The 112,469-nt window shown below is 55.9% G+C and carries 115 protein-coding genes, 1 tRNA gene and 2 pseudogenes (1 of these 118 running past the window's edge); 46 read left to right on the top strand and 72 right to left on the bottom strand.

Annotation, left to right across the window (positions count from 1 at the left end; translation table 11 throughout):
• The 6 genes from GFER_RS00585 to GFER_RS00560 all read right to left on the bottom strand — a co-directional run.
• Positions 1–148, bottom strand: partial view of a class I SAM-dependent methyltransferase gene (locus GFER_RS00585; protein WP_040095137.1) — the 5' end (the start) only. It extends 605 nt beyond the left edge of the window; 148 of the gene's 753 nt are visible here — the first part of the coding sequence; it begins with the start codon at positions 146–148; its stop codon lies off the left edge, out of view.
• Between the two features lie 55 nt (positions 149–203).
• Positions 204–599 (bottom strand): VOC family protein, encoded by a 396-nt coding sequence (locus tag GFER_RS00580; RefSeq protein ID WP_040095135.1) that lies wholly within the window; start codon positions 597–599, stop codon positions 204–206.
• 114 nt (positions 600–713) lie between these two features.
• A complete protein-coding gene (locus GFER_RS00575) occupies positions 714–1,064 on the bottom strand; it encodes a 4a-hydroxytetrahydrobiopterin dehydratase (protein WP_040095133.1) in 351 nt (116 codons plus the stop codon).
• A gap of 29 nt (positions 1,065–1,093) precedes the next feature.
• A complete protein-coding gene (locus tag GFER_RS00570; protein ID WP_200889273.1) occupies positions 1,094–1,600 on the bottom strand; it encodes a P-loop NTPase family protein in 507 nt (168 codons plus the stop codon).
• Positions 1,590–1,874, bottom strand: coding sequence for a DUF1330 domain-containing protein (locus GFER_RS00565; protein ID WP_040095129.1), 285 nt, complete (start codon positions 1,872–1,874; stop codon positions 1,590–1,592). The genes GFER_RS00570 and GFER_RS00565 overlap by 11 nt, the downstream gene beginning before the upstream one ends.
• 528 nt (positions 1,875–2,402) lie before the next feature.
• Positions 2,403–2,479: transfer RNA gene (locus GFER_RS00560), tRNA-Arg, on the bottom strand.
• Positions 2,480–2,605: 126 nt separating this feature from the next.
• Here GFER_RS00560 and GFER_RS00555 point away from each other — a divergent pair.
• Positions 2,606–3,469: an MBL fold metallo-hydrolase gene (locus GFER_RS00555; protein WP_040095127.1), complete on the top strand. Its 864-nt coding sequence runs from the start codon at positions 2,606–2,608 to the stop codon at positions 3,467–3,469.
• A gap of 32 nt (positions 3,470–3,501) precedes the next feature.
• On the opposite strand, the gene GFER_RS00550 is transcribed toward GFER_RS00555, so the two are convergent.
• Positions 3,502–3,870 carry a response regulator gene (locus GFER_RS00550; protein ID WP_040095125.1) on the bottom strand — a complete coding sequence of 123 codons (369 nt, stop codon included), beginning with the start codon at positions 3,868–3,870 and terminating at the stop codon, positions 3,502–3,504.
• 7 nt (positions 3,871–3,877) lie between these two features.
• Positions 3,878–4,546, bottom strand: coding sequence for a LysR family transcriptional regulator (locus tag GFER_RS18495; protein WP_052445814.1), 669 nt, complete (start codon positions 4,544–4,546; stop codon positions 3,878–3,880).
• A 191-nt stretch (positions 4,547–4,737) separates the two neighbouring features.
• Between GFER_RS18495 and GFER_RS00540 the strand changes: the two genes are divergently transcribed.
• The gene (locus tag GFER_RS00540) at positions 4,738–5,235 is read left to right on the top strand and encodes a ferritin-like domain-containing protein (RefSeq protein ID WP_040095123.1); all 498 of its coding nucleotides are present in this window, start codon (positions 4,738–4,740) and stop codon (positions 5,233–5,235) included.
• Between the two features lie 217 nt (positions 5,236–5,452).
• On the opposite strand, the gene GFER_RS00535 is transcribed toward GFER_RS00540, so the two are convergent.
• The 3 genes from GFER_RS00535 to GFER_RS00525 are packed head-to-tail and all read right to left on the bottom strand — an operon-like array spanning position 5,453 to position 7,832.
• Positions 5,453–6,280 carry a hypothetical protein gene (locus GFER_RS00535; RefSeq protein WP_040095121.1) on the bottom strand — a complete coding sequence of 276 codons (828 nt, stop codon included), beginning with the start codon at positions 6,278–6,280 and terminating at the stop codon, positions 5,453–5,455.
• 8 nt (positions 6,281–6,288) lie between these two features.
• Positions 6,289–7,389 carry a cytochrome b gene (locus tag GFER_RS00530; protein ID WP_040095119.1) on the bottom strand — a complete coding sequence of 367 codons (1,101 nt, stop codon included), beginning with the start codon at positions 7,387–7,389 and terminating at the stop codon, positions 6,289–6,291.
• 8 nt (positions 7,390–7,397) lie between these two features.
• Complete coding sequence (locus GFER_RS00525) at positions 7,398–7,832, bottom strand: QcrA and Rieske domain-containing protein (protein ID WP_040095118.1); 435 nt, start codon at positions 7,830–7,832, stop codon at positions 7,398–7,400.
• A gap of 93 nt (positions 7,833–7,925) precedes the next feature.
• On the opposite strand from GFER_RS00525, the gene gshB reads away from it, so the two are divergent.
• Entirely contained in the window at positions 7,926–8,894 is a 969-nt protein-coding gene (gshB, locus tag GFER_RS00520) for a glutathione synthase (RefSeq protein ID WP_052445812.1), read from the top strand.
• Positions 8,895–8,933: 39 nt separating this feature from the next.
• On the opposite strand, the gene GFER_RS00515 is transcribed toward gshB, so the two are convergent.
• The gene (locus tag GFER_RS00515) at positions 8,934–9,623 is read right to left on the bottom strand and encodes a DUF1573 domain-containing protein (protein ID WP_040095116.1); all 690 of its coding nucleotides are present in this window, start codon (positions 9,621–9,623) and stop codon (positions 8,934–8,936) included.
• Between the two features lie 169 nt (positions 9,624–9,792).
• On the opposite strand from GFER_RS00515, the gene hpt reads away from it, so the two are divergent.
• Positions 9,793–10,317 (top strand): hypoxanthine phosphoribosyltransferase, encoded by a 525-nt coding sequence (hpt, locus tag GFER_RS00510; RefSeq protein WP_040095113.1) that lies wholly within the window; start codon positions 9,793–9,795, stop codon positions 10,315–10,317.
• Between the two features lie 36 nt (positions 10,318–10,353).
• Positions 10,354–11,835 (top strand): DUF3426 domain-containing protein, encoded by a 1,482-nt coding sequence (locus GFER_RS00505; protein ID WP_040095110.1) that lies wholly within the window; start codon positions 10,354–10,356, stop codon positions 11,833–11,835.
• A gap of 93 nt (positions 11,836–11,928) precedes the next feature.
• Here the strand turns inward: GFER_RS00505 and GFER_RS00500 are convergent, their stop codons facing one another.
• Positions 11,929–12,135 carry a twin-arginine translocase TatA/TatE family subunit gene (locus tag GFER_RS00500; protein ID WP_040095109.1) on the bottom strand — a complete coding sequence of 69 codons (207 nt, stop codon included), beginning with the start codon at positions 12,133–12,135 and terminating at the stop codon, positions 11,929–11,931.
• 134 nt (positions 12,136–12,269) lie between these two features.
• Entirely contained in the window at positions 12,270–12,440 is a 171-nt protein-coding gene (locus GFER_RS00495) for a DUF362 domain-containing protein (RefSeq protein ID WP_040095106.1), read from the bottom strand.
• 282 nt (positions 12,441–12,722) lie between these two features.
• On the opposite strand from GFER_RS00495, the gene GFER_RS00490 reads away from it, so the two are divergent.
• Entirely contained in the window at positions 12,723–13,988 is a 1,266-nt protein-coding gene (locus GFER_RS00490) for an acetate kinase (RefSeq protein ID WP_040095104.1), read from the top strand.
• 79 nt (positions 13,989–14,067) lie between these two features.
• On the opposite strand, the gene pta is transcribed toward GFER_RS00490, so the two are convergent.
• Positions 14,068–15,069 (bottom strand): phosphate acetyltransferase, encoded by a 1,002-nt coding sequence (gene pta, locus GFER_RS00485; protein WP_040095102.1) that lies wholly within the window; start codon positions 15,067–15,069, stop codon positions 14,068–14,070.
• Positions 15,070–15,246: 177 nt separating this feature from the next.
• Between pta and GFER_RS00480 the strand changes: the two genes are divergently transcribed.
• On the top strand, positions 15,247–16,164 hold the full coding sequence (locus GFER_RS00480) for an energy transducer TonB (protein WP_040095099.1): 918 nt from the start codon (positions 15,247–15,249) through the stop codon (positions 16,162–16,164).
• A 63-nt stretch (positions 16,165–16,227) separates the two neighbouring features.
• Here the strand turns inward: GFER_RS00480 and gcvPB are convergent, their stop codons facing one another.
• The 12 genes from gcvPB to GFER_RS17325 all read right to left on the bottom strand — a co-directional run bounded on the left by gcvPB (position 16,228) and on the right by GFER_RS17325 (position 25,327).
• The gene (gene gcvPB / locus GFER_RS00475; RefSeq protein WP_040095096.1) at positions 16,228–17,685 is read right to left on the bottom strand and encodes an aminomethyl-transferring glycine dehydrogenase subunit GcvPB; all 1,458 of its coding nucleotides are present in this window, start codon (positions 17,683–17,685) and stop codon (positions 16,228–16,230) included.
• On the bottom strand, positions 17,682–19,031 hold the full coding sequence (gene gcvPA / locus GFER_RS00470; RefSeq protein ID WP_040095094.1) for an aminomethyl-transferring glycine dehydrogenase subunit GcvPA: 1,350 nt from the start codon (positions 19,029–19,031) through the stop codon (positions 17,682–17,684). Before gcvPA ends, gcvPB begins: the two co-directional genes overlap by 4 nt.
• A gap of 30 nt (positions 19,032–19,061) precedes the next feature.
• Positions 19,062–19,445: a glycine cleavage system protein GcvH gene (gene gcvH, locus GFER_RS00465; RefSeq protein WP_040095092.1), complete on the bottom strand. Its 384-nt coding sequence runs from the start codon at positions 19,443–19,445 to the stop codon at positions 19,062–19,064.
• Positions 19,446–19,507: 62 nt separating this feature from the next.
• Positions 19,508–20,605, bottom strand: coding sequence for a glycine cleavage system aminomethyltransferase GcvT (gene gcvT / locus GFER_RS00460; protein ID WP_040095089.1), 1,098 nt, complete (start codon positions 20,603–20,605; stop codon positions 19,508–19,510).
• Positions 20,606–20,664: 59 nt separating this feature from the next.
• Positions 20,665–21,522 carry a methylenetetrahydrofolate reductase gene (locus GFER_RS00455; RefSeq protein WP_040095087.1) on the bottom strand — a complete coding sequence of 286 codons (858 nt, stop codon included), beginning with the start codon at positions 21,520–21,522 and terminating at the stop codon, positions 20,665–20,667.
• 10 nt (positions 21,523–21,532) lie between these two features.
• Positions 21,533–22,174, bottom strand: coding sequence for a methylenetetrahydrofolate reductase C-terminal domain-containing protein (locus tag GFER_RS00450; RefSeq protein ID WP_040095085.1), 642 nt, complete (start codon positions 22,172–22,174; stop codon positions 21,533–21,535).
• A 62-nt stretch (positions 22,175–22,236) separates the two neighbouring features.
• A complete protein-coding gene (gene folD / locus GFER_RS00445; protein WP_040095082.1) occupies positions 22,237–23,088 on the bottom strand; it encodes a bifunctional methylenetetrahydrofolate dehydrogenase/methenyltetrahydrofolate cyclohydrolase FolD in 852 nt (283 codons plus the stop codon).
• Between the two features lie 213 nt (positions 23,089–23,301).
• Positions 23,302–23,562 (bottom strand): FmdB family zinc ribbon protein, encoded by a 261-nt coding sequence (locus GFER_RS00440; protein ID WP_040095078.1) that lies wholly within the window; start codon positions 23,560–23,562, stop codon positions 23,302–23,304.
• A 104-nt stretch (positions 23,563–23,666) separates the two neighbouring features.
• Positions 23,667–23,921 (bottom strand): DUF167 domain-containing protein, encoded by a 255-nt coding sequence (locus tag GFER_RS00435; RefSeq protein WP_279615541.1) that lies wholly within the window; start codon positions 23,919–23,921, stop codon positions 23,667–23,669.
• A gap of 35 nt (positions 23,922–23,956) precedes the next feature.
• On the bottom strand, positions 23,957–24,514 hold the full coding sequence (locus GFER_RS00430) for a DivIVA domain-containing protein (RefSeq protein ID WP_074669548.1): 558 nt from the start codon (positions 24,512–24,514) through the stop codon (positions 23,957–23,959).
• A gap of 13 nt (positions 24,515–24,527) precedes the next feature.
• Positions 24,528–24,824 (bottom strand): YggT family protein, encoded by a 297-nt coding sequence (locus GFER_RS00425; RefSeq protein ID WP_040095074.1) that lies wholly within the window; start codon positions 24,822–24,824, stop codon positions 24,528–24,530.
• Between the two features lie 116 nt (positions 24,825–24,940).
• On the bottom strand, positions 24,941–25,327 hold the full coding sequence (locus GFER_RS17325; RefSeq protein WP_052445811.1) for a YkgJ family cysteine cluster protein: 387 nt from the start codon (positions 25,325–25,327) through the stop codon (positions 24,941–24,943).
• 336 nt (positions 25,328–25,663) lie between these two features.
• Here GFER_RS17325 and GFER_RS00415 point away from each other — a divergent pair, with 336 nt between their 5' ends.
• From GFER_RS00415 to GFER_RS00400, 4 genes are all read left to right on the top strand, one after another.
• Positions 25,664–25,861: an SEC-C metal-binding domain-containing protein gene (locus GFER_RS00415; protein ID WP_040095072.1), complete on the top strand. Its 198-nt coding sequence runs from the start codon at positions 25,664–25,666 to the stop codon at positions 25,859–25,861.
• 88 nt (positions 25,862–25,949) lie between these two features.
• Positions 25,950–26,258, top strand: coding sequence for an MTH1187 family thiamine-binding protein (locus tag GFER_RS00410; protein WP_040095069.1), 309 nt, complete (start codon positions 25,950–25,952; stop codon positions 26,256–26,258).
• Positions 26,259–26,271: 13 nt separating this feature from the next.
• Positions 26,272–26,925: an ABC transporter ATP-binding protein gene (locus GFER_RS00405; RefSeq protein WP_052445810.1), complete on the top strand. Its 654-nt coding sequence runs from the start codon at positions 26,272–26,274 to the stop codon at positions 26,923–26,925.
• Positions 26,922–27,719: an ABC transporter permease gene (locus GFER_RS00400; protein WP_040095067.1), complete on the top strand. Its 798-nt coding sequence runs from the start codon at positions 26,922–26,924 to the stop codon at positions 27,717–27,719. Before GFER_RS00405 ends, GFER_RS00400 begins: the two co-directional genes overlap by 4 nt.
• Positions 27,720–27,777: 58 nt before the next feature.
• On the opposite strand, the gene GFER_RS17320 is transcribed toward GFER_RS00400, so the two are convergent.
• Positions 27,778–28,785, bottom strand: coding sequence for an RT0821/Lpp0805 family surface protein (locus GFER_RS17320; RefSeq protein ID WP_052445809.1), 1,008 nt, complete (start codon positions 28,783–28,785; stop codon positions 27,778–27,780).
• A gap of 271 nt (positions 28,786–29,056) precedes the next feature.
• Here GFER_RS17320 and GFER_RS00390 point away from each other — a divergent pair, with 271 nt between their 5' ends.
• The 3 genes from GFER_RS00390 to GFER_RS00380 all read left to right on the top strand — a co-directional run bounded on the left by GFER_RS00390 (position 29,057) and on the right by GFER_RS00380 (position 34,513).
• Positions 29,057–30,700, top strand: a complete 1,644-nt coding sequence (locus GFER_RS00390) for an L-aspartate oxidase (protein ID WP_040095064.1) — start codon at positions 29,057–29,059, stop codon at positions 30,698–30,700.
• A 159-nt stretch (positions 30,701–30,859) separates the two neighbouring features.
• Positions 30,860–31,765, top strand: coding sequence for a ribose-phosphate diphosphokinase (locus GFER_RS00385; RefSeq protein ID WP_040095062.1), 906 nt, complete (start codon positions 30,860–30,862; stop codon positions 31,763–31,765).
• Between the two features lie 54 nt (positions 31,766–31,819).
• A complete protein-coding gene (locus tag GFER_RS00380) occupies positions 31,820–34,513 on the top strand; it encodes an AMP-binding protein (protein ID WP_052445808.1) in 2,694 nt (897 codons plus the stop codon).
• 40 nt (positions 34,514–34,553) lie between these two features.
• On the opposite strand, the gene GFER_RS00375 is transcribed toward GFER_RS00380, so the two are convergent.
• A complete protein-coding gene (locus GFER_RS00375) occupies positions 34,554–34,961 on the bottom strand; it encodes a (deoxy)nucleoside triphosphate pyrophosphohydrolase (protein ID WP_040095059.1) in 408 nt (135 codons plus the stop codon).
• 108 nt (positions 34,962–35,069) lie between these two features.
• Here GFER_RS00375 and GFER_RS00370 point away from each other — a divergent pair, with 108 nt between their 5' ends.
• Both GFER_RS00370 and GFER_RS00365 read left to right on the top strand, forming a co-directional pair.
• Positions 35,070–35,642 (top strand): nicotinamidase, encoded by a 573-nt coding sequence (locus tag GFER_RS00370; RefSeq protein ID WP_040095057.1) that lies wholly within the window; start codon positions 35,070–35,072, stop codon positions 35,640–35,642.
• Positions 35,643–35,732: 90 nt separating this feature from the next.
• Entirely contained in the window at positions 35,733–37,517 is a 1,785-nt protein-coding gene (locus GFER_RS00365) for a hypothetical protein (protein WP_040095055.1), read from the top strand.
• Here GFER_RS00365 and GFER_RS00360 read toward each other — a convergent pair.
• From GFER_RS00360 to GFER_RS00345, 4 genes are all read right to left on the bottom strand, one after another.
• The gene (locus tag GFER_RS00360) at positions 37,514–38,743 is read right to left on the bottom strand and encodes an MFS transporter (protein WP_052445807.1); all 1,230 of its coding nucleotides are present in this window, start codon (positions 38,741–38,743) and stop codon (positions 37,514–37,516) included. The genes GFER_RS00365 and GFER_RS00360 overlap by 4 nt on opposite strands.
• A 147-nt stretch (positions 38,744–38,890) precedes the next feature.
• Positions 38,891–39,397 carry a YqiA/YcfP family alpha/beta fold hydrolase gene (locus GFER_RS00355; protein WP_040095053.1) on the bottom strand — a complete coding sequence of 169 codons (507 nt, stop codon included), beginning with the start codon at positions 39,395–39,397 and terminating at the stop codon, positions 38,891–38,893.
• Positions 39,394–40,614, bottom strand: coding sequence for an organoarsenical effux MFS transporter ArsJ (gene arsJ / locus GFER_RS00350; protein ID WP_040095051.1), 1,221 nt, complete (start codon positions 40,612–40,614; stop codon positions 39,394–39,396). Before arsJ ends, GFER_RS00355 begins: the two co-directional genes overlap by 4 nt.
• Complete coding sequence (locus tag GFER_RS00345; RefSeq protein ID WP_040095048.1) at positions 40,611–41,621, bottom strand: ArsJ-associated glyceraldehyde-3-phosphate dehydrogenase; 1,011 nt, start codon at positions 41,619–41,621, stop codon at positions 40,611–40,613. The genes arsJ and GFER_RS00345 overlap by 4 nt, the downstream gene beginning before the upstream one ends.
• Before the next feature lie 338 nt (positions 41,622–41,959).
• On the opposite strand from GFER_RS00345, the gene GFER_RS00340 reads away from it, so the two are divergent.
• Together GFER_RS00340 and GFER_RS00335 are read left to right on the top strand one after the other, a co-directional pair.
• Positions 41,960–42,349, top strand: a complete 390-nt coding sequence (locus tag GFER_RS00340) for an acyl-CoA thioesterase (protein WP_040095046.1) — start codon at positions 41,960–41,962, stop codon at positions 42,347–42,349.
• Positions 42,350–42,520: 171 nt separating this feature from the next.
• Positions 42,521–43,087 (top strand): YaeQ family protein, encoded by a 567-nt coding sequence (locus GFER_RS00335; protein ID WP_040095044.1) that lies wholly within the window; start codon positions 42,521–42,523, stop codon positions 43,085–43,087.
• 386 nt (positions 43,088–43,473) lie between these two features.
• Here GFER_RS00335 and GFER_RS00330 read toward each other — a convergent pair whose 3' ends face one another.
• The 5 genes and pseudogenes from GFER_RS00330 to GFER_RS00315 all read right to left on the bottom strand — a co-directional run bounded on the left by GFER_RS00330 (position 43,474) and on the right by GFER_RS00315 (position 45,672).
• Positions 43,474–43,761, bottom strand: a complete 288-nt coding sequence (locus tag GFER_RS00330) for a hypothetical protein (protein ID WP_040095042.1) — start codon at positions 43,759–43,761, stop codon at positions 43,474–43,476.
• Positions 43,762–43,980: 219 nt separating this feature from the next.
• The gene (locus GFER_RS00325) at positions 43,981–44,637 is read right to left on the bottom strand and encodes a methyltransferase (RefSeq protein ID WP_040095040.1); all 657 of its coding nucleotides are present in this window, start codon (positions 44,635–44,637) and stop codon (positions 43,981–43,983) included.
• Positions 44,567–44,805: pseudogene (locus tag GFER_RS19640) on the bottom strand (hypothetical protein). The gene GFER_RS00325 and the pseudogene GFER_RS19640 overlap by 71 nt, the downstream one beginning before the upstream one ends.
• A 67-nt stretch (positions 44,806–44,872) precedes the next feature.
• On the bottom strand, positions 44,873–45,226 hold the full coding sequence (locus GFER_RS00320) for a hypothetical protein (RefSeq protein WP_040095037.1): 354 nt from the start codon (positions 45,224–45,226) through the stop codon (positions 44,873–44,875).
• 116 nt (positions 45,227–45,342) lie between these two features.
• Complete coding sequence (locus GFER_RS00315; protein ID WP_040097051.1) at positions 45,343–45,672, bottom strand: cupin domain-containing protein; 330 nt, start codon at positions 45,670–45,672, stop codon at positions 45,343–45,345.
• A 232-nt stretch (positions 45,673–45,904) separates the two neighbouring features.
• Between GFER_RS00315 and GFER_RS00310 the strand changes: the two genes are divergently transcribed.
• From GFER_RS00310 to GFER_RS00300, 3 genes are all read left to right on the top strand, one after another.
• On the top strand, positions 45,905–46,573 hold the full coding sequence (locus GFER_RS00310) for a cobalamin B12-binding domain-containing protein (RefSeq protein ID WP_040095035.1): 669 nt from the start codon (positions 45,905–45,907) through the stop codon (positions 46,571–46,573).
• Between the two features lie 9 nt (positions 46,574–46,582).
• Positions 46,583–47,701, top strand: coding sequence for a sensor histidine kinase (locus GFER_RS00305; RefSeq protein ID WP_052445806.1), 1,119 nt, complete (start codon positions 46,583–46,585; stop codon positions 47,699–47,701).
• A 172-nt stretch (positions 47,702–47,873) separates the two neighbouring features.
• On the top strand, positions 47,874–50,003 hold the full coding sequence (locus GFER_RS00300; RefSeq protein ID WP_052445805.1) for a PAS domain-containing hybrid sensor histidine kinase/response regulator: 2,130 nt from the start codon (positions 47,874–47,876) through the stop codon (positions 50,001–50,003).
• Positions 50,004–50,066: 63 nt separating this feature from the next.
• Here GFER_RS00300 and GFER_RS00295 read toward each other — a convergent pair whose 3' ends face one another.
• Genes GFER_RS00295 through lexA form a run of 3 tightly spaced genes read right to left on the bottom strand, consistent with a single transcriptional unit; the run spans position 50,067 to position 54,850 of the window.
• Positions 50,067–53,072: a DNA polymerase III subunit alpha gene (locus GFER_RS00295; RefSeq protein WP_040095034.1), complete on the bottom strand. Its 3,006-nt coding sequence runs from the start codon at positions 53,070–53,072 to the stop codon at positions 50,067–50,069.
• The gene (locus GFER_RS00290; RefSeq protein ID WP_040095033.1) at positions 53,069–54,235 is read right to left on the bottom strand and encodes a DNA polymerase Y family protein; all 1,167 of its coding nucleotides are present in this window, start codon (positions 54,233–54,235) and stop codon (positions 53,069–53,071) included. Before GFER_RS00290 ends, GFER_RS00295 begins: the two co-directional genes overlap by 4 nt.
• Before the next feature lie 6 nt (positions 54,236–54,241).
• Positions 54,242–54,850 (bottom strand): transcriptional repressor LexA, encoded by a 609-nt coding sequence (gene lexA, locus GFER_RS00285; protein WP_040095031.1) that lies wholly within the window; start codon positions 54,848–54,850, stop codon positions 54,242–54,244.
• Between the two features lie 431 nt (positions 54,851–55,281).
• Between lexA and GFER_RS00280 the strand changes: the two genes are divergently transcribed.
• Positions 55,282–55,494, top strand: coding sequence for a hypothetical protein (locus GFER_RS00280; RefSeq protein WP_040095028.1), 213 nt, complete (start codon positions 55,282–55,284; stop codon positions 55,492–55,494).
• 102 nt (positions 55,495–55,596) lie between these two features.
• Here GFER_RS00280 and GFER_RS00275 read toward each other — a convergent pair whose 3' ends face one another.
• Both GFER_RS00275 and GFER_RS00270 read right to left on the bottom strand, forming a co-directional pair.
• A complete protein-coding gene (locus GFER_RS00275; RefSeq protein ID WP_052445804.1) occupies positions 55,597–56,742 on the bottom strand; it encodes a glycosyltransferase family 2 protein in 1,146 nt (381 codons plus the stop codon).
• 81 nt (positions 56,743–56,823) lie between these two features.
• On the bottom strand, positions 56,824–57,795 hold the full coding sequence (locus GFER_RS00270) for a calcium/sodium antiporter (RefSeq protein WP_040095026.1): 972 nt from the start codon (positions 57,793–57,795) through the stop codon (positions 56,824–56,826).
• Between the two features lie 191 nt (positions 57,796–57,986).
• Between GFER_RS00270 and GFER_RS00265 the strand changes: the two genes are divergently transcribed.
• Positions 57,987–58,442 carry a VOC family protein gene (locus GFER_RS00265; protein WP_040095024.1) on the top strand — a complete coding sequence of 152 codons (456 nt, stop codon included), beginning with the start codon at positions 57,987–57,989 and terminating at the stop codon, positions 58,440–58,442.
• A gap of 211 nt (positions 58,443–58,653) precedes the next feature.
• Here the strand turns inward: GFER_RS00265 and GFER_RS00260 are convergent, their stop codons facing one another.
• The 3 genes from GFER_RS00260 to GFER_RS00250 form a co-directional block, all read right to left on the bottom strand.
• Positions 58,654–59,220, bottom strand: a complete 567-nt coding sequence (locus GFER_RS00260) for a DUF3750 domain-containing protein (protein WP_052445803.1) — start codon at positions 59,218–59,220, stop codon at positions 58,654–58,656.
• A gap of 244 nt (positions 59,221–59,464) precedes the next feature.
• Positions 59,465–59,998 carry a transcription elongation factor GreB gene (gene greB / locus GFER_RS00255; protein WP_052446028.1) on the bottom strand — a complete coding sequence of 178 codons (534 nt, stop codon included), beginning with the start codon at positions 59,996–59,998 and terminating at the stop codon, positions 59,465–59,467.
• Positions 59,999–60,079: 81 nt separating this feature from the next.
• Complete coding sequence (locus tag GFER_RS00250; protein ID WP_040095021.1) at positions 60,080–60,763, bottom strand: TIGR04211 family SH3 domain-containing protein; 684 nt, start codon at positions 60,761–60,763, stop codon at positions 60,080–60,082.
• 294 nt (positions 60,764–61,057) lie between these two features.
• On the opposite strand from GFER_RS00250, the gene GFER_RS00245 reads away from it, so the two are divergent.
• The 10 genes from GFER_RS00245 (at position 61,058) to GFER_RS00200 (ending at position 72,901) form a co-directional block, all read left to right on the top strand.
• The gene (locus tag GFER_RS00245) at positions 61,058–62,221 is read left to right on the top strand and encodes a glycerate kinase (protein ID WP_040095019.1); all 1,164 of its coding nucleotides are present in this window, start codon (positions 61,058–61,060) and stop codon (positions 62,219–62,221) included.
• Positions 62,222–62,435: 214 nt separating this feature from the next.
• On the top strand, positions 62,436–62,783 hold the full coding sequence (locus tag GFER_RS00240; protein ID WP_040095017.1) for a hypothetical protein: 348 nt from the start codon (positions 62,436–62,438) through the stop codon (positions 62,781–62,783).
• Positions 62,784–63,040: 257 nt separating this feature from the next.
• Positions 63,041–64,444 (top strand): V-type ATP synthase subunit B, encoded by a 1,404-nt coding sequence (locus GFER_RS00235; protein WP_040095014.1) that lies wholly within the window; start codon positions 63,041–63,043, stop codon positions 64,442–64,444.
• Complete coding sequence (locus GFER_RS00230) at positions 64,444–65,049, top strand: V-type ATP synthase subunit D (RefSeq protein ID WP_040095011.1); 606 nt, start codon at positions 64,444–64,446, stop codon at positions 65,047–65,049. Before GFER_RS00235 ends, GFER_RS00230 begins: the two co-directional genes overlap by 1 nt.
• Positions 65,050–65,051: 2 nt before the next feature.
• Positions 65,052–66,857, top strand: a complete 1,806-nt coding sequence (locus tag GFER_RS00225; protein WP_040095009.1) for a V-type ATP synthase subunit I — start codon at positions 65,052–65,054, stop codon at positions 66,855–66,857.
• A complete protein-coding gene (locus GFER_RS00220; RefSeq protein ID WP_040095007.1) occupies positions 66,850–67,299 on the top strand; it encodes an ATP synthase subunit C in 450 nt (149 codons plus the stop codon). Before GFER_RS00225 ends, GFER_RS00220 begins: the two co-directional genes overlap by 8 nt.
• Positions 67,300–67,313: 14 nt before the next feature.
• Entirely contained in the window at positions 67,314–68,006 is a 693-nt protein-coding gene (locus GFER_RS00215) for a hypothetical protein (protein ID WP_040095005.1), read from the top strand.
• Positions 68,006–68,695, top strand: a complete 690-nt coding sequence (locus GFER_RS00210) for a hypothetical protein (RefSeq protein ID WP_052445802.1) — start codon at positions 68,006–68,008, stop codon at positions 68,693–68,695. The genes GFER_RS00215 and GFER_RS00210 overlap by 1 nt, the downstream gene beginning before the upstream one ends.
• Complete coding sequence (locus GFER_RS00205) at positions 68,692–70,548, top strand: V-type ATP synthase subunit A (RefSeq protein ID WP_052445801.1); 1,857 nt, start codon at positions 68,692–68,694, stop codon at positions 70,546–70,548. Before GFER_RS00210 ends, GFER_RS00205 begins: the two co-directional genes overlap by 4 nt.
• 223 nt (positions 70,549–70,771) lie before the next feature.
• Positions 70,772–72,901: a heavy metal translocating P-type ATPase gene (locus GFER_RS00200; RefSeq protein WP_200889271.1), complete on the top strand. Its 2,130-nt coding sequence runs from the start codon at positions 70,772–70,774 to the stop codon at positions 72,899–72,901.
• Here the strand turns inward: GFER_RS00200 and GFER_RS00195 are convergent.
• The gene (locus GFER_RS00195) at positions 72,871–73,785 is read right to left on the bottom strand and encodes a LysR family transcriptional regulator (protein ID WP_040095003.1); all 915 of its coding nucleotides are present in this window, start codon (positions 73,783–73,785) and stop codon (positions 72,871–72,873) included. The genes GFER_RS00200 and GFER_RS00195 overlap by 31 nt on opposite strands.
• A gap of 112 nt (positions 73,786–73,897) precedes the next feature.
• Here GFER_RS00195 and GFER_RS00190 point away from each other — a divergent pair, with 112 nt between their 5' ends.
• The 3 genes from GFER_RS00190 to GFER_RS00180 are packed head-to-tail and all read left to right on the top strand — an operon-like array spanning position 73,898 to position 75,545.
• Entirely contained in the window at positions 73,898–75,049 is a 1,152-nt protein-coding gene (locus tag GFER_RS00190) for a cysteine desulfurase family protein (protein WP_040095000.1), read from the top strand.
• Positions 75,046–75,303: a GSU3529 family protein gene (locus GFER_RS00185; RefSeq protein WP_040094998.1), complete on the top strand. Its 258-nt coding sequence runs from the start codon at positions 75,046–75,048 to the stop codon at positions 75,301–75,303. Before GFER_RS00190 ends, GFER_RS00185 begins: the two co-directional genes overlap by 4 nt.
• Positions 75,300–75,545, top strand: coding sequence for a GSU3529 family protein (locus GFER_RS00180; protein WP_040094996.1), 246 nt, complete (start codon positions 75,300–75,302; stop codon positions 75,543–75,545). The genes GFER_RS00185 and GFER_RS00180 overlap by 4 nt, the downstream gene beginning before the upstream one ends.
• Positions 75,546–75,929: 384 nt before the next feature.
• Here the strand turns inward: GFER_RS00180 and GFER_RS00175 are convergent, their stop codons facing one another.
• From GFER_RS00175 to GFER_RS18485, 21 genes and pseudogenes are all read right to left on the bottom strand, one after another.
• Complete coding sequence (locus GFER_RS00175; RefSeq protein ID WP_040094993.1) at positions 75,930–77,210, bottom strand: biliverdin-producing heme oxygenase; 1,281 nt, start codon at positions 77,208–77,210, stop codon at positions 75,930–75,932.
• Between the two features lie 79 nt (positions 77,211–77,289).
• Positions 77,290–77,688, bottom strand: coding sequence for a response regulator (locus GFER_RS00170; protein ID WP_040094992.1), 399 nt, complete (start codon positions 77,686–77,688; stop codon positions 77,290–77,292).
• Between the two features lie 46 nt (positions 77,689–77,734).
• Positions 77,735–78,871 (bottom strand): HD domain-containing phosphohydrolase, encoded by a 1,137-nt coding sequence (locus GFER_RS00165; RefSeq protein ID WP_040094990.1) that lies wholly within the window; start codon positions 78,869–78,871, stop codon positions 77,735–77,737.
• 8 nt (positions 78,872–78,879) lie between these two features.
• Positions 78,880–79,683, bottom strand: coding sequence for a ParA family protein (locus GFER_RS00160; protein WP_040094989.1), 804 nt, complete (start codon positions 79,681–79,683; stop codon positions 78,880–78,882).
• Entirely contained in the window at positions 79,683–80,960 is a 1,278-nt protein-coding gene (locus GFER_RS00155) for a methyl-accepting chemotaxis protein (protein ID WP_040094988.1), read from the bottom strand. Before GFER_RS00155 ends, GFER_RS00160 begins: the two co-directional genes overlap by 1 nt.
• A 3-nt stretch (positions 80,961–80,963) precedes the next feature.
• Positions 80,964–81,338, bottom strand: coding sequence for a response regulator (locus GFER_RS00150; protein ID WP_040094986.1), 375 nt, complete (start codon positions 81,336–81,338; stop codon positions 80,964–80,966).
• Positions 81,339–81,349: 11 nt separating this feature from the next.
• On the bottom strand, positions 81,350–81,589 hold the full coding sequence (locus tag GFER_RS00145; RefSeq protein ID WP_040094984.1) for a hypothetical protein: 240 nt from the start codon (positions 81,587–81,589) through the stop codon (positions 81,350–81,352).
• Positions 81,589–84,228, bottom strand: coding sequence for a chemotaxis protein CheA (locus tag GFER_RS00140; RefSeq protein WP_040094983.1), 2,640 nt, complete (start codon positions 84,226–84,228; stop codon positions 81,589–81,591). Before GFER_RS00140 ends, GFER_RS00145 begins: the two co-directional genes overlap by 1 nt.
• Entirely contained in the window at positions 84,225–84,596 is a 372-nt protein-coding gene (locus tag GFER_RS00135) for a response regulator transcription factor (RefSeq protein ID WP_040094981.1), read from the bottom strand. Before GFER_RS00135 ends, GFER_RS00140 begins: the two co-directional genes overlap by 4 nt.
• Complete coding sequence (locus GFER_RS00130) at positions 84,593–85,435, bottom strand: CheR family methyltransferase (RefSeq protein ID WP_040094980.1); 843 nt, start codon at positions 85,433–85,435, stop codon at positions 84,593–84,595. The genes GFER_RS00135 and GFER_RS00130 overlap by 4 nt, the downstream gene beginning before the upstream one ends.
• A 6-nt stretch (positions 85,436–85,441) precedes the next feature.
• Positions 85,442–86,065 carry a HEAT repeat domain-containing protein gene (locus GFER_RS00125; RefSeq protein ID WP_040094978.1) on the bottom strand — a complete coding sequence of 208 codons (624 nt, stop codon included), beginning with the start codon at positions 86,063–86,065 and terminating at the stop codon, positions 85,442–85,444.
• Positions 86,066–86,132: 67 nt separating this feature from the next.
• Positions 86,133–87,200 (bottom strand): protein-glutamate methylesterase/protein-glutamine glutaminase, encoded by a 1,068-nt coding sequence (locus tag GFER_RS00120; protein WP_040094976.1) that lies wholly within the window; start codon positions 87,198–87,200, stop codon positions 86,133–86,135.
• Positions 87,201–87,206: 6 nt separating this feature from the next.
• Positions 87,207–88,775, bottom strand: coding sequence for a chemotaxis protein CheW (locus GFER_RS00115; protein WP_040094975.1), 1,569 nt, complete (start codon positions 88,773–88,775; stop codon positions 87,207–87,209).
• 15 nt (positions 88,776–88,790) lie between these two features.
• Positions 88,791–90,710, bottom strand: a complete 1,920-nt coding sequence (locus tag GFER_RS00110; RefSeq protein ID WP_040094974.1) for a methyl-accepting chemotaxis protein — start codon at positions 90,708–90,710, stop codon at positions 88,791–88,793.
• Between the two features lie 230 nt (positions 90,711–90,940).
• Positions 90,941–91,585: a response regulator gene (locus GFER_RS00105; protein ID WP_040094971.1), complete on the bottom strand. Its 645-nt coding sequence runs from the start codon at positions 91,583–91,585 to the stop codon at positions 90,941–90,943.
• Positions 91,586–92,737, bottom strand: a complete 1,152-nt coding sequence (locus GFER_RS00100; RefSeq protein WP_040094969.1) for a PAS domain-containing sensor histidine kinase — start codon at positions 92,735–92,737, stop codon at positions 91,586–91,588. It abuts the gene before it with no gap.
• 446 nt (positions 92,738–93,183) lie between these two features.
• The gene (locus GFER_RS00095; protein WP_040094966.1) at positions 93,184–94,434 is read right to left on the bottom strand and encodes an NAD(P)/FAD-dependent oxidoreductase; all 1,251 of its coding nucleotides are present in this window, start codon (positions 94,432–94,434) and stop codon (positions 93,184–93,186) included.
• Between the two features lie 170 nt (positions 94,435–94,604).
• Positions 94,605–94,769 (bottom strand): annotated as a pseudogene (locus GFER_RS19635) (methyltransferase domain-containing selenoprotein MduS); the annotation flags it as partial.
• A gap of 495 nt (positions 94,770–95,264) precedes the next feature.
• Positions 95,265–96,560 carry a type II toxin-antitoxin system HipA family toxin gene (locus GFER_RS00085; protein WP_040094962.1) on the bottom strand — a complete coding sequence of 432 codons (1,296 nt, stop codon included), beginning with the start codon at positions 96,558–96,560 and terminating at the stop codon, positions 95,265–95,267.
• Positions 96,550–96,882, bottom strand: a complete 333-nt coding sequence (locus tag GFER_RS00080; protein WP_040094960.1) for a helix-turn-helix transcriptional regulator — start codon at positions 96,880–96,882, stop codon at positions 96,550–96,552. The genes GFER_RS00085 and GFER_RS00080 overlap by 11 nt, the downstream gene beginning before the upstream one ends.
• A 77-nt stretch (positions 96,883–96,959) precedes the next feature.
• Positions 96,960–97,403: a hypothetical protein gene (locus GFER_RS18485; RefSeq protein WP_139172131.1), complete on the bottom strand. Its 444-nt coding sequence runs from the start codon at positions 97,401–97,403 to the stop codon at positions 96,960–96,962.
• A 314-nt stretch (positions 97,404–97,717) separates the two neighbouring features.
• On the opposite strand from GFER_RS18485, the gene GFER_RS00070 reads away from it, so the two are divergent.
• The 7 genes from GFER_RS00070 (at position 97,718) to GFER_RS19270 (ending at position 103,729) form a co-directional block, all read left to right on the top strand.
• Positions 97,718–99,763, top strand: a complete 2,046-nt coding sequence (locus GFER_RS00070) for an ATP-binding protein (RefSeq protein WP_040094955.1) — start codon at positions 97,718–97,720, stop codon at positions 99,761–99,763.
• Positions 99,760–101,118, top strand: a complete 1,359-nt coding sequence (locus tag GFER_RS00065) for a sigma-54-dependent transcriptional regulator (protein ID WP_040094953.1) — start codon at positions 99,760–99,762, stop codon at positions 101,116–101,118. Before GFER_RS00070 ends, GFER_RS00065 begins: the two co-directional genes overlap by 4 nt.
• 201 nt (positions 101,119–101,319) lie before the next feature.
• Positions 101,320–101,613 carry an Os1348 family NHLP clan protein gene (locus tag GFER_RS19630; protein ID WP_412171492.1) on the top strand — a complete coding sequence of 98 codons (294 nt, stop codon included), beginning with the start codon at positions 101,320–101,322 and terminating at the stop codon, positions 101,611–101,613.
• On the top strand, positions 101,585–102,376 hold the full coding sequence (locus GFER_RS00060) for a cache domain-containing protein (RefSeq protein WP_040094951.1): 792 nt from the start codon (positions 101,585–101,587) through the stop codon (positions 102,374–102,376). Before GFER_RS19630 ends, GFER_RS00060 begins: the two co-directional genes overlap by 29 nt.
• A 71-nt stretch (positions 102,377–102,447) precedes the next feature.
• A complete protein-coding gene (locus GFER_RS00055; protein WP_074669550.1) occupies positions 102,448–103,041 on the top strand; it encodes a cupin domain-containing protein in 594 nt (197 codons plus the stop codon).
• A 209-nt stretch (positions 103,042–103,250) separates the two neighbouring features.
• Positions 103,251–103,493 carry a Na+ dependent nucleoside transporter N-terminal domain-containing protein gene (locus GFER_RS19275; protein ID WP_040094950.1) on the top strand — a complete coding sequence of 81 codons (243 nt, stop codon included), beginning with the start codon at positions 103,251–103,253 and terminating at the stop codon, positions 103,491–103,493.
• Positions 103,478–103,729 carry a nucleoside transporter C-terminal domain-containing protein gene (locus tag GFER_RS19270; protein WP_040094948.1) on the top strand — a complete coding sequence of 84 codons (252 nt, stop codon included), beginning with the start codon at positions 103,478–103,480 and terminating at the stop codon, positions 103,727–103,729. Before GFER_RS19275 ends, GFER_RS19270 begins: the two co-directional genes overlap by 16 nt.
• A 2-nt stretch (positions 103,730–103,731) precedes the next feature.
• Here GFER_RS19270 and GFER_RS00040 read toward each other — a convergent pair whose 3' ends face one another.
• Together GFER_RS00040 and GFER_RS00035 are read right to left on the bottom strand one after the other, a co-directional pair.
• Entirely contained in the window at positions 103,732–105,255 is a 1,524-nt protein-coding gene (locus GFER_RS00040; RefSeq protein WP_152611410.1) for a ShlB/FhaC/HecB family hemolysin secretion/activation protein, read from the bottom strand.
• A gap of 88 nt (positions 105,256–105,343) precedes the next feature.
• Positions 105,344–105,739 (bottom strand): type I restriction-modification enzyme R subunit C-terminal domain-containing protein, encoded by a 396-nt coding sequence (locus tag GFER_RS00035; RefSeq protein ID WP_235263977.1) that lies wholly within the window; start codon positions 105,737–105,739, stop codon positions 105,344–105,346.
• A 294-nt stretch (positions 105,740–106,033) separates the two neighbouring features.
• Between GFER_RS00035 and GFER_RS00030 the strand changes: the two genes are divergently transcribed.
• Positions 106,034–106,366, top strand: a complete 333-nt coding sequence (locus GFER_RS00030; RefSeq protein ID WP_074669552.1) for an EAL domain-containing protein — start codon at positions 106,034–106,036, stop codon at positions 106,364–106,366.
• A gap of 79 nt (positions 106,367–106,445) precedes the next feature.
• Complete coding sequence (locus GFER_RS00025) at positions 106,446–107,552, top strand: GGDEF domain-containing protein (protein WP_040094941.1); 1,107 nt, start codon at positions 106,446–106,448, stop codon at positions 107,550–107,552.
• 887 nt (positions 107,553–108,439) lie between these two features.
• On the opposite strand, the gene GFER_RS00020 is transcribed toward GFER_RS00025, so the two are convergent.
• Both GFER_RS00020 and GFER_RS00015 read right to left on the bottom strand, forming a co-directional pair.
• Positions 108,440–109,201 (bottom strand): PRC-barrel domain-containing protein, encoded by a 762-nt coding sequence (locus GFER_RS00020; protein WP_040094939.1) that lies wholly within the window; start codon positions 109,199–109,201, stop codon positions 108,440–108,442.
• A gap of 386 nt (positions 109,202–109,587) precedes the next feature.
• Positions 109,588–111,114, bottom strand: a complete 1,527-nt coding sequence (locus GFER_RS00015; protein WP_074669553.1) for a 3'-5' exonuclease family protein — start codon at positions 111,112–111,114, stop codon at positions 109,588–109,590.
• Here GFER_RS00015 and GFER_RS00010 point away from each other — a divergent pair.
• Positions 111,114–111,512 carry a hypothetical protein gene (locus GFER_RS00010; RefSeq protein WP_040094936.1) on the top strand — a complete coding sequence of 133 codons (399 nt, stop codon included), beginning with the start codon at positions 111,114–111,116 and terminating at the stop codon, positions 111,510–111,512. The two genes, GFER_RS00015 and GFER_RS00010, sit on opposite strands and share 1 nt — an antisense overlap.
• The last annotated feature ends 957 nt before the right edge of the window (positions 111,513–112,469 follow it).

The following is a 112,469-nucleotide window of genomic DNA, read 5'->3' as shown; positions in this document are numbered from 1 at the left end:
CCGTACCGCACCCGATATCCGCAACCTTCAGCGGCGCAGTGCGATCGGCTATGGCTAGATTGAGAGCCTTTTCCGTCTCGGCATCCCCGCCCGGTCCTTGACGATGGCCTTGCTTGTGTAGGTCGATCAAGAGCGTGTATTCATCCATAGCTATATCTTTTCTTGACTTTATGAAGAAGCGAACGTTGAGCGTGGACCCACTATTATTTATAGTACTGCTTGAACTCCTCAGCAGGTTCTCGATCTGAATAGATGTAGAGCATGACTCCGTTGGGGTCGAGCACGGCGAATCCGCGATCTCCCCACGGATGATTTTCAATCGGCATCACTGGTGTAAGGCCGCTGGCTATCAAACGGTCGAACTCGGCATCGACATCTTCCACGCAGAAGTTGTACATCAACCCCGCCGGATTGCACGCGGGAGGGCCTTGCTCCTGCGGAGCAATGAACTGCAGTTCAGATGTTTCATTTCCGAAGCGTAGGTTCACATACCACCCACAGTCGAACGTGATCTTGGCGCCGAAATGCTTCACGTAGAAATCTCGCGACTCATCCACCTTAGTCGTCGTGATACATGCTGAAAGTGTCTTTGCGATCATCCGTCAGTTTCTCCTTCTATTTTGTGCGATTGCCAAATGAATGAAACGGCGCGCTTCTTTTTCAGGTCATCAATGTGGAATGAAGCTTGATACGACACTTGGTCCCTGGATTACCTACGACGTCGGTTTTTCCAGTGCGCTGATTTTGGCCGCGAGAATAAAGTCACTTTCTGTCAGCCCGTCAATCTTGTGTGTCCAGATCCGCGCGGTTACAAGGCCCCATGTCAAGGTGATTTCCGGGTGGTGATTTTCATGTTCGGCGACTTCTCCAATGGCATTGGTAAAGGCCAAAGCCTGCTTGAAATTTTTAAAGGTGTAGGTGCAAGTCAAGTGATGCCCGCTTTCAACCGACCATTCCGGAGAGAGTTGCTCTGCCAGGGCAGTTAATTCTTTTCCGGATAAGGGTGGCACGCCACCTTTGCAAGGGATACAGCTTTTTCCAGCGAGAGCGCACGATTCTGTCATTGACCCCTCCTGATTCGGTTGGTAGCGCCTTAGTCATCTTTGTAGGAAGTAACAGTTGTGTATTCCTTCTTCGGGCCGCTGAAATCTGTAAAGATCCTACGATGGCGCTTTAGACCGTATTCATCATCTCGAAATTCATACTCTCGAACCCATTGGACAAGTTGTTCAAGCATCGCCTGTTGGGCTTCCTGCGATGAAAACTTTTCCGGTTCCCATGGCCTTCGTTTGCAGTGCTCAACACACACCTCAATACCAGGGTTCAGGAACCGCAGCTCTGTACAAAACGGTAGAGTAGCCTCCACCAGATCGCCATAACAACCTTCGATGATCCATTGGTCGTTGCTTTCAAAAAATCGTTGCAACTCCCGGATGCTCTCGTCAAGCGGTTTGCGCTCAGGGCCTTCATTCCAAGCGATTTCGTCCATAGAGAGGCGCGCAATAGCCCTGTTATGAATCAAATGCCGAGCCATCGTACTCTTGCCTGCCCCCGCATTTCCCAAAAGAATGATCCGCATACCGCGCCAACTACCCTTCATAACTCGCAATCATCACCTCGGCGGCACGATCGCGCAAGGGGATTAAGGACTGATATTCCTGCGAAGAGAACCATTGCTGCAACATTGCTTGATCGGCAAAGTGAATCAAAACTACCTGTTCATAAGGATGTTCTCCTGCCAGGACTGCCGTCTTCGCACCTCGGAACACCACCTCAGCGGCAAAGGCTCGCAGTGATTCACGGACTCCATCGACATATTGCTGCCACAGGATCGCATCCTTGATACGGATATGCCCAACCAGATAGGTCGCCATTCATCATCCTCATTTTAAAGAGATACACACAACCAAATCATTACAAAACGGCAGCATCATGTCAAAGTTAGACTCCAACCGACGACACTCGGATGCAGAAAGGTAGTCGCGTCTTATGAATCATCTTGCATTATTTGGAGGGTTGAAATTGATCTGAGCACGTAGTTACTAGAACCCCTGCAATGCAAACCGAAGGGATCAAGGACGCCATCAGATCCGTTAAAAAGCAGACTATCTGCGTAGACATGTTGCTTTAGGCCAAAGGTCAATGCACAGCAATTAGCCTCGAACCCAAAAGGAAAAAATCATATTGGCATGAATTTTTTGTTTCACAACTTCCCAGTCTGCCTGGCTATTTATTTTTGAGTTCGTCCAAGGGTCATTTTGAGGATGACCCTTGGACGACCGAAAACACAGGTTTTCGGCCATCCAAGGGTCAAAATTGATTTTTTTGGGCACAGGATGGGCACAAGATGGGCACAGAACGAACAAGGGGTTACAGCGAATGCCGTAACCCCTTGATATTATTGGTGCGCGATAGTGGACTCGAACCACTGACCTTTGGCTCCGGAGGCCAACGCTCTATCCAACTGAGCTAATCGCGCATGAACTGCTTTGTATAGCCCATCCCCCTGCTGATTGCAATAGTAAAATATCTGATGGAATATCTTGCCGTGGATAAAGCACCCCTGATAGAATAAGCATCATCTAATCAACCAGAGGTCAACTTTATGCGGTTTTCACAGATTCTGCTTGTTTTTTGCCTGCTTTTGAGTAGCGGGAACACCTGGGCCAACACCTTCAGCTATCACCTGGAAAAACTTGAGGAGGGGGTTTACGCGGCCATCGCCCAACCGGGCAGCCGGGCTTCGTCCAATGCCATCATTATTGAGGCAGGAGATGTCGTGGTGGTGGCCGGTGCCCATTTTACCGCCGAGGCCCTGCGCGATCTGATCTCTGCGGTGGCGATGGTCACGGTCAATCCCATCCGTTATTTTGTCCTTTGCCACCACCACCGAGGCTTTTCGCATATTGACCTGGATTTTCCCCCGAACAAGGATGTCATCATGTCCTGGCAGACCTACCAGGCCCTTGCTTCAGAGCCCAGGGCCACCCGCTTTCCTGTCGTGTTCTTCGACCAGGGACTGACTTTGAAGCTGGGCGGTCGCACGATCATTCTGACCAATATGGAACGCGGCCATAGCGAGGGAGATACCGTGGTCTACCTTCCCGAATCTGGAATTCTCTTCACCAGCGACCTGTTCTACAACAAGGGAGCGGGCTACCTCGGGGATGGTCACATGCAGGATTGGATACTGGCACTGGAGTTTCTGGAACGATTGCGTCCGGAAAAGATCGTGCCGGGCTATGGTCCCGTTGCAAAACGCAGCGACCTGACAGATTTCAAAAATTATCTGCGGGCCTTTGTTTCCGAGATTTTGTTTCTGATTGAGAAGGGCCACTCTCTCACGGAAACGAAAAAGAAGTTTTCTCTGCCCCGTTACGAAGACTTGGCAGGCTTCAAGCAGTTTCGCGATGTAAATATCGAGCGCGCTTATCACGACCTGAAGGAGAATGTCGTCGGGTCGCCCTGACCTCGTTTTTATCTGCATTGCTTGATTGAAAGTCAAGGAAGCAACCGCGTAATAAGCTCCTGCAGATCCTTGATCATAAAAGGCTTACGCACATAGGCCTGCGCCCCTTCGGCAAAGGCCCTTTCCTCATCGCTGGCATCAAGCATGCGCGCCGTCATGGCAACTATTGGACATTGCCGGATCTGCGGATTGGCGCGAATGGTGCGAATAGCCTCGAATCCGTCAAGCTTTCCCGGCATCATCAGATCCATCAGGATCAAGTCTGGGCTTTCAGCCAAAGCAAGAGCCACACCCTCTTCACCACTTTGTGCCTGAGAAAAAACTCGCCCGCTTTGCGCCAGGATCACTTCCAGAAGTCGGCAGATATCACGCTGATCGTCGACAATGAGAATTTTCTTCACCTTGTTTTCAACTCGCCTCAGCACAACTCGGGTCGGGATAAACAGCAGGGAAATTGCCGACGAACCACAGCAACTGTTCGCTGGCCAGTTCGTAAGTCTTGGCACGCGCGGCGGCTAATCGTTGATGCAGGGCGGACTGGGTAATGCCGACGGCCTCGGCTGCCTGAGCCTCGGTGCCATATCGCCGATAGGCAAGATAGGCTTCCAACTGTTTTTCCGTCCAAGTCTCAAAAAGAGTTTGCAGCAAAAGAAAAATTGTGTTGGCACCGGCATCGAGAAGAGGGTCGCCACTGAAAAGAAATGTCCCTCCGCGATGTCGTCGGGCCCTCTCCAGCCCTTTTCGAGAGCGCATCAGGCATGAACCCGCCATGCGCGAAAGGCCGTCGCTGAGATTTGCGCCAAGTTCTCCGCGCCCGATGCCGGTTGTAATCTGCAGGGGGAAAAGGCGATGCCTGAGAAACATATCGATTTCAACGGCGGCCGGTAGGGAGACAATGACTCCTCGCCACTCATGGCCCGATCCGAGCGTCAGGGGAAGAACCAACTTTTCAGTAAAGACCTCATTCGCCCGACCCAGCGCGGTTTCAATAAGCTCTACGGCATCATCGCGCACCCGCCGGCGGGCCATCGGCACCAGGTCGGAATGAAGACAAACGGACAGGTCATCAGAATTCATGTTATCTCCCTGGGAAGCTATCTGCTCTTTACATTTATCCCATATTGGCTCCCTGTCAACCACCGGACGGCGATTACCGCACGATTCCGTGAATTACAACCAAATGAAGAAGATTCTCCATCTACCGGATTTTCATGGAAACTATGTTATTCTTGTCCAAATAAAATTCCCCCCGAAAAGGAGAGATTCAGATGGCCGAAAAAATCGATGTACAGGATGCAGTGAAACGTTCCATCATGACGGAAAAAAATGCTATGTATTTCTACACTTTGGGTGCAGAGAAAATGAAAGACGCTGAAGCTCGGAAGTTTTTTGAGCTGCTGGCCCGAGAAGAGCGTGAGCACGCCGGGCAGTTTTTTTCTGTATACAAAGGCGGCGAAATTCCTGATTTTGAAGCATTCATCAATACTGCGCCTTCCATGGGCGAAGATTGGCTCAGCGACCTGGATAAAACCCTTATGGCCGGGTTCAACGAGCGCAAAGCCATGGAGTTGGCCATGGACAAGGAACTTAAGCTCGAAAAGAGCCTCAGGGAAATGGCGGCGCGGATCGAAGATCCCGAAGTCAAAGCCGTATTTGAGGCCAACGCCAAGTCAACCCACCATCACTATGAGCTGATTGAATCGGAATATGCCCGTCTGATGGGCATGGTCCACGAAACCGACATCGACACCTATGTTCGCGAATAACCCGTTTATTATTGTGCAACTGTTCAAATGCAACTCTCCATCGCGCCGGAGGCCGTGGCGATTGAGTGCCGCGATGAACGTTTGAGCCGCAGGCGAGTTTTCATTGCAAGCGATGCCGCGGCAGTCTCAGGTGCCTGCTGAACAGTTACACGTTTTCTCGACATAAAAAAGAGGCTCTGCTTGCACAGAGCCTCTTTTTTATTGAGAAACATAGTTATCAGTTGCGATTTTTCCGGCGGCGAGCGTGTTCTTCCTGCTCTCTATAGTTACGGTACAATTGGCCGAACAACACGGAAGCAATAAGCAGCAGCACCACCACCCCCGCGCCAATCAGTTTACGTTGCCCCAGTTCAGCGCGGTGATGATCGACCTCATTTTGGATATCACCGAGTTTCAGACGGAAATCAGCCGTCCGCCGCCGCACCTTGTCCACATCAACGCTGTGCAGCAGGCGATGGAAATCATTGCGTAGCGCAAACAGTCGCCCCTCCAGAACATCCGTCGCAACGCCGTGACGGTGTAATTTCTCCAGTTCGCCTTCGAGATCAACAATCATGATTTCGGTCTGTTCCATGGCGCTGCGCAATTCTCCCGCGCGACCATAATCGTGACAGCGAGAGCAGTCCTGCGGATTGATCAGTTCGATGGTCGCAATCTGGACGGCGTGGCTGCCATGACAGGTCACGCATTCCGGACCGCCTGCGCCAAGAGCCTGCCCATGGGCGCTGTTATGATAATCTTCCTCAACACCAACATGGCATCGACCGCAGAAAGCAGGCACATCACCCTCCTCGGGAACGCCGACAAACCCACGCTCAGGGCTCATGGCCTCCATGGTCATAAGGGTCGGATCACCGCCATGGCAACTGACGCAGAAAACCCCATGCCGGTGGTGAATGCTGTCGCGCCATTGAGCGATCGACTCTTCTCCCTGCTTCCCCGGGAGGCCGGCATGACATCCGATGCAGCTCCCCTCATCGGCCATAGCCGCTCCAGATAGAAACACAAGCCACAAAGTCACCGCTAGAGCCAGAAGGTGTTTCATGGATCGCCTCATGACAGATGCCCCCAGACGGAAAGACCGATAAAAAGAAGGATTCCCAGAACAAAACAACCGACAAACAGGGGCCGTCGCGCCGGTCGCCGCTCGCGAAAGCGATCAATGAACGGCAACAACGCGAGGAAGCTCATTGCAGCACCCTGCACTGCCAGGCCAATCGCCTCGCTGGGAAAAATTTTCAGGGTTTGATAAGCCCAGAGGAAATACCATTCCGGCTTGATGCGCTCCGGCGTAAGAAAAGGATTCGCAGGCTCAAAGGCCGCCGGTGGAATGAATAGGTTGGGCGCAAAAAAGACCAGAGCTGCCAGAACTGCAAGGAAAAAGCACACCACGGCGCCTTCCTTGGCCGCATAATGGGGAAAGAAAGGAATCCCCCCCGGATGATACTCGTGCTCGAAGGTGAGTCGCGGCGGATCGGGGCGATAATCCCGACCGAAGGGCGGTCGCGAAATGCCGGCGCGGCGCACACAGAAAAGATGCACCCCGATCATCAGAGCGAAGATCAAAGGCAGTCCCATAACGTGCAGGGCGAAAAATCGGCCGAGGGTCGCGTCGCCGACCATGTCGCCGCCGCGCAAGAATTGCACGATGTGCTCGCCGATGACGGGAATGGCGCCCGGTGCTTCCGTTGCCACGGTGGTCGCCCAGAAAGAAAGCTGACTCCAGGGCAGCAAATAGCCGGTGAGACACAGAACCAGACTGATGTTAAAAAGAATGAAACCCGAAAGCCAGGTCAGTTCGCGCGGTTTTTTGTAGGCGCTCATGAACAGAACCGAAAGCATGTGCAGCAGCAAAACGACAACGATAAGGTTGGATCCGACGGCGTGGGTGTTGCGAATCAGCCAGCCGTAGGGAACCTCGTTCATAATGTGCTGCACACTGCCAAAAGCCTGTCCGGTATCGGGCACATAATAGACAAGCAGCAGCAACCCGGTCAGAAACTGCAATCCGAACAGGGTCAAAAGAACGGCACCCAGCGAATACCAGAGATTAATGTTGCGCGGCAGCAGGTAGCGGGTAAGATTCTGCTCGATGAGGTCGCGGACCCCGAGGCGCACATCCAGCCAATCGACAATAAATTTGCGCATAGACATGGGGGCTCCTATCCGATCAGAATCTGGTCATCCCGCAGGGTGACGGAAAGTTTTTCCAGGGGACGGGGTGGAGGTCCGCCGATCACGTCCCCGTCGGCGGAAAAGAGCCCGGCGTGGCAGGGGCAGAGAAACCGCTGCTCGGCAAATTGCCACTGAACAACACAGCCCAGATGGGTGCAAACAGCGGAAAAAGCACTGAACTCTCCAGAACGTAACTGAAGGACGACGGCCGGCCGATTGCGAAAATTGAAGAAATGAGCGCCGCCGAGAGGAACCTGGTCCCGATGGAGCCTGACCTGATCCATGGTCTCGTCCCGACCGGAAGGTGCGAGAAAACGCCAGGTGGGATAAATGCCGGCCGCCGCCAGCAGGGCGCCGACACCGGCCAGCAGCGAGCCGAGCAATACGCGGCGGCGGTTTAAATCATCAGCTTTGATATCCATTGAACCTCCTGCAAATACCTCAATTGGCAAAACCGCGCGAAACGATTAATATTATAGACGTCGATCCGCTTCTTTCAACCTCAAGGGGCTTAAATGAAAACCCGAACCGCTCTCTTTATCATTGATCCTCCGGATCGCCTCGACCCGCCGACCGACACCTCGCTGGCGCTGATGCGCGAAAGCCTTGCACGCGGCTATCAGGTCTGTTGGACGACGCTCGACGGTCTCTCTCTGCGCGATGAGAAACCTCAAGCGAAGGTACACCCGGTCATTTTTTCCAAAGGACAGGAGATGTTTCTGCCTTATCCTGCAGAAGAGTTCAACCCAGCATCGGCAGATCTTATCTTCATGCGCAAGGATCCGCCCGTCGACCTTGCTTACCTGCATGCCACGCTGATTCTGGAGCGCCTTGCCTGCCGCACCCTCCAGATCAATCCGCCTCAGGCCCTGCGCAACCACTGTGAAAAACTTATCCCCTCGCTATTTCCAGAACTTGCGCCGGCAACCCTGGTCAGCAGCGATCAGGGGCTGTTGACCGACTTCCTTCGGCAGCAGCGACATATCGTCATCAAGCCTCTGGAGGATTGCAGCGGCAAAGGGGTTTATGTCCTGCGCCACGACGACCCTAACGCCCGCCCGCTCATGACAGACATGACCAGGGGCGGAACCCGCTTCCTGCAGGCTCAGAAATTTCTGCCGGCCATAATAAATTTTGGGGACAAACGGGTACTGCTTCTCGCAGGCGAGATTCTCGGCTGGATTCGACGCGTTCCCGCCGCCGGGGATTTTCGTTCAAATATTAATGCCGGCGGGCGATGCGAGCCCTGCGACCTCAACCCAAGGGATCACCACATCTGTAAGGTTGTGGGTCGATGGTTAAAACGCGAGGGCATTCTTCTGGCCGGAATCGATATCGTCGGCGAATACCTTCTGGAAGTCAATATCACCAGCCCCTCGTGCCTGCGCGAGATCAATCAATTAACCGGCACCCAGCTGGAGATCCAGATCATGGATCGACTTGAGCAAGAGTTGGAGACTGCATCAAAAACGCGGGAAGTATAAATTATCCCTCCCCATAAAAAACAGACGGCCGGGGAGCACTCAGGGAGTCACCGTCCCGAAAATCGACAACCGCAATTGCGGCACGCTCGGATGGTCAGTGGGGATGAGGACATAACCGCTTAAACGGCCACGCTCCTGAGCCGGAAGCGCCTCGATCTTCAGCTCGACGACCTCACCGGGTTTAAGCATCCTTTCGTCCAACTCAGCGCGCACATCCTTATTGGTCAGGACAGGCTCACCGAAAATCACCGTAACCGAACTGCGATTGTGCAGTCGCACCACGGCGGACTTAGCCTCTCCTGTCCTCATCACCCCAAAATCTATGCGCTCAGGATCAGGCGCGATGACTTGTTCCACGGTTCCCTTGAGCGATAGTTGCACTACATCCTGTTGCGGATCGTTGGTATAGAGGTAAATCGTTTTGACCTGCAAACCTCGAAAGCGGGAGGTATCGAAAACGGTCTCCATTTCGGCCACGTCGCCTGGGGCAAGAACATCGGCGGAGAGCCGCGGAACCGTGCATCCGCATGAAGAGCGCACCCGGTCGATCGTCAGGGGAGCCGTGCCGGCGTTGCGAAAACGGAAGGTAAAATGGACCTTCTCGCCCTCGAAAACCTTACCGAAGTTATATTCTGAACGGTCCAATTCAATGCGCGGCTCAGCAGCCCAAACGGCCTGCGTCCCCATCAAAAAGGTGGCTAACGCAAACATCAATACGCGAAATCTCATAGGTGACAATCCTCCAACTCGTGGTTAGCATTCGATCGCAAATATTAGCACAGATATTGCCCCGGCTGCTACATCCATGGACAGGATTGTTTCCGACGAAGACATTGACACACGGCCCCATTCTTGCTATAAATCGATCTTTATTAAAATCTAATCTTGCGGGGATCACATGACCGACCTGAAGATGGATCTTCTCTACTCTCGCGAACGCATCTCGACTGAAATTACTCGTTTGGCGCAAGAAATCGATCGGGACTATCAAGACCAGGAAGTCCTTCTGGTTGTGGTTCTTAAAGGTTCACTTCTTTTTGCCGCCGACCTCCTGCGTGCCCTGAAAGTGAGTGCCTCAATAGATTTTGTGCGCCTTGCCAGCTACGGCTCTGAAACGCAAGCATCGGGAATCGTGGAGTTTCGCTACAACCTTGAAACGCCGATTCGTGACCGGAATGTCATTATCGTTGAGGACATTGTCGACAGCGGCTATACTTTAGAGTCACTGTTCAATAAACTTCTCCACCAACAGCCACGCTCCTTAAAGATCTGCGCACTTCTGGACAAACGTGCGCGTCGGGAAGTGGACATCGAAGCCGACTACGTCGGCATAACCATGGAAGACGGCTTTGTCGTCGGCTATGGCCTTGACTACAACGAAAAGTACCGCCAGTTTGCCGATATCTACCTGGTCAAGCCTTAAGCACCGGACTATATACAGCAGGGAGGCCCCTACACAATGATCATCAAGTGCGACAAGTGCGGCACCCGCTTTCGCATGGCGGATGAAAAAATGCAGCCTGGCGGCACCAAAGTCCGTTGCGCAAAATGCAAGCAGGTTTTCCTTGCCCTGCCTCCCCAGGAACCTGTCCCGGCCGTCGCACAGGAAAAATCCCCGGAAACCGCACCCGCAGATGCTGCCGAGTCCCTGCCAGGCCCTGAAAGACCTTCTTCCCGTTCGGAAGAAGACCTTGAGAGGGATAGCTCCCCATCCGGCGATTCTGACGGCGAGGAATTTGGATTTGAAGATTTCACCTTCGGCGACAGGGACTCAGAATCCAGCGCGGCGCTTGAGGATGATGAGGATTTCGGTCTTGGCGACTTTGATTTCAGCCGCGAAGAAGTAGCAGCATCCACCTTCGAAGCTGAACCAATCCAGGAAAAGCCTGTCCCTTCAGTGCTTGACGAGCCCGCATCCTCTACTGAAGATGAGGACACAGAGGATTGGGGGGAGTTTTCTCTCCAGGACGAAGAATCTGAAGAGGCCCTGGATACGACCTCAGATGAAGCGAAATCCGAGAAACCTCCGATCGAAGAGAGTGGAGAAGAACCTCTGGAGTTCACATTTGCCGAGGAGAAGGATCAAAGCGGCATCGAGGAGGAAGAGGATTTTGATTTTTCCCCGGAGGATCTCACGTCCGACATCGCGTTGGAAGATGATGATGAACCTGACGATGAAGAAGCTGTTCACACCGATTCCCTGAAACGAGAAGAGGAACCCTTCACTTTCGCCGCTGCGGTTGAAAGTGCTCCCGAAGGCGACTCGCCAGGGCACGACGCGCCCTTGCCCGACCGCGACCTCGGCATGGCTGATCGGGAAGTGGTCGAGACGCCGACAACGTCCACCCCGTCCGAGCCGCCCTTCGTACCCCCGCCGAAATCTCCACCGCGGAAAAGCCCGGTGGCCACGCTGATGGTTTTTATCCTGGTGGTCCTGATCATCCTGACGGCCGTCACGGGATATCTTTTCTGGCAAAAAGGCCCGCAAGCTTTTGAACAATTGCTCCTCGGACTGACCGGAGAACAGACACGCCCCACATCCTCGCAGGAAGGTATCGAGCTGACATCCCTGGAAGGAAAATTCATCAACAATCAGAACGCCGGGGAATTGTTCGTTATCCACGGACAGGCCATCAATCGCTTCGCGGAACCCCGTTCCGCCATTCAGGTCAAGGGCGTGGTCTACGGCGGGGACGGTAAGCCGACGCTTCAGCAAACAGTCTTCTGCGGCAACCCCCTGACGGAGGAGCAATTGCGCAATCTGTCCTATGGGCGCATTGAAGAAGCCATGAACAACCAGTTCGGTGCCGCGCTTTCCAATCTCAACGTCAGACCTGGCACAGCCATCCCCTTTACCATTGTTTTTCGCAACCTGCCCGCGGGCATGTCGGAGTTCACGGTGGAAATGGTTGATTCCCGGCCACCAACGGCCAACAACTGACAAGCTGCAAACAAAAAAAAGCCGCGTCTCTGTCGAGAGCGGCTTTTTTTTGTTTTTTATTCGGCCAAAAAATCAGATCCGGGCCAAGCGGGACTATTTCTTTTCCTGGTCCTTTTTCGCCTCGCTCTTCTCGTCGTCCTTGGGGGTAATATCGATTTCGTCGTTGGAATCAACGGCTTTCTTGAAGTTACGAATCCCCCGCCCCAAAGCATTTCCGATGTCGGGAAGTCGCCCGGCGCCAAAAATAATCAGAACCAGAACCAGAATGATGATGAGCTCCGTCGTGCCGAGTCCGAACATGCCTTGTGCCTCCTGCCTTCGATGCGAAAGCAGCCCGTCGGAATGAAATGTTTTCCATGCGAGGGCGCGGGGTACCGGAAAAGAAGGGGGCGGCTCAAGCCGCCCCCTTTACAACTGCCGACTTAAGCGAAAACTTAGGCCGGGTGGATGGCGTCAACCGGGCAGCTGTCGACACAGGCGCCGCAGTCAGTGCAGGTCGCGGCGTCGATGACGCGCACGTCGCCCTGCTCGCTGATGGCATCGACCGGACAGGTCGGGTCGCAGGCACCGCAGTTGATGCATTCGTCGTTAATCGTGTAAGCCATGGGTATCTCCTCCTCTGGTTTAATTTCCGCGAAGTTTACACCAACCGACCCTTCGCTGTCTACCCCAAACGCGCGGCGCGTTTTACCCACAAGTTCAGGAAATCCCTTGCAATCCCCCGACCCTTAATATATCTTTTATAACGTCTTTTCTCGTTACATTCCTGTATGTTCAATAGCATCCCCCCATCATTCCAAAGGCAATGGGGAAACGGTCGCACCCACAGCAAACACCGTTTTGCCACAACGATTGAGGTGGGGACAATTCACGCTCAGGAGGATTTCATGGACATTCTGGCTCTCAACTGCGGCAGTTCATCGGTCAAATACCAGCTTTTCGACTGGAAAAAAAAGGAAGTCATCGCTAAAGGCATGGTCGAGCGGGTCACCATCGGTGATTCTTTCATCATTCACGAGGTGCCGGGGCGCGAAACCTATCGTGAAGAATACGAGTGCCCCGATCATCAGGTGGCGATTCACCTGATCATTAAAATCCTGGCCGAAAAAGAGCATGGCGTGGTCAGCGACATTCAGCAGATTTCCGCGGTCGGCCACCGGGTGGTGCACGGTGGAGAAAAATTCACCTGCTCGGTGATGATCGACGACAATGTTCTGGATGCCATCAAAGCGGTTCAGCACCTCGCGCCCCTGCATAATCCACCCAACATCTCCGGCATTGAAGCAGCCCGTTCCGTACTTCCCGATGTCCCCCATGTCGCTATTTTCGACACGGCATTTCACCAGACCATGCCTGAGCACGCCTACACCTATCCCCTGCCCTACGAATGGTATGAAAAATACGGCGTGCGCCGTTACGGCTTTCATGGGACCAGTCACCTCTACGTTTCCAAGCGGGCGGCGGTCATGCTCGGCAAGGATCCCAAGGATTGCAACATCATCACCATGCATATCGGCAACGGGGTTTCTCATGCAGCCATCAAGGGGGGCGTCTCCGTTGATACCTCCATGGGCTTGACACCCTTGGAAGGCGCGGTCATGGGCACCCGCTGCGGCGATATCGATCCGGCGATTCCCATGTTCCTTCAGCAGCAGGAAAACCTCTCGCCCAAGGATCTTGATTCAATTCTCAACAAGAAATCCGGGATTCTCGGCATCACCGGTCAATTCACCGATCGACGCGATGTCATCGAAGGGGCCGCGGAGGGCAACGAACGCTGCGCGCTGGCCCTGGAGATCGAAGGATATCGCCTGAAGAAATACATCGGCTCCTATGCCGCGGCCATCGGCGGCATCGATGCGGTGGTCTTTACCGCCGGAGTGGGCGAAATGGGTTGGCAGATCCGTGAAAAAGCCCTGGAAGGGCTCGAATACATGGGCATCATTCTGGATCGCGAGAAGAACAAAAATACCATGACGCGCAAATCGGAAAACGTTATTACCACTCCCGAGTCCAAGGTCAAGGTATTCGTCATTCCCACCGATGAGGAACTGGTATTCACCGAAGACGTGGTTGGCATTCTGGAAGGTACCTACACCGACCACATGAAGTTCCAGTACTCTTTTGCCAAGCGCGAATTCCAACGCAAATAGCGATTAAAGCCAGAAGCGTCCGACATAAAAAAGGCCGGCAGGGATTTCCCCGCCGGCCTTTTTTTTCACTCACACCTGCTCAGCCTTGCGCCTGCACGGCAGTTATCGCCGCCACGTTGACGATATCATCCACCGAGCAGCCCCGCGACAGGTCGTTGACGGGCTTGGCCAGTCCCTGGATGATGGGGCCCACGGCTTCGGCCCCGGCAATTCGCTCAACCAGCTTGTAGCCGATGTTGCCGGCGTCGAGATCGGGGAAAATAAGGGTATTGGCTTTTCCCGCGACGGGCGAGCCGGGCGCTTTTTTCTGCCCGACCTTGGGAAGCAGTGCAGCATCGGCCTGCAATTCGCCGTCAATCTGCAGATTGGGATCGAGTCCTCGAGCAATTTCCAGGGCCTTGAGCACCTTATCGACATCTTCATGCTGAGCGCTGCCCTTGGTGGAAAAAGACAACATGCCCACCCGCGCGTCCACACCGAGAAAACTCTTGCAGCTTTTCGCGGTGGCAACGGCGATCTCCGCCAGGGCCTGGGCATCTGGATTGGGATTGACGGCGCAATCGGCAAAAAGGATGGTGCCGTTTTCGCCGAAATCGGGGGTTTTGGTGATCATGAGAAACACCGAGGAGACAGTCTTCATGCCCGGCGCGGTGCCGACCACCTGAAAAGCGGCGCGCAATACGTCGCCGGTGGTATTGTGCGCCCCGGCGACCGCGCCACCTGCGTCACCAGTGCGCACCATCATCGCCGCGAAATAAAGATTGTCTTCGGCTGTCAGCAGCTTGCGTGCCTCATCGGCGGTCAGGCCCTTTTTCTTACGTAACTCCACCAGTTCGGTAACATAAGCGTCGAGTTTCTCGGCCCGTGCCGGATCAATCAGGGTCACTCCGTCCAAGGAGCATCCCAATTCCCGTGCTTTGCTTTGCAGAGTATCCGTATTCCCAAGCAGCACGACCTTGGCCAGTTTATCGGCGACAATGCGCCCAGCGGCCTCGATCATGCGGTCGTCGTAGCCTTCAGGCAGGACCACGGTCTGGGCATTGGTTCGTGCCTTACTTTTAATCTGATCTACCAGATGCATGAAAACCTCCTCTTTCAAAACAGAGTTTTAAATGAATGCCTGTTTTATACCCGATGCCTCCGGGAAGGGTCAACCTCTTTCCCCACCGTTTTTTTGCCTTCAGCACTGGCACCCCAAGGGGTGATTCGGGTATAATTGGCTGCGATACCTTACCTAGCAACGGGTTGTGCAACTTCTATGAGTTTTCATCCACGACAGACCACCATTCTCTGGTGGTTTATCCCTCTGTCTCTGATCATCCATCTGCTGTTGATGCTGCTGATGCCCCAGACAGCGCCAGGTCCCGCACCTCAGCTCGAGGAACCCGTCTTTGTCGAGGTACGGCCGCCACAACCACGGCCGCGGGAACTCGATGTTCCGATCCTGCCCGAGACTCCCCGCGAAAAACCGGCCGAGCGCCTGGGGCCCCAGGATCAAGTGGTTGAGCGCGAAACCGCCCCGCCTGGAGAAGACACCGAAGACGCTCAGCCCAGAGTTGTGGCGCCGCCACCGGTGCCACAACCGCGCCCCGAGCCTCGGCCGCAACCGCGAGAGCAAGCACCTCCTGTGGTCGTTGATCAACCACCGACCGTAGAGCGTCCGGCTGAAAAAGCTCCGGCACCCCAGGTGGCCGTCCACCCCGAGGTCACGCCTCCTGCGGCGCCGGCCGAGCGTGCCCTGCCCGATCTCAAGGATCTGCTGCAACTGCCGCAGGCCACGGAGAGCCGCCTGGAAAACCAGTTACGGCGCAAATACCGGGCCGAAGTCGAGGCGGGCAATGCCGTCTGGCTGGACATGGAGAAGGATATTTTGATTTCCTTCTTTCAACGCTTCCGCAACAATATTTACGGCGTATGGAACTATCCCCGGCAAGCCGCCGAACGCGGCGAGGAAGGCACCAGCCTGCTCAAAGTCACGGTGCGCCGCGACGGCAGCGTGGAAAGTGTCCAGATCCTGGAAAGCTCAGGCTCCGCCGCCCTTGATCAGGAAGCGGTGCGCGCGGTCTGGCGTGGGGCCTCTTACGGCCCTATTTCCCGCCATTACGAAGAGGAAACACTCACCATCTTCGCCTTTTTTCAGTACCGTATCGGCCGCACGTTCATCTTCGGTAGTTGAACGCCCTCTCTTGCCGGAATTGGCGCCCTTAGCCTCTCCCCCACCTCCTCCAGGTTATTCCGCTCAGGTCTTTTCCCAGCGCAGGCGCGGCTGCCGCGCTGCCCTGGTTTCATCGAGCCGGCCCAGACGTGTGCATTGCGGGGCCTGCTTGAGCAGTTCAGGCTGCTCTTCGGCTTCCCGCGCGACAGCAAGCATTGCCTCGCAGAATTCATCCAGAGACTCCAGACTTTCGCTTTCGGTGGGCTCAATCATGATGGCGCCGGCCACCACCAGAGGGAAATAGACCGTCGGCGGATGAAAACCGTAATCGATGAGGCGCTTGGCCAGATCCAGGGTGCGGCACCCCCCGCCCAGGCGACGGTCGCTGAATACCACTTCGTGCAGGGAACGGGTCGCATACGGCAGGTGAAAGACGCCCTCGAGACGCGCCCGCACGTAATTGGCATTGAGTACCGCCATATCCGTAGCGCGCCGCAGCCCCTCCGGACCCATGCTGCGAATGTAGGCAAAGGCGCGCACCAGCACGCCGAAGTGCCCATAGAAACCCTTCATGGTGCCGATGCTGTGCGGTGCGTCGAAATCGAGGCGAAAGCCATCCGCGTGCCGCACCACGACCGGCACGGGTAGAAAGGGAGCGAGTTCCGCCGTCACGCCCACCGGCCCGGCGCCCGGCCCACCGCCCCCATGGGGTGTGGCAAAGGTTTTATGCAGGTTGAAATGCATGACGTCGATGCCTGCATCGCCAGGGCGCGAAATCCCCATCAAGGCGTTGAGGTTGGCGCCATCGCAATAAACCAGACCGCCGCGGTCATGCACGATGCGGCAGATCTCGGCAATCTCGCTCTCGAACAGACCGAGTGTGTTGGGATTGGTCACCATGAGGGCGGCGACCTCCTCGTCCATCAACTCGGCAACCGCGGCGGCGCGCAACACCCCGTCGCTGGCCACCGACACCACCTGATAGCCACACAGGGTCGCGGTCGCCGGGTTGGTGCCGTGGGCGGTATCGGGAATGAGGACCTTGGTGCGGCGATTGCCGCGCGCCTCGTGCCAGGCGCGGATCATGAGCATTCCGGCCAACTCGCCATGAGCACCGGCACCGGGTTGCAGCGTAACTGCCGGAAAACCGGAGATTTCAGCAAGATCTTCCTGCAACTGAAACATAAGCTCCAGGGCCCCCTGGCTCAACTCCTCCGGAGTATGCGGATGCACCCCGGCAAACCCCGGCAGGCGGCAGGCGACCTCATTCACCTTGGGGTTGTATTTCATGGTGCAACTGCCCAGGGGGTAAAAACCTGTATCGATTCCGTAATTCCAGGTGGACAGGCGGGTGAAATGGCGCACGACATCGAGTTCGGACAGTTCCGGAAAGCCGCGGATATCTTCCCGCACCAGTTCGGCAGGCAGATGCGCGGGGGGCACGTCAAGAGCAGGCAGACTGTAACCCTTGCGGCCTTTGTCCGAGTGCTCGAAAAGCAGTTTTTCGTTAAGTTGCAATCCGCTGGTTCCCACCCGGGTCATAGGGCACCTCCGGCCAGGGCGGCGCACAAGGCGTCGATATCCTCACGCCGGTTCTGCTCGGTGACGCAGACCAGGAAACGATTGGACATCTGCGGATACCAGCGCACCAGAGGAATTCCACCAAGAATCCCCTGGACTTGAACCCGGCGCAGCAAATCGACGGCTTTTATCGTTCCCTCAACGACGAATTCATTGAAGACCGGGCCACTGAACGGCAGGCTGAAATCCGACAGCGCTTCGATTTTGGCCCGTGCATAAGCGGCCTTGGCCAGATTCTGTTCCGCCGTCTCCCGCAACCCCCGGCGCCCCAGCAGAGCCAGGTAAATGGCGGCGGCCAGGGCGCACAGACCCTGGTTGGAGCAGATGTTGGACGTGGCTTTTTCGCGACGGATATGCTGTTCGCGGGTTGCCAGAGTCAGCACGAAGCCACGCTGACCTTTACTGTCGAGGGTTTCTCCCACCAGACGCCCGGGCAGGTTGCGCAGATCCTGGGAACGCGCGGCAAAAAAGCCGAGGTAGGGTCCGCCGAAAGCCAGTGGCAGACCAAAACTCTGGCCCTCCCCCACCACGATATCGGCACCGAGCTCCGCGGGAGGCTTCAGCAGACCCAGGGCCAAAGGCTCCTGCACGGCAGCAATAAGGCGCGCACCGCAGGCAGTGGTGAGATGCGAGGCTGCGGCCAGATCTTCAATCACCCCGAAGAAATTCGGATAGCCGAGCACCAGGGCGGCGCACCGCTCGTTCAATTCCCCGGCCAGGACACTCAGGTCGGTACGCCCCGTTTCGTCGAACTCGATCTCGACCAATTCAAAATCGAGGTAGCGGCAATAAGTAGCCACCGTCGCCCGATAATCAGGATGCAGAGAACGCGCCAGCAGCACCCGCGAACGCTTGGTCGCCCGTGTCGCCATCAGCACCGCTTCCGCACAGGCAGAAGCGCCATCATACATGGAGGCATTGGCCACATCCATGCCGGTCAGTTGGCAAATCAGGGTCTGAAACTCGTAAATCGCCTGCAGGGTTCCCTGGCTGATTTCGGGCTGATAGGGTGTGTAGGCTGTGTAGAATTCGCTACGGGAGATGAGGTGATCGACTGCGGCCGGAATAAAATGATTGTAGGCACCGCCGCCAAGAAACATTCGGTGAGTTTCAGCAGTGGCGTTGAGTCGCGCCAATCTCCCAAGTTCAGCAAGAAGTTCAGCCTCACTGCGCGCCGGGGGCAACCGCAGGGGGCGGTCGAGACGCAAAGCGGCCGGAACCTCGGCGAAAAGCTCCTCGACCGAACCCGTGCCGATGGTGGCCAGCATCTGCCGGACATCCTCCTCGGTTTGCGGAATAAAACGCATGGGCAACCTCTCCCGGTGCGGTGGCGATACTCAATCTTCTTCGATAAATTCCTGATAACTGGCCGCGTCGAGCAGATCTTCAAGCTCGGCAGGATCACTCAGCCGGACTTTGATCATCCACCCGTCTTCATAAGGCGAGGTATTGAGAATTTCGGGTGTGTCGGGCAATTCCTCGTTGACTTCGACCACTTCCCCCGTCACCGGCGAATAGATATCCGAAACCGCCTTGACCGACTCCACCACGCCGAAAACCTTGCCCGCCTCGACTTTGATACCGACTTCGGGCAGCTCGACAAAAACCACATCCCCCAGAGAATCCTGGGCAAAATCGGTAATACCGACGGTTACCACTTCCCCCTCGACCAAAACCCATTCGTGCTCTTCGGTGTATTTGAATTCTTCGGGAAAATCCATATTTAAGCCTCCTGAATGAAAATGAAAAAAATCATGACGGGCCTGTGGGACAAGCTGAACAATTACGACTTTTCAAGAAATGGGGGTTTGACAATTTCCGCAGCGACCCGCCGTTGTCGGATGCCGACTTCGAGCGCGGTGCCAGGCCGGCGCACCTCGTTGCGCACCAACGCAATAGCGATACCCTGACGCAAGGACGGCGACAGGGTGCCGCTGGTGACGGTTCCGACGACCTCACCATTGAGATACACGGGATATCCCGCTCGCGGCACCCCGGCCTCCGTCATGCGCAAACCGATCAGACGCCGCTCAGGGCCCTTTTCCTTTTGTCGCACGAGGGCCTCGCGACCGATAAAACTGGGCTTTTCCAGATGAGTAATCCAGCCCAGGCCGGCTTCCAAAGGTGAAATCTCGGGGCTGAGTTCATGCCCGTAAAGGGGATACTTCATCTCCAGGCGCAAAGTATCGCGTGCCCCCAAACCGGCCGGCATCAGGCCATCTTCGCGGCCGACATCAAGCAGATTGCGCCACAGGGTGAGGACAGCCTCAGGATGACAGTAAAGTTCAAAGCCGTCTTCGCCCGTGTACCCGGTGCGGGAGATGAGAGTCGGCACTTCAGCCACCAGTCCTTCGTAAAAATGATAACCGGTAATGCGACTCAGGTCGATGGCCGTCAATTGAGAGAGAATGAGGGCCGCAGCCGGTCCCTGCAAGGCGAGCTGGGCGAAATCGACGCTGGAATTGCGGCAGGTCACGGCGGCGAAACCTGAATCTTCAAGGGCCGCTTCGACCCAGGCGAAATCCTTGTCGGTATTGCCGGCGTTGACGCACAGCAAATAATTCTCGCCATCGAAGCGATACAGCAATAGGTCATCGACCACCCCGCCATCCGGATAACACATGGCGGTGTACTGGGCCTGGCCGTTACTCAATCGACTGACATCGTTGATGGTCAACTCTTGCAAAAACGCCTGTGCATCGCGGCCCTTGATTTCGATTTCGCCCATGTGGGAGACATCAAAGAGGCCCGCCGCATGGCGCACGGCCAGATGTTCGTCAATAACTCCGCGATACTGCACCGGCATTTCCCAGCCGCCGAATTCCACCATGCGGGCGCCGAGTTCGCGATGCGCGAGATAAAGAGCCGTACGTTTAAGCATGAGAACCTCTAGGTGACAGACGGGTGAGCTCAGCCGGATCGGCCCGATCAGTCACAAGCTTAGCAAAGAATTTGCGGAATCCTATCCTCGCAACCCAGAGTCATCAGGTGCACACCCTGACATTCGCTTCGCGCCAGCGCCACCATCTCACGGGCAATGATGACGCCCTGCTCAAGAGGATCAGCGGCCTCGCTCAAACGCGTCATGATATCTTCGGGGACCCGCACGCCGGGGATATGCTCATTGAGGTAGCGCGCCATGCGCACGTTTTTCAACAAAATCACTCCCAAAACAACTGGAACACCCAGTGGGCGGGCCTGCGCCATGAAGCGTCGCAGGGATTCCTCGCGAAACACGGCTTGGGTCTGAAAAAATCTTGCACCGGAGGCTGCTTTTTTTTGAACTTTCTGAAACATCAGCTCAAAGGGTTCAGCCTCAGGGGTGACCGCGGCGCCCGGAAAAAAAACCGGCGAGGTCTGCAAGGGGCGTCCCGCCAGGTCATGACCGGCCATAAGTGCCTCTGCAGCCCGCAGCAGTTGCACTGAATCGAGGTCAAACACCGGTCGCGCCTGCGGATGATCGCCGAAGCGGGGGTGATCGCCGGAAAGCAGCAGAAGATTTTCAATACCTAAGGCGGATGCGGCAAGCAGATCGGATTGCAGCGCCATGCGGTTGCGGTCGCGACAAGTCATCTGCAGAATGGGTTCGATACCGCGCTGCCGCAAAAGAGCAGCCACCGCCAGAGGCGCCATGCGCATGTTGGCCCCCTGATTGTCGGTGACGTTGACCGCGGTCACTTCTGCGGGCAAGGAAGCAGCCAGTGCCAGCTCCTGGTCGAGGCTAACTCCTTTGGGCGGAGCTATTTCGGCGGTGACGACGAATTCGCCGCCGGCAAGTTTTTCAGCAAACCGCGACATAATTTTCTGCCTAAACCTTATGTCTGCCCGGTTGGTGACGCCGGCCCCAGTCTTTGTTGGGCACGACCCGAGCAAAAACCCCCTTGCGGCCCTGGCGCGTCAAGCGCTCGTAGATCATCTGCCAGGCACACTCGCGCTCACGGTCAGCCTCGCAGCGCCCATCTTCCATGCCTCCGCAAGGACCGTTGAGCAAACTTTTAGCACAGTTGGTGACGGGGCAGATCCCGGCGGTCTCGTTGAGAATGCAATCGCCGCACAACGAACATTTTTCCTCATAGTGACCGAGACGACGTACGTTGCCGAGAAACAGAGAATCGAGAGCCCCGATGACCCGTTTTTCAGTGTTGGCGGAGAGCGATTGAACTCCGGCCCCGCAAGTCAGTACCAACAGCGCGTCGGCTTCCTGAACGGCCGCTCGATGCTGGCGCAGGTCACGGGCGACGCGCATGATGTGGCAGGCTTCCTGAATAACGACACTGCCCGTCACCTCACGCTGATGAGCGGCCAACCAGTCCTGCATCTGAAAAAGTTCTTCCTCGCCGCCGGCTTTGCAGGCCGTGGCGCAGGCAGCACAACCCACCAGGAACAACTTTTGTTTGCCTTCGAGATGCTCCAGCAGTTCGACCTTATCTTTTTGCCGACTGATGATCATGACAGAAGTTCTCGCAAAAAAAACCGCCGGTCCGCATACAGCGGACCGGCGGTCGGGTTTGATCAGCGGCGGGCGCGGCGCTGAGCGCTCTCCAGGGTGTTTTGCAACAGCATGGCGATGGTCATGGGACCGACCCCGCCCGGAACCGGCGTGATAGCTCCAGCGTGGCGGCTGGCCGCTTCATATTCCACATCGCCCACCAGCTTTTTTTCACCGACACGGTTGATGCCGACATCGATAACCACCGCACCATCCTTGACCCAATCACCCTTGACCATCTCCGGCCGACCGACGGCGGCGATCACCACATCGGCGGCACGCACTTTGGCAGCCAGGTCGCGGGTACGCGAGTGACACAGGGTAACCGTGGCGTGACGCGCCAGGCACATCAGCGCCACCGGCTTGCCGACGATATTTGAGCGCCCGACGACCACCACATCCTTGCCGGTAAGATCGGTGCCGGTATGCTCCAGCATTTTCATGATGCCGTAAGGCGTACAAGGCTGAAATAGCGGATTGCCCGTGGCCAGGCGCCCGACGTTGTAGGGATGAAAACCGTCAACATCCTTTTGCGGAAGAATGGCTTCAAGGACGCGTGTTTCGTCGATATGCGCAGGCAACGGCAACTGCACGAGAATCCCGTCAATGCGCGCGTCCTGGTTAAGTTGGGCGATAAGGGCCAGCAACTGAGCTTCGCTGGTTTCCACCGGCAGTTTGTGTTCGTCGGAAAAGATCCCTGCTTCGGCGCAGGCCTTCTCCTTCATGGTGACGTAGACGCGACTGGCCGGATCCTCACCCACCAGCACAACCGCCAACCCGGGGACCACATTGCTTTTTTTGAGTTCTGCCGCCTCTTCTTTAATTCGACCGCGAATTTCAGCGGCAATCGCCTTGCCGTCAATAATCTCTGCCACGCTGGAAAACCTCCTTGTATATGGATAGCGTCGACGACAGGTGCGTCGACGACTTGACATAAAAACGTTGGGATTCGGTAACCGCCCCAAACTATACGCAAGCCCTCGGTGAATGTAAAGATGCCGCGGCACAGGCGCGCGGGCACCAAACAAAAAAGGGACGCCGCGGCGTCCCTGGGAAAATCGCCCCAATAGGGCATATCTCGTAAATGCTTATTCGTTGGCAGCCTTGGGACAGCCCGCGCAGCCGCCCCCTTCACCTGTGCTCGTGGCGCAAGCAGCGGGTTTGCCTTCCGCACCATACCCCTGCTGATACCAACCGCCACCTTTGAGGGTAAAAGCGGTCTGGGAAATCAGCTTGGCCACATCGCCAGACCCACAGACTTTGCAGTCATTCAGCGGAGGATCGGAAAATTTCTGCCTGGCTTCAAAGGTTTTACCACAGGAATTGCACTGATATTCATAGATCGGCATTGCTGATATACCTCCATTGGTCACGGTCGTTTGTTATTATGCAGATAATGTAATGTCTTGGTCTGGAATTTGTCAAGGTGCGGGACGGCGGAAAAAAACGGGAATCAGTCAACTTTCAAGCAACGGGCCACCAAGCGCAGGTCGGCATCACGCACCAACAACCGCTTGTGCCGGGACTTGGCGCCTGAGAGCAGTACCACCTGGGATTTTGCCACGCCGCAAAGATCAGCGAGAAACTCACAGCACAGCCGATTGGCCGCACCCTCCACCGGCGGCGAAGTCAAACGCATGCGCAGTTCTTCGCCTTGAACGCCGACGAGTTCGTTGCGACTGGCGCGGGGCTGAACATATACAGCCACCCGCACTCCCTCGGAAGTCTCTGTGAGCGCCGCATTCATCTCTGAATTCCGCTCTCTTCGTCATCAGCCATCAAATCGGAGAAATCCTCGAACTTATGCTCGTCCTGACCCGCGGGCAGTCCCTCACGATCCTTGCCGGTGGGAAGGCTCAGGGTATCTAGATTCAACAATCGCAGATGGCTTTCAACCAGAGATCGCAGTCCCGTTTCAAATGACACTTTCTGCCGCTTGACTTCCTGAATCTCATTGACAAGCTGCAAGCGCCGCCTTTCCGCCTCGCCGACAATCTGTTCGCCACGCACCCGGGCATCGGCAAGAATCACCTCAGCCTCCTTGCGTGCGTTGTTGCACAGATCATCGCTAACTTTCTGCGCCGTCAAAAGAGTTGCGTTGAGCACCTCTTCGCGTTCGCGCATCTCGGCCAAACTCGTTCGGGTACGGGAAAGCTCTTCGCGTAACTCCTGACTCTGCCGATGCAGACGCTCGAGTTCTTCCGCAACCTGCTCAAGGAAACGGTCCACCCCGGCCTTGTCATAGCCGAAAATCTGCGACTTGAACTGCTGTTGCTGAATATCAATAGGGGTGATCGCCATGGCAGAGCCTGAATTAGTGCCCGAAAGCAATGCGGTACACGAGGGAATTGAGTAGCATACTGATGAAGTAAAGCCCAAAAATCAGTGCAATGGGCGAAAGATCAAGCCCCCCGAATTGCAAGGGCAGAGTCCGCCGAATGCGATCGAGTGGAGGATCAGTCATGTTGTAAAGAAACCGGACAATGGGATTATAGGGATCGGGACTGACCCAGGAGACGATGGCACGGGCGATCACAACGTAAATATACAGCTGGATGGCCAGGCTAAGGATGCGCACCACCGCCACAAGCAAGTTTGCCAATAAATCCATAAACACCAAACCTTTCCGACAGCACAGAACATTTGTAATTCAACAGGTTCTTATACCGGAAAGGTACGCTTTCTGTCAATCGCCGCTTCCAGATCGACCAGACTTCGGCTCCGCCGTCAATGGATGGTCGAATGTTCTCTGGGAATATAGATACCGCGAATGCAGTGGCGGCCGTGATCCAGGCCCGGATAATCGCGACACATGTCAGGCTTGATGTCGTGAATGGCGCAATGCGCCGTTTCTTCATCGATGCGCTTAAGAAAGGGGCACCGTGCTCCGCGCCGGTTTTCACGGGGGTCAACCCAGATCCATCCGGAAGGATTGACCAGATCCAGAAGGTCTTGGCGTCCGAGACACTTCCAGCGTTCAAGATCTGCCTGAGAGGCATGCAGGTAACCACCGAAGTGTTCGCAACATTGTCCACACCCCAGGCATCTTCTTCGCGGCACCGGCCTGTCGGGGCAAATTTTGTCCCATACGCGAAACAGCGCTTCAATCATCATCACTTTCCTCCTTTTTCCATGCGAAGTGCCTCTGCAAATGGATGCGCCCACCCCCTTTTTCATAAAATTTTGTTTTATTTGCACATTACTGAAAAAAGGGGATTATTTTTAATGCCTTTTTCGTAACAATTTTTTTTCATTTATCCACAAAATACAGTTATATCTTTTCACTGTCAAACGCACCCTGAGATTTTGCAGGAGATTCGACCTCTCTCTTGCCAGTGTCTCTCTCCCCCGATAAGATGAAGGAAAATCGAGAAGCGCGGGCATCTCACGCAACTCGGTGGGTGAGGATAATCCTCCACAACCAGAGACCTCAAAGAGGAGACTTGAATCATGAATTGGCTGCGGCGCCTTTTTCGAAAAAAAGATTCGGCCAGCCTGCCCGACAGTCTGACCGAACTGCGGAAAACCGATCCCTGCTGGTGCGGCAGCGACCGCACCTACGGCTCCTGCCATCGCAAGGAAGACCGCCGTCGGTTGCGCGAACTCGGCATCAGCGGCGCCGACCTGCAACGCAACCCCCTGATATGAAAGCCGCGCACCAAGGATGAGGTCTCATCCTGCAAATAAACTTGGGTTTATAGCTGCTGCACTTCATTGACTTGCGGAGGAAAATGAAATGGCCGTGGTGGAAATCAGCGTCACCCCGCTGGGCACCGGAACTCCCAGCGTTTCTGAATATGTCGCCGAATGCCTTAAAATCGTTCAGGAGTCGGGACTGAGCTATCAGCTCACCCCGATGGGCACCATTCTCGAAGGCGAGATCGAGGACATCCTTGCCGTGGTCCAGCGCATGCACCAAGCACCTTTCGCTGCCGGCGCGGTGCGCGTCTCAACCCTCATCAAAATCGATGATCGCCGCGATCGCGCCGACCACAGCATGGCCGGAAAGATGGCATCCGTCACCAAGCGCCTCGGAAAACCCTGAGCCGTAGGAGTTTATGTTAAAACCAGCTATCGAAATAAACGGGCTATGTGTTCGCATCGAGGCTCAACAGATCATCTCCAACCTGGACCTGCGCCTGGAAGAGGGGCAAAAAATCACCCTGATGGGCAGGTCGGGAAGCGGAAAGTCCACCCTGCTGCGCTGCCTACTCGGCTTTATGTGGCCCGAAGCGGGAACCATACGGATTTTCGGCCAAGAGCTCACACCTCAATCCATCTGGCAATTGCGCGTCCATTTGGCCTACGTCGCCCAGGAACCGGAAATGGGCAAAGGAAAGGTGCGCGCATTGCTGGAGCAGCCCTTTCACTTCCGTGCCAACCGCAATCTGCACGACAATCTGCAACAGGTGCCCGCGTTGTTTGAGCGCCTGCATCTTGCCTCCACCCTTCTCGACAAGGACATCTCTCAGCTTTCAGGAGGTGAAAAGCAGCGCGTGGCCCTGATTTCCGCGCTGCTGCTCAAGCGTCCGATTCTGCTCCTCGATGAAGCGTCGTCGGCCCTGGACCCGCGCGCTCGAGATGCGGTTATCGATCTGTTGCGTTCCCGTGAAGATCTCTCGGTTCTCTCAGTTTCGCATGATCAGGAATGGCTTGGCTTTTCCGAAACCACCATCGACCTGGACAAGGCTCAGGACCGGGGAGCCGCATGAGCATCATCGACATCAGCATCTGGCGCCTGATCGCCGGTTATAGTCTGCTCGCCGCTCCCCTGGGCATTATCCTTTGGATGCGCCTGCCCCTGCTGGGAGAAACGTTGAGCGCCGTGGTGCGCATGACCTTGCAACTGCTGTTCGTCGGCTTTTATTTGCAGGTCATCTTCGACCTCGACAACGCCTGGCTGACCGGCGCCTGGGTGATGGTGATGATTCTGGTCGCCGACCTGTCCATCGCTCGCGGCTGCCGGCTGCGCATGTCGCGCCTGGCCGGCGGTCTGTTCTGGGCGCTTTCGGCGGGGACCTTTATCCCTCTGGCGTTTTTTGTGGTGGTGGTGCTCGGCGGAACCGAGGCTTTAAGCGCCCAGTACGTGATTCCCATCGGCGGCATGATTCTCGGCAACTGCCTGCGCGCCGACATCATCGGCATCCGTGCCTTTTACGAATCCTTGCAGGAAAACGAAAAGGCTTATCTGCTCTCCCTTGCCCAGGGCGCCACCCTGAAAGAAGCCCTTGCACCCTTTATGCGCGAATCCTTGCAGGCGGCTCTCGCTCCCACCATCGCCACCATCGCCACCATCGGGCTGGTGTCCTTGCCGGGCATGATGACGGGGGTGATCCTCGGCGGTGGCGACCCCATGACGGCCATCAAGTACCAGATCGCCATCATGATCGCCATTTACGCAGGCACAGCCATAACCGTACTGCTTGCCATCCGTTTGACGGCGCGGCGCAACTTTACGCCTCAAGGCACTCTGGACCGCGGCTTGTTCCCGGAAGAGCAGACCTGAATAATAAGGCGAGCACCCTCAATCACCAGACCACTCCTCGGCATCTTTTGAAATCATCTTAGCGTCGTTCGGAGCGTCCGCCGGGATTCCGGAGTCCATCTTGGTGCTGGGAGCCCCCGCGAGAGGTACGGCCGCCATCAAACTCGGAGCGACCGCGTGTTCCTCTCCGTTCGTGAATTTCACGCGTGCCTCTGCTGCCGCCATAGGACCGCAGGCCCAGCTCTTGGGGGCGGCTGCGGATATCGCCGCGACTGCGCACATCCCGGTTGTCTCCGTGCCCACGGCTCGGCTTGTGAATCCGCTCCTGTGAACCACCGCGAAATTCGCGGCGCCCCTCAAAGTTACGTCGACCGGGGTTTGAGCGAACATCCGGGTTGGAACGAAAAACACGATCCCCACCCTCTCTGCGAATATTTCGGTGATCGTGAAAATCAGACCGACGGCGGGAATCGATGGTGCTTCGGGGCGACCGAATGATCTCTTCCGGGTGTTTGGTACGCACTCCGTGGTAATGAATGCCGTGAAAATGCAACGGATGCGATTTTACCCGCCGCGTCCCGACAAAATGCACGATATTGAAGCTGAAAAAAATGCGGGGCGAATGATACCAGGGGTGATAATAATACGGATGGCGGTAATACCAATCCCGATAGGCATAGGGATAGACATAGTGTTTTTCGACAACCCTTTCAACCACCTGATAGGTCTCGGCCGCCACCTCGCCGGACACGAACTCCCAGCTGCCATCTGGCTGCCGGCAGGCGGTTCCGTAAGCTTGCTCCTCCCTCTCGTCCACGATGATGGTCGTGAGAAATTCGCGACAAAAGCGTCCGTCGGCACTCGACAAAGTTCTCACCGGCACCACGGTTCCTGAACGAGCGGTATCGGGATTCACCCAGGCAGAGGCTTCATTGATTCTGTTGTTTTCCAGGGCATACTGGAAAGTCTCCGCCATTGCCTGCTGCTCGGTGCTGTTGAACACGGCGCCATATTCCTGCCCCCATGCGAGGCAGTAACCGAACATGGCCCCCACCAGCACCACCAGTAAAAGGGCCATTCGTTTCATGATGCGGCTCCCTTCAAAAGGTCTCTCGTCCGGTGGCGTTCACCGCGACTCCATCCCCCGAGGGAAAAGACGACTTTTCGATTTTTCACCCTTACGCTGCGCCCTCGGGGCCGGTCGCCAATCACCACCCGCAGGGCAAAAAATCCCTCGTCCGTTTCCTTCTATTATACCTGGATCCGTGAGATCCGACCAGGCAAGACCTTGCGACCATCAAGAAAAGGGCGCTATATTTTGAGGATGATTCTCTTTCCCATCTAACGGGGATATCGTCATGAAAAAATTACAAACCGACGTACTGGTCATCGGTGGAGGGCTTGCCGGCCTCTGCGCGGCCATCGAGGCACGCCGTGCAGGACGCGAGGTGCTGCTGCTGTGTAAAAGCCGTGCCGGGCGCAGCGGAAGCACCATCATGGCGGCGGGCAACATTTCGGCACTGTCCGATTCGGATGAAGATTCTGCTGAGCTTTTCGCCGCCGACATCTTGCGTGGGGGGCGCGGCATCGGCGACCCCAGGCTGGCGTTGTGCCTGGCCCGGGAGTCCCGCGCAACCATCGGATTTCTCGAAGAATGCGGCATCCGCTTAATGCATCGTGAAAATCGGCTTTTGCGCCAGATGAATCCAGGCCACAGCCGCCCGCGTACCTTGACCGTCGAGATGGCAGGCTACCCGATGCAGACTTCTGGCTTAGCTCTATCTCTGCCCTTGCTGGCCGTCGCCAAAAGGGCCGGGGTGCGCTTTCTCGAAAATGCCCGGGCCCTCGAATTGAGCATCGAAAAGGGCCAGGCCCAGGGAGCCCTGTTTCTCAGCGGACAGAACGTTTTTGGTTTTATCCAAGCCTCTGCCGTGGTTTTGGCAAGCGGCGGCGGGGGCCGATTATTCTCCCGCACCAACAACACCAGCGATATCACGGGAGACGGGCTTGGCCTGGCCTATCGAGCCGGAGCCGAAGTGCGCGACCTGGAATTCGTTCAGTTTCACCCCCTCATGGGCATCGCTCCGGCGCGCATCATTTATCCCACCACTTTGTTCAGCGACGGCGCGGTGCTGCGCAACAGCAAAGGGGAACGGTTTCTGCTCGAAATCTGCCCGGAGGGAGAAACCCGTGCAACCCGCGACATCATGGCCCGCGCCATCGATGCCGAAGTCCGTGCCGGACGCGGCCTCGACGGCGGAGTCCACCTCGACCTCTCGGGCGTGGCAACGGATAAAACCGAATCCCGTTATCGCGGCCTGTGGGATCTGTTGGCGCGCTACGGCTGCAATCTGTCACAAACACCGGTGACCGTGGGCGTCAGCGTGCACTTTCTCATGGGTGGGGTGACCATCGATGAAACCGCCGCAACCACCCTACCCGGCCTGTTCGCCGCCGGTGAAGTAACAGGGGGTGTGCACGGCGCCAATCGCCTCGGCGGCAACGCCCTGACGGAGGCGGCCGTGTTCGGGCGCATCGCCGGGCGCGCGGCGGCGCAAATGCCCCCGCGAAGACACGAAATATCTGCTGCTATTCTCACCTTGCCCGATTTCGTCACGGGCGAGGATTCGGTGGGATTTTCGACGGAGGTGTCCCGCCTGCTGTGGGACCATGCCGGGGTGGTTCGATGCGCGAAGGAAATGACCCGCGGATTGGCAAAACTGGAAGGATTGCAAAAACAGTTCGATGCCGTGGAACAGTTCGCATCCCCGGCGCGTTGGTTCGGGGGGCGCAATCATCTGGCCGTCGCGCGCCTGTTGCTGTTGGCGGCGGCCACGCGCTGCGAAAGCCGTGGAGCGCATTATCGCAGCGACTATCCGGCGCAGGACGACTGTCACTGGGCAGGCTCGGTGCGCCTGCGTCGAGGTGAGGATAGCCGCCCCAGCCTAACCTTCACCGCAATGTCGGTTGCAGCACAAGCCTGCATAAAGATGCCCGAATAATTCTCCAGGTTCCCCAGAGTGTCCAGGATCTCTCGGCTCCCCGTTTACTTTTCAAGAACCAGCCTGCCGTGGTTTTTTCGGATAATGCGCATCGTTCATATTGAAAACGTTCAGGATTTTTGTAGAGTGAGAGGGGAAAAGAAAGTTCGAGGAGGCGCCATGAACCCGATTCTCATCCTGGGACGCTCACACCCGGATCTGGGTCGCAACCTGACAAAAGCTTTGGGTATCGCACCGGCCCGCTGCCTGATTGAAGATTTCGCCGACGGGGAAATCAGAGTCGAGGTCAAAGAGCCGGTGTCTGGTGGCGAAGTCTTTGTTCTGCAATCCACCGCGGCACCAGCGGATCGCCATCTTTTTGAAATGCTGCTGCTCGCCGATGCCTGCCGCCGCCGCGGCGCACGGCGCCTGACAGCGGTCATTCCCTACTTCGGCTATGCCCGCCAGGACCGCCGCGTCAGTGGCGAAGAACCCATTGCCGCGCGCCTCATGACGGACCTGCTCGCCGCCCGCTATGACCGAATCGTCGCCGTTGACCTGCATAACGCCGCCATCGAAGGATTTTCAGGAATTCCACTGGCTCATCTGACGGCCCTACCGCTGCTGGCCGAGGCGTTTCGCGAATACCGCAAGCCCGACCAGGTGCTGGTGGCGCCCGATGCCGGCGCGGTCAAGCTGGCGCAGCGCTATGGCGAACTGCTACGCCTGCCCGTGGCGTACATCGAAAAAGTACGCAAGAGCGACCAGGAGGTTGAGGTGCAAGCGATCACCGGCGAAGTGAAAGATCGCGCTCCGGTCCTGGTGGATGACATGATCAGCACCGGCGGCACCCTTATCGCCGCCATGGAGGCGTTGCTCAAGGAAGGCGCCAGGCCCGAGTTTTCCATCATCGCCGCACATGCTCTGCTGGTGGGTCAGGCGCGGGCTCGCCTGGAAGAGTTTTCCATCCAGCGGATCATCTCCACCGACAGCGTCGCCAATCCGGGTGCAGATGTGTCCTACCTCCAGCGCTACACCCTTGCCCAGCTTCTTGCCGAAGTGCTGAGGGACATGACGCAACAGTGATTTTCCCAAAAAGGCTATGGAGGTCAAAAAAACACTTTCAGGGAGAAAAATCAGATGCCCCAAGAAAAGAAATCGCCTGCTCGCCCTGACCGATTCCAAACCCTGGCGGACCTCATCGACGCCCTGGAGCAGCAGGGGCGCAAGACCGCCATCCATGCCCTACGCAAGCAGGATGCGCGGCAAATCAGTCGGGCAAAGCTTTTTGAGCAGATCCAGAGCACTGCCGCCGCCCTGCGCGAGGCCGGTGTCGACAAAGGTGACGCCGTTGCTCTCTGGGCGGAAAACTCACCCGAATGGATTATCGCCTGTCTGGCGGTGATCCGCGCCGGGGGGCGGGTTGTCCCTCTTGATGTCCAGCTGGACCGTAAGGCGATGGAGAGAATCCTGGAAAATTGCGAACCCCGCCTGATGCTGACCAGCCAAAACCTTCTTGAGCGGCTCAAAGAACTCTCCACCGAGCCGCCGCGCACCCTGCTGCTTGATCGAAACGAAGAAAACGGAGAGAGTCTCTGGACCTTGCAGGGCGACGCAGACCTGCCGAACCTCACCGAGGATGACGAAGCAACCCTCTTTTACACCTCCGGAACCACGGGACCACCCAAAGGCGTACCCCTGACCCACGGCAACCTCATTTTTCAGATCAAACGGATTCTGCGAACCAACCTGACACGCGAAGACGACCGGGTTCTGCTGCCCCTACCGCTGCACCATGTCTACCCCTTCGTCATAGGAATGTTGTTGCCCTTGGGAGCGAAAATTCCCATCGTTCTGCCTTTGGCCATGACAGGGCCGCAGATTCTGCGCGCCCTCAAGGAAGCCGAGGTCAGCGTTATTTGCGGCGTGCCGCGTCTGTATCGGGCTCTTCACGACGCCATAACCCAACGGATTAGCGCCAAAAATGAACTGCTGGGGCGTACCTTCACCCGTCTGGTGCATTTCAATTCGGCGACTCAACTAAAAACAAAATGGAATCCGGCCAATGTTCTGTTCTACCCCCTGCATCAACAGATCGGGCCCCAGTTGCGCCTCCTCGCCTCGGGAGGCTCCCCCCTCGACCCCGACCTGGGACGCTTTCTCGTCGGCCTGGGCTGGCAGGTCGCCATCGGCTACGGCTTAACGGAAACATCGCCCCTGCTGACCCTTAATCCCCCAGATTCCGGCCGCTTCGACAGCGTCGGCAAAGCCATTGTCGGAGTTGAACTCAAACTTGACCTTAAGCAGGGTGAGGATGAAAACCAAGGTGAGGTGCTCGCCATAGGCCCCAACGTCTTTCGCGGCTATTACAAGATGCCTGAGAAGAACGAAAAAGCTTTCACCGAGGAGGGCTGGTTTCGCACGGGCGATCTCGGCACCATCGATGAGCAAGGTTTTCTCTGTCTTTCCGGGCGCGCATCGACCCTGATCGTCACGGAAAGCGGCAAAAACATCAATCCGGAAGACGTCGAGGAGGCCTATGCGAAAAGTTCGCAAATCAAAGAAATCGGCGTACTGGAGGAAGATGGCAAATTGGTCGCCCTGGTGGTAGCGGAAGATACCGAGCAAGACGCCAAAGAAAAAATTGAAACCGCTTTGCAGCAGATCGCCGATGATCTGCCGAGCTACTGGCACTTGACCGACTTCGCCCTGACCAGTCGCTCGCTGCCACGGACGCGCCTGGGAAAAATCCGCCGCCATCTGCTGGCCGAAGAATATCATGCCGCTCAAGGCGGCAAAACGGACGAAGCACGCAAAGAACCGCTACCCCTTGAAGAGATGTCCGGTGAAGACCGGGCGTTGCTCGCTAATTCCGCGGCCCGCTCCACCTGGGACTGGTTCTCCCATCGTTACGCCGACAAGGGCTTAACCCCCGATTCACGCCTGCAAAGTGATCTGGGCATTGATTCATTGGAATGGTTGACGGTGACCGTTGAAATCGGTCAGCGCACCGGCATCGAATTGGATGAGGAGGTCATCGCCGAGGTCAAGTCTGTACGGGATCTCTTACAGATAATCGCCACGGAGGAACAAGAGGGCGGTGCGAGCTTCTCCGGCGAACCCTTGGAGAAGCCCGAAGAGGTCCTCAGCGACCAGCAGAGGCGCTGGCTCAGACCCGCAGGCCCGCTGCTGGGCCATGTCCAGAGTATGGCGTTTGCCCTGAATCGTCTGCTCACCAAGGCTTATTTCGATGTGGAAATCTCCGGCCTTGACAACCTTCCCGACGGCCATTGCGTGCTTGCTCCCAACCATCTCAGCAGCCTTGATCCACTGGTGATTGCCGCGGCCCTGCCGCAGGAGGTCCTGAAAAAAACCTGGTGGGGCGGGTGGACCGGCATCGCCTTTGGCAACCCCCTGGTCAGAGCCATCAGCCGCCTGGGAAACGCCGTGCCCATTGATCCGAAACGCGCCGTGATCTCGAGTCTGGCCTTTGGCGCCGCGATTTTAAACAAAGAACGCAATCTGGTGTGGTTTCCCGAGGGCCGTCGCGCGCGCGACGGGAAACTGCAGCGGTTCAAGCCCGGCATCGGATTGATTTTGACGCGTTATCCGGCGCCGGTGGTTCCAGTCTTGATCGACGGCACCTACGAGCTTTTGCCCAGCGGCAAGCTCTGGCCGCGCCGCGGCCGCATCCGCATTGTTTTTGGCGAGCCCTGTGACCCGCAACAATGGCGCGATGCGGATAAACCGCCCCAGGACAACGCCAAAGGTATCGCAAACGCCCTGCAGGACGAAATCGCGCAGATGCAGCAAGCGCACACAGACCAAAACTGAAGGCTTCCTGCCTGCGAAACAGCTACGCTGGGCTGCAATTTTAGTCGACGCGTTGGCCGAGGTAGCGAAAGTAGTTTTCGAGAACCGGCCCGTCGGCCTCGGCCCAATCAAGCCGGCCCATTTCTTCGGGCCTGATCCAGCGAATGGCTTTGTGCTCGACAAGATGGATGGTTCCCGGTTTGAGAGTACAGACGAAGGGGTGCAAGGTGATGGCAAAATCAGGGTAGCGCCAGGAGGAGGGAGAAAGGGCTGCATGGATATGAATGCCAACCCCCAACTCTTCCATAAGTTCGCGCTCCAGACAGTCGCGGGCGTCTTCACGGGGTTCGATTTTGCCGCCGGGGAATTCCCATTTCAACGGCAGGCTCATGGATTCGCTGCGTTGTGCCGCCAGCACCATTCCATCTTTTTCGATTATCGCGCAGGCGACGTCGATTTTTTTGTTCATGATTTCTCCATTGCATCCATTCCCTGCTTACCTGGACAGGCCAACCTTCTTGGGTAGAGTGTAGACGAGAAACCCATAATTCCGAAGAGCCATCCAAAGGAGCAATCAATGACTGCGAAAATCCCCTCATTTAAAACCGGTGATCTGCTGTTGGTGATCGATGTTCAGAAGGATTTCTGTCCGGGCGGCGCTCTGCCCATTGAAAAAGGCGACGAGGTGGTGCCGGTGCTCAACACCTGGATGCGCACCGCCCGTGATGCCGGTGCTCCCGTCTACCTCTCGCGGGACTGGCATCCCAAACATCATATGAGTTTTGAGCAACAGGGCGGCAAATGGCCGCCGCATTGCGTTCAAGACACGGACGGCGCCCGCTTTCACCCGCATCTGGAAACTCCCCTGGACGCGGAAATCGTCACCAAGGGCACCCGCTTCGACCAGGACCAGAACTCCGCCTTCGACCAGACCGGCCTGGCCAATTGGCTGCACCAGCACCACATCAAGCGCATCTTCGTCGGCGGCCTGGCGCAGGATGTGTGCGTGCTGGCCACAGTACTCGACGGCCGCAAAGCCGGATTTGAGATGCAACTGATCGAGGAAGCGACTCGCCCGGTGACCTCCGAGGGCGGACAAAAAGCCATCGAAGATATGCGCGAAGCGGGAGCCAAAATCCTGAAAAGGTAACTTTTCAGTCGCAACATCAGTGCAGCCGCACCCTGCGGCGCATACTGAACAGTTTCCAATTGACTCCACAACCAGGAGGATCAAACTTCGATGCTCAAATCCCGTGTCTCGTACCCCTTGCTCGTCGCCCAGTTCCTGACGCTCATCCTGCTTGTCACAAACGGCGCCTGGGCCCAATCTGCATGTCGGCAAAGCGAGGACGTCCGCGTCTGGACCGCACCGCTTGCACCACAACCGGGTGAGGCACTGGAAATCCTGACTGTGGCGACCGATGGGAACCTGACAAGTCTGCGAATCACCGATCCTGCGGGGCGTCGAACCTATCTCCATGCCACAAAAGGTGGCGGACCGCCTTGGAGTCTTCGCGCGACATTGCCCGAAACAGCTCAGGGCAACTACCGCATCGAAGCCAAACGGACGGGGCAAGTCGTGGCCTGCATCGAGACTCAGATTGGCGGCCAAGTCGAGGACCGAGGCCCCGGGGAATGGGATCACGCCATGCAGGCGCTCTATGCAGCGTGGATTGAGCACCTGTTTGACGCCCCGGCCGAACAGTCCCTGAATTTTCCGTCTCTTGAACCCGTGCTGCGCGACCCTGGGCGCAACTTTCTTTACGACTATCTGAGCCAGGGAGAGGACGACCAGCTTTACGCCCAACCTGATTGCGCCGATTTGCCCTATATTCTGAGCGCTTACTTCGCCTGGAAACTGAGATTGCCCCTTGCCTATCGCTCCTGCAGCCGGGGCAGCGCTTCCAGCCCGCCGCGCTGCGAACCCGCCGAGATCGAGAGCACTTTCGCTCAATCACCGGCCTCCTCCGAAATTTTCCGGAAGATAAGCCGCAGGATCATGGACAGGGTCCACTCCGGCAGTGGGCGTACCGCGTTGCGCGACGAAGCCACCGACTTCTACCCCGTGCCCCTCGAACGCTCGGCCCTGTGGCCCGGTACTGTTTTCGCGGACCCTTATGGCCACACCCTGATCATCGTCAAATGGGTTCCCCAAACGGAGAATCGTGGCGGACTCCTGCTCGCAGTAGACGCCCAACCCGACAGTTCCGTGGCCCGCAAACGCTTTTGGGAAGGAACCTTTCTCTTCGCCCAAACCCCGAGCGCCGGCCCCGGATTCAAAGCCTACCGCGCCCTGGTCGCTGACGGATCAAAGGGCGGATGGAAGCAACTGCCCAACAACTCCCTCGACGGCAGCTCCGGCCTGCCGCCCTATTCCCTTGAACAGGAGGGCATGGCGCCAGAGGAATTTTATGCGCGCATGGAGCGACTCATCAATCCGCACGGATTGAACCCCGAGGCAGCCTATGTCGCGACCCTGGAGGCGCTGATGGAACAACTTGAAACCCGTGTGCGTTCCGTCGACGCCGGGGAAAATTACATACGTACCCATCCGGGAACCATCGTCCCCATGCCGAGAGGCCCTGCCATCTTCGAGACAACCGGGCCCTGGGAGGATTATTCGACCCCTTCGCGCGACATGCGCCTGCTGATTGCCATGAAAGTTCTGGATGAGCTGCCCGCCCGCATTCGCCGTCATCCAGAACTCTACGTGTTGCAGGGCGAGAGCGCGGTAAGCGCCGCGGAGCGGATCGAACGCTTTCATGAGCAACGCCTCCGGGAGCACTTCATTACCTATACCCGAAGCGACGGCAGTCCCTGGAGCCTGAGTCTTGCTGAAATCTATGCGCGGCGGCCGTCACTCGAAATTGCCTACAATCCCAATGATTGCGTGGAACGGCGCTGGGGTGCCGGTCCCGGGACACCGGACTTCGCTACCTGCCGCCGTCGCGCCCCCGCCGAACAGCAAACACGCATGGAAGAATACCGCCCCTGGTTCCGCGAAGCCCGCCGCCCGCCGCGCTAGACAATCGGCTTTCCGCCGGGGTCCATGCGGAAAATCAGCAACGCCAGCAGAATGGACGCGGCGATGAGCAGACAGGCGGCAGGCAAAATATAGCCGAAGCCGATACCCACATCCAACAACCAGCCAAACAAAAGCGGACTGACCGCCGTACTGATCAGAATAAAAGTGGAAAGCATGCTGCGAATGGCACCCAGGGTGCGCGTTCCGTACAACTCGGCCCAGAGGGCGTTTTTGACGCTGATCCCCATGCCCTCGGTCATGCCGGCAAACAGCAGATAAACAAAGGGCGCCCAGGCCGCATCCACCCGCCACAGGGAAAAAATCCCCAGGAGCAACGGCAGGGGCAGCAAGGGAAACAGGCGGCGAGCGGTAAATCGGTCGATGAGTGGCCCCACCGTGAGCGAACACACCACCCGGGCGCCGGCAAAAACCACGAAGGCGCCGGCCATGACCTCCACCGACCAGCCCTTGTAATCAGCCAGAATCAACTGATAAAGAAACAAGCCGGTCAGCAGAAATGGTGAAAGCAGCGAAGCAGGAAGAATGCAGAAAAAACGCGGATCGCGCAGTACCTGTCGGCGAGTCCACGACGCTTGAGGGATTTGCTCCTGGACAGAGTGACTTTCCGCCCAGCGCGCGGGATGGGTTTCTAGAGATTTCAGCAGCACCTGCAGCAGGGGCACCAGAACCACCAGCACCAGCACGCCGATAGCCAGCCAGGAACCGCGCCACCCCAGATAGGCGATGCAAAATGCACCCAGGCTGGGCAGAATCGCCTCGCCCAGAGGCAGACCCAGAGCCGAAACACTCAAGGCTTTGCCGCGTATGGCGAAAAAATAGCGGGCCATGGTGGTTTGCGCTGTGTGGTTGGCCAATCCTTGGCCGAAAAGCCGCAACCCAAAAAGAGCGATAAACAGCATCCACACGGAAGTGGACGCCGACATGAGCAGGGCTGCCGCGGCAATACCGAAGGCAACCAGGGCACTGAAAAGCTTCAGATCGTAGCGGTCGATGAGTTGTCCGACCCACATCAAAGTCAGGGCACCGCCCAGGGTGGCCGCGGAGTAGAGACCACCGAAGGAGGCGTTGGTCAGGCCGAACTCGGTCAGGAAAAACGGCAGGAAAAGAGAGATGAAGAAAGTCTGGCCGAAATTCGAGAAAAAGGACAGAACCGGTCCAAAAAGTGCGAGGCGGGGATGTTGGCGGATAAACTCAAAGTAAGTCATGGAGAAGCAGAAAATATCCTCGAAATTTTTTAGCCGAAAAGCCGGGATCTCCTCGGCCGTAGTTACAAATTTTCAAACGCTGACGATATCGGGTCGACCAGAATCAACCAGATCAATCTGCGCGCAATGAGAGAAGCTGTCAATGGTCTATTCTGAGGTGAACGGCCTGACATCCTGCAAAAAGCCGGCAAACAATCGCTCAACGGCGGGCATCTGTTCAACGAGGCTGTGTCCTGCGGGAAGAAGATGCAGTGCGCTGTTGTGGCGGCGGGCAAAACGCAGAGCGTTTTCCAACGGCACAACTTCATCCCACAAACCATGCACAACCACCGTTGGAATATTTTGCGGGTCGGGATCCTGTTCGATATATCCGGGCAGATAAAAGGCCGGGGCCATCAGAAACAATCCCCGAGGGCGCAGAGTTTTGGCCGCAAGGGTGGCGACATAGCCACCCATGCTCGAACCGACCAGAATCAACGTATCCCCGGGAAAAACGGTATCGAGCAGATGGCGTACCCGCTGGTCCGGGTCGTTGGTATGGCGAAAATCGACACTCTCCACCATACAACCAGCGGTTTTCGCCACCGCCGCCAGGGCACGAATCTTGGTGCCCCAAGGACCACTTTCCTTGCCATGCGAAAAAATGACTTTCATGGGCTTAAAGGTTTGGTTCCCCGCGGCAGGAGCAAAGAGATGCCCCCAGCGAGCAGGACGAATCCGGCCGATACCCAGAGGCAGCCGATCAGGCCGGCGAACTGAAAAACCAAACCCGAGAGCAGGGTGCCGACCAGGCGCCCGGCGGCATTGGCCATGTAGTAAAAGCCGACATTGAGGGAGGCATGGTCTGCTTCGCTGTAGGCGAGAATCAGATAGCTGTGCACCGAGGAATTGACGGCAAAAATCACCCCAAACAGCGCCAGCCCTGCCACGACCGTAATCCAGGGCGAGAGGTCGGCAGCAACACCGAGGGCGATGAGCGCGGTCAGGGCTGCCAAGGCAAAGGCTCCGATGGTGGCGATACCGCCGCGCGGCGTACCGCCCTGCGTCAGGGTATGCAGCAGATTCGGCGCCAAAGCCTGCACCCCGCCATAGCCGATCACCCACAGGGCGAGAAAACCACCGACCTGGGCGCTGCTCCAGTCGAGACTGGCCGACAGATACACCGGCAGAGCGACCACGAACCAGATATCCCGCGAACCAAACAGAAACAGCCGCGCCGCCGAAAGCAGATTCACATCCCGGCTCTTGGAGAGGATGGCGCTGAATTTAGTCTTTTTCTTCGCCATGCCGATGGTGCCGGGCAGCGACACAATCGTCGCCAGCAGCACCAGCGCCAATCCTGCCGCCATGAGCAGCAGCGCTCCCCGGAATCCCACCGTGGCAAGCAGCAACCCGCCGAGAAAGAAACCTAGCCCTTTCAGGGCGTTCTTCGAGCCGGTGAGAATCGCCACCCATTTGAACAGAACGCTGTCCGCCTCCTGGGGAACCAGCACCTTGATGGCGCTTTTGCTGCTCATCTTGGTCAGATCCTTGGCGATTCCGGAAAGAGCCTGCAGCGCCATCACGTAGGTCACCGAAACCAGCACCGACCAGCTCGGGTCGAGCAGCGCCAGCAGACCCAGCGCCAGCACCTGCAGCGCCAGACCCGCGAACAGGGTGACCTTCAACCCCAGATGCGAGCCGATCCAGCCGCCGATCAGGTTGGTGATGATCCCGAAAAACTCATAGAACAGAAACAAAAAGGCGATCTGCACCGGCGAGTAGCCGAGCTGGTGAAAATGCAGCAGCACCAGCATGCGCAACGCGCCATCCGTGAGGGTAAATCCCCAGTAGGCGCCGGTCACCAGGGCGTAGTTGCGCAGCTCGCTCATGGCAGGCTCAGGGCCACCTTGCGGCAGAGTTCCATCATGCGATGGACGTAGCCCATTTCGTTGTCGTACCAGGCATAGACCTTGAGCTGGGTGTCATCGACCACCAGGGTCGAGAGCGCATCAACAATGGCCGAGCGCGGATCGCCCTTGAAATCGATGGACACCAGGGGTCGCTCCTCGACACCGAGAATCCCCTTGAGATAGGAGTCCGCCGCCTCCTTGAAGAGCTGATTGACCTCGGCGGCACTCACCTTGTGCTTCATTTCGAACACCGCGTCGGTGAGCGAGCCGGTGAGCAGCGGCACGCGCACCGCATGCCCGTTGAGCTTGCCCTTGAGTTCCGGATAAATCAGGGTGATGGCGGTGGCGCTGCCGGTGGTGGTGGGAATCAGCGACAGCCCCGCCGCCCGCGCTCGGCGCAGATCCTTGTGCGGCGCATCGACGATCACCTGGGTGTTGGTAACATCGTGGATGGTGGTGATGATGCCGTGCGCGATGCCGATCTTCTCGTGCAGCACCTTGACCAGCGGCGCCAGACAGTTGGTGGTGCAGCTGGCGGCAGTCAACAGATGATGCATGTGGGGATCGTAGAGGTCGTCGTTGATCCCCATGACGACATTGAGCGCCCCCTGCTTGACCGGCGCGGCAACGATGACTTTCTTCACCCCGCCATCGAAATAGGGCTGCAGCAATGCGGTGGTGCGGAACTTACCCGAAGACTCAATGACGATGTCCACCCCCAACTCACCCCAGGGTACCTCGCCCGGCGTTTTGTGCTCGGAAAAGCTGATCCGTTTGCCGTCGATGCTCAAAGACGCTCCATCCGCGCTGATCTCGCGCGTCCACCGCCCATGCACCGAGTCGAACTCCAGCAGATGCGCCGCACATCCAGCGCCGCCCTTGACCTCGTTGATGTGAACGATTTCGAATTCCGGCCACTCCCAGGCCGCACGCAGCGCCAGGCGTCCCATGCGGCCAAAGCCGTTGATTCCGATGCGGATGCTCATGCCTGCCTCCCGTATGTATTTGTTGAAATTTTACCAAAGGAGTCGACTTTTGCTGAAAACAATATCCGCATAGACGGATATTGTCAACCGCGTCATTTTTCACTCCACCTCACACATCCGCCGCACCCACCCTGCGGAGATATCGGCAAGGTTGAGTTTTGTGAACAATTGACCATTTTGCCGCCAAAAAGCCTCATCTAAAGCTTGTGGAAGGGCTTTTTCGCAGATAATTTGGCGGAAAATTAGGAGTTTGTATTGGTCCGACCCGACAATCCGACCTTGACTTGTTTTTGCCCCACCGGCTACCCTGCCAGACATCTTTCATGGAGAAAATATCGATGAACAATTACACCATTGTGCGCCAGGAGCATCTGAATCATTACGGTTTTTTGTTCGGTGGGGCTATGCTCAAATGGGTCGATGAGTTCGCCTGGCTGGTGGCGTCAAGGGATTTCCCCGGCTGCCCGCTGGTGACGGTGGGCATGGATCGGATCAGCTTTCGCCAGCCGGTGGCCAACGGTTCGATCCTGCGATTCCACATCCTGCCGGAAAAGCAGGGGGCCACCTCCATCCGCTATGTGGTCGACGTCTATGCTGATGAGCCCGGTGGGCGCGAGGAAAAAGAGGTTTTTTCCACCACCGTAACTTTTGTCCATGTCGATGCGCAGGGACATAAGCAGCCCTTGCCACGCTCAGGGCCACTGCGCTCGCTGGACGATTCCGCCTAGTTTCGTCCATTTTTGCAAGACATCACAGTCCGACGACGGGCATGCAACATGTGCCTTTTCATGGCAGCATCCATTGAATTGACGCCGGGGGCCGAACCGGATACGCCCTGAAACGCGCCACTGGATATGCCCCTGGACTTCACCCCCCAAGACAAGGACTCCCCACCCGCTATGGCCCTACCCTCCACCATTCATCGCGTCGTCGTCCAATTGTCTCATGTGGATCGCGGCATTTACGAAACCCTCCAGGCCACCCTCGCCCGCCACCCCTCGGAGACGACGCAGCGCCTGGTGCTGCGCCTGCTGGCCTATGCCATCTGCTTCGAACCTGAGCTGAGCTTTAGCAAAGGGATCTGTGCAGGCGACGAGCCGGATTTGTGGAGCAAGGGGCCGGACGGCCGGGTAAAACTCTGGATCGAGGTGGGGACGCCCGAGCCCGAACGACTGCTGAAGGCAAGCCGCCACGCTGAGCACGTGGTGCTGCTGGCCTCCGGGCCCAACCGTTTTCGCTGGGACGAGCTATATCGCGGCAAGCTCGCCGATGCGGCCAATATTCAGGTCATAGGCGTCGATTACGCCTTCATCAGCCAGGTGGCGACCGAAGTGGAGCGCACCATCGTCTGGGAACTGACCATTACCGGCGGCTCCCTATACCTGACCAGTGCCGGACAGACCCACGAAACCGCCCTGGAAAGCCTGACAGGCGCGCCGACGCCCGATAGACGATTTCCCCGCTGACGCGCGCGGGCAGGCATCGGCATCAATCCAGATTTTCATCGACAATCCATCCTAAAAAAATCGTGACTGTTCAGCATGCACCGCAGGGGGCGGACGTTGCAGCTAAATTGTTACCAAAAAACATCCCCTGCCAATCTATGATGCACTCGCAAAAACTCAGAGGATGGCTAAGCAAAAATTTCGTCCTACAAGGCCCGGTGGTTTTTCAGGGGCGAAGGCATACATCAGGTATGTCGAGGTCCTGAAAAAACGCCGTAACGCCGTAGGGCGGACTTTTTGCGACGCCATCNGGTGGTTTTTCAGGGGCGAAGGCATACATCAGGTATGTCGAGGTCCTGAAAAAACGCCGTAACGCCGTAGGGCGGACTTTTTGCGACGCCATCAATTTATGGCCTCCGTCGAAACTGGGCCTGCTCCTGCTGCTGCCGCGCGATGTCCTCACGCACCTGCTTGACGCTGCGCTCATAGATAATCTCGCGACCCATTATGCTCCCGGCGTAGGCCAGGCCGTTGTGTGTCGGCATGAGCTTGCATTTGACGTTGTGAATCCCCTCGCCGAGCACCACCCAGATCGCGTCGGCTTTCTTGCTGGAAACCACCACTTCCAGAGTCTTGTCGTCTTCGGTTTTTACCTTGATCTTTTCATCTTCCATGAGTACCTCGGCTTTCGGCATAAAAAAGAAGGGTCATTTTTGGATCGTGAACAACCGGAATTATTTTTCAGCAAGCTTTCGGATTTTTTGTGAATGTTAAGCAGAACGATCAGCAACGCGCACCAGATCCTGGCGCCCACGCCACCACCAAACATAATACCCACACCAGCCAGGATACGACCCTAAGTGGGATTCCCATATCCGCCGAACAGGCCGCTCAGTCCGGCAATCACCAAGGCGTCAAATGGGCTCGGCCAGCAGCAACCGGTTCTTGGGCGTGATTTCGCCGGGAATCGTCTGCGTATGAACCCGGTACCCGGCGCTGCGCAAACGTTCGGCACGCAACACGTCGAGAGCAAGAGGGCCGTCGAGCCAGCCTTGCAACCCGCCGAGGTCGGCGCCCTTAAGATCATGACAACAGGGAAGAAGGGCCAACCGCGCCCTGGCCGCCAAGACGCGTTCAACAATCAGATCGCTGAGATTGCCACAGGCATGGGCTGAAACCACCAGGTCGCCTGCACCGAGGTTAACGGCATTTATGTCACATTCAAGAAATTGCACCCGCTCGGCCAAACGCGGCCACTCTTCGTCAAACTCCCGCGCCAACTTGGCGGCGCTGGCAGGCAAGCGACGATCAACCGCCAGTGCCTGGCTTGATCCGGCATCGAGCAACAGCATCAAATACGCCAGCAAACCATGACCACAGGCGAGATCAACCACCCTCCCGCCGCGCATGCGCCGCCGCACCCGGCGTGCCACCTCCCAGGCTTCATAAAGCTCTTTGCGCGGCAGACACCCGGCGCGGCAACAGACGCGGGCCACGTGGTCAAAAAGCGTACTGCCGCTGAAGCAATCCAGCATCCGTGGTGTCAGGCGATTGCGCGAGGAGCGGTTCATAGCCAACCGCGCCCTTGTCGGTATGGGACCGCGGATGCGGACGGTGGAACACTCGCACAACACCAAAAAAAGGTATACCTCGACGCGCACGCCTCCCCGCTCGGCGATCTCCGCGCCCAGTTCAAGAAAGAGTGCCTCAGCCCCTCGCCACTTGGTGTTCGCGCCAATCGGAGGGCGAAAGCTCGCCTCTGTTGCATGTAGGGCTGTTTTGGTCTGGCGGCGGCCATCATCCGATTCAGCCTTGAACCAACAGATTCAACAATCCCAGAACGCTGAAGGCCAGCAGGATTGATCCCAGGACAACGGCGGCCCTGGCCAGCATGGCCCAGATTTTCAATCCTTGATAGGTTCCGGCCGCCCGCCAGATGCCCATAAGGACTGTCGCCTGATAAGGGACATAGAGCGCCATGAACAGGGTCAAGCTGGCCAGAGAGGTTATTTCATTGGCAATCAGGTTGGCGGCAATCCCCACCACCACGTTATAAACCCAGTAGGTTTTGGCCAGGCCGAATTCACCCTGCGCCAGTCTGCCCCAAAAGCCACGCTCCGGGCGACTTGGGTCGGGAGACGCGTAGTTCTGTTCCTGCATATCGTTGCTCCGGTTGATCAGGTTGACGATAACTTAAATGAGTTTTTCTTTTTCGGTCGGCTCTCGCCTCAGCTATTTCCTGAATCCAAGAGATGTTTTTTTCAAGTCCTCGCCATTCATGAAAACGGGAAGAACACCGCCAGCCAGATACTGTCCTGATGAGGGCTGGTCCAGGCAACGCGGTGTTTGCGGTGGGCGGGAATAACCAGCCAATCCCCCTGCACAAGGCGAACACTTTCGCCGGGATCCTGAAATTCAAGCGCGGCTTCGCCCTGCACCAGCAGCACAAATTCATCCTGCGGCTGATCGTACCAGAACCCCTTGGGCGAGCTATGTCCGCGCGAAACAATGCGCTCGATGCGCACCTGGTCATTGCCGGCCAGGGTTTGCAGCAATTCGTCAGGCAGTTGGGCCGGAATGGCTTGAAAAAGGTTTTTTGGGGCCATAGAGTTCATACACGCTGCAAGTGAAGATGGATGACGCGCCCTGTTGCCGACAGTATTGAGGAGGATTGCATGAAAAGCAAGATCGGTGCGTATTTCGCTTAACAGAACCGGCCCGTGGCCACGCTATGGCCGCGGATAACCTCAAATACTGGATTGTGGTTGACTGACAGCCAAATGAAGAGTATTCTTACAAATTATTCCTTAAAAATTCCACATCACCCGAACCGATATCATGAGCAACTCACAATCCTCCTTTGCTAACTCTGTCCCAGCCAAAGATTACGCTGCCTACCTGCGCCACCTACTTGCAGGGGATCGGCAGACCTGTCTCGGCATCGTTGCGGACCTGATGGATCGCGGGGTGGATCTCAAGAGCATTTATTTGGGTTTATTCGAGCGTTCCATGCATGAGGTCGGTGACCTCTGGGAGACCAATAACATTTCGGTGGCAACCGAACACATTGCAACGGCTATCACCGAAAATGCCATGAGCCTGTTGCATCCCATCATCTTTGCCTCGGAGCGTTGCGGCAGAAAAGCCATCGTGTCCTGCGTGGCCAATGAGTATCATCAGGTCGGCGGCAAAATGGTCGCCGATCTCTTCGAACTTAACGGCTGGGACGGATATTTTCTCGGGGCCAACACGCCGATCAAGGATCTGCTGCAGATGGTGGCGGAGAAAAAACCTGACCTGATTTGCCTGTCCCTGACTCTCTATGCCAATCTACCCGACTTGCTGCGCCATATTCAAACGCTGCATGAAGCCTTTCCCTCGACGCCTATCCTGGTCGGCGGCCAGGCGTTTCGCTGGGGAGGGCGCGAGACTTTAAACGGCTTGCCACAGGTTTGGCTGGTCGGTTCCCTCGATGAACTTGAACAAATCATGGCGCACTTTTCCTGAGGGCACTGCATGCACCGCGACACACTGCTGCTTGATTATCTCGAAAAGGAAGCCGCGCTTATTGTTCTGGAATTCGATGACGATGAACGCCTGCGCAAAATGAACTCTCATGCCGCCAAGGTCATGGGGCAAGGCTTACTCGGCCACCGAGCCAAGGATATCTTTCTCGATTTCAGGGAGACCTTTGTTCTGGTCCAAGCCGCCAAAGAGGATGCCGCGGCGTGCCTGCTCAACATCCCCACCCTTTCGGGGCTGCCGCAATCCTGCTCCTTTACCTTTGCTGAGCTGACCGACGGTGTGTTGGCTATGGGACAGATCAATGTCGCCGAAGCCGAGACCCTTCGCCTCGAATTAGTGAGAAGCAACAATGAACTCAGTAATTTGACGCGCGAACTTCACAAGAAAAGCGCAGAGCTGAGCAAGCTCAATGCGATGAAAAATCACTTTTTGGGTATCACCGCCCATGACCTGCGCAATCCCATCTGCACGATTATCAGCTACAGCGATCTTATGGCCCAAGAGGCGGCCGACTCCAATAACCCGAACATCGTCGAGGCGTTCTGTGACATTCGCTACCTCGGTGAGTTCATGTTGTCCATGATCAACGACCTCCTGGACACCTCAGCGATCGAATCCGGCAAACTTACCCTGAAAACTGACATGCAACTTTTTTCGAAAATGCTCGCCAAGACCGTTGCGAGCAACCAGATTCTTGCCCAACAAGTCGAAGTCGGATTGATTCTCGAAGACAAATTACCCCCGGGTCTGATTCCCTATGATGCACCGCGCCTGAAACAGGTTCTTAACAACCTCATCACAAATGCTCTGAAATTTTCTCGGAAAGGGTCCAATGTTGTAGTTATGGCGACACTGGAAGGCGAGGCACTGAAAGTTTCCGTGGGCGATAGCGGTCCCGGCATTGCGGATCAGGATATGAAAAGACTCTTTCAGCCCTATCCCGACATCGGCACCAAGGGCTATTGCAAAGAACAGGGTACGGGCTTGGGACTGGCCATATCGAAAAATATCATCCACGGCCATCAGGGACGAATCTGGGCGCAGAGCGAGATCGGCAAAGGATCGATATTCAGCTTCACCCTGCCCGGCTTTCAAGAGGAAAAAATATGAATCGAGGCGCCCTGCTGAGCAGCGCCGCATCATTGACCCGATTTTATCCTTATCCGTCAACTCCCTAAACGTGTTTTCACGAAAAAAGGATTAAATCAGAAACATTTTCCTGTTCAGTAACCCACAAAACCACTGTATAATCAGCCGATATCAAACAGAGACAAGAAATCGGATGACGAACGACCCACCCAACAACACCGGCGGCATGCAAGACAGCCGTACCCTCGATAAGTCTTCGCCCCCCGCTGATGGCGGCAAGACAAAGGGCGCCGGTGCGAAAGATTGTACACCTCCTCTTTATCAATCTCTTCCTGACCCCCCAAAAAACTTGAACGCGGGCCACCAGCACACCGAAGAGCGGCTCAACCGCTTTATCGGGACCATGGATGAGATCGTCTTCGAGTTCGACGCCCAGGGGCGATATCTTAATGTCTGGTCGGACAATGAGAATCTGCTGAAAAGACCCCATCATGAGTTGCTCGGAAAAACCATCGACGAGGTTATCCCCAAGGATCTGGCGGACCGAATTCACCAGGCTTTCCAGCGCATTACGCTCACAGGAAAGTCCGAGTGCCTGGAATATTCCATGGAAGTTCCGGAAGGGACACGCTGGTTTCTGGCCCGCCTTTCCCTGGTGCCCGCTGTCGAAGGAGAAGCTCCGACATTTTCCTATGTGGGTCGCGACATTACCGAGCAGAGGCAGCTTGAACAATCTCTGCGGGAATCTGAAAAGCGCTACCACGACTTGGTGGATACGGTCAACGACTGGGTCTGGGAAATTGACCGAAACGGCATCTACACCTACGCCAACCCCAGAGTACGCGATCTGCTGGGCTATGCCCCGAAGGAAATTATCGGGCAATCAGCTTTTTCCCTTATGCCTGAGAACGAAGCCCGGCGCGTTGCCGAACAGTTTAAAACCTACGCGGCCAAAGCAGAACCTTTCAGCTCCTTAGAGAACATCAACCTGCACAAGGATGGACGAACTGTCATCCTCGAAACCAGCGGTGTTCCGTTTTTTGATGAGCAAGGCCAACTGCTCGGCTATCGCGGCGTCGACCGGGACATCACCGAGCGCAAGGAAAACGCGGAAGGTCTGCGTCAAGCCATGGAAGCCGCCGAACAGGCAACCCAGGCAAAAAGCCGGTTTCTCGCCAACATGAGCCACGAAATCCGCACTCCCATGGCGGCGGTCCTGGGAGCCCTCGAATGCCTCGCTCAGGACGATCTCGGCGATGAACGCAATCGCTGCCTGCGGATGGCGGAGAACGCCGCAAAATCCCTTATGGATCTGATCGGCGATATTCTTGATTTTTCTCGCATCGAAGCCGGAAAGTTGAGCTTGAAAGAGGTTGCCTTCGCACTGCGTTCCTGCCTTGACGACACCTTTGATATGTTGAAACTCAGCGCAACGCAGAAGGGTCTTAGCCTGACTCTGGACATCGATTCTGAAATTCCGGCGCTCTTTCTCGGCGACCCGGTCCGTTTGCAGCAGGTTTTGATCAACCTGATCGGCAACGCAATCAAATTTACCGAACAAGGCTCAGTAAAGGTGCGCATCTTCCGGGAGCCGAGGGCCGTCTTAGACACCAATCTCTGCCCTCTGAAATTTGCCGTGCATGACAGCGGAATCGGCATCCCTACAGAAGTGATGAGTCGAATTTTCGAGAGTTTTTCCCAGGGCGACAGCTCCTTGACGAGAAAGCGAGAGGGAACGGGACTGGGGCTGGCGATCTGCAAGGGGATCGTGGAACGCATGGGCGGGCGCATCGAGGCCGCAAGCATTCCCGGCCAGGGCAGCACCTTTACGTTCACCCTGCCCCTGCGCGTAGCTCCCCCCGCAGAAAATGAAAAGGCGCTTGACCGCGCGCGGCAACCCGAAGGCCTTACCACCGCAAAATCTGACCTGCGCATTCTACTTGGCGAGGACGACCCCGCGCTGCGCAAACTCATGGAAGTTCTGCTGACCAAACGCGGGTGGAAATTTGCCGCTGCCGAGGATGGGTTGAGCGTGATTGAGGAGTGGAAAAACGGAACCTTCGATGTGATTCTGATGGATGCTCAAATGCCGCTGCTCGACGGCTTCGAAGCAGCCCGCCGCATCAGAGCGCAGGAGCAGTTGACTGGCGCCCACATCCCCATCGTTGCTTTGACCGCCCATGTCGGCCCGGAGAGTGAGCAGCGAGCTCTGTCCGCAGGAATGGATGCTTTTCTGACCAAACCTATCCGCATGAACGAACTTTACGCGTGCATTGAAGAAATCATCACGAACGGCAAAAATTCACCGGCACCTGAAAAATAAAACCGCGAAGCCGCCGTGTCGCGCACCCGCTTCGGCATACGCGACGGGGTGAGACTCAATCGTTTACTCTTTTTTCTCCAGAAAGCCTACCCACTCCACCGTCAGGGTCGTCACACCGAACTCCTCCTCGACCTTGCCCTTGAGCACATAGGGACGCAGGCGCGAGAGCTTGCGGCAGAACCGCGCATAGGCCTGAGGGAAAAAGGTCGCGTCGAAGATACCCGTCGTATCCTCAAAAGAGACGAATTCCATGGGCCGGCCGTCTTTGTCCTGCACCGTCTTTCCCGTCACCCACCAGCCGATCATAGTGATGTAGCGCTTGCTCCACTCAGCCATGCGACAGGCGAACACCGGCTTGAGTCGCGCAATCTCGCCTCGATGAAGCACCAAGGGATGACAGGACGCGAGCAGGCCCAGGGTTTCGAGTTCCTGGGCCAGCACCTGCTTGTCAGCGTAGGCCGGCGGCGTCGGCAGTTCCAGCGCTGGCTCATCAAACAGCGAGGCGCTTGACGCGGGGGCTGCGTGCCGGTGCCCCAACAACTCCCAAAGCAGGGCCGGGCGTCGCTCCTTACCCTCCAGCGCATCAAAACATCCCGCTTTGATCAGCAACCGCGTATCGGCGATGTCCATGCGCACCCGCCTGAGAAAGTCGCGAAAACTGACGAATTCCCCACCCTGGGTGCGCGCGGCGAGCAGCGCCTTGACGGCGGCGCCCGAAAGCCCCTGAATCTGCATAAACCCGACCCGCAGCTCTCTGCCCTGCCCGATGTAGGGATGATCGCCGGCGTTGATGTCCGGCGGCAGAACCTCAAGGCCCATGCGCCGCGCCTCGGACAGATAAGCCAAGGGGCTGTAGAAGCCGCCCTGATTGGAGATCACCGCCGCCATGAATTCCGCCGGGTAATTGGCCTTGAGCCAGGCGGATTTGCAGCTGACCAGGGCGTAAGAGGCCGAATGCGGTTTGCAGAAGGAATAGCCGGAAAAGGAGAGAATCTGCGCCCAGACCTTGCCCAGGATTTGGCCGTCGATGCACTTCTTGCGTCCGCCGGCCAGAAATTTCTCGTGGTAATCCCTGAGGGTTTGCGCCTTGTGCTTTTTGCTGATGATCTTGCGCAACTGATCGCCCTCGAAGGCTGAAAAGTCGGCCAGCGCCATGGCCACCTGAGTGATCTGCTCCTGATAGACGGCCAGGCCGTAGGTCTCGTTCAACACCTCATCGAGCAAGGGATGCAGAGGGGTCCAGGCCTTCCCGCGCATGCGTGCGACGAATTCGCGGATAAAGACATTGGCCGCCGGGCGGATGATCGACGAGGCCATGACCAGGTGCTCGAAAAGATCGGCCGCCTCTGTCACCTGCCGCTCGCCGAACATGCGCTTGAGCAGTTGCCGGGTGGCGGGCGATTCGATGTAGAAACAGCCCATGGTCCCGCCGGAGCGCAGTAGCTGCCGGGTACGCTCATCGTCCAGCGGTTGCCAGGTGGCGTAATCAATTTCGCGGCCCGTGTGCCGTTTGACAGCCGCCAGGGCATCGCGGATTACCGCCAGAGAGCGATTGCCGAGAATGTCGATCTTGACCAGTCCGGCGGCTTCGGCCTGATCTTTTTCCCATTGAATCAGCGGCAGGCCCTTGGCCGCCACCTCCACCGGCACATAGCGGCGGATTTCGTCGGGCACCACCACCAGGCCGCCGCAGTGCAGAGAGAGGTGGCGCAATTGGCCATCGAGACGCTGCGCCAGGCGCAGCACCTGCTGCCAGTCGTCGCTCAGGGCTTCGCCTTTGAACTGGGGATCGCGGGCGATGGCCGCGGCGGTCCGGCCCGCCGTGCAGTAACCGGAGAGACGCGCGGTCAGAGTCTTGATCTCGTCCTCCTGAAAGCCAAAGACTTTGGCTACCTCGCGCAGGGAGGAGCGCCCCTTGAATTTTACCTGGTTGGCCACCATTGCCGCGCGCCGCGCGCCGTAGCGCTGGAAAGCGAAATCAAGGACGGCGTCGCGCTCATCCCAGGGAAAATCGATATCGATATCCGGCGGGTCAAGCCGCCCTTCGTTAAGAAATCGCTCGAAGAAAAGATTGTAAGCTATTGGATCAACGTGAGTAATCCCAAGGCAATAAGCAACCAGGGATGCGGCGGCACTGCCCCGCCCACAAGTGCGCGGCGACTGCCGAACGAGCTCTTCGACGACCAGAAAGTAATGGGCAAAACCCTTGTCGCGAATGAGGCTGAGCTCCTTGCACAGCCGCTCTTCGATGCGTACATTCATTTGCCCGTAGCGCCACAGCGCGCCCTGACGGGCCCTGAGTTCCAGCGCGGCAAATGCCTCGCCATCCGCCAGGCCGCGAAAGGCGGGAAAGATCGAGGCGGAGAAGTCCCAGTCGCTGCGGCAGTCCGCGGCGACGACCAGGGTATTGTCCAAGGCTTGCGGACAATGAGGGAAAAAATCGGCCAAATGTTGCGGCGAGAGCAATCGGTCGCCCTCCCCCGCCAGTTCGTCAGGCGAGAGACGGCTGAGCTTGGTGTTGAGGGCAATGGCGCGCAACACCCGATGAATTTCATAATCCTGCGGCTCGAGCAGCACCGCACGACTGGTGGCCACCGGCGGCAGACCCAGTTCACGCGACAACGCCAGGGCGCGATGCATCTGATGTCCGGGGGAGAGTTCCACATAAAGATTCGCGCGGCTCTGCCGGCGCAGGGGCATGAGCACCGCCGCATCGTCGCTGAGCACCGTCAGCCCACGCCGCAAGACGCAGAGGCTTTGCGCCAGATCGAAATCCGCGCGGCAATGCAGATCGGACAACAGGCGGCAGAGATTGGCATAGCCTTCAGCATCGCGGGCCAGCAACACCGCGCGCTGCCCGCCCTTGACGGTTTCGGCGCCGATGAGCGGGAGCAGGCCGTGTGCCTTGGCGACCTCAAGAAAATGCGGCACACCGTAGAGCCCATTGCGGTCGGTCAGGGCCAGGTGCCTGAGACCCAGAGCGCGGGCCGCGGCGCAGATATCCTCCACCGAGCGCACTCCCCACTGGGGAGAAAAGGCCGAGTGGACGTGCAGAGCCGCGTAGCTCATGCGCACAAGGTGCGGCCGCGCCGCACGGCCGCCATGCCGTATTTGTCGCGCACCTGATCAATGGCCTGCTGCAAAGAAATGTGACGGGGGGCGAGACCCGCCGGCGCAAACAGATCGAGCTGCGCAGCCGCTGCACCCAACCGCGCGCACTCCAGGCGCAGCCCCTTGACCCGCACCCGTCTCTCGCAGGCCGCAACAAACAGCGGCTCGGCGGCGGCATACAACTCCAGGTCATGATCCCGGGGCGCAGGCAGCACCACACTGCGTTTGCTGTTTACCCCATCGGCATAAGAGAGATACAGCGTGAGCTGCCCGGCCGCCTGTCCCATGCGACGCAGGCGCTGGCCGCAGGCTTCCACCAGGCGACAGAGTTCGGCGAGCAGCACCGCATCGTCGTTGTCTTCCTGGTCCAGAAAGCTTTCCTCGATCACTTCGGGCGCTTTTTGCGGCAGGCACACCGGGCTGGGGTCGATACCGTTGGCCCGTTGGTGCAGCAACGGCGCAAAGGGCCCGACGGCAAGGCGCAATTGCGCCAGAGAAAGAGCGGCAAGCTCCTGCACGACACGTAGATTGAGATCCTGCAGCAGCGCCGCCTGCCGCGCCGGGCCGATGCCCGGCAAAACCGCCACCGGCAGCGGCCCGATAAAACTGCGCTCGGCGCCGCGCAGCACGTCGCACACTCCGGGGCGCTCCAGACACCCGGCGGCGATGCGCGCCACCAGCTTGTTGCCCGCCACGCCGACAGTGCCGGTCAGGCGCAGGCGCCGCTCCAGATCTTTTTCCAGGCGTGCGGCCACGTCGCGGCCCGGCCCGAGCAGGCGCCGGCAACCGGTGAGATCAAGAAACAACCGACCGCCGGCATTCGGTTCAACGAGCGGCGTGTAGTCGCAAACCAGCCGATGCAGGGCCCGGCTGCCGCGCGCGAGCAGTTGCGGATCGGGGGACAGCAGACTTAGTGCGGGACAGAGACGACGCGCGTGATGCACGGGCATGCCTTCGCGCAGTCCCTCGGCCGCCGCCTCGCGCGAAACGCATTGCAGCAGGGCCCGCCCTGAATGGGCGGCAGCGATGGCTACGGGGCGCTCGCGCAGGGACGCATCGATGACCCGCGCCAGGGAAATGGCAAAAGCCGGGACGACCAGGTGCAGGATGTCGCGCTCCATGACGGCTTACTGGCAATGGCGGATAAGTCCGACCACCACGCCCTCGATGCGAAAATCCTCCTCGCCGGAAACCACCAGGGGCTGCATGGTCGGATTGGCCGGATGCAGTTCGATGTGATCGGCTTTACGCACCAAACGCTTGACGGTGGCCTCGCCGCGAATCAGGGCGACCACGGTCTGCCCCGATTCGGCGTGGGGTTGCTTGCGCACGACCACGAAGTCACCGTCGAGGATGCCGTCGCCGACCATGGAGTCGCCCTGCACCCGCAGCACGAAATTCTCGCCGGCGCCGACCATGGAGGCCGGCACCTCAATGGTGTCCGGGTTGCTTACCGCCTCAATGGGCTTGCCCGCGGCGACGATCCCCGCCAGGGGCAACTCCAGCGCCCGAGGCGGCGCCTGGGGTTGCAGCACCCGCAGGCCGCGCTTGGCGTTCCAGTCCTTGGCCAGGACGCCTTCGCGCTCCAGGCGCACCAGATAATTCTGCACCGTGCCCAGGGAGCGAAAGCCGAAGGATTTGGCGATCTCCTGCTGCGAGGGCGGATATCCCTCGCGCTCGGTAAAGGCGACGATGAAATCGAGCAGAGCTTTTTGTTTGGGCGTCAGGGGACTCATGGCAACCACCTCCTTGCGGTGGCTCCACGATATGCGTAAGTTTTGCGTATGTCAAGAGAGAGCGGCGCAGGAAAGACAAGAAACGAAAGGTTGCAGGAATGTTTTCTCCATTCAACGCATGGTTAATTCATACACCTTGGGAAAAGCGTTTTTCCCAAATAATTTAAGGATGTTGAAGAAATTCTATGGACTCTTGAGCCCTTTCGCCAAGGATTCATCTGTATGAAAAAATTATTTCCTGCGTGCAGCAAGCATTTCTAAAAAATCTCTTCGAAAAAAATTATTCCTCAACATTTTAGAATAGTTACAACCTTTCTCGAGGGACTTTTCAGACTTGGCACGTCTGATGCTGTATAAAAAGACAAATGACGCACAACACAAAGTGGACTTCGCCACTGGCTGGAATAAACCCCAAAAAAGGAGAAACCATCATGAAAGCGACTCTGTTGACCTCTCTCGCCCTGCTGCTCAGCTTTGCTTCTCCTGCTTTCGCCGCCGCCGGCGCACAGACACACAGCGGCATCCTGGTCTGGGCCTTCATCGGTTTCTTCGGCTTGATCGTGGTTGCGCAACTGGTCCCGGCAGCCCTGATCCTCGCCGGCGTCGTCAGAAGCTTTGCACAAGGACATCAGCAGCTCAACTAACCAGCACATCGTTGCCGAAAAACCTCGACCCGGGCGAAAATACCTCAAGGTGTTTTCGCCCTTGCTTTATACGGTGACAGAACAGAAAAAGCGCCATCCTTCTCAAACCCGATTTTTGCGCAGTTCGCAGAGCGGATAGAAGGTGCCGCGCCAGTAGATGCCCCCTCTGCTCAGAGTGCAGATCAGGGTGCGGACGATAATAAAGGCAAGAAGCCCCACGGTCAGGGGAAAGCCCAGAGCGTACCAGGGACTGTAGCCGTGCAAACGGGCGCCGTCGGCGACAATCAGGCTGATGACCACCACCGTCGCCGCATAAACCGCGAAAGTGGGGCCCGTGGTGAGGAGCAAGGCCAGATAAGGCCAAAGGCCGGCCACCAGCTGAAAAACCACGGCACCCACAGCAAGTCCAAGCCGGTAATCGAACCCGGCGAAGATGTTCTTCTCCAAGCCGATGACCATTTCACGGACACTGGCGTACCACTCAACCGCGATGAGTCCGTTGCCATAGACCAACTGCTGGCGAAAACCGCCCTTTTTTATAATCTTGCCGAGCTTGAGATCGTCGTCGGGGCGCAGGGCGATGGCGCGGTGGCCACCGACCTGGCGATAGGCGGCGGCTCGCACCAGATTGAAGGCGCCGATGCCGATGTGGCAGTGGCTTTTGGGGTCGGCGGCTTTCCAGGGTCGGGTGAAAAGTCCGAGGAAAAACCCGAAAGTCAGGCCGAGCATGTTGAGAATGGTGCCCGGCATGCGGACTTCAGGCGTGGCCGCCAGATGGTCGAGCCCTTCTTGCTGCAAACAGCTGACGGCACGGGACAAAACGTCAGGAGCCAACACGACATCAGCATCGGTAAAAAGCAGCAACGCGCCGCGGGCGCGGCAGCCGGCCTCCCACAGCGCGTGGTTTTTCCCCAACCAGCCGGCTGGAAGCTCGCTGACATGCAGGACTTCCAAGCGATGATCATCCTTGGCCATTTCTTCGAGAATCGTCCCGGTCCGGTCGGTGGATCGATCATTGACGACAAGGATCTGGTAATGGGGATAATTGAGACGAAGCAGCGATTGAAGCGCCGCGCGGATGTTGCGCTCCTCATTGCGCGCTGCGGCAATGATCGTCACCGGTGGAGCATTTTCGGCATCAATGGGGGCGATATCGCGCAAAAAGCGGATTTTCCGCCCACCGGCGCCAACCTCGAAACCGATGAGCAAATAAACCATCAGTAATGCAACGCCAAGCCACAGCAGCATGATAGACCCTTTTCTTTAACCGGCAGACGCAAAGGTCAAATTGCGCACACCCAGGGATTCGGCGAAGAATCACCCAAACAATCAACTGCCGGCAACACCCACCACCAAATAAACCACATAGGCAACATAGCTCAAAAGCAGTGCTGCGCCTTCAAAGCGGTTGATGCGGCCGATGCCGCGAAACCCGTAGCCAAGGGCAAAAAGCGACAGGGTCAACACCGCCATCACCAGCAGGTCACGCACAAGAACGTCCGGACCGACCGCCATCGGATGAATCATGCCGGCGATCCCCACGACCGCCAGGGTATTGAACAGGTTGGAGCCGAGGATATTGCCCAAGGCAAGATCGTGCTCACCCCTACGCGCGGCCATGACGGTTGAGGCCAGCTCAGGCAGTGAGGTACCGACGGCCACAATGGTCAAGCCGATAATCAGATCGCTGATGCCGAAGCCCTGGGCGATTTTGACCGCGCCCCAGACCAGAATTCGGGAGCTGACAATCAAAAGAACCAGACCGACGACAAGCCACAGACCGGCACGCCTCAAAGGCAGCGGATGGTCTTCGAGTTGTTCCGCGATCTGGCTCCCCAGGGCATCCGGCTGTTTCTGCAACCCCTGCCGGATGGTCCAGGTCATCAGCACGGCAAATACGCCCAACAGTGCCCAGGCATCCGCACGGCTGATTACACCGTCCCAGATCTGCCAGGCGGCCAAACCCGTGACGCCCGCCAAGATCGGTAATTCCTTGCGCAGCACCTGCGAATGAACGGCAAGGGGCCGGATCAAGGCCGCGATCCCCAGGATCAAGGCGATATTGGTGATGTTTGAACCATAGGCATTGCCGAGGGCAATCCCCGGATTACCTTGATAGGCAGAGAGTGCCGAAACCAGCATCTCAGGCGCGGAGGTACCGAATCCGACGATTACCATGCCGATCAACAGCGGCGACATGCCGAAATGACGCGCCGTGCACGCCGCGCCCTCGACGAAGCGATCCGCGCTCCAGACAAGAAGCGCCAAGCCGAAAAGAACCGCAATAATCGGCATCATCATAAGGTTTTCTCACCCAATCTCTTAAGTTGCGGCGCGCCGGCGGCCCTGGTGAAAAATCGCGTTTGGCCATGCGCTTTCGTCAAGCCTATCACAGGTTGCAATCGGGAGCGGAGGCGATAAAGTCAAGACAACCACTGCTGAATTATGACTCGAAACCTATCACAACCCACTATGTAGCGAGGAGGTCGGTCATGAATTCCTCTCCATCAAAAAAAGCCCGCGCGGTGGGCATCAATCACATCGCCCTGGAAGTTGCCGACATTGAGGCGGCCCTTGAATTCTTCGGCAGCCTGTTCGAGCTCAAGCTGCGTGGGCGTCACGACAACATGGCCTTCATCGACCTGGGCGATCAGTTCATAAACCTCTCCGCGGGGCGCAGCCAAGGCCCCGACACAGCACGACATTTCGGTCTGGTTGTCGATGATCGGGAAGCGGTGCGTAGAGCGGTCGAGGCGACGGGAGTTAAAATTCTACCCAGTCAGGGGCTTGATTTTCTTGATCCCTGGGGCAATCACGTGCAGGTCGTCGAATACCAGGGCATTCAGTTTACCAAGGCACCCCACATCCTGCGGGGCATGGCAATGGAGGGACTGGGAAAAACCCAGGAGGCCCTGTCTGAATTGGCGCAAAAAGGCATGGTGCCCTGAGACAATCCTGATTAGTACGCACGGCTAAGCGCCTCACGCACCCACTCAAACCCGATTCGTTCCTGTTCCAGCCGCACCTGGCGGCCGAGGCGACCCGCAATGTTCATCACCCTGCCCGGCGTCAACACCGTCGAGGTTATTGATTTAAATCAACGCCACGAATTGAGTTCCTTGAATGCTGAGGGGATACCAAATGCAGACTCCTGGTGCGCTAATCGGCATACCCTCTGCCAATGGCGGAAAAAGGCAGTGTGAGTTCGAGTTCGGGAACTTCCCTGGCGACCCAGGCGGTAAAGGTGTTGCTATTAGGACCTGGAAACACCCGATAGGTCTGGGGCCAGGGATAGGAAGCCGCCGCCGATTCCACGGCCTCAATCAGAGCATCCACGCCGTCTCCCCGGTGATCGGCCAGCAGTTTTGGCTTTTCGCCGAACCAGTACCGGTCAGGTGCGTCCTTTTCGATGCGAAGAACAGGCAAGCCTCGATTTTCACGCCAACCGATGACCTCATAAACGATGTAGAACGGCTCGGTGCTGCGCTTGGTGGCGATCCAGGTGTGAACCGCAAACCACCCACGCCAGCCCCAGGCGCGAGCAGCATACACCTGCAGTATGGCCTCGCTGGTCTGCCCAGGATCGGGAGCAATCCCGGCCGACTGACGGCTGGCGGTGCGCCAATCCCGGTCGGAGGAGGTGCAGCCTGCCGACAACAGAAGGAAAAGCAACAGACAGCAGAAGAATTTATTCGGGAGTTTTTCTCGTTGCGACGGACCGCGCATCGTTTTCAACCTCTATGGTTTGCGGCCGGATTCGCCCATCTCACCCTGCGAGTTAACCGTCCGACCAAGGGCCAGTTGCGCCCCCGGTCATTGCGAGCCCGTGGATCAGCACCGCCCGAACGTCCCTGGGCTCGAAAATTTTCGCGGGGTTCCTGACGGCTGAGTTGGCCGCGATCAAATGTGAAAGAAATAAGGAAAGGAGAATTGAATCATCACGGTGAAATAAAAGCGAGTGATTGGCGGATCATGATTCCTCGGCTTCGCCGTCGTCCTCCTCAGCCGGCGGCAGGACACCGGTAGCAATCGGCACGTATTCAACCTTGACGAGTTCCAGCTCGCGCTCTCCCTTAGGTGTCATAAAGGTCACCACATCGCCCACCCGCTTGCCGAGCAGGGCCTTGCCGAGGGGCGATACCCAACTGATCACCCCGCGCCCCGGGGCCGTCTCGTCGACCCCGACGATACTGTAGGCTTTCTCCTCCCCGTCCTCGTCGACGGTCACCGTGGCCCCGAACAGCACCCGACCGCCCGCCACCTGGGCCTGGCTCACCGGCTCAATGATCTGCGCGGCTTCCAGACGTTTGGACAGGAAACGAATGCGCCCATCAAAACGACGCAGGGCCCGTTTGGCATACTGATAATCGGCGTTTTCGCTGCGGTCGCCGTTACTGGCGGCCCATTCGGCCGTCTTGGCCATCTCCGGGCGTTTCTTGTAAAGCAGATCGCGCAACTCGGCCCGCATCGCTTCGGCGCAATCGGGGGTCATATAGATCGACATTTTGTCCAAATCCCTTTTGATCGGAAAGGTCATGCAATGAAAGCGGTTTCGGTATTATTCCCCTTCTTGCACACCAATCGATCACCAGCTCAGCGAAGACTTTTTACGCTTATTCCGCGAGATGCTGCCAAGGATCCACCCCGTGAAAAGAACTCCGGCACCGGCGACGAACCATCGGATCATGCCGGTGCGTAGAGCCGCGCTGCTCGCTTCGCGCAAGGCGATGACTTCGGTCTCCAGCGCCAGGTTTTCACTTTTCAGGTGATCACGCTCCTCTTGCAGCTTGAGAACGTTGCCGGCATCCTCACGCAACCTTTCGTATTTGTGCTGAAATTCTCTAAAGCCGCTTTCCGCCTCGCTTCGGGCTTTTTCCAGGGCGTCGATCTCGGCTTGGAGTTGGTTGATCTGAGTATCGACATCCTGGTAGCTCTCTTTCACCCGGTTAAGCTCGTTGAGCAGACGGGCATTTTCTTTTTCCAGGCGGGCAGCGACCTGCCCCTTGGGAGTTTCCGTGGTGAGAAACTGGGTGAGCACATAACCTTCGGTTCCAGCCGGTTCGCGGACCTTGGCGTACTGGCCATGCCTTTCAAGGATCTCAACGGGCGTCCCGGTTGGGAGCATCTTCAAAATCCGGTACTCATTTCCCATACCCCGGCGTAAATTAATCGTCAATTCGTCCGTGACAAAACGGGTTTCGGCCAAAGCGACCGTGGCCATGAGCAGATGACACAAGAGACAAGCGGACAAACAGATTTTCAGTTGCATAAAAAACATCCTCAAGAAAAATAATTAGGCTGGCAATAATCCAAGCAATTCATGTGCCGGTTCGTTTTTTTTCCACAATCAGGACTGCTGGTGAAGAGCGTTTCACCCCTGACCAGGGTCTTGTGGCAACAGGATAACCGAAGGAAGGCCAACTGTCGGCAAAAAAATCCCTCCAGAGTGTCTTTCCCTGGCGACAGCCGGTGTCGAAAGAGGGCAGTTCCAATGGCTTCCGGAATCAGGATAGGTTAGTTTGGTTGGGCCTCAGAATATTTTCCAACCCAGGGGAGCATCCTCATGAAAATTCTCATTGCCCCGGATTCATACAAAGAAAGCCTCTCGGCAGCACAGGTGGCGGAGCAGATCGAAGCCGGCTTCCGCGAAATCTTCCCTCTTGCCGACTACCGCCGGCTGCCCTTGGCCGACGGCGGCGAAGGTACCGTCGAGGCCTTGGTGGCGGCCACAGGCGGAAAGATCGTTGAGGTTGCGGTCAGCGGGCCTTTGAGCGAAAAAGTGCGCGCATTTTTCGGCAGTTTCAACTCTGGACAGAGCGCGGTCATCGAAATCGCCGCAGCCAGCGGCCTGGAACTGGTGCCTCAGGCGTCGCGCAACCCCTTGCGGACCACCACCTTTGGCAGCGGCCAGCTTATCCGTGCTGCGCTTGACAGAGGGGCGCGGCACCTGATTATCGGCCTCGGCGGCAGCGCCACCTGTGATGGCGGCGCGGGCATGCTGCAGGCTCTGGGAGCCAAACTGCTGGATCGCCATGGCCGCCAGATCGGCCCGGGCGGAGCAGCGTTGGCCGATCTCGCGCGCATCGATGTCACAACTCTGGATGAGCGCCTGCGCCATTGCCGGATTGAGGCAGCCTGCGATGTGGATAATCCGCTGCTGGGTGAGAAAGGAGCGGCAGCAGTCTTTGCCCCGCAAAAAGGCGCCACTGCGGAGATGGTGGCGCAGCTTGAAGCAAACCTGGGGCACTTTGCCGAGATTGTCAAAGGCGCACTGGGTGTCGACATTGCCGCGACGCCAGGAGGCGGAGCGGCCGGCGGCCTGGGCGCGGCACTACGGGCTTTTCTTGACGCCGGCCTGCGTCCTGGGATCGACATCGTCAGTGAAACGCTTGGTCTTGAGCAGGCGATCATGCAGGCGGATCTGATCCTTGTCGGTGAAGGCCGCATGGACAGCCAAAGCCTTCAGGGCAAGGCACCTCTGGGGGTGGCGCGCCTGGCGCAACGTCGGGGCAAACCGGTGATTGCCATTGCCGGCAGCTTGGCCGCGGATATGGACAGTGTTCACCAACAGGGCATCGAAGCGGTTTTCAGCGTGCTGCGCGAAATCGGCACTCTCAGCGAGGCCCTGGAGAACGCCGCCGTCAACCTGCGCATGTCGGCACGCAACGTGGCCGCGGTCTTGCGCCTGGGGCAGCGCCTTGCCCCTACCCCCGCGGCCGGTGCCTAGCCCGCCCTTTCATCTGCCCAGGCCCGGGCGCATGGACTTATCAGGTCCATGCCAGGACATACGCGCCCCTCAAGAGCCCCTCAATAGGCCCCTATCCACAGAGTCCTGAATTAATACCAATTTTTCTCACAAGCACCATCCAGGCCTCAGTCTCAGATTGTAGAAAAACGCCAGCGATCCGTGATAGGGTGATTTTTTTTGACAGGAGACCAGAATGCGCAACCGCTTCATCCGCCTTGCCGAAATCATTCAGGAAGACGCCCCCGGGGAGCTGCCCGAAATGTTGCTGTCAAGCGAACGGCAGATCAATTTTGATGAGACGCTGCAGCGCATTAATGCTCTGCGAAACCATCACGAGAAACGCTCTGCTGACATCTGGCACGCGCAGCAGCGCGTCACCCCAGAGCTGCGCGCCGCATCGGCCCGTGCCGACCTCGCCTCATTTTTCGCTGCCTGCCTCACGGGTAGCGCCGGCGAACATCGCGACACGGCATTGGAAGCTCTGCAAACGCTTGGGCGGCAAGCGGAGTACGATCTGATCCGTATGCTTGCACGACGCTGACGGGCTGGCGCTACACAGAGACAAGGGAAGAATCTGCCAATCACTCTGCCGGCTAATCTCCCTGCCTAATTCAGCCTGAATCCAATAGCGTACCGATATGACACGTGAATCCGCGCTGGCTTTTTTTCTGTACTCCGTTAAGATTATCCTCACGTTGCGGCCTTTTCCCGAGTATCAGATCCCACACACCAAAAGGCCTCTTTTTCTGACAAGGACGGCGCAGGGTTCGGCGCCACAATCAAAGGAAATGCGAAAGCGTGATTGAAAGTCTGGTTCGTTACTCAAGGGTTCTGGAAATCGTCGGGGATATTCTGCGGGTCCGTGTTGTCGGTTCGGACGGCGAAGCGGGCGGACCGGCCCGTTTCGGAGATTTGGCGCTGGTGGAAAACATCGATGAGCGCCAGTCTCTGGCGCAGGTGATCGGTCTGGAGCGCGATGTGGTCACCCTGCAGGTCTTTGCCGGCACCAAAGGGCTGTCCACCCGCTGCACGGTGCGTTTTCTCGGCCACCCGATGCAGGCGACCTACTCGGAAAACATCCTCGGCAGAGTCTTCAACGGCGTCGGTCGGCCGCTTGATGGCGGCCCGGATCTGTCCGCCGATACCAAGGTCGAAATCGCCGGACCTCCGGTCAATCCCATGCGCCGGCTGCTGGCTTCGCGCATGATTCGCACCGACGTACCCATGATCGACGTGTTCAACACGCTGGTCGAGAGCCAGAAAATTCCGATTTTTTCGGTCTCGGGTGAACCCTACAACAACTTTCTGGCCCGTATCGGTATCCAGGCGGATGCCGACGTGGTGGTCTTCGGCGGCATGGGATTGATCTTCGATGATTACCACCTGTTTCGCAGTGCCTTCGAAGATGCAGGGGTATTCGGCCGCACGGTGATGTTCGTCAACCAGGCGTCCGACCCGGTGATCGAACGCCTGCTGGTACCGGACATGGCGCTGGCGGTGGCCGAGCGCTTCGCGGTGGAGGAATCCAAGCGGGTCCTGGTTCTTCTGACCGATATGACCGCCTTTGCCGATGCGCTGAAAGAAATCGGCGTCGCCATGGATCAGGTCCCTTCCAACCGCGGATACATGGGCGATCTGTATTCCCAACTGGCCCGCCGCTACGAAAAGGCCTGCGACTTCAAGGGAGCCGGCTCGGTCACCATTCTCTCGGTCACCACCATGCCGGGCGATGACGTAACCCACCCGGTGCCCGACAACACCGGCTATATCACCGAGGGGCAGTTCTATCTGCACGAAGGGGTGCTCGATCCCTTCGGGTCGCTTTCGCGCCTCAAGCAGCACGTGATCGGCAAGGTCACGCGCGAAGATCATGCCCAGGTCATGAACACCATGATCCGTCTCTACTCTGCCGCCCGCGATGCCCACCAGAAAAAGTCCATGGCCTTCGAGCTCACAGCCTTCGATGAACGCCTTCTGGTTTTTGGCGACCTCTTCAAAGAGCGCTTCATGAATATCAATGTTTCCTTGCCGCTGGAAGACGCGCTGGACCTGTGCTGGCGAACCCTTGCTGAATGCTTCGATCCCGAGGAACTTCTTATGAAGGAGGCCCTGGTGGATAAATATTTTCCGCAAGATGTGCGCAAACAGCGCCAGGGCGCCGAGCAGGATGCTCAGAATAGCGAACCCGGCGAGGTAGCCTGATGGCTAGAAAGTCCCTGAGTAAATCCGCTCTTCTGCACGAAACGCGGCAACTGAAAATCTACCGACGCTACCTGCCCTCCCTGGAGCTCAAACGGCTTCAGCTCATCGCTGAGCGGGCCAAGGCGCGAGGACAACTGGCCGAAACGCATAAGGCACAGGAGGAACTGCGCGCCTACGTCGGCCGGGAACTGCCCATGCTCTCCAACCATGATGTGGACCTGCCGAAACTTGTCCGCCTCGAGGGCGTGGCACTGGAGGAACAAAACCTTCTCGGCACCCTGTTGCCGGTGGTGGGCAAAGTCAAAATCACTCGGCGCCCCTACTCTTTTCTGGTGCGCCCCCCTTGGGTCGACACCCTGGCGGACAAGATGGCCGAAATGATTACGCTCAAAGTCACCGAGCGCATTCAACAGATCCGGCTTGAACGCCTGGAGGCAGCCGTCCAGAAAATCACCCAGCGCGTGAATTTGTTCGACAAGGTTCTGATCCCCCGCACCGAGGCACGGATCCGGGAAATCCGCATCCATTTAGGCGACGCCGAGCGCGCGGCGGTAGTCAGGGCTAAAATCGCAAAAAAACGCCGGTTTAATGTTGCGGAGACCTGAGAATGGCCATCGTCGCTCTGGAAAAGGTCACCTTTTGCGGTCCCAACCAGGATAAATCCGCCTTTCTCGCCGCTCTGCAGGCCCTGGGACTGGTGCACCTTGTGTCGTTGCGGCCGGCTGAAGGCTGGGGCGAGAAAGCCCCGCAGCGCCCCGAAGGAGCTTATCAGGCACTGCGCTGGCTTGTGGACAATCCGCAACGATTCATACAGGTCACCGACGACCAGGAATTCGACTTCGATGCCGTGGTTGCTGCGGTCCGACACAACCGTTATGCCCTGACCGAGACCCGTAACCACCTTGAGACCCTGCTGGCTCAGCGCAAGCTGCTCGAACCCTGGGGGCAGTTCGATCCCCCGACCCCCGACCATTTCAGCGGCTTGCACTTCTGGTATTATGTGGTGCCACTGCATCAGTTCGCGCAGATGGACAAGGAGGGCCTGACCTGGGCCGTGGTCAAACGCGACCAGCGTCAGGTTTATCTGATCGTAATATCCGAGAAGCAGCCTCCCAAAGAGCGCATTGCACTTCCGCCGGTGCCCATCGGTCACCTGTCCCTGAAAAAACTCGACGTTCAGATCCGTTCCGTTCGGCAGCGCATCCAAGAGCTGGAATTCCAGCGAATGTGGCAGACGCGCTGGATCAGCCTGATCCTCCGCGAGCTGGCGCGCGCCGAGGACCGAGCCGCCTTGAACCACGCCGCAAACCTCACCCGCGACGAATCCGATCTTTTCGTTCTGCACGGCTGGCTGGCGCAAAAAGACCGCGCGCGGGTGGAGAAATTTGTCGAGCAGCAGGGTATCGCCGCCTTTTTCGAACCACCCGCGGCGGATGACCAACCACCGACGCTGCTTTCCAATCCGCCGAAGGTTGCCGCGGGGGAGGATCTGGCCCGCTTCTTCCAGACTCCGGGTTATGCCGACTGGGATCCCTCGCGGGTATTGTTCTTCTCTTTCGCCGCCTTCTTCGCCATGATCATAGCCGACGCCGGCTATGCGCTGCTGCTTTCGCTCGGGCTTGTGGCCTTCTGGAAAAAACTGGGCCGCAAGCCCATGACGCGCCGGCTGCGCACCCTGGCCGCGGCCATGCTGGGCGCCGCTGTCACCTACGGCGTGCTGGTGGGTAACTATTTTGGTGTCTCGCCACCGGCCGGCTCCCTGGCGGCGGCGCTCCAGGTCATCGATCTCAACGACTTCGACACCATGCTCAGGTTGTCGGTTTTTATCGGCGTGGCTCACCTCCTGCTTGCCAACGGCTTTCGTGCCATCCGTTACTGGCCGGGCAGCTCGGCCAGGGTGGCTCTGGGCTGGAACGGCATGTTGGTGGCCGGCTTCAGCGGTTGGCTCGCCGCATCCGGAGTGCTGCCCGAGGCTCTGCTGCCTCTGTGCTGGGTGCTGGGAATCGGCTCGGGATCGGCCATCTTTGTCTGGTCCTCAAACCGGCCGATCAACAGCGCCAAGGGTGCCGCATTGCGGATGTTGGATGGTCTCGGCGCCCTGACGCGTCTCACCCGGGCCTTCGGCGACGTGCTCAGCTATATGCGTCTCTTCGCCCTGGGTTTGGCCAGCGCCGCGCTGGCCCTCACTTTCAACCAGATTTCCTCGGCCACGGCTGCGGCCCTGCCCGGCACAGGGCTGTTTCTGGCCGCCATGATCCTGGTGCTGGGTCATGCCCTCAATCTGGCGCTGGCCATCGTTTCCGGCGTTGTACACGGCCTGCGCTTGAATTTTATCGAGTTCTACAACTGGGGACTCTCCGAGGAGGGCTATCCCTTTCGACCGTTTTGCAAAAAGGAGATTCACCATGAATGATTTGGTCCTATCCCTCGGCTGGCTCGGTTTGTACGCTCCCATGGCCCTGGGTGCCATAGGCAGCATGATCGGCTGTTCCCTGGCCGGGCAGGCCGCCATCGGGGCGATGCTCGAAACCGAATCAGGACACGGCAGATTCCTGGGTGTTTCGGTCATGCCCTCATCCCAGGTAATCTATGGGATTGTGGTGATGTTTACCCTCAACCGGGAAATCACCGAAGCCACCGCGCCCGGTGTTTTCGGCATCGGCCTGCTGGCCGGCCTGGCCCTGCTTGCCAGCGCCGTCTACCAGGGCAAGGCCTGCGCCTCGGCGATTAATGCCTCCAAGGCCAAACCCGAGATCTTCGGCCTGTCCCTGGCCCCCTCTGCCATCGTCGAGGGTTTTGCGGTCTTTGCCTTTATCTTCGCCCTGGTCATCAGCGCCGGGATTCCCGGATCCTGAAAAAGGAGACAGCCATGAGCAACAACACTCACGCCATGCCTTTAAGCAACGGCGTCGAGACCCTGATCGAGCGCTTGCGCGATGAGGGTATCGCAAAGGGTCGGCAGGAGGCCGAACTTATCGTTCACGATGCCGAACACCGGGCCGAGTGGCTGGTGGGTCAGGCGCAGGAGGAAGCCGACCGGATTCTTGCCAAAGCCCGCGAAGCGAGCGAACGCCTGAAACGCTCTACGCACGAAGCCCTGCAGGTGGCCGCGCGCGATACGGTTCTCGATCTCAAGGCCCACCTCTCGGCACAGTTCACCGCACAGGTGGGCCGCCTGGTCAGCCGCGAACTTTCCGACGAGGCCCTGCTGGAAAAACTCATCCTGGAACTCGTCGGGCGCGTGCGCGAAGGCGTGCAACTGGACGAGGCCCAGCGCGGCGAAGTGGTGCTGCCGCGCGACGTGATCGGGATTGAGGAACTGCGCCGCCATCCCGAACAACTCAAAGAAGGCACCCTCAGCCACTTCGTCCTGGTCATGGCCGAAGAAATGTTGCGTGAGGGCATCACTTTTTCGGTGTCTGAAGACGAACAGAAGGGGCTGCGCCTACGTCTGAACGAAGGCGAGATGGAGATCGACCTGACCGTCGACGCGGTAACCGCCCTGCTGATGGCGCATCTGCAACCACGCTTTCGTGCGCTGCTCGAAGGAATCGTGCACTAATGCCTGTCGACGAACCCTACACCACGTTGCTGGCCAGCCTGCCGCATCTGCCGGTTCCGGGAGCGAGAACGCAGTTGCCGATCACGCGCCTGAAGCTCAAAAACCACCTGAAATGGCTGACGCCTGAGGACAGAGACCGGCTGCACACTCTGGATATCGCTCTGCACTGGGTGCATCTGCCCATCGACCTGAGCGACGCGCAGATGATCGAACGGGCAAGCACTGCCCTGGAGGCGGTCGACAGCGATTTTTTGCGGGTGATTATTCTTGAGCGGCTGGAAATGCGCACCTTTGCCGCAGCCCTGCGGCGCCGGGTCCGTAACGAGCCGCTGCCACGCGACCAGCCCTGGGGAATCGGACGTTTTGTAAAGCACATCGAAAATCACTTCAGCGACCCCTCTTTTGGCCTGGAGCATCTCTACCCTTGGATCGCACAGGCAAGCAAGCATCTGCAAGCCAATGAACCGATGGCACTGGAGAACCTGATGATCATGGAGTCCTGGAAAAGACTCGACCGCGTCGATGACCGTCATGGCTTTGGCTTTGACGCCGTCGCACTGTACGTCATGCGCTGGGAAATTCTGCACCGCTATATCCACCGACAGACCGAGAAAGCCTTGACGCATTTCGATTCGCTGGTCGCTCATGCCCTGGAGGACTCACCCATCTCCCTGGAGGCCCTGACATGAATCCCGCAAGTGAACAGATTGACATCAACGTCAGGGTGCGTGCGGTCTCCGGCAATATTGTGGATATCGAGGTCGGAGCGGCTGAAGAGCGCATCGATCTGATGAAAAACGAGGTGGTGTATCTGACGCCCCAGAGCGGCGAAAAGCTGCAGGCGGAAGTGCTCAGGGTACGCGGTCGGATTGCCACGGTACAGGTGTTCGAGGAAACCCGTGGCCTGGCGGTAGGGGATCGCGTGGAGTTGAGCGGGGAAATGTTGTCGGTCGAACTGGGGCCGGGTTTGCTTGCACAGGTATTTGACGGGTTACAGAACCCGCTGGTGAAGATCGCAGAACGCCATGGCGTGTTCCTGCCGCGCGGTGCCTCCATCGACGCCCTCGACCGTCAGCAAAAGTGGTCCTTTGTCTCCTGCGTGAAAACCGGCGACCGCCTGCGGGCGGGCGATACCCTGGGCACCGTGCAGGAAGGCCGTTTCACTCATCGCATCATGGTGCCTTTCGACCAGCGCGGCGAAGTGGAAGTGACCTGGATCCAGCAAGGCAACCTGACGGTGGACGCACCGATTGCCAGTATCCGCGAGACAGGCAGAGCCAATGCACCGGAGCGCTCGCTGTCAATGATGCAGCGTTGGCCGGTGCGCCGCCCCATTCCGGAGGATCTGCTGCGCACCAACCGCTGTCAGCGTCAGTATCCCAGCAAACCCCTGGTGACTTCCCTGCGCCTCATCGACACCTTCTTTCCCATCGCCCTGGGCGGCACCGCCTGCATTCCCGGTCCTTTCGGCGCCGGCAAAACCGTCCTGCAAAATCTCATCAGCCGCTTTTCCGCAGTCGACATCGTGATCGTCGTGGCCTGCGGGGAACGCGCCGGCGAAGTGGTGGAAACCATCCACGAATTTCCCAAGCTCAAAGATCCGCTCACCGGAGGTCCGCTGATGGACCGCACCGTCATCATCTGCAACACCTCCTCCATGCCCGTGGCTGCCCGCGAGGCCTCCATCTACACCGGCATCACCCTGGGCGAGTACTATCGCCAGATGGGCCTGAACGTCCTGGTGATCGCCGACTCCACCTCGCGGTGGGCCCAGGCCATGCGCGAGACATCGGGGCGCATGGAGGAGATCCCCGGGGAAGAAGCCTTTCCTGCCTACCTGGACTCCGCCATCCGCGGGGTCTACGAGCGTGCCGGCATCATTCGCACGGCCGACGACCGCGAAGGCAGCCTGACCATGATCGGCACCGTTTCGCCGGCAGGTGGTAATTTCGAGGAGCCGGTCACGCAATCCACCCTCGCCACCGTCAAAACGTTTCTCGGCCTCTCCTCCGACCGGGCCTACAAGCGCTTCTACCCGGCGGTGGACCCGCTGCAGTCCTGGTCGCGCTACCTGCAACAGCTGGCCCCCTGGTTCAATCGCGAGATCGCTTCCGACTGGACCGAGCGCGTCGAACGCATGATCGCGCTGCTCAAGACCGGCGACGCCGTGCAGCAAATGATGCAGGTCACCGGCGAGGAAGGTGTCTCGCTGGAAGATTTCATCATCCACCAGCAGACCAGGTTTGTGGACATGGTGTACCTGCAGCAGGATGCCTTCGACCCGGTGGATGTCTCGGTGCCCCTTGAGCGCCAGAAGAAAGACTTCAGCCTTTTGGTGCGGGCCATCGACCAAGTGCCGGATCTGCCCGACAAGGACGCTGTTCGTCAGTTCTACACCCGCCTGACCGGTCTGTTCAAAAACCTCAACTATTCACGGCCGGACTCGCCGGACTACCAACGCTACCGTAAAGAAATCGAGATGGCGCTCAAGAACGGCAAGGTAACGGCAACCGCCACTGAGGAAGAAACAGAAACCCCGTAACTCTATCAGAGTCGCTGCGCAACGCCCTTTGGGAGCCTGGCAATCAACGGCGCTGATCCCCCGTGCCCCGCGCCTTGTCATAACGAATTTGACATTCATCAGAAACTGCGTAAAAAATGCACACCCAGCCAGCGCGACAAAGTCGGTCCATTCCAGATTTTACGCAGACTCGGCAAGCCGCGGTTTTTGAAGCAGGCAACCTGCATTTGGCAAACAAGAACCTATGACCAACGCCCAGCACATGCCCTCTTTAAAGTCCATGGATCTTCGCATCAAGGGTCTCGACTGCGCTGAATGTGCGCGACATGTCCGACAGGCCGTTGAGGCCGTTCCCGGCGTTGCCTCGGTGGATGTCCTGATGGCGGCGCAAAAAGCGCTGATCCGCTTTGACCCCGCGCAGACCGATCCCGCCCGGATTCGCCGCGCCGTGGAGCAGGCGGGCTACGCTCTGGAACAGCAGTCGGCAGACGATGCCAGCGACACCCCGCTGGGCGATTTCAGCCGGCGCGTGCTGATCCTGTTCGGAGGGGTTTTCGGCACGGTGCTGTTTGTGGTGGTGGTGGGAGAGTGGTTCGGACTGCTCGAAGCGGTGACGCGCCAAGTGCCCTGGCCGCTGTGGCTTCTCGTCATCGGCCTGGGCGGCTATCCCATTTTTCGCAACGTCGTCAAAGCCGCCTGGCAGGGGCGGATTATTGCACACACCCTGATGACCTTCGGCATGACGGCCGCCATCGTGGTCGGCGAATGGCCGGCGGCCACCATCGTCGTCTTTTTCATGCGAATCGGCGAATACGTGGAGAGCTTTGCCGCCGAAAGGGCACGCCATGCGGTCAAAGCGCTGGCCGCCCTGAGTCCGCAAACGGCACGTGTCGAGCGCAACGGGGTGGAAATCGAGGTGCCGGCCGAAGAGGTTTCCATCGGTGAAGCGGTCATCGTTCGCCCAGGAGAAAAAATCCCTGTGGACGGCGAGGTAATCGGTGGACAGGCAACGGTGGATCAGAGCGCCATTACCGGCGAATCCATGCCGGTGGAGGCAGCCCCCGGCACCCAGGTGTTCGCTTCGTCCATCGCCCGGCTGGGCAGTCTGCGGATTCAAACGCTCAAGATCGGGGCGGACACCACCTTCGGCCGAGTCGTAACGCTGGTGGAGGAAGCCGAAAGCCGGCGCGGCGAGGTGCAGCGTCTGGCGGACCGGTTCTCGAGTTATTTTTTGCCCATCGTATTGACCATCGCCGCCCTGACCTTCTTTTTCACCCGCAATGCGCTGGCAACGGCTGCGGTTCTGGTGGTGGCCTGCTCCTGCTCTTTTGCCCTGGCCACGCCCATCGCCATGATCGCCTCCATCGGGGCCGCGGCGCGGCAGGGGATTCTGATCAAGGGTGGAAAGTATCTGGAAATTCTCAAACGCGCCGATGTCCTGCTCATCGATAAGACCGGAACCCTCACCCTGGGGCGTCCGCAGATAACGGACATCGTGCCCCTGGATGATCTCAGCGCGGAGGAAATTCTGTCGCTGGCCGCGGCCGCCGAGCGCGACTCCGAACACCCGCTGGCCGAAGCGGTGCGCCTGACCGCTGCGGCACGCGGTGTACCGGTTGAAAAACCGCAAGAGTTTGAAGCCGTGCCCGGACAAGGAGTCAGAGCGCGGATCGCGGGACGCGAAGTGGTGGTGGGCAACAGCTCCATGATCCCCGAAGGGGCGCGGCTGCCCGAGGCGGTCGATTTGCTGGAACAGGGTAAAACCCTGCTGTTTGTCAGCCTTGAAGGGAAAATCGTCGGCATGCTGGCCGCCGCCGATACCATCCGCGAGGAAGTACCGGCGGCCTTTGCGCAAATCAGGGCGCTGGGGTTACATCAGGTCGAACTGATCACCGGCGACAATCCGCAAGCCGCCGCGTCTCTGGCCAAGCCCCTCGGCATTGCCTATCGTGCCTCTTTGCTGCCCCAGGACAAGATCGCCATTGTGCGCGCGTATCAGCAGCAGGGGCATATCGTCGTGATGGTGGGAGACGGGGTGAACGACGCTCCGGCGCTGGCCCAGGCCGATGTCGGCATCGCCATGGGCGCAGCCGGCAGCGACATCGCCATCGAGGCGGCCCACATGGCGCTGATGCGCGAAGACTGGCGACTGGTTCCCGAACTCTTTGCCATCTCCCGGCGCACCCTGGGCGTGGTGCATCTGAACCTCGGCTTTACCGCCGTCTACAATCTCGCCGGTTTGTCCCTGGCTGCTACGGGACTGCTCCCCCTGCCCCTTGCAGCCGCCCTTCAGGCAATTCCGGACATCGGCATCCTGCTCAATTCCTCCCGGCTGCTTAAGCCTTATGGCAACGGAAACGTGCCTGCGGCCTGAATTAGCTGGTAATATTCATCCACCTCCTGGATGAGATAATTCACAAAAGCCCGATTGGCCGGAGAAAGTCGACCGTTCTTCTTCCAGGCGATGAAGAGATCCAAAAAAAGCGGGGGATCACAGGAGACCACCGCCAGATCGGCTTCCTTGGCAACGGCCATCTTGAGCAGGAAAGCAAGCCCAAGCTCTTCTTTGACCAGATTTCTGACCATGTAGAAGAGATTGGATTCGGCCATGATAAGCGGCGCTATCCCCTCCTTGGCAGCCAGCTCATCGATCATTTCCCGCAGATAATAGCCGCTCTTGAACTGGATCATGGGTTCGGAGAGCAATTTGTCCAGGGCACATTTCTTCATCTTTGCATAGGGGTGGCTGCCGCATACGGCGGCCACCACTTCCTCTCGCACCAGATGGTGGGAATCCAAACCTTCCGGTACGCTGCCCGCGATGATCCCCATGTCAATCTCGCCCGTTTCGATCTTGCGCTGGATCGTCCCAGCGCTCTCCCCGTCTATGGATATCTGGAGAGCAGGATACCTCTGCTTGAAGGATGAAATGATTTTCGGAAAGAAAAAACTACTCAGCATCGGTGTCAGTCCGACCCGCACCTCCCCTTTGAGCAGCCCGCGAAGATCGGCAATCTCCTGGCGGGCCCTGGCGACACCCTGAAAAATCTCTTTGGCGTGAAACGCAAGCGCTTCGCCTTCTGCTGTGAGAGAGACCCTTCTGTTCCGGCGATTGAAGAGTTCAACCTCCAACTCATCCTCGAGCTTTTTAATGGCAATGCTGAGGGCTGACTGGGCGATGTGAAGTCTCTCGGCCGCTTTCGTAAAACCTTCAGAGTGCGCCACCTCGAGAAAAAATTTCAATTGTCGCAGGTCCATTTCGGTCATTCCTTTTTCAGATCTATTAAACAGATCGTTATCATATAAACAATATATTTTCAATATACACAGCTATCGCTTATCATGACTGCAAACAGATGGAGGTTAGCGCATGGCAATATATCTCGACTGTAATGCAACCACGCCGGTAGAACCTTCCGTTACGGCAATCGTAACCAGGTTTGTGGAAAGGGATTTCGGTAATGCCGCCAGCCCCATCCACGACTACGGGGTCTTCGCCTTAACCGCGGTCGAGCACGCTCGTCGTCAGGTGGCCCAGGTGGTCGACGCGCGACCCGACGAGGTGCTCTTTACCAGCGGCGCCACGGAAAGCAACAATCTCGCCATTCTCGGCCTGGCGCAGGCAGGCAGGTTGAGCGGGCGCCGGCACATCATCACCACGGCCATCGAACACAAGGCGGTACTTGAGCCGTGCGAAGAGTTGGCGAGCCAAGGCTTTGATGTGGAGATCCTGCCGGTCGGAACGGACGGACGCTTCGACCCGCAGCATCTGGCTGATGCTCTTCGGCTCGACACCCTTCTCGTGTCGACCATGCAGGCCAACAATGAGACCGGGGTTTTGCAGCCGCTCGCGGCAGCGGCCCATATCCTTGCCGACCATGATGCCTGGTGGCACGTGGATGCGGCCCAGGGGTTCGGCAAGGACTTCGAGCCGTTACGCAATCGCCGCATCAATATGATCTCGCTCAGCGGACACAAGATCTATGGCCCCAAGGGCATCGGCGCGCTGATTGCGCGCAAGATCGACAAGCAGTTTCCCCCCTTGCGCTCCCTCATGTTCGGCGGAGACCAGGAGCAGGGGTTGAGACCGGGTACCCTGCCGGTCCCCCTCATCGCCGGGTTGGGCGAGGCAGCCAAACTGGCCGTACGGGACCATGACGAGCGCCGCGCCAAGTGCCTCACCTTCCGCAACAGGGTGCGCACTGCGCTTGCTTCGCTCGGAGCGGAACAAAATGGCGACGATGCCTGCACCTTACCGCATGTCATCAATGTTTCGCTGCCGGGCATCAGTTCGGATATGGCTATCAATGCGCTAAAGCGCATCATTGCCGTATCCAGCACCTCGGCCTGCACTTCCCACACACGCTTGCCAAGCCACGTGCTGATGGCGATGGGGCGTTCTCCCGGGCAGGTGGAGAGTTCGATACGCCTGTCCTGGTGCCACATGACGCCGGACGTGGACTGGAATGCGGTCACGGACATTCTAAGCGCACTGCGCAACAAGGAAAGGAGCACACCATGAGTCAGCTATTCAGAGATCTGGAAGAAGCAACAAACCAGCAATACCGGCATGGGGAACTACCTAAATGGCTTGCCGACCCGGTGCTGGCGGTTGCCGGTAATCCTGAAACCTATCAGGAGAAGGAATATTTGGTCGAAATTCTCTTGGCGCAGGTTCGCGAATACGATGTGTACGCTGAGGCCGGCTGTTGCAAATGGGCATACGACCATGAGGACATCGCCCGAACCTTGCGCTGGCTGGAGGAGGAAAAATGACCGTATTTGACCGTTTAAAGGAGGCCTTGGACGCCGCCCAGGCCGAACAGGACTTGCCGGACTACCTGGCACAGCAGATAAGGTATCTTATTGAGAATCAAGAGAATTACAGTGGCAGGGAGAACGAACTGGCCGATCTGGCCGAAAAAATCACCCTATACGACACCTATGGCCAGACAGGGTACATTGGAATGGGCGTCAACAATGTCATTCTCGGAAACGCCCTGGAGAGACTGCTTTAATTGAATGACCCTCAGGGTATCGAAATGCCGACCGAAAATTGACTTCAAGTTCGCCATCTTCAAACGCTTTCAGCGCTGCTGTTTCAAATTGATCCGGTACGTTGTTCGGGTTAATTGGCTTGAGGCTCATGAGTGGGCGTGGTTGAAATGATTGCCCCGCATCAAATCGAGAGGGTTGCGCCCGATCAGTTCCTTGATTTTCAGATTCTTTTCGAACTGGCGGTTCACATGTTCCAGCAGTCAGTCAGTCGCACTTGAATAGGCTTCGGAGGTTCAGATGATACTTTAGGGAGGTTGGGACAACTGGCGAGTAATTCGTCAATCATGCCTCACACTCTCGTTTCGAATGTCCAGTTACGGTTTCTGTTTTCAAGCGCAACCCCTCTAAACCGCAACTGATCGAGCCTGGGCAATTGTCTCTCGCACCGCCGTACACCATTTCGCGCTGAAACGTTCAACATCTGTCAGCCACGACTCGACACTTGCAACAGCTGCGGCTATTCCGGCTTTTTCATCGCTGACAGCCGAAACGATGATTAAACCCGTTCCTTTCATTCTTCCGCCTGATTCACCATCCGTCATCGCAGCAAAGGCATGACATAAAGTGTCGAACGTTTCTGCGGAGATGTGCCTGAGACGTTCATTTTTAAGCCACAGTACCGCTTCCATGAGCCGGCTATAGTCAGACTGTTTGTCAGGAACAGCCTTTACCAATTCTTCATAAAGGTAGATAAGCTGGCGCTCCAAGGTGATGCGTGGCATGCCCCGACTGGCAAGAACGCCTCCGAGCCAGGCAGTTTGAGAGATTATGAGTGGAGGGGTGAGTTGTGCAAGTGTTGCCAGCCAGGCGGCATCACTATCAGTGAAACGATTCCCGCGATCACCATATCGTGCTTCAAAATAGGGGAATTCCTCGCGGCATAAACGTCCTGCCGTTAGTGCCGCCACCAGTTCTCGTTTATCAGATGGCACGGCATGGTTTCCTGCTTCCGGATTTATGCTGGTAGCAGAAAACATCATGCTGTCGGCTTCAGGCAACGGAAAGAGAGCGGTGTGGATGTCTTCCAGAAAACAGAATGCCTCACGGGCTGCGGTGAGAATCCGTTCGTTTGTTTCATCCCCCCAGCCAAAACTGTTCATGAGACTGGCAAAGACATGCCAAAATTCATCGGTTCGATCGCCATATCCTGTATAAAACTCATCTCCACCTGTCTTTTCTACAGTGCATATTCGTTGTATGTCCGGAAGGTGAACCCGGTTGCCCAGTGTGGTACCTTGCAGGACATACACATAACCCAGCAAGGCTACTGGGTCTTCTAAACCCAGAAGCCGTATTCTGGCTGCCATGGCATCAGCATGGCACTTTACGCCGATGATTTCCGGAATCATCTTATCGCCAAAACAACCAAGGTCGCGCAGAAGATGCGTGAACCGACTCTCTCCGACTTCAAGCAGTGCACGAATGGCCGGCTCCTGTAAGGATGTTTTTGCATGCTCGAGTGTACCGAATGCTGTTGCGAATGCTCGGAGTTGATTCATGTATGAGGCAAGCGGTAGGGTTCCATTAGCGAGGGCCGCAAAAAATGGTAGATTTTCCAGCCGGGTGTGTAGCAGTTGCGTCTCATGTTTTAGACGGTCCATCAAATTTTGAGGCTTATACTCCATGGCTAACCACCTAGTTTTGCAAAGATTTGCTTAAATTAGACCAAATATAAAACATTACGGGGCGAAATCAATAGTGATTTTAAGAAATAAGATTTAGCGCCCGCAATTCATCCTCAAGTTTCTGCAATCTGATAGGTTTGACAAGATACGAATTGGCATCTGACTCGTATAATGCTTTCATGACCGTGCGAGGGTCATCCAGTGCAGTCGTCATGATGACCTTTACCCTGTCCGTCAAAGAGATGTTTCTGTGTGCTTCAATTTCCCTGATCGCCAGCGCGGACCGCAAGCCATCGGTTTCAGGCATCATTATGTCCATTAAAATCAGGTCATAGGGGCTGCCGGACTCATGGGCAATCCGGAACCGCTCAATCGCCTCAGTGCCGTTAACAACGGCATCAAAGGAGCCGTATCTGGATATCATTTTCCCCATTATCAGGCTAGAAGGATGATCATCTTCAACTATTAAACACTTCATAAATTCTACCTCTCTCTACATATGTTATTAAGCTAACTATTTTGCCTTATCCTTTTAATCTTTCGTATGTTTCCTCGAACTGGTCACCGGTTTCCCTGAAGGCTTGCAAGACCGCAGGATCAAAATGTTCAGGCATGGTCCGGCCGTCTCCTTCCGTAATGATCTTGTAAGCTGTAACATGGTCAAATGGTGCCTTGTAAGAGCGTGCGCTCCTGAGTGCGTCGTAGATATCAGCAATAGCCGTAATTCTCCCCTCAATCGGTATCTGCTCGCCGACAAGTCCGCGGGGATAGCCGCTGCCATCCCATTTTTCATGGTGCGTGAGTGCAATATTGCGCCCGACTCTCAGCTTTTCGTTGGTGCCGATAATCATTGTTCCGGAATACGTATGTTCCTTCATTTTCGTGAACTCCTCATCCGTTAATTTTCCGGGTTTTTTAAATATATCCGGATGAGAATGTATTTTCCCTACGTCGTGCAGTATTGCCTGGAGATGTATGTCTTGAACAAAGGTGTCGTCAAGCCCAAGCTGAGACGCAATGATTGCGGAGAATTCTCCAACCCTGAGTACGTGGTTACCGGTGTCTTCGTCATTCGCTTCTGCCGCCCTTGCAAGAGCATAGATTGTGTAGCTGAACGCCTCCCCATTATCCCTGATCTGCTGAGCGAGGATCGCCTCAACACGTTGGCGTTCTTCAATGTCTTTTTGCAATTCGGTGGTACGTTCCAAGACGATCCGTTCAAGAAAATCATTCTTCTGCCGAAGCAGTGCCTCTGCCCGTCCCCGACTGATGTGAGCGCTGACCCTGGCCAGCACCTCTTCAAGTTGAAACGGTTTCGTGATGAAGTCCACCCCACCGGAACGGAATCCGCGCATTATGTTTTCGGGGGTGCCCTGGCCGCTCAAAAAAATGACGGGTATACCGTTGAGTTTGGGATTTTGTTTGATCCTATCACACACCGGGATACCATCCACTTCCGGCATGGAGATATCCAGCAGAATAATATCGATCGGTTCCCTGACAACAGCATCCAGAGCATCCGCACCATTGGTGAACGAAAAAACTTCGTGTCCGCAGTCCAACAACCTAAGTTTTAAAAAATTAAGACAGTCCGGATCATCGTCCACAATAACAATCCGTGCATTTTGTGTTTCAGGTACGAACTCGGCTAAAGTATTCATACAGGAGCTCACGTAGTTTGCTTAGTTGAGTGGAGTTCGTAACGCGATTTCAACCGTTCACCAATTTCACGGGCTACCATGGCATAATCTTCGGTGCCTCTGCAATTAGGCATATAGGAACGAACTGGTTGACGATGAGCAAAGGATTCAGCCAGCTTGATATCGGTGCGGATTCCGGAAAGCATTCTTCCCTGCCCGAACTGAAGGGCTGCCCCATCCGTGACGTTTCGGTGTTGACCAATACGCCGGTCAAGCATGATCGGAAGAAGGCCCAGCAGTTTCAGATCAGGATTCGGTCCTGATGCTACCCTGAAAAGGATCCGGGCCAGATTGCGGATCCCTTCTCCGGACAGATGGTGGGGCACGAAAGGGATCAATACGCTTCTGGCTGCACAGAGGGCGTTCATCAGGAGGCCGTCAAACGACGGAGGGGTGTCTATGATGATCAGATCATACTGTTTCGTCAGTCCTTCATCGTGCAGGGCCCTGGCAAGGCGTGTCTGATCTCCATCACCGGAACCGTGTTCAAATAACGGATTGGCGGGAATGAGATGAAGATTGGGCCAGGCGGTCGGACACACAGCCTCGGCAAGAAGGAAATCATCCGATAGGAACAAGTTGTGAACGGTTGGTGAATCCTTTGGTTTGGTAACATCGACGCCTACCGCACAATGTCCCTGGGTGTCCATATCAATCAACAATACGGGTTGGCCTTGTGCCGCGAATTCCGCTGCAAGATTAACCGATGTCGTTGTTTTCCCGGTGCCGCCTTTCCGGTTGGTCACGACGATAATTTCGGCTGGCCCATTCATCAGAAAAGCTCGATTTTTTGATTGGAGCCGCACTCCGCATCTGCTTGTCCCCCCAAAATCGCATTGTGGGTTGTCTGCTGTTCCTGCATGACATACCTACTCTTCAACTCGGTGAGATGATCATTCAATCTTTTGGCGGGAAATTCTGCATTCCCTTCCAGCCATAGCCGAGTCTGCCCGGCAAATTCACTCTGACATTCAAGGCCATTGTTGACATTCTCCAAACGTTGTCGAAGAACATCCTGAAACTGTATTTCGCCCAACACAATCGACACCTCTTCGACGATTAACCGGTTGGCTTCATCAATACCTTTGATCATTTCTTCAAGGTGAACCGATGCGTTTTTAAATCGTCCTTCAATGTCAGACAAATTGCCTGCCAGAGCTGTAAATTTTTGTGAATCTTCATTATTGGCAATTGACCGCCTGGCATTTTCGGTCTCAATCTGTGCCTGTCCGGTCACACGAGTGATTCTTTCGGCAATCTCTTTCGCCACTTTGTTGGACTGATTAGAGAGCCTGCGCACTTCATTGGCCACGACCGCGAAACCCTTGCCTGCATTTCCGGCCCGGGCAGCTTCAACTGACGCGTTAATCGCCAAGAGATTGGTGTTATCGGCAATTTTCGCAATTTCTTTCACCATCGGTTGCATCAACTCCATCTCATCTGACAACTTTTGAATTCGAAAAAGATTATCTCTTAATTGATCAGTCTGACTATCAGAGAAGGTATTTAATGCTTGAATAACTTGTTGATTTTTACGGACCTGTTCCTGAGTAACCGTTATCAATTCACTGCTTTTTTGGGAAGATGAACCGATCCGGTCAACCTGAGAACTGCTGTGTTCATGAATAATCACCATCCTTCCAACCACTCCCATCACCGCCGTTTCGGTCTGGCCGATCGTTTCCCTTAATTGACCTCCAAGCACAGCATTATATTGGCTGAGATCTGAGACGGTCTGGATATAGTTCTCTCTAATAAGAAGATGCTGAGCCGAACAGTGGTTGTGTTTACAATGAGTATCTTGATTGATGATCGTAAGTTTTTTTCTGTATATAAGTGCAACCAGCGTAAATGTCGCAATAGATGCCAGCGCTCCAGTAAGCGCGACATCAAATGCATTTGACAACGGACTCAATCTGATAACCCAGGGATGCACAAAATAGGCACATACGGAAACAATTGTCATGCCGCACAGCAAGGTCGCGAACATTCTCAAAAGTCCCGTAGGGAAATCTAAAATCTTGCCGGGAAGGTTTGTGTCTATTTTCATGGATTATGCTCCTGGCAGGACCTGTCTGATGACCTTGACCAAATCAGGACCGGTCACAGGTTTTACCAGCCAGCCGGTTGCTCCGAATTTTTTTGCCTCATTCTTCTTCTCCTGTTGACTCTCGGTTGTGAGCGCCAACACCGGAATAAAACGAAACCCGGGAAGGGTGCGGAGGTTCTTGATGAACTCCAGTCCGCCCATATTTGGCATGTTAATATCGGTAATAATCAGATCGGGCTTGACGCCGCCCCTGAGTTGATTCAGGGCCAGAACGCCATCACCCGCGCATTCAACCTTAAATCCGCTCAATTCCAGGCCTGACTTGAGGCTCAACCTCATTGTTGCCGAATCATCAACCACCATAATGGTCTTTGCCATGCTGTCGCTCCCTAGTTTGTTTTCAGTGCGGTATTTATCCACGCGGCCAGATGCTCGTCCTTCGGTCTGGCTACAATGGAACATTTTGCAGCCATCAGCACCTGCAGATTCGCTGGTTGCAGGTGAGTGCATGCGCTAAGGTCGATTTTCCCCTTCGGGTACTTTTGCAGCCATTCCAGAAGGCTCTCCGCATCGTCTCCTCCGGCGACTTCACTGAAAATCGCACGGTCTTTCTTGAACGTTATCGGCATCAGATTATCTCCTTCATATCCAGCACCATCAGCACTGAACCGTCTCCCAGTAAAGCGGAGCCGCTGTAAGCTGTTATCCCGGCCAATACACCCGTCATAGGTTTGAGAATGATGTCCACCGTTTCACGGAAGTCATCGACAAAAATTCCGACAGATTCACCTCCCAGACTAACGATCAATACGGCGAGTTCATCCTCATCGTTGGCCTTGGGAGGAACATGCTGCCCTAGTAACAAGTTAAGTGATTTGAGCGGTATAATTCGGCCACGCAGTACCGTCGCCTGAGTCTTCTTAATCGTTCGAATATCAGCCTTCGATATCCGCACCGTTTCAACAACAATTCCCATCGGAACGCCAAAAATCTGATTATTTGATTCAACGATCATGACGTTGGTGACCGCCATGGAAAGCGGTAAGGAAAGGCGGATTCGTGTTCCTTTCCCCTTTTCACTCTCCAGGTTGATGGTGCCGTTAACTTTCTCGATCGCGGTCCTGACCACGTCCATCCCGACGCCACGACCGGAGAGATCGGAAACAGCCTCAGCCGTTGAAAATCCGGCGGCAAAAACCAGGTTTACCGCATCTTGATCTGAAATCCGTTCCAACTGTTCACTGTCAATAATCCCTTTTTCATACGCCATTCGCTTGATGACGTCCGGATCAATACCCTTGCCATCGTCACGTATTTCAATATCTACCCGGCCCGCTTCCTGGGTAGCACGGATAAGGATGGTGCCTGCAGCAGGCTTGCCGAGTGATCGGCGCATTTCCGGCATTTCGATGCCATGATCCAGACTGTTCCTGACGATGTGCATCAGGGGATCACCAAGAGATTCAATAACATTCTTGTCGGCTTCAGTCTCCTCACCTTCAAGGATCAGGTTGACTTCTTTTCCCAGCTTGTTGGCCGTATCCCGAACCAGACGGGGAAAACGCTGAAACACAAAAGAAACCGGCATCATGCGTACCTGCATGATGGAGTCCTGCATTTCCTCGGCGATGCGATTGATGACTGCATACTGAGACTTGATCTCGCGGGAAAGATCCCGCACCCCAAATACGGTCTCAGCACGTCCAGCCAGATACGGCAAGGCGTTCTTTGCTACCACCATTTCGCCAATCAGGCTCATAAGACGATCGATCTTGGTCTGATCAACCTTGATGCTTTTTGGCCCGACAAAGGCATCATCCGAACGTCGTCCATATTTAATGTCAGGGTCAGTTTGCTGTTCGATGTCAGCTGACTTGCCTGCCGGGAGCTCATGTTTAAACTGACTATTCAACCAGAGTAAGAGAGGAGCCGAAGAACCCTGAGCGAGAGCCGTTTGCAGCTCAGCTTCCAATCCTGGCAGGATTTCATCCCAACCTATTGCTTGCAGGCACGCGGACAAAGAGGCTGCTACAGATTTGATCCGCCCTGCCACCCAGGTGACATTGTCCGGCATTGATAGTATTTCACGTTGAGCGACGATGATTGCTTTCACTTCCGGACTGAGTTGAGTCGGTTCAGATTTCGGAGCTTGCGGTTTTCTGTTGGTGATTGGTGCAGGAACAGATGTACCATCGCCAGCTCGTGCCAGTTCGTGCCACGCAGTCGGCGTCAGGGTACGCAGTGAGATAATTATTTGTTGCGAAACAACAGCGTTGTCCGGCTCAAGTTCGGTCACCAGCAGCAACCAGCGTAGAGCGGCAGAAAGCCATAGATCCGGGTTCGACAACTCCAGCATGCTGCGGGAGGCGCGAATCAAACCCTCCAAATTACCGGTCTGTAACAGCCCAAGAGCATCGGCAACGAAATCTTCATACACTGGACCGCCATTGGGGTCACCATGAGGCAGGATCAAATATTGACTGGGTACCGGAGTGATTTGGACTTGATCCGGCACATAGCGGTAATGCTCTTGAAGATCCTCTAACGGCGCCTTACTGAGAATGCTGAAATCAAGCACGCAGCAATAGGGATCCAACTCGGCAAGTGTTGGCCAGGAAGTGCGTGCCGTTATCCCTCCCCAGAGGATTCCCGGTGTCTGGCGAGCCTGGTAAAATGGGTCGTCGCCCTGGAAAAAACACTCTTCAACCGGACTGTAGGCAATCCAATAAAGGGGTTCACCTGTGACGGAAGCCCGGTATGCTCTCATCCGGGTCTCTTCCGGGAGATCTGCCAGCGGCAACTGGATTGAAGAAGTGTCATCTCCGGGCAGAATCGGAACCACCTCGGCCACTGTGCCGCTGACGCCCTCGGCGTGTACCATTTTAACAACAATCAGCTGACGCAAGCCCTCCGCCAGATGGACGGAATTTTTGACATGTTTGACATCTGTGTTACCTTGGGTTTCAATTTCGTCGCAGAGCACACCGACAAAGTCCATGGCATCGAGTAACCGGTCAGCCAGGTTGGGCGAATAGGCCACCTTGCCGTTGCGTACGGCATCCATCAGATCTTCACCAGCATGCAGTACCCGAGTCAATTCAGGCAGGTCGAAGAGGCCGCTGTTCCCTTTCAGAGTGTGGACAAAGCGGAATAGTTCCGTCATCAGAACATTGCTCTTCGGCTCTTTCTCCAGCTGCATCAGTTTTTCGGCGATACCCTGCAGCGACTCGCGAGACTCGGAAATAAATTGTTCAAGCAATGGGTTCACGGCTTAGCCTCCCCGAGCAACAGGCGGCAATTGGTCAGCAACTCATCCGGCTTGACCGGTTTAACCAGATAGAGATTCGCTCCCGCTGCATAGGCGCGTGTTCTGTCACTGGCAGCAGCTTCAGTAGAGATCATCAGTGCCGGAGCTTGGGAAATATCTCTGCTGCGCAGTTCGCTTAAAAAACTGTATCCGTCCTGCTTTGGCATGTTGACGTCAACGATGCACAGGTCAAAGGGCTCTTGTAGAAACTTCTCCATCGCTTCGATACCATTTACCGCTTCATGGACCTGATAGCCGGATCCTTCAAGAATACTGCGGTAATACATACGCATCGTAGCAGCGTCATCAACGATAAGGATCCGTTTCATTGAACCTCCATGGGTTTTTGGTACACCACTGCATCAGAAAATTTGCGGACCTGATACAGCGAAGAAATACGGCTCATGGATTCCGAATGTCCAAGACAGAGAAAACCACCAGGAGCTAAGGCGTCGAAGAAAGTATCAGCTGCCTGACGACGTGACAGATCATCAAAATAGATCAACAGATTGCGGCAGAAGATCACATCAAAACCCCGGTAACCGCGCACATCGGACGGTTTCATCAGATTGACCTTGGTGAATTCAACTGACTGCCTTAAGTCCTCGCTTATTTGAAACCCGTCACCACTGTGACGGAAATATTTTTCAAGCAGCTTCTTTGGAAGCGTCTTTACCGAACGGTCTGAAAAATATCCGCGACGCGCCTGAGCAATGATGCTGGTATCGATATCAGACGAGATGATCTCGACATCCCACTGGTTGATGCCGGACCAGTATTCCAATAAATACATGGCGATGGAGTACGGCTCTTCCCCTGACGAAGAGGGTACCGACCAGATTCGAACCGGTCCTTTGTTTTTCTTGATTGCCGTTATCTCCGGAAGTATGGAGTTCACCAGACACTTGAACTGGTATTCCTCCCGAAAAAAATAGGTCTCGTTGACCGTCATCAGGTTGGTCAGCTTCTGAAACTCCTCACCGGTCGCCTCAAAGCGCAGGGTGATGAAATAATTGCGGAAATTGCCGGAATCCGTTTCCTCGATTCGCTCGATCAGGCGCTTGTCCACGAAGTAGCGTTTTGAATCCTCAAACTGGATGCCGGTCTTACGATAGAAGAACTCCCTGAATTTCAAGAATTCTTCCTGACTGATCGTTTTCGTAATCATATTGGGTCAGGTGCTACGGATGCGCTTCAGGGCCAGGTCGGCCGCAAAGCTGATGAATGGTTCGTCTGGAAACCTTACTTTCAGATTTTCCAAGGCTTCCCATGAATATGTGGACCCGACTTCACCAAGCAGATCTACTGCTGAAGCACAAACATTGACATGGGCGTCATGTTCAATAACTTCTCTTAACCACTCCTCAACCTGTTCGTGCCGCAGTGACTCAAGGACATTGACCGCAAAAATGCGCACATCCGGGTCCGGATCTTTGAGTAGCTGGCCCATGATGGGCGCAACTTCAGAAGGTAAAAATTTCATAGCCTCAATCGCCTCGTTGCGCAACGAAGCGTCTTCGCTGCGCAGACAGTTCACCAGCCCTGAAACAGCTTCCTCGTCACCCAAGTGTGTAAGGGTCGTGAGGATTATTCCCCGTACCGAGCTGTCCTGTTCGCGCTGTAATTGTTCTACAAGAGCGCCGGAAGAATCGGGACAATCAGCCAGATCCCGCGCCGCCCAGCGCCTTGCTGTTGGACTGGGATCGGAAAGCTGTAGTACCAGATTGGCGCAGTCACGATCGTGTTTTCGCTCATTCTGTTCTATTATTTGGCTCGATTGCTGTTTAATGAATGCCATTTTGTTCCTTTAGTGATTTTAAATACTATTCAAAATCTAAAAAGCATCATCGATATTTGCATCCAGCTTACCGTCCAGCCCAGGTGATCAGTTGTCTCGCCACCTTATCCGAAGGTAATACAATGCTTGCCCCGCCCCGTGCGATCAGTTCGGCAGGCATCCCGAAAACCACGGACGATTCTTCTGATTCGGCAATGGTGCGCCCACCCCGTTTTTTTATCTCGGCAAAAACATCAGCGCCGTCGTGCCCCATGCCGGTCAGCATCACCCCGACCACACGAGATGGATCGCAACATTCAAGAGCGGAACGCCCCAGAAGTTCCACCGAAGGGTGCCACATGTAGTCTTTGTGTTCCGGTTTGGCTAATACCGTCAATGTGCCGCTGCGGTTTCCCAGCACCATGTCCGCTCCGCCCTTGCCGATATAGATTTTTCCCGGCTCCACAGGCATCGGTTGGCTGGCTTCCACAACCGCAAGAGGACACAAACCGTTCATACGGTCGGCAAAAGGGCGGGTAAATGTAGACGGCATATGCTGGGCCACCAATACCGGCCAGGGAAAGTCCGCCGGCAACAGAGGCAGAACATCTTCAAGAGTCCGGGGGCCACCGGTGGAAACACCGATGATCACCAACCCCTCGTTACCCGGTCCACGTCGGATGACCGGTTGCCGTGTCGGTGGTTTTTCCCGTTCTTCACGCAAGCGCTGAGCTAGGCCCCTCGCCGAAGACTTACCTTTGACCTTGGATCCGGCCGCTGCGCGCACTTTGCTGATCAACGTTTTACTGATCTCTTCAAGGGATAATGAAATTGTCCCTCCAGGCTTGGTCACATAATCAACAGCTCCCAGATGCAGGGCTTCAAAGGTTGCCAGGGCCCCCTTTTCCGTGAGGGACGAGACCATGACCACCGGCACGGGTCGTTCCGCCATAATCAGTGACAGGGCGGTAATGCCGTCCATCTCCGGCATGTTGATATCCAGGGTCACCACATCGGGCATAAAGTCACGATTCAGCGCCACTGCCTCTTTGCCGTTATGCGCTATCTGGATCGTAAAATCGCCCTCAGCCTGGAACAGCGTATTCAACAGACGTCGCATCAGGGCTGAATCGTCAACAATGAGAAGTTTGATCATAGATTGTTACCCTCCCAATTGAGCCAACTGCGCCATATCACCGCTGTCGATCAGGTGAGAAGGTTCAATCATTTGAACCATCCGTTTCAGTTTTTCAAGATTGGCCATGCGCGCCACAAGTCGTGCCTGTTCACTGGAAAGCATCGGCGCCGGCTCAATGGCGTTCTTGGGGATTTTGAGTACTTCGGCCACCAGGTCCACGATAAAACCGGTTCTTATGTCGGAAATCAGGAACACCATGACACGCTGCCTATCAGAACGTTCAACCGCCGGCATGCCGAGGCGACGTCGCAGATCAATCACCGGCAGCACCGAACCGCGAAGGTTGATAACCCCTTCCACAAATGGGGGGGCTTTGGGCACATGGGTCAGCTCTTCAGGTACCCGGACAATTTCCTGGACACTGTCGATCGGCACCCCGAACTCTTCCTTACCCAGCCGAAACACAACCACCTGCTCATCATCGTCAGAAGTCAGTTCATCGTTATCCGGGTCGTGCCCCGGATTCTTGTTGTTATCCATCGTTTCCACGGTTGTCATGGCCTCCTTCACAGCGGAATGCCGAAACAGGTTGTTGGCCGAGATGATTGACACCAGGCGCTTGCCATTATTCAAACGGCAGATCTCGGTAATGTCCGCAAGATCACCATCACGGGCCAAAAGACCCGGCATGGCGTCCACATCTGTCTTTGCCACCCTTAAAACTTCATTGACGCTATCCATGACGACGCCAACCGACGATGCTCCCAATGACACCACAACAATACGGCTATGGTCGTCGTTTTCGCGGCTGGGCAAATCAAACATGCGGCGCAGATTGACCAGGGGCAACAGCCGGTTACGCAGGGTCATGACCCCCATGACATGGGATTCTGCATGGGGCACATGGATGATCTCTTCCGGAATCTGGACGATCTCCTGTACATCTTCGATGGCCATGGCATATTCTTGACCGGCCACTTCAAAGCTGACCAGTTGTAATTCGTCGTCGCTCTTCTCGTCGTCTGCTTCCGTTGTTTGCGAACGGGTCGTGGAAAGGTCCGAGTTTTTGGAAACAGCTGCTATCTCCGCAAACTCTTGAGCGATCAGTTTGGCAAAATCCAGCACCATGATCATGGCGTGTCCGCCAACATCCTTGATCAGCCCGGAGAGCAGTTCGGTGTTCACCGTACTGCGGATGGACTCCACTCCTTCAATTTTGCCCGTTTCCACACCAACAACACTTGCGACCCGGTCAACGACAAACCCTAGCGGTTGGCCGAGATCAATGACGATGGCCCGGGTTGAATCATTGTAGTCACATTCATCGAAGCCGAAAATGCGGCGCAGGGAGATGATTGGCAGCACCTTGCCACGCAGATTGGCCAGTCCTTCCAGAGTGTGCGGGGCCAACGGAACCCGCACCACGTCCGGTACCCGGATGATCTCCTGAACCGGCGTCATGTCCACAGCAAAGACCTCATCTCCGGCAATGAAGGTGACAAACTGACGGGTATCGGAGTCCTGAGTATCATCGCTTTCATCATTATCGGTATGTTCCCGATTTTCCGGTTCTTCCAGCTTAACTGTTGTCATGTTGTCACACTCCTATCAGGCGCTTTGCAGTTCGTCGGCAAGGGAAGCAATCTCTTCTATGGCAGCTGCCAACTCTTCTGCACCCTGGGACTGCTGCTTGGCTGCTGTGGCTGACTCGGTTGCTGCCTTGTCGGCTTCCTGGGCGGCCGAGGCGATCTGCTCGATCCCTTTTTTCACTTGGCCTATGGCAACGGCGATCTCGGTGGAGGCAGACAGAATTTCTTTCTGACCGCTTTCTACCGTGGCGATGTCGTCTTCAATCAGGATCAGGTTGGCTGTTGAGGATTTGGCCTTTTCCACTTCAGCATTGGCGGTGGCGACAATCTCGTCCAGGTCGCGCCCTACCATGCCGATCTGATCCTGCACCGCCTTGACCAGATCCTTGATCCGGTCGGCATTTTCAGCGGAATCATGGGCCAGGTTGCGGATATCGGTGGCCACCACCACAAAACCCTTGCCAAATTCGCCGGCCCGGGCCGCTTCGATGGAGCCGTTTACCGCCAGCATGTTGGTCTGGATGGAAACAGTGGTGATGGCGTCGACGATCTTGTCGATGCGTCGGGCAACCAGTTCCAGTTCCTTGATCTGTCTGATGCTGTCCCGTGAACTGGCGGCGGATGCGGAAATACCTGCTATCAGTGAGTCAACGGAGGTTTTGTTGGTGTCCAGCAGGTTTTTAATGGCCGCAATTTTTTCCACGCCGTTGGTGGCGCGGTTCTGAGCGATCTCTGCTCCCTTTTCGATCTGGGAGATGGCAGCGGCTGATTCTTCTGAGGCCGAGGACTGGACTTCGGCTCCCTTACGAATCTGCTCAATGGCCACCATGATCTGGGTGCCGGAGCGGTTGATTTCCGACACGGCAGAGGAAAGCTCTTCGGCGGCTGAGGCAACTTCCTCGGCGCTTTTGGCCACATCGGTAGAATTTTTCAGGTCTTCGGTTAACTCCGAGAGGCTCTTAGCGGTTTGCTCACACTCAGCTAAAGCTTTGGTCTGTTCGTCAACGGTTTTGGACGACTCTTCCGATGCGGCTGATTGTTCCTCTGCTGCTGCGGCAATGGCCTCGGTACCTTTCAGGGCCTGCTCTGCCGCAACACTGGATTGGGCTGCACCCGTGGCGATCTCCACAACGCCTTTAACGATCTCCTGGGCGTCAAGCCGTACCTGATCCAGTTGCTGGGAAATGATCTTGCCGTTTTCAACCTCACCTTCCACACTCTTGGCTGAACTGCTGATCCCTTCAGCAATGACTTGTACTTCCTGCTGGATCTGTCCCACCAGGTCCGAGATCTGCTTGGCGCTTTTTTCGGAGGTTTCGGCCAGGGTTCTCACTTCATCAGCCACCACGGCAAAGCCTTTGCCATGTTTTCCGGCCCGCGCCGCTTCAATGGCGGCGTTTAAGGCCAGCAGGTTGGTCTGGTCGGCAATGCGCACCACCGCTTTGATGATTTCGCCAATGTTGGCAGCCTGTTTTTCCAGTTCCGCCACCAACTGTACCGAAGCGTTCTGACGCTGGGCAGCAACGCCGACATTGGTCACCATCAGGCTGATATCACCGCTGGTTCTGGCAACCAGTTGCTGTGTTCCCTCAGCCTTGGTCTGGCTTACTTCTGCATTTTGCAACTGTCGGGTAATGGCGACCGCCACTTGCTTGAAGGCGGCCAGGCATTCCTGGGCAGCGCCGGAAGCTTCTTCAGCGCCTGCTGCAATCTGGTCGGAGGCGCGCTTTAACTCTTCTGATGCGGAAGCTGCTTCATTGATCCCTGCGGACAACTGACCCGTGGCGGCGGCAATCCGCTCGGCAGCTTGTTGCTGCTTGGCCAGGGTGCGGGCCTTCTTGCGCTGTGCCTCAGCCTCGCGGGCGGCAACGGCAGAGGTTTTACCTTCAGTGGTGGAAGTGCCTTGAAACTGGGCGTTAGATTTTTTCACCAGGGCCATGGAATAATCTCCTTAAGGTTTTGCTGCCGGAAGGCTGCATATTTTAAATGAAATTAGTTTAATTCCGAATGACTGTCTGTCAGGTAAACAGTACAAACATAGGTTTTTTTTGCAGGGAGATGATGGTGAACGACAGAAAATATTGGCTGGGACTGGAGAGGGGCAGTGGTATGGGATCGGTTTCTATGAACCTAAGCGAGAATCAGTAACCTAGCTGACGAAAACAGGTTTCATGGAAGGGAGATGACGCCGTGCTGAAGTGCGAAGATGACCAGGGCGGGAACGTTATCGATGTCAAGTTTCACCATAAGCCTGCTGCGATAGGTTTCAACACTTTTTTGAGAGACATTAAGTTTTTCGGCAATCGTTGCATTCGTATTACCTTCCACGACCAACTGTAAGGTCTCGCGTTCACGTCGGCTCAAGCTTTCCAGGGGCGTTTTAGGGCAAACCGGACTCCCGGTGCGTTTTAATTTCGGTGCAACAATTTCATCACTGAAATATAGACGGCCTTTCATGACCGCTCGTACCGCATTGACAACGCTGAATCCCGCCGATGCCTTGTGGATAAAGGCCCGAGCCCCGGCCTGCATCGCGCGACTTACATACTCAGTGGTATGATACGTGGAAAGAACAAGTATTTTGGCCGCAGGTACTTGCAAGAGTATCATTCGCGTCGCGTCGATCCCACTTACTTCCGGCATCGCGATGTCCATAAGGATAATATTCGGGTTCAGCAATACAGCTTTATTCAGCGCTTCGCGACCGTTTCCGGCTTCACCGACAACTTTCATATCGCCCTGAGCTTCGAGTAGCGTCCGGAGGCCTTCCCGTACGACTGCATGGTCATCGGCAAGTAGGATTCTTATCGGCATTTACATAACTTCCGAGGGCATTACAACAGAAATCCTGGTGCCTTTTCCAGGTGCAGAATCTACATGGAAATGTCCACCATTCAACTCGGCACGCTCACGCATAATTGTCATTCCCCATCCGCAACCGGTCTGGTTAAGTGATGATTTTTCAGCTAAAAACCCTTTTCCTTGATCTACAATATCAAACAAAATGATACCGTTTGTGTTTTTCAGCATAATCGTCACGGTCTGTGTATTTGCATGCTTGGAAACATTCATGAGGGCCTCTTGCGATATGCGAAAGAGAGCTGTTTCCTTTTCAACCATAAACCGTGGGAAAGGTTCGTCAGCTTGGATAGAAACCTCAACGCCTGTGCGTTTTGAAAACAGATCAGCGTGCCAGCGCACGGCGGCCAGCAGGCCAAAATCGTCCAGCATCGGCGGTCGAAGGCCCACCATTATGTTTCTGACTGTGTGGCTTATGCCTTTGACTATTTTTACTGAGTCCTTGATTCTTGAAATGAGTTTCTTCGGCGCGGTAGCGGTCATGGCGTCGTTGATGATCGCCATATTCAAGCCAAGGACCGTCAGATCGCGACATATCTCGTCGTGCAACTCCGCGGCAAGTTTAACCCTGAGCTGCTCCTCCATTGCTATCAGTCGACTTGCATATTCGCGCATATTTGCCGCGGCAAGTTTGCGTTCGGTGATGTCTAACAGAGCAAGTCCGCACTCCTCCCCCGAAATAGTTGCCATGGCTTCGAGTTGTACGAAAAACGAACGATTTTCCTCGTTTTTCAATGCGACTTCGCAAGATGTTTTATCCTGGTTGCAAAATGAGTATTCGAGGAATTCTGTAAAAATTTGACCGTCTTGGCCCGTAATTAATGATCCAAAACGCTGGCCGAGCAGACGAGGGCGTGCAACACCCAACAAGCTCGCGCCTCTGAGGTTTACGGAGGTGATGGTTCCTTTACGGTCAAGGGTTAAGTAGCCTACCGGAGCAAATTCGTAGAGGTCGGAGTATTTTTCAAGAAACCTCTCCGCATCATCCCTGGACTGACGAAGCTCCACATTTTGCATCTCCAGTTCGGCTCGGCTGACTTCAAGTTCGTGAAGGAGTCTTTGTGTCTCACCAGTCATTAATTCCACGTCAGACGTTTTATCCTTCACGTTTTCTTCCCTAGTCGCCGCAGTCTGGCCGCAGCCGAAATGCTCTTATTGTTTTTGACATCCACTAATGACCCTGCTTTGCATCGCGTCCCCTTTTTGCATTCAAATAACATTTTCATCCATTTCTGTCTGTCAGGAATACAGTACAGAAATACAGTACAGAATCACACAAAATTGTCAGGACACTCACGCATGCTTTTAGGGTCATCTGAAAGAATTATCTTAATTTTCATAACGAAGCCATCCTCATTTAATCTACGATTATATATATTAATGGCTCAACTTTCGCACCCCATTGCATCGATAGAGATACACCTTGCCCGTCTGGCGCTCGAAAATATGGCGGCAGGCGGTGCGGTCGGCGGTGCGGGCTTTGCAACCTGGTTTTTCAACAAAATATGCGGGCCTTCGAGCAAGCCACCGTCTCGTGTGTGGGACAAGGGCTTTTACGGAGAGGATCGCCGCCGGGTAATCAGCCGAACCTGACGTTCATGGAACCAGTAATACCAGATCCAGTTGAGCATGACGACAGTACGATTGCGAAAACCAATCAGGTAATAAAGATGCAACAGCAACCAGACCAGCCAGGCCAAATGACCTCGAAATTGCATGCCGAAAGCGCTGGCGACGGCAGCGCTGCGGCCAATCGTGGCCATACTCCCTTTATCTCGATAATGGAAAGGCCGCAGAGACTGTCTATCTTCTCTGGCCAGAATCGCTTTCCCCGCGTAGATTCCCATCTGCATGGCGACAGGAGCTGTCATGGGGAGAGCAGAGCCGTCCTGTTCCAGATAAGCCATATCGCCGATGACAAAAACCTCCGGATGACCTGGCAGGGAGAGATCCGGTTCGACGGGAACGCGCCCTCCGTGTTTTCGAGAGGTCCCCAGATGAGCGGCTATCGGGGCCGCCTTGACGCCCGCCGACCAGAACAGGGTGTGGGCCGGGATGACCGCCCCGTCCGCGAGAGTCACCCGCTCCTGGCTAGCGTCGACCACGCTCGCGTTGAGTAGGACCTCCACCGACATGCTGCGCAGCTTCTTAAGTGTATACAGGCGCTGTTTTTCAGGCATGGCTGCCAATAGCTGATCGTTGGCCTCCACTAGCACCACTCTGGCCGCCTGTGTACTGAGTTCCGGGTAATCCTTAGCGAGAACGAAATGGACCAACTCGATAAGGGCCCCGGCGAATTCGACGCCGGTCGGTCCCCCCCCGACGATTACGAAAGTCATCAGAGCACGTTTTCTGGCAGGGTCCGGCTCCCTGACCGCCCGTTCAAAGGCGGTCAGGATATGGTTGCGCAACTCTTCCGCATGTGCCAGTTCCTTGAGATCGAAAGCGTGGCGTTCAACGGATTGCAGACCGAAGAAATTTGTTATGCTTCCGGCTCCGACAACCAGATAGTCGTACGATATGTCTCCAGTGACCGTCCGTATTCGGCGAGCGTCGATATCGATGGCAGTGACCTCGGCCAGAAGGAAACGGGTATCTGGCCAGTGTCGAGCCATGGCACGTATGGGATAAGCGATGGATTCCTGTTCGAGACCGGCGGTTGCCACCTGGTAGAGCAGCGGCTGGAACAAGTGATAATTGTTCCGGTCCACGAGAGTGACATCGAGTCCATGGCCTGCCAGAATACGTGCCGCACGAATCCCCCCAAATCCCATGCCCACGATGGCAACCTTTTTCCTCGCCATAATTTTTCCTCGCCCTAACGGACCAATTTTTCCAATCGCGCGCGACTAGGCAGGGGCTCCGCTCGCTTCTTTGCAGGCGGCCAGGCGCTTGCGCAGTTCTTTTTCCTTTTTCCACTGCCCCGTCACGTCCCGCATGATCGATGCACAGCCCTGCACGCAACCGGCTGTGTCCCGCAGCCAAGCTCCAGCACCGAGCGCACCGCCTCGCGCCGGAATAGTTCCAGGGATTTTTTCGCAACGTCACCGGGCTCCTGTCCGAAGAAGGCTATCTCCTCAAGGAACACCTTGTCCCATTGGGATTTCTGTTCGGTTTTCGGTCTATTCTCTGACGTCATGTGTTAGCAGCCTCGCTTTCAGAGAGTTTACAGCTTGAGACTCAAATGTCACTCTCTATAGAATACGAAACGCCCGCGATAACGACCCCGCGGGCGTTTCGTGTAATGCGCAATTTTTCAGACAGCCTGCGATCGGTTCTCCGCATACAACCGATAGACTGATGAGCGGCTGATGCCATAATGTTCGGCAATTAATGTTTTGCTGATATGAGACGAGAAATAGGTCAAGGGAGGCGCTCGGGCTATTGAACGCCTCCTTTGTCATGGAAGAATCCGGGGTAAGCCGCTGCGATCCCTCCTTCAAAATTTTGAGTTATACCAAGCACTCCCCTAGCTGATAGCTTTTTTCTTTGCTTAGCCCTCGTCTACTTCATAAGGCGGGCTTCGCGCCGGAACTCGGAAAGATTGATCGTGAGTTCGCCTTGCATGAGGGTTTGCGGCAAACAGAGCTTTCGATGCTGGATCTGCTAGAAGCGAGGACAACTGAACTTTGATCTACTGTTTACGATTTGTAGTATTTGCAATGTCCTGCAGGTTGGCAGATTCTAAACCATCGAAAACGAATGGGTTTAGAATCTGATTTCCCCAAAGAAGATTCCGATCTACTTCACTTAAAGAGGCCTCGTCGCAGACCATGGGCCAATTCTCCACTATGCAGACTATCTGATTCTCAACAATCTGCATGGCTTCCTCTTCCGAGATCAGAAAATTATGCGCGGCTTCCAGACAGGTACCAATCCTGCTTGATCGATCATTACCTATGATCAGCATTGCCTGAGAGGCAATTTGCCCATGCCGAGATTGTGGGCAAACGTCGTAAGCGGGGGTAAGCGATAGCATCTGTCCGTCCCAGTAAGCTGCGTGGTTACGGGCATGATCATCGGTATTGCCAACTAGGATGTTGAAGACGAGGCGTGAAAACAACTCCCTAAGTGTCGTGGGCGCATCCTTGAATTTAGTTCTAATATGCTCAGTTAGGATTTCGTAGCTAGCATAGCGGGCCATCATTTCGTCCAGTTCCAAAATGGTCAATGCCGAAACAATACTCTTGCGCTGCCATCCTTTATATGTAGCCGTCCGGTCAAATCGCTCCACAAGCAATACATCCTTGCCAGCGACGCTCTGCAACGAAACCGGTGCCACATTCAATCCCGCAATAGCAGCTAGGCGCATGGCAATGAACTCTGCCTTGACCACGGAATAGAGGTCGGAAGAGGCGGAAAACTTAGCGATGAATTTCTGAGTATCATTCTGAACAACGGCTTTGGGCCGCGCTCCTCCTATGGATGTGCCATGTTGCAGAGCTTGAGCAAGCTCCTCTGTCAACGGTATGCCCTTTTCTACTCGTTCTGTTGCCTCAGCAAGTTCTTCAAGTGATGCACCAGTGGGTTGTCTAGGTTCGTACTGCGTAGGCGAGAGTTGAAAATCCAAAGCTCCGATGCGGTCAGACCCCGACTCAATAAAATACGTGAGTTCACCGAGGGCTGCTGGATCAACACCAGTCCCTTTGTGCCCGAATCTCTTGTTTAATATTACACGGCGCCCCCAAGCATCTGGTGCCGCATCCCGCAAACAGCCGGGAATACTAAGGCCCGTAAGCAGGGGGATTAGACCCGGGCGTAGGGGCAGTTCGGCGTCGTAAATTGCAATTGCGTTATCGCGTTGCAGATAGCTTTTACCGTAGTTGAAGTTATATGCCCGGCCTAGGGAGGTGAGTTTTCCCGCCACCACCGGCATTGTTTCTTCGGGAAGCCAAATCCACACAAATACTTCGGAATACTCAGAATTCATCATCAACCTTCACAGGTGTGCGAACGCTTTGGGGTAGCAGGGCAAGTTTGTCGTTAATTTGTGAGAGATGCATTGAAATCGCCGGTGGGTGGTCGCCGAACAGATTGACCCCCACCAAGGTGGCCACCTCGAAAAACAGACCAACCTCTACCTTCAGGTCACCTTGCTCGATTTTTTGCAAGGTCCTTCTGGATATCCCTGCCCTGCCGGCTAAGTCGTTCTCTGTCATTTTGCGCTCTTTTCTCCTGAGCCGGATGAGTTTTCCCAAGAGTTCTGTTGCATCTCGGGTTATGCGGGAGTAAGTTCGTTTTCGTGAAGACATAACCAACCTCTTTTGACTTCTATGGTGATCACCAAGATTCTTTATGCTCACCACAGTATTCATTATCAAGGCACGAGTCAATAGGGCACAAAAATGAGCTGTGCCGTTTTGGCCGCCCGCTTGAGCGCTTTTTCAACATTGGCGAGAAGCGGCAGACTCCTCAAACGAAAGCCTTCGCGAAGAGATCTTTTAGTACTCTCCTCGATTTCCGCCGCCGCCAGATCGGAAGACACCAGACATAGAAAGAGCAATTTGACGCTGTAGTCCTTCACCAATCGAAGCGGTAGGGGTCTTTGAGTGACTCGCGGGCGCTGTCGGCATCCTTGGCCCAGTGAGGGATCAGACCCCAGCGAAAGGATTGAGGCGGCGAATTCCGTCGACGTTCTGACAGAGGCCCAGTTTGGATTGGAATCAGTGATCCAGTTTACAGCGGAATGACTGGTCCAGTTTGCTCTGGAACAGGCGGTCCAGTTTGCAGCGGAATCGGTGGCCGGATCCCTCCGGAATCCGCAGGCGTTCATGCCGATATCCGTGCAGCCAATGTGGCAGCGATCAGGGGAACCTATAACAGGCTGTTGAAAATGTCATTTTATCAACACTTTCAAATTACTAGGATTGGCCCTTTGAGTTTGATATGCTCCACGCATGATAAGACGATTTCAAGGGACACTGTTAAGTGCGAAGAAGAAAAAACAGCAGGCCATGTTCACTTATATCACTCCGGAAGCACGATTCCCCAAGGATCACCCACTGGGCCCAATAACACCCATAAGCGTTCGGGTATCGGAGCCTGAACCGCAAAGCTAACCGACATCTTACAAGCAGGCACCGCTTAATGGAAACAAACGACCATCAGATCATCCGGCAACTCGAAACACAGCTTGCAAAGCAATCAGCTGAACTTTGCGAAGCAAACAGCAAACTCAAACGCATCAGTGATGAACTACAAAGAACAATTGCCGAACAGCGGCAGATTTCAGAAGCGCTGCATGAGAGCGAGAGAAAATACCGCCTGTTAACTGAAAACGCCTCTGATGTAGTATGGCGGCTGGACAGTGAGTATCGCTTTACCTATATCAGTCCGGCGGATGAACGGCTTCGTGGCTACAAAGCTGACGAAATCATTGGTCGCCATGTGTTTGAGATGTTTAACGAGGAAGGGATTGCGGCGGTAAAAAAAATGGCGCAACAGCGTCTTGAGGCAGAACAGCGCGGAATGCAAACGGACATCATAACCTTTGAGGCGGAACATCGCTGCAAGGATGGCAGCTGGCTGTGGGCAGAAATTCGCTACTCCGCTGAGCGTGACGCAAACGGTAAAACCATTGGCTTTCATGGGATCACCAGGGAAATCACCGAGCGCAAGCGGGCAGAGGATGAGACCCGCCGGGCCAGGGCTGCGGCTGAAGAAGCGAGTAAAGCCAAGAGTCAATTTCTCGCTACCATTAGTCATGAGATCCGCACACCGCTCAATGCCCTGGTAGGCTTCAGCACCCTGGCGAGCAAAGCAACAGATCCTGCCAAAATCAATCAGTACCTGTCGATCCTGGAACAATCCTCCCGTGCCCTGATGGATCTGGTCAATGACATCCTGGATATCAGCAAGACCGATGCCGGGCGATTGGAGCTTGAGGCGATGCCTATCAATCTGCGTCAGCTGATCGCCAGCCTTGAAGACCAGTACCATCACCTGGCAACGCAGAAGATGTTGGCCTTTCGGGTCACTATAGACGACAGCATCCCAAGCTGGATTCTGGGTGATCCGATCCGTCTGCGCCAGATCCTGACCAATCTGCTTGCCAATGCCCTGAAATTTACTGCAAGCGGAGAAGTCTCCTACACCATCAGCCGCCATGACCAGGGCACGGATCAGTTTATCCGCTTTGAGGTGCAGGACACCGGCATCGGTATCCCTGAATCCTTTTTGGCGAATATCTTCAGCCCGTTTCATCAGCTTGATCCAAGCATTTCGCGTAAATTTGGCGGCACCGGTCTGGGGTTGGCGATTGTCAACAGCCTGGTGGAATTAATGAAGGGGACGATTACGGTTAAGAGTACGGAAGGGGCCGGCAGTTGTTTTGTGGTCGACTTACCCCTTCAGGAAGCAGATCCCTTGCCCGAAGAGCGTTTTGCCGCCCCGATAACTCTTCCCCCATCGTCCATGATGGTGGTCGAGGATAACAGCTTTAACCGGCAACTACTGGGTGACATCCTGACCTCATGGGGACATCGGGTCTCACTGACTGAAGATGGTCAACAAGCGCTGGCATTGGCGGCGCAGCAGCCTTTTGATCTGATTCTGTTGGATATCCGCATGCCGGGCATCGATGGTATCGAGGTGGCCCGCAGAATACGGTTGCAGGAGCAAAAGCGCTCAGACGCTGCGGTGCCGATCATCGCCATCACCGCCGATACCGATAAAGCCACCCGCGAGGCCTGCTATGCTGCAGGCATCAGTGCCGTGTTGCCAAAACCGGTGATCCCGGAACAATTGGCGCAAGCCATCGGGATGCAGGCTGAAGGAGTCAATAATATCTCTTCAAACCAGACGTTCCAGTTGACAGCACAGGCCCTGACCGGTCTTAACAACAACCCCGAGCGTATTCACAATTATCAGCATTTGTTGCTGACAGATATTGACACGCAACTGCGCTGCCTGCGCGCCGCCCTCGAACGAGGTGACCGTCACGAATTGGGCCGCGTAGCGCATACCTTGAAAGGGTTGTATGGACATCTGGCATACCGGGCTCCGGTTGAATTGGCGGCCTGGCTTCATGACCATGCGTCCACGGCAACCGTTGAAGAATTACGCACGATGGTGGAGCAACTTCCTGCCATCGTTGCTGGCGACCTTAAATCACTGCAGGAGAAAACCGTATGAGCCTTGGTGCACGCATACTGGTGGTTGACGATACCCAGAGCTTCCGCTTCATGGTCAAGGGGTACCTGGATGATGGCGGCTACCAGGTGACCTGTGTGGCCAGTGGAACCGAAGCCTTGGCGGCAGTGGAACGGTCCCCCTTTGACCTGGTGCTGTCCGATATGGTCATGCCGGAGATGGACGGACTTGAGCTGCTGTATCAGATCCGCGCGCGTTATCCGCAATTGCCATTTGTTCTGATTACCGCTCACGGCAGCGTCGACAGTGCCGTAGCTGCGATGAAAGAAGGGGCGGATGATTATCTGCTGAAACCACTGAACTGGGAAGAGCTGTTGATTGTCGTAAAGCGCCTGCTCGATCATGCACAGCTGCGCGTTAACTACGAGCGCATGGTGAATTGCGAGCGGGAGCAGTACAGCTTCCAGAACATCAGCTCAGATTCATCGGTCATGGGGGAAACCCTCGCCGTGGCCCAGCAGGTTGCTGCTTCTGCTCGCACCACCATTGCCATCTATGGTGAAAGTGGCGTGGGGAAAGAGGTGCTGGCACGAGCCATTCACGTCGCCGGCGGGCATAACCTAACCAGCTTTGTTGCCGTCAACTGCGCTGCCATCCCGGAAACCCTGCTTGAAAGTGAACTGTTCGGCCATGTCAAAGGAGCCTTTACCGGCGCAGACCGTGACCGTGGCGGCAAATGCTGTCGGGCGCAAGGCGGCACCCTGTTCCTCGATGAAATCGGTGATATGCCCCTGTCGCTGCAGCCCAAGCTGCTGCGTTTGCTGGAAGAACGGATCTATGAAAAAGTGGGCTCCGATACCCAGGTAGCTGCCGATTTCAGGGTCATTGTCGCTACCCACCGCAGCCTTGATCAATGCTGCCTTGAGGGGAGCTTCCGCCGCGATCTGTACCATCGCCTGAACGTCTTTCCTATCACGATCCCCCCCTTGCGTGAGCGACGCGAAGACATTCCCCATCTGGCGGAATTTTTTCTGAATATTTTCCGACAGCACCAGGGCAAGAAACAGCCTGGTCTTTCACAGGCAGCCCTTGATCAACTCCTCGCCTACGACTGGCCCGGCAATATCCGTGAATTGCGAAACCTGCTGGAATACGCCGCCATCATCTCCAATGGCGACCTGATTCAACCAAAACACCTGCGACTGCAAAAGCAGGAGCAAGGGAACAATAAAGAGTTGGACCATGGGCGTATTTCTCTTAATTTCACCTTCTCCCCTGAAGAATTCTCACTCGCTGCGGTCAACCGCCAGGTCATAGAGTGGGCCCTTAATCAGAGTAACAACAATAAATCTTCTGCTGCCCGTTTGCTGAAGGCCTCCCGCAAGCTGTTTTATTGATCCTGTCCTTTTCTATCCCACCACTTGTCCCTTGGGGGACAGCCTGTCCCCCAAGGGACAAGTGCGTTTCGCAATATTTAGTTAATCCCTGAAAATACTTGATAAAATTTTTGGCACGGATTTCGCTAAACAAGTGAACGGTTGTTGTTTTCCGGACACGATTATCCAAATCCAGACAGATATCTTCTGCAGAAGGGAGACATGCCACAGGATGCTGTCGAACGCGTATTAGGAAGACTGTTGACCGACGAGCGATTCCGACGTTTGGCCAAAAAGTCACTGGAAAAGGCGTGTATGCAGCACGGCTATTCGTTGACCAAGACAGAACATGATCTGCTCTGCAGTCTAAAACTGCAGGTCATCAACGAGGTTGCAGCTCAGCTGGACCCCGGTCTCTGTCGGGCCGTGACGTCCCGGCAATACCCCCCACCCTTTGAGTCGGCAACATATCATGAGGAGTGTTTTTATGAAAAAACTGTGTCTGGTGATTTTTAGTTTTCTGTTTGTTGTCTCTACCGCACAGGCGGCAACGCAGCCGGACAAGCTGGCAATTGCCGAGCAGCAGGTAACAGCCGCCTTTGAGCGGCTTGACTCTGGCATCAACACCGCAGCAGAAAAACTCGGAGAAGTTGGTTTGACCGGTGATGATGCCAGGGAAATTTTAACGGCGCTCTGTCAGGAGGTCAGCTATGCCGTTAATTGCGCCACCATCGATACACACGGAGTGCTGAAAATGATCGAGCCTGCCGCATACCGTCATGTTGAAGGTACCGATATTTCAGCGCAGGAACAGGTCAAACAGATGCTGAGTCTTAATAAACCGGTACTAAGTGGTGTTTTTCGTGCGGTGGAGGGGGATGACGCGGTTGTTGCGCAATATCCGGTTGTCAATGCTGAGGGTCGGTTTATCGGTGCGTTGAGCGTCCTGTTTAAGCCGGAAAGATTTCTGAGAGAGATCATTCAACCTCTGGTAAAGGGGACACAGTTGGCTATCTCGGTGATGGATCTGGAGGGACGAACCCTTTACGACAGCGACCCGGCGCAGATTGGCCTTAACATCTTCACTTCAGAAATATTTCAGCCCTATACCGAATTTGTCGAGCTGGCGCAAAAGATAGCTGCTACTCCGCAGGGTGACGGTGTTTACCGCTTCAAAAGGGATGACATTAGCGGCGCTGATGTCGACAAAATTGCGTACTGGACGAGCGTGTCCTCGTATGGAGTCGATTGGCGGCTGGTGGGCATCCAGCTGGAATAATCGATACAAGAGCCGGTGATATCGGATTCTTGAAGCGATATGAATATTCATCAATCGAAGGAAATTAGATCATGTGCACTGCCACTGTTCAGGAGTTAATCAAGCGGCTGGAGCTTGTCCGGCATCCGGAAGGGGGCTGGTTCCGGGAGACTTATCGCTCCAGCGAGACGGTGCCCACCCGTGCTTTGCCTGAGCGTTTTGGAGGCGATCGGCCTTTCTCCACTGCCATCTATTATCTGCTGGAGTCCGGTGACATATCGGTTCTGCACCGCATCAAATCCGATGAAGTGTGGCACTTTTACGCCGGCTCAGCGCTGCAGATCCATTGTCTGTGGCCGGATGGCAGTTATCAGGAGCTGCGCCTGGGAACAAACCCGGCGGCGGGGGAACAGTTCCAGGTGGTCGTACCGGCAGGTTGCTGGTTCGGGGCAGAGCTGGCGCCTGAAGGGTTCGCACTGGTCGGATGCACTGTTGCCCCAGGATTCGTTTTTGCCGATTTTGAGATGGCGCAAGCAGGGCATCTCTGCGATCGCTATCCGCAGCATGCGGAACTGATCATGAGGATGACGAGGGGATATAAAAGTGAGGAGAACATGATTTTCACTACCCCTGGACCCGGCTTGGCTATACCTACGACCGAGCAGCAATCCTGTTGGCTTAAGTGAGTTTGTCCTGCACGGTAGAAAGGTCGATGGCTCGACCATCTCGGTTGGGATTAAGTCGGTCAAGACGACGGCTGAATACTTTATGGAGTGACCGCTTTGTGTCTGAATCCTGATATGAAAGTCGCCTTAAACGATTCGGTATTCTGTGACAGCCCTTCGGTGAAAGACACAGGGTTCCGTGAAACTGTCTTTGAATCGGAGACACATAAATGCTCATTCAACCTATTCTCGGCCTTGGCATCTTCATTCTCTTGTCCTGGTTGATCAGTGAACAGCGCCGCCGCTTTCCAGTGAAGTTAGTCATTGTTGGATTGGCGTTGCAACTGCTGTTGGCCATCCTGCTGTTTCATGTGCAATTGTTTCAGAGCCTGTTTCTCATGCTGAACAAATTAGTACTGGCGCTTGAGAACGCTACGGCCCGGTTCTGCCGGATATCATGGGCCATATTCTGACCGCATCGCTGATCAGCGCCCCGGCTTCGGTGGTGATCGCCAAGATCATGGTTCCGGAAATTGAGGAGAGCACCTTCGGCGCACTTCTGCCTGATACCCACACGCGCAGTGGCATGGGCGCAATGGCCCCGGAGCGTCGGCACGAGATTGTCAGCCTCGGCTTGAAATCACTCCTCGCCGGAACCCTGGCCACCAGCATGACTGCAGCCATCGCGGCCCTGATGCTGCCATTCTAAGGTCAGAAGCTATACCCCAAGGTCGCCCAAACTCGCGGGTCACGATCTTTGCTGTCGGACAGCGGCTCACCACCTCGGGTACCCCAGGCGACGGCGATGTCGGTGGTGAAATTTTTGTAGTTGGCGCGCACACCCATCCCTGCGCCGTCAATACGGCGATGATTGTCGGCACTGTCAGCGAACTTGTTGATGCGGACATGACCGATGTCATAGAACAGATAGGGGCTGAGCTGCTTGATGCGGTAGCGTAGTTCGATCTGGGCAAGAACCCCCTGATCGCCGTAGCCTTCGCCACTGGGGTAGGCTCTGACCCCATAGACCCCACCGACACCGAAGTCTTCCGATGAATCAAGGTTGCTGTCGCTCTTCTGGCCGCTGATGCGGGCAAACAGGGTCAGGTTGCTGGTGATCTGCTGCAAGCGGGCAACATCAAGGGTGATTTTGTGGAAGGTGCCCTCGGGGCGGTCTGTGACATTATTGTTGAATTTAACCCGTCCCGGGGTCCAGGTCAGGCTGCCGTAGGTGATGCCGGCACCGAAGAGGCCGTCACGATGATCAAACAACAGACTGACGGGAACACTGTCGCTGGTACGGCGGGTGCGATCGGAGAGGCTTTCATCGGTCAGGCGTTTATGCTGATAGATGGCGCTCAAGGTCAGGTTACTGCGCTGGGAGCGGACCAGCGGATAACTCAAACCGGCGCTGGTGATGTGGGCCTTGCCGGTACTGTCGAGGGAGGAATATTCCTTGCAGAGCTCGTAGTCGGTATGGGCGTAACCCACCTGGCCACGCAGTCCCGAATAGCCGAGGGGAACGCTGTAGGTAGCGGAGCCAAACAACAGGGTTTCGCTGGTGACCATCGCGCGCAGTTGTAATTGATCGCCGACCAGCAGCAGGGGGTTGATGTTGAGTCCCAAGCGGGTGCGGTATGCGCCGGTGTAGCGGTTGCCATGATTATCCACGGCGATATCACCGCTATAGCGCTGATCGGCTTCGACCGCCACCAGCAGATCGCCGCTGCCAAGCTCCTGACCGGGTCGGATCAAAGGGGCGGTGCGCAAGCCGGGCAGATCATCGAGAATCAGGGTGGCGCGCTCTAAAGGGGCAGAGGCAATGACGTCCCCAGGCTTAAGGCTACCAAGGTGGCGCTGGGCACTAGCGGCCAGCTTGTCATCTCCCTGGGTGACAATTTGACCATAGCGTCCTTCGACAACCTCAATCCGCAAGGCGCCGTCGCTCAAGGTCTGGGCGGGCAAAAAAGCACGGGCAAAGGGGTAACCGTTGCTCTGATAGTAGCGGGTGATCTGCCAGGCGATATCGCGCATGCCCGCCAGGTCGTAGGATTGATTCAGCAACGGCTCAACAACCTGCTCAAGCTGTGCAGTATTAAAGACGCTGTTGCCGCTGAAGTCAATCCGGGCAACCTCTGCCGTTGGACCACCGGGAGCGGTGGGATCTTGCATCTGGGGTGCGATAACCAGCCCGTCGCCGGGTGACGGCAACTGCGGTGGTGTCAATAGGGCCAATTCTCCACTTCCGGCTGAGGCGAAACAAGAAAGGAGCCCACTTCAATGGAGAGCCCCTTCGGAAAAATGCTTGGAAGAAAGCTCTGAATCAGGCAGGCCTCAAATATAGAGACCGCCAAACCTTCCCTATCCCACCCGCCTGCGCAAAGGGCGCATAATCAAAATCATCCGTCTCGATCAACAAATTAGCGGCGATATGATCGCGAATCATCTCCAGCCATTTGCGCTGTTCAGCGGTAAAACTTTTGCCGCTCGCTTGATGCTGCTCGACCCAGGCGCGGAAGTTAACCTGAACCTTCTCCAGGAACGGCGCCAGTTCATTGTTCTGCTGCATGGCGAAACGCACCAGCAACACCAGATCGGTCAGGATGTGATTCCCTGCAGCACCCCGTACCTTGCTTGCCTGCAATTTCTGATAAGCGGCCCAAAATTCATCCGGCGCGCGCTTTTCCCAACCTTGCGGATGAGTCTGGTAAATACGCAACTGCTCCACCCTTCGCGAAGGCATCTTTCAGTACTCTCCCCGATTTCCGCCGCCGCCAGATCGGAAGACACCAGGCATAGAATGAGCAATTTGACGCTGTAGCCCTTCACCAATCGAAGCGGTAGGGGTCTTTGAGTGACTCGCGGGTGCTGAATAGAAGGCTATGAGTTCGAAGGATTTTAATGAGCATAATAAGAAGTTGCCAATTATTTTATAATAATTTACTTGTTGCTATAACCGTGTTTGGCAATCTATCCTTAAGTGGCAAAGCTATAGCTTATTGCGCTGATAAAAATGGGGGTTTCGTTGAGCTTGGATGACTTTGGTACCGGCTATTCGAGTCTGAAAAATTTAAGCGACTTCCAGGTCGACCGTCTTAAAATGGATCAGAGTTTTATTCTCGACATCGCAACATCAAACACCCGCACCGCCGTTGTGTCTAGCATTATTGATATCGCCTACAACCTTAAATTGCCGGCGATTGCCGAAGGGGTGGAAACACATGCGCAACTGGATTTTCTTGTTGTCAACAAATGTGATGTGACGCAGGGGTATCTGTTCAGTAAGCCCCTGCCGATCGGACCTTATCGCTCTGTTGCAGCAGGGGAAGAGCTGGAAGGCTGTTGATTATAATTATCAGGATGCGTAACCGGATGGATTTACAGACCGGTTAAAACAACCAGACAGTCATCGAACGGGAGTAATTATGGGAGCGATTTTTGGATGGAATAAGCTGTTTGATACCGGTCTTAAAGAATCGGATCGACAACACCAGCACCTATTGAACCTGATCAACTCCTTCGGCGAGACACTTGCTAACAACCACCTCAATGAGGCTGATGTCATCAGCATCTATCATGAACTGGTTGATTACACCCGTTATCACTTTGAAGAAGAAGAGCGGCTGATGGTTCAGTTCAATATCGACTCCCGTCATGTTAACCCGCACACCCGTATGCATCAAAACTTTATCACCGAAGTCGGTCGTCTTTACCAGAGTAACCATTCTACCCATCAAGAGGATGGCAGTAACCTGTTCGACTTTCTTCTTAACTGGTTGATTTACCACATCATGGGAACCGATATGTCGATGGCCAGACAGCTTCAGGCAATCGATACCGGCACATGTCCGCAAGCGGCCTATGAGCAAGAAGGCCGCCACGGTGATAAAAGAACAGCGCTTTTGCTGCGCTCGCTGAAAAACCTGCTTGAGCAGGTCTCACAGCGCAATCAGCAACTGACCGAGCTGAACCAGTCCCTCGAAGAAAAAGTCAGGCAACGCACCCGTGAACTCGAAATAGCCAACACCCATCTTGAAAACCTGGCGTCTACTGATTCCCTGACCGGGCTGGTCAATCGTCGCCGGGCCATGGAGATACTCCGGCTACTCTGGCAAGAGCCCACAACAGACGGCCAACAGCTGGCCTGTATGATGATTGATGCCGATAACTTCAAGCAGATCAATGATCACTACGGCCACGATGCCGGCGATGAAGTGTTGCGTGTCCTGGCGCGGGAAATGACCCATGAGGTACGAACCGACGACACCGTCTGCCGCCTCGGCGGAGATGAATTCATGGTGATTTGCCCGGCAACCGACGCCGCTGGGGCGCTGTATCTAGCGGAAATGCTGCACAGGCACATCGCCGCCTTGCAGGTTCCCGCCGGCGAAGGTTTCTGGCAAGGCAGTGTCAGTATCGGTGTGGCCGTTCGGCAGATTGAAATGAAAAGCATTGAAGACCTGATCAAAGCCGCTGACCGTAGTCTTTATGACGCTAAAGAGGCTGGAAAAAATTGTGTTTGGATGAAGTGAGGAACATGCACCTGGTTAGCGTCGGGGTCGGACCAAATTAAATTGCTGAAATTACGACCTAACCACTTAAAATACCCTGCAATAAAGCGCTTATATCTCGATTTTCGAGGGCAAAATGGGAGATATCGGCCGGTCACCCTGATAACCAGCCGCCGCGCCTTCGCCGACGCATTCTGCCTCAGGGCCAAACACCAATTTGACCTATTCCGGGAATAACATTCTCATCTCCCCAAAAGACGATATCGGCGTCACTGAACCGCGAAAAAAACCAACCTCAAGGGATAAACTGGAACTCAATATCGACGACGTCTTGCTTCGCACGGATGCGCAGGGAATGCCATGCACGCCAACCGGATGGCAGCTGACGCTTGAGGACGTCATGGACACGCTGTTCAGCGTGGGAATCCGTGGGTCTGGGTTGTGAAAGCGGCCAGATGCCGGTGGACATGATCCCCCACAACAAAGGTTGGCGGTGCTGATCTTCCAAGAGGAAAGAGAAGAAAGCAAAAACCGAATAGTTAAATGCAACAAATCTTTTTGACGTTTACCATCAGGAAAACCCTGATTTTGCGTCAGGAAAAACCTGAAAATGGCCTTCGTTTTTTCTAAGAGGGTGATAGCCACCGACGGCGCACATGGTCCGCAGCTCTTCCTGCTGTGAAAATATTAGTTTTTTCGGTTGTGCCTTTCGGGGCGGAAAGATGCGCGTCCCTTCTGCAAACATTTCTCCGCCCCCTAAAAGGCCTCGATCAGGGGTTTAAGGTCGAATAAAAAAAGCCGATCGGGCGTTGAGGACTCCCGGTCGGCTTGCATGTAATCTGGCTATGTGCTGGCTACTATCGGTTTAATGTGAGTTAATGGTGACAAGCTGAAAATCATTAATCCTGCTATTTTCTCTGCTTATCCTTCATATCCATCATTTGTTTTTTTTCTTGTCCTGGACGCTGGGTATCGCCTTGGCGTTGTTGCTGGGTCTGATCTTGTTCCCAATAGGGGGATACGCCATAATGCTCATTGATTCCCCTGACCTGACTCTCTTGCGTTAAAAACTCTTCGATATCACCTTCAGGAACCGCTTTCAATTGTTCTTTTTGCTTATCGAGGGTGAATACGACCTGACGTTGTTGACTAATACCAGTCCGAGCTTCCGTACCTACGGGCATTTTTTTCTGCAGCGCATTGAATGGTACAATGTACTTATCCTCACCCATACCAAGGACGCCGCCGCTCTTCAAGGTCACAAAACCAATCCGACCACTGTTGGTATCCACCAGAACGCTGTCGATCTCACCGATATTTTCGCCCTGCTGGTTCTGAACTTCCGTGCCGATCAGATTATCGACCAGCATAAGATTCTGCTGCTGAAATTTTTGAGTCTGCTGTGCCTGTTGACCTGGTTGACCCGGTTGAGTCCGATGGTCCTGCTCGTGCAGTTGACCGGGGAAAGTCTGTCGTTCCTGCTGGGTCGGTGAACTCAGACCCTGTTGGGCCCCTAGGGACCTGGACTGATCCGGCTGATCCTTTTGATATTCACTCTGGCCGGATTGCTTATCCTTGCTGTCGGTAGCAGCACCAGTTGCGAAAGTCGCAGGGACCATGTAAAGTCCGAACGCAAACAAAACCACTGTAAAAAAAGTTAGTCTTTTCATACATTTCTCCTTTAGATGTTTTTGTTGCAAGTAACCAGCTACCTGGAATAGGTAACGATTTACTCCTTCCTCAACCTTTCTGTTGTCTACTATCAAATTACTCCAGCACAGGCTGTTGTATAGGTATATGGCAACTAGCATGCCAGAAAAAACAGCAGATTGTTCTTGTGCAACGTATTGATAATAGTTAGTAAATTTGGAATTCAACGGAAAGGTTGGAGAAAAATCTGTAATGATCAGTCGTCATATGCGACAAAGCTGTCTTATGCGGCGGCCGTATCAAAGTGTAAGTTGCAATTTTTCTCGGTATGCTGGGAATCCGCATTCGCGGCAAGAATGTTCAAGAATGAATGTATGCTGATACGCAAAATGTTCGGTGTAGATCATCAGCAGCTACATAATCCATCGGTCTCGAGTCGGATCGCGGTTTCATCCTCGGCAATCAATTTTGCCGCGGTCTTTCCAGCCAGGGGCACGACGTCAAGCTTGCCGTGCTTTTTCTCCAGATAGCGGCAGAGGATCTTGTAGCCATCGAGATCAAAGCCAAGCGGCTCGCTGCTGCATTCAAGGATATCGGCAAGTTCGGTCTCATCCTGAGCGGTGCCCAGGTGGCACCACTGATCAAAGACGTGCACGGCGGTGCGTCCGGTGGCAGATCTTTCCCGAAAGCCGACCGTTCCGGCAAACGGCCAGGTGCGCAGTTTCAGCGCCGAGAGCGCCATCTGCAGGCGCGCCCGGTGCAGCGCGGGCGGCTCTTCACCGAGGCAGGCGCCACGGCATTTCTTGAGCTGATAGGCAAAGCAGGCGCCCCTGCCCTTTTCCAGGCCCATGACTTTGAGACACAGATTGTGTTCCGAGGCGATCTCTCGCAAAGCTTTCTGGGCTTCGCGCGGGCTGCGAAACAATCCGTGGATGTGCGCCAGATCCTTTGGTGCCACATGCGTGAGGGAGAGGATTTCAATAGTGCCTTGAGAGGGATCGGGCGCGAGGCGCAGTATGTGCAGTTCGCGCGTGCGGCGCAGGCGGCGGTTATGCACGGGCGAGAGCTCCTTGACCAGTCGCGCCTCAAGTAGCAAGGCACCCAGCTCGCCTGCGGTCTCGATAAACTCCAGGCGATGGATCTGCTGGGAGAGGCGCATGTCCTTGTGCCGCCGGTGATCGCCGGAAAAATGCGAGAGGACCCGGGTGCGCAGATCCACGCTTTTGCCAACGTAGAGCGCGGTGTCGTTTTCGCCGAAGAACAGATAGACCCCGGGAGCGCTGGGCAGGGCCTCGATCTCCTCAGGCGGCAGGTTGGGCGGCAGGCTCGGGCGGCCGAGTATTTTGGCAAGAACGGGCGCGACCGTCTCGGGCTGGTGTTCAGCAAGCGCCTTGCAGACAAACTCCCAGGTCATGCGCACATCGCCGAGCGCGCGGTGGCGCGCCTGGCTGCTCAGGCCATGGCGCTCGATGAGGGCATCAAGGCCGTGGCGCCGATGCTCGGGATACAGGCGGCGCGAGAGCTTGAGGGTGCAGAGGGTTTTCTCCTGGTAGTCAAAGCCCAGGCGGGCGAACTCGTTTTTGAGAAAGCCGTAGTCAAAGCGCGCGTTGTGGGCGATGAGCACCTTGCCGCGCAGACGGTTGTAGAGATCTTCTCCAATCTCATCAAACAGCGGGGCATCGGCCACCAGCTCATTGCTGATGCCGGTGTACTGGGCGATGAAGGGCGAGATGGGCACCTGCGGGTTGACCAGGCTCGACCACTCCTCCACCACCTGGCCGTTTTCGATCTCGCACAGACCGACCTCGATGATGCGGTTATGCGTGGGGCTGGTGCCGGTGGTTTCAAGATCAAGGACAACGCAGTACGCAGGCAGCTGCGAAGCGCTCAGTGGTGGAGCACCGGGCTGAACGGCGGGGCCGGAATCAAACATTGAATAAACATCCTGATCTCGCAAACCTTGCGCTTTGGGTTTTCGGCACTATAAACCAAAGCATAAAAACACGGCAAGGCGTGGCGGTCGCCAGGGAAGTGGCAGCGGCCGAGAAAACTCCACCGGGAGAGCGGCAACCTGCCGGTTTGACCGCGGTCTCCTCAGTTCTTCACCGATTGCTCAGCCTCGGAGCCCTTCGCCTCGAAGGTGTCCTCGATCAGGGCGAGAATGTCCTCGACGCGAAAACAACGGATTTGGGCAGATCGGAGGAGACCGATCCGGACAACCAAAAAGGAAAAGGCTTTGTTTTTCCAGGGCCTTTTGCACTTTGTCGGAGTGTATCCGACTATCAACTGGTGGAGGTGGCGGGAATCAAATTTAACGACCCAACCTACTAAGGACTCAGCATTTTTCGATAAAACCCAATAATTACAATAATTTATCCGTGACCCTCTCTATGAGTCTTGTCCGCAAAAATCTGCCTCATACCGGGTCATACTGGTTGATTTGATGAAAGTTCGATGAAAGTCTCCGCAGTATCTCGCCCCATATCTTCTTTCCCGAGCAAAAAAGGAAGGGGTCACAGCGCGGGTTAATTCCGGGAAAAATTGCAAAACTAGAATTAGCTTTGCAAAGGGCGATAAGAAAGAATGGGGCCATAACAGTGCGAATCGTCACCCCGCTTCCGCGCCTGGTCCGGACCGCATGGCGCATAGCCGACAAGTACCATCTGTTGTTGAAACCAAGTATACGCTTATCTGTAGGCATGATGTCCACCATGATGCCGTCGATCTGCCAGCGACAGAAGTGGAAGACGAAGTCGCCGACCTGGTAGATATCCTCGCCCAGCGCCCGCAACGGCGCACCGCACTCTCTCAAGCGTCTTGACGACAAGCTGTTTGTCGAATGCTGCGCACGGCTGAATCAGATTGTGCAGTTGGCGCGGTGAGTGCGAGGTAATGAGGAATTGGCGACGTGAGTAGTTGCCGGGAGGGTATTGTACCGGGTACCGGGGGACCGCCCAAGTTTCGCCCCGGTTTTCGTCCTCCGCCTCCCCCGCTTTCCGGGGTTCCCACCGGGACTCTCGGGCGGGGACTGGAGGCTTTTCGGTTGCTCCGCCCCACAACATTTTGTGATAGGTGGAGGCAAGTGCATACCCCAGTTAAAGGAAAACTGCCTTGCCAGTCTCCATTAAAGGGGAAAGGACATTCTTAAAACGAACCCGAAAACCTGGCGGATTACTGTAGACAAGGATTTTGGTTTTGATAATCTAAATTTGACCAGTTAAGGGGCCCTGTGATTACCCAAAATTGACCACCCCCGGCATCCCTTCGGTACGATGGCAACAGACCACT

The sequence above is a fragment of the Geoalkalibacter ferrihydriticus DSM 17813 genome (assembly GCF_000820505.1).
Lineage (GTDB): Bacteria > Desulfobacterota > Desulfuromonadia > Desulfuromonadales > Geoalkalibacteraceae > Geoalkalibacter > Geoalkalibacter ferrihydriticus.
This window is presented reverse-complemented; position numbering and strand designations above follow the sequence as displayed.

Coding starts and splice junctions, on each gene's coding strand:
- GFER_RS00580 (WP_040095135.1), bottom strand. CDS start 599: ATGATCGCAAAGACACTTTCAGCATGTATCACGACGACTAAGGTGGAT.
- GFER_RS00575 (WP_040095133.1), bottom strand. CDS start 1,064: ATGACAGAATCGTGCGCTCTCGCTGGAAAAAGCTGTATCCCTTGCAAA.
- GFER_RS00570 (WP_200889273.1), bottom strand. CDS start 1,600: ATGAAGGGTAGTTGGCGCGGTATGCGGATCATTCTTTTGGGAAATGCG.
- GFER_RS00565 (WP_040095129.1), bottom strand. CDS start 1,874: ATGGCGACCTATCTGGTTGGGCATATCCGTATCAAGGATGCGATCCTG.
- GFER_RS00555 (WP_040095127.1), top strand. CDS start 2,606: ATGCGGTTTTCACAGATTCTGCTTGTTTTTTGCCTGCTTTTGAGTAGC.
- GFER_RS18495 (WP_052445814.1), bottom strand. CDS start 4,546: ATGAATTCTGATGACCTGTCCGTTTGTCTTCATTCCGACCTGGTGCCG.
- GFER_RS00540 (WP_040095123.1), top strand. CDS start 4,738: ATGGCCGAAAAAATCGATGTACAGGATGCAGTGAAACGTTCCATCATG.
- GFER_RS00535 (WP_040095121.1), bottom strand. CDS start 6,280: ATGAAACACCTTCTGGCTCTAGCGGTGACTTTGTGGCTTGTGTTTCTA.
- GFER_RS00530 (WP_040095119.1), bottom strand. CDS start 7,389: ATGTCTATGCGCAAATTTATTGTCGATTGGCTGGATGTGCGCCTCGGG.
- GFER_RS00525 (WP_040095118.1), bottom strand. CDS start 7,832: ATGGATATCAAAGCTGATGATTTAAACCGCCGCCGCGTATTGCTCGGC.
- gshB (WP_052445812.1), top strand. CDS start 7,926: ATGAAAACCCGAACCGCTCTCTTTATCATTGATCCTCCGGATCGCCTC.
- GFER_RS00515 (WP_040095116.1), bottom strand. CDS start 9,623: ATGAGATTTCGCGTATTGATGTTTGCGTTAGCCACCTTTTTGATGGGG.
- hpt (WP_040095113.1), top strand. CDS start 9,793: ATGACCGACCTGAAGATGGATCTTCTCTACTCTCGCGAACGCATCTCG.
- GFER_RS00505 (WP_040095110.1), top strand. CDS start 10,354: ATGATCATCAAGTGCGACAAGTGCGGCACCCGCTTTCGCATGGCGGAT.
- GFER_RS00500 (WP_040095109.1), bottom strand. CDS start 12,135: ATGTTCGGACTCGGCACGACGGAGCTCATCATCATTCTGGTTCTGGTT.
- GFER_RS00495 (WP_040095106.1), bottom strand. CDS start 12,440: ATGGCTTACACGATTAACGACGAATGCATCAACTGCGGTGCCTGCGAC.
- GFER_RS00490 (WP_040095104.1), top strand. CDS start 12,723: ATGGACATTCTGGCTCTCAACTGCGGCAGTTCATCGGTCAAATACCAG.
- pta (WP_040095102.1), bottom strand. CDS start 15,069: ATGCATCTGGTAGATCAGATTAAAAGTAAGGCACGAACCAATGCCCAG.
- GFER_RS00480 (WP_040095099.1), top strand. CDS start 15,247: ATGAGTTTTCATCCACGACAGACCACCATTCTCTGGTGGTTTATCCCT.
- gcvPB (WP_040095096.1), bottom strand. CDS start 17,685: ATGACCCGGGTGGGAACCAGCGGATTGCAACTTAACGAAAAACTGCTT.
- gcvPA (WP_040095094.1), bottom strand. CDS start 19,031: ATGCGTTTTATTCCGCAAACCGAGGAGGATGTCCGGCAGATGCTGGCC.
- gcvH (WP_040095092.1), bottom strand. CDS start 19,445: ATGGATTTTCCCGAAGAATTCAAATACACCGAAGAGCACGAATGGGTT.
- gcvT (WP_040095089.1), bottom strand. CDS start 20,605: ATGCTTAAACGTACGGCTCTTTATCTCGCGCATCGCGAACTCGGCGCC.
- GFER_RS00455 (WP_040095087.1), bottom strand. CDS start 21,522: ATGTCGCGGTTTGCTGAAAAACTTGCCGGCGGCGAATTCGTCGTCACC.
- GFER_RS00450 (WP_040095085.1), bottom strand. CDS start 22,174: ATGATCATCAGTCGGCAAAAAGATAAGGTCGAACTGCTGGAGCATCTC.
- GFER_RS00440 (WP_040095078.1), bottom strand. CDS start 23,562: ATGCCGATCTATGAATATCAGTGCAATTCCTGTGGTAAAACCTTTGAA.
- GFER_RS00430 (WP_074669548.1), bottom strand. CDS start 24,514: ATGGCGATCACCCCTATTGATATTCAGCAACAGCAGTTCAAGTCGCAG.
- GFER_RS00425 (WP_040095074.1), bottom strand. CDS start 24,824: ATGGATTTATTGGCAAACTTGCTTGTGGCGGTGGTGCGCATCCTTAGC.
- GFER_RS17325 (WP_052445811.1), bottom strand. CDS start 25,327: ATGATGATTGAAGCGCTGTTTCGCGTATGGGACAAAATTTGCCCCGAC.
- GFER_RS00415 (WP_040095072.1), top strand. CDS start 25,664: ATGAATTGGCTGCGGCGCCTTTTTCGAAAAAAAGATTCGGCCAGCCTG.
- GFER_RS00410 (WP_040095069.1), top strand. CDS start 25,950: ATGGCCGTGGTGGAAATCAGCGTCACCCCGCTGGGCACCGGAACTCCC.
- GFER_RS00405 (WP_052445810.1), top strand. CDS start 26,272: ATGTTAAAACCAGCTATCGAAATAAACGGGCTATGTGTTCGCATCGAG.
- GFER_RS00400 (WP_040095067.1), top strand. CDS start 26,922: ATGAGCATCATCGACATCAGCATCTGGCGCCTGATCGCCGGTTATAGT.
- GFER_RS17320 (WP_052445809.1), bottom strand. CDS start 28,785: ATGAAACGAATGGCCCTTTTACTGGTGGTGCTGGTGGGGGCCATGTTC.
- GFER_RS00390 (WP_040095064.1), top strand. CDS start 29,057: ATGAAAAAATTACAAACCGACGTACTGGTCATCGGTGGAGGGCTTGCC.
- GFER_RS00385 (WP_040095062.1), top strand. CDS start 30,860: ATGAACCCGATTCTCATCCTGGGACGCTCACACCCGGATCTGGGTCGC.
- GFER_RS00380 (WP_052445808.1), top strand. CDS start 31,820: ATGCCCCAAGAAAAGAAATCGCCTGCTCGCCCTGACCGATTCCAAACC.
- GFER_RS00375 (WP_040095059.1), bottom strand. CDS start 34,961: ATGAACAAAAAAATCGACGTCGCCTGCGCGATAATCGAAAAAGATGGA.
- GFER_RS00370 (WP_040095057.1), top strand. CDS start 35,070: ATGACTGCGAAAATCCCCTCATTTAAAACCGGTGATCTGCTGTTGGTG.
- GFER_RS00365 (WP_040095055.1), top strand. CDS start 35,733: ATGCTCAAATCCCGTGTCTCGTACCCCTTGCTCGTCGCCCAGTTCCTG.
- GFER_RS00360 (WP_052445807.1), bottom strand. CDS start 38,743: ATGACTTACTTTGAGTTTATCCGCCAACATCCCCGCCTCGCACTTTTT.
- GFER_RS00355 (WP_040095053.1), bottom strand. CDS start 39,397: ATGAAAGTCATTTTTTCGCATGGCAAGGAAAGTGGTCCTTGGGGCACC.
- arsJ (WP_040095051.1), bottom strand. CDS start 40,614: ATGAGCGAGCTGCGCAACTACGCCCTGGTGACCGGCGCCTACTGGGGA.
- GFER_RS00345 (WP_040095048.1), bottom strand. CDS start 41,621: ATGAGCATCCGCATCGGAATCAACGGCTTTGGCCGCATGGGACGCCTG.
- GFER_RS00340 (WP_040095046.1), top strand. CDS start 41,960: ATGAACAATTACACCATTGTGCGCCAGGAGCATCTGAATCATTACGGT.
- GFER_RS00335 (WP_040095044.1), top strand. CDS start 42,521: ATGGCCCTACCCTCCACCATTCATCGCGTCGTCGTCCAATTGTCTCAT.
- GFER_RS00330 (WP_040095042.1), bottom strand. CDS start 43,761: ATGCCGAAAGCCGAGGTACTCATGGAAGATGAAAAGATCAAGGTAAAA.
- GFER_RS00325 (WP_040095040.1), bottom strand. CDS start 44,637: ATGAACCGCTCCTCGCGCAATCGCCTGACACCACGGATGCTGGATTGC.
- GFER_RS00320 (WP_040095037.1), bottom strand. CDS start 45,226: ATGCAGGAACAGAACTACGCGTCTCCCGACCCAAGTCGCCCGGAGCGT.
- GFER_RS00315 (WP_040097051.1), bottom strand. CDS start 45,672: ATGGCCCCAAAAAACCTTTTTCAAGCCATTCCGGCCCAACTGCCTGAC.
- GFER_RS00310 (WP_040095035.1), top strand. CDS start 45,905: ATGAGCAACTCACAATCCTCCTTTGCTAACTCTGTCCCAGCCAAAGAT.
- GFER_RS00305 (WP_052445806.1), top strand. CDS start 46,583: ATGCACCGCGACACACTGCTGCTTGATTATCTCGAAAAGGAAGCCGCG.
- GFER_RS00300 (WP_052445805.1), top strand. CDS start 47,874: ATGACGAACGACCCACCCAACAACACCGGCGGCATGCAAGACAGCCGT.
- GFER_RS00295 (WP_040095034.1), bottom strand. CDS start 53,072: ATGAGCTACGCGGCTCTGCACGTCCACTCGGCCTTTTCTCCCCAGTGG.
- GFER_RS00290 (WP_040095033.1), bottom strand. CDS start 54,235: ATGGAGCGCGACATCCTGCACCTGGTCGTCCCGGCTTTTGCCATTTCC.
- lexA (WP_040095031.1), bottom strand. CDS start 54,850: ATGAGTCCCCTGACGCCCAAACAAAAAGCTCTGCTCGATTTCATCGTC.
- GFER_RS00280 (WP_040095028.1), top strand. CDS start 55,282: ATGAAAGCGACTCTGTTGACCTCTCTCGCCCTGCTGCTCAGCTTTGCT.
- GFER_RS00275 (WP_052445804.1), bottom strand. CDS start 56,742: ATGCTGCTGTGGCTTGGCGTTGCATTACTGATGGTTTATTTGCTCATC.
- GFER_RS00270 (WP_040095026.1), bottom strand. CDS start 57,795: ATGATGATGCCGATTATTGCGGTTCTTTTCGGCTTGGCGCTTCTTGTC.
- GFER_RS00265 (WP_040095024.1), top strand. CDS start 57,987: ATGAATTCCTCTCCATCAAAAAAAGCCCGCGCGGTGGGCATCAATCAC.
- GFER_RS00260 (WP_052445803.1), bottom strand. CDS start 59,220: ATGCGCGGTCCGTCGCAACGAGAAAAACTCCCGAATAAATTCTTCTGC.
- greB (WP_052446028.1), bottom strand. CDS start 59,998: ATGTCGATCTATATGACCCCCGATTGCGCCGAAGCGATGCGGGCCGAG.
- GFER_RS00250 (WP_040095021.1), bottom strand. CDS start 60,763: ATGCAACTGAAAATCTGTTTGTCCGCTTGTCTCTTGTGTCATCTGCTC.
- GFER_RS00245 (WP_040095019.1), top strand. CDS start 61,058: ATGAAAATTCTCATTGCCCCGGATTCATACAAAGAAAGCCTCTCGGCA.
- GFER_RS00240 (WP_040095017.1), top strand. CDS start 62,436: ATGCGCAACCGCTTCATCCGCCTTGCCGAAATCATTCAGGAAGACGCC.
- GFER_RS00230 (WP_040095011.1), top strand. CDS start 64,444: ATGGCTAGAAAGTCCCTGAGTAAATCCGCTCTTCTGCACGAAACGCGG.
- GFER_RS00225 (WP_040095009.1), top strand. CDS start 65,052: ATGGCCATCGTCGCTCTGGAAAAGGTCACCTTTTGCGGTCCCAACCAG.
- GFER_RS00220 (WP_040095007.1), top strand. CDS start 66,850: ATGAATGATTTGGTCCTATCCCTCGGCTGGCTCGGTTTGTACGCTCCC.
- GFER_RS00215 (WP_040095005.1), top strand. CDS start 67,314: ATGAGCAACAACACTCACGCCATGCCTTTAAGCAACGGCGTCGAGACC.
- GFER_RS00210 (WP_052445802.1), top strand. CDS start 68,006: ATGCCTGTCGACGAACCCTACACCACGTTGCTGGCCAGCCTGCCGCAT.
- GFER_RS00205 (WP_052445801.1), top strand. CDS start 68,692: ATGAATCCCGCAAGTGAACAGATTGACATCAACGTCAGGGTGCGTGCG.
- GFER_RS00200 (WP_200889271.1), top strand. CDS start 70,772: ATGACCAACGCCCAGCACATGCCCTCTTTAAAGTCCATGGATCTTCGC.
- GFER_RS00195 (WP_040095003.1), bottom strand. CDS start 73,785: ATGGACCTGCGACAATTGAAATTTTTTCTCGAGGTGGCGCACTCTGAA.
- GFER_RS00190 (WP_040095000.1), top strand. CDS start 73,898: ATGGCAATATATCTCGACTGTAATGCAACCACGCCGGTAGAACCTTCC.
- GFER_RS00185 (WP_040094998.1), top strand. CDS start 75,046: ATGAGTCAGCTATTCAGAGATCTGGAAGAAGCAACAAACCAGCAATAC.
- GFER_RS00180 (WP_040094996.1), top strand. CDS start 75,300: ATGACCGTATTTGACCGTTTAAAGGAGGCCTTGGACGCCGCCCAGGCC.
- GFER_RS00175 (WP_040094993.1), bottom strand. CDS start 77,210: ATGGAGTATAAGCCTCAAAATTTGATGGACCGTCTAAAACATGAGACG.
- GFER_RS00170 (WP_040094992.1), bottom strand. CDS start 77,688: ATGAAGTGTTTAATAGTTGAAGATGATCATCCTTCTAGCCTGATAATG.
- GFER_RS00165 (WP_040094990.1), bottom strand. CDS start 78,871: ATGAATACTTTAGCCGAGTTCGTACCTGAAACACAAAATGCACGGATT.
- GFER_RS00160 (WP_040094989.1), bottom strand. CDS start 79,683: ATGAATGGGCCAGCCGAAATTATCGTCGTGACCAACCGGAAAGGCGGC.
- GFER_RS00155 (WP_040094988.1), bottom strand. CDS start 80,960: ATGAAAATAGACACAAACCTTCCCGGCAAGATTTTAGATTTCCCTACG.
- GFER_RS00150 (WP_040094986.1), bottom strand. CDS start 81,338: ATGGCAAAGACCATTATGGTGGTTGATGATTCGGCAACAATGAGGTTG.
- GFER_RS00145 (WP_040094984.1), bottom strand. CDS start 81,589: ATGCCGATAACGTTCAAGAAAGACCGTGCGATTTTCAGTGAAGTCGCC.
- GFER_RS00135 (WP_040094981.1), bottom strand. CDS start 84,596: ATGAAACGGATCCTTATCGTTGATGACGCTGCTACGATGCGTATGTAT.
- GFER_RS00130 (WP_040094980.1), bottom strand. CDS start 85,435: ATGATTACGAAAACGATCAGTCAGGAAGAATTCTTGAAATTCAGGGAG.
- GFER_RS00125 (WP_040094978.1), bottom strand. CDS start 86,065: ATGGCATTCATTAAACAGCAATCGAGCCAAATAATAGAACAGAATGAG.
- GFER_RS00120 (WP_040094976.1), bottom strand. CDS start 87,200: ATGATCAAACTTCTCATTGTTGACGATTCAGCCCTGATGCGACGTCTG.
- GFER_RS00115 (WP_040094975.1), bottom strand. CDS start 88,775: ATGACAACAGTTAAGCTGGAAGAACCGGAAAATCGGGAACATACCGAT.
- GFER_RS00110 (WP_040094974.1), bottom strand. CDS start 90,710: ATGGCCCTGGTGAAAAAATCTAACGCCCAGTTTCAAGGCACTTCCACC.
- GFER_RS00105 (WP_040094971.1), bottom strand. CDS start 91,585: ATGCCGATAAGAATCCTACTTGCCGATGACCATGCAGTCGTACGGGAA.
- GFER_RS00095 (WP_040094966.1), bottom strand. CDS start 94,434: ATGGCGAGGAAAAAGGTTGCCATCGTGGGCATGGGATTTGGGGGGATT.
- GFER_RS00085 (WP_040094962.1), bottom strand. CDS start 96,560: ATGAATTCTGAGTATTCCGAAGTATTTGTGTGGATTTGGCTTCCCGAA.
- GFER_RS00080 (WP_040094960.1), bottom strand. CDS start 96,882: ATGTCTTCACGAAAACGAACTTACTCCCGCATAACCCGAGATGCAACA.
- GFER_RS18485 (WP_139172131.1), bottom strand. CDS start 97,403: ATGAACGCCTGCGGATTCCGGAGGGATCCGGCCACCGATTCCGCTGCA.
- GFER_RS00070 (WP_040094955.1), top strand. CDS start 97,718: ATGGAAACAAACGACCATCAGATCATCCGGCAACTCGAAACACAGCTT.
- GFER_RS00065 (WP_040094953.1), top strand. CDS start 99,760: ATGAGCCTTGGTGCACGCATACTGGTGGTTGACGATACCCAGAGCTTC.
- GFER_RS19630 (WP_412171492.1), top strand. CDS start 101,320: ATGCCACAGGATGCTGTCGAACGCGTATTAGGAAGACTGTTGACCGAC.
- GFER_RS00060 (WP_040094951.1), top strand. CDS start 101,585: ATGAAAAAACTGTGTCTGGTGATTTTTAGTTTTCTGTTTGTTGTCTCT.
- GFER_RS00055 (WP_074669550.1), top strand. CDS start 102,448: ATGTGCACTGCCACTGTTCAGGAGTTAATCAAGCGGCTGGAGCTTGTC.
- GFER_RS19275 (WP_040094950.1), top strand. CDS start 103,251: ATGCTCATTCAACCTATTCTCGGCCTTGGCATCTTCATTCTCTTGTCC.
- GFER_RS19270 (WP_040094948.1), top strand. CDS start 103,478: ATGGGCCATATTCTGACCGCATCGCTGATCAGCGCCCCGGCTTCGGTG.
- GFER_RS00030 (WP_074669552.1), top strand. CDS start 106,034: ATGGGGGTTTCGTTGAGCTTGGATGACTTTGGTACCGGCTATTCGAGT.
- GFER_RS00025 (WP_040094941.1), top strand. CDS start 106,446: ATGGGAGCGATTTTTGGATGGAATAAGCTGTTTGATACCGGTCTTAAA.
- GFER_RS00020 (WP_040094939.1), bottom strand. CDS start 109,201: ATGAAAAGACTAACTTTTTTTACAGTGGTTTTGTTTGCGTTCGGACTT.
- GFER_RS00015 (WP_074669553.1), bottom strand. CDS start 111,114: ATGTTTGATTCCGGCCCCGCCGTTCAGCCCGGTGCTCCACCACTGAGC.